This is a genomic window from Paraburkholderia sp. J67 (assembly GCF_905220265.1).
Classification (GTDB): Bacteria; Pseudomonadota; Gammaproteobacteria; order Burkholderiales; family Burkholderiaceae; genus Paraburkholderia.
The window spans coordinates 1-114,628 of sequence record NZ_CAJMZK010000030.1; the positions used below are offsets into that span (position 1 = coordinate 1).

97 protein-coding genes and 4 pseudogenes are annotated in these 114,628 nt (G+C 61.4%); 42 read left to right on the top strand and 59 right to left on the bottom strand.

Annotated features, from left to right (window positions below; all coding sequences use genetic code 11):
• Window positions 1-510 (top strand): 4-hydroxy-2-oxovalerate aldolase (gene dmpG / locus U5782_RS34205; RefSeq protein ID WP_322048275.1); only part of this gene is annotated, 510 nt, incomplete at its 5' end.
• Window positions 511-633: 123 nt separating this feature from the next.
• Here dmpG and U5782_RS34210 read toward each other — a convergent pair.
• Window positions 634-1,347: a TetR/AcrR family transcriptional regulator gene (locus U5782_RS34210; protein ID WP_322048276.1), complete on the bottom strand. Its 714-nt coding sequence runs from the start codon at window positions 1,345-1,347 to the stop codon at window positions 634-636.
• A 127-nt stretch (window positions 1,348-1,474) separates the two neighbouring features.
• Here U5782_RS34210 and U5782_RS34215 point away from each other — a divergent pair, with 127 nt between their 5' ends.
• Both U5782_RS34215 and U5782_RS34220 read left to right on the top strand, forming a co-directional pair.
• Window positions 1,475-2,356 (top strand): alpha/beta fold hydrolase, encoded by an 882-nt coding sequence (locus U5782_RS34215; RefSeq protein ID WP_322048277.1) that lies wholly within the window; start codon window positions 1,475-1,477, stop codon window positions 2,354-2,356.
• 376 nt (window positions 2,357-2,732) lie between these two features.
• A complete protein-coding gene (locus U5782_RS34220; RefSeq protein WP_322048278.1) occupies window positions 2,733-3,782 on the top strand; it encodes an amidohydrolase family protein in 1,050 nt (349 codons plus the stop codon).
• A 246-nt stretch (window positions 3,783-4,028) separates the two neighbouring features.
• Here the strand turns inward: U5782_RS34220 and U5782_RS34225 are convergent, their stop codons facing one another.
• From U5782_RS34225 to U5782_RS34255, 7 genes are read right to left on the bottom strand one after another with little or no spacing between them, the layout of a single operon-like run.
• Complete coding sequence (locus tag U5782_RS34225) at window positions 4,029-5,309, bottom strand: MFS transporter (protein WP_322048279.1); 1,281 nt, start codon at window positions 5,307-5,309, stop codon at window positions 4,029-4,031.
• 58 nt (window positions 5,310-5,367) lie between these two features.
• Window positions 5,368-6,126 (bottom strand): Asp/Glu racemase, encoded by a 759-nt coding sequence (locus U5782_RS34230; RefSeq protein WP_322048280.1) that lies wholly within the window; start codon window positions 6,124-6,126, stop codon window positions 5,368-5,370.
• Window positions 6,127-6,133: 7 nt separating this feature from the next.
• On the bottom strand, window positions 6,134-6,592 hold the full coding sequence (locus U5782_RS34235) for an acyl-CoA thioesterase (RefSeq protein ID WP_322048281.1): 459 nt from the start codon (window positions 6,590-6,592) through the stop codon (window positions 6,134-6,136).
• Complete coding sequence (locus U5782_RS34240) at window positions 6,589-7,746, bottom strand: FAD-dependent monooxygenase (protein ID WP_322048282.1); 1,158 nt, start codon at window positions 7,744-7,746, stop codon at window positions 6,589-6,591. Before U5782_RS34240 ends, U5782_RS34235 begins: the two co-directional genes overlap by 4 nt.
• Complete coding sequence (locus U5782_RS34245) at window positions 7,743-8,612, bottom strand: VOC family protein (protein ID WP_322048283.1); 870 nt, start codon at window positions 8,610-8,612, stop codon at window positions 7,743-7,745. The genes U5782_RS34240 and U5782_RS34245 overlap by 4 nt, the downstream gene beginning before the upstream one ends.
• Before the next feature lie 3 nt (window positions 8,613-8,615).
• Window positions 8,616-10,310, bottom strand: a complete 1,695-nt coding sequence (locus U5782_RS34250; protein WP_322048284.1) for an AMP-binding protein — start codon at window positions 10,308-10,310, stop codon at window positions 8,616-8,618.
• Between the two features lie 32 nt (window positions 10,311-10,342).
• Complete coding sequence (locus U5782_RS34255; RefSeq protein WP_415914455.1) at window positions 10,343-11,536, bottom strand: alpha/beta hydrolase; 1,194 nt, start codon at window positions 11,534-11,536, stop codon at window positions 10,343-10,345.
• 284 nt (window positions 11,537-11,820) lie between these two features.
• Here U5782_RS34255 and U5782_RS34260 point away from each other — a divergent pair, with 284 nt between their 5' ends.
• The gene (locus tag U5782_RS34260) at window positions 11,821-12,543 is read left to right on the top strand and encodes a TetR/AcrR family transcriptional regulator (protein WP_322048286.1); all 723 of its coding nucleotides are present in this window, start codon (window positions 11,821-11,823) and stop codon (window positions 12,541-12,543) included.
• Window positions 12,544-12,547: 4 nt separating this feature from the next.
• On the opposite strand, the gene U5782_RS34265 is transcribed toward U5782_RS34260, so the two are convergent.
• Complete coding sequence (locus U5782_RS34265) at window positions 12,548-13,777, bottom strand: porin (RefSeq protein ID WP_322048287.1); 1,230 nt, start codon at window positions 13,775-13,777, stop codon at window positions 12,548-12,550.
• 643 nt (window positions 13,778-14,420) lie between these two features.
• Here U5782_RS34265 and U5782_RS34270 point away from each other — a divergent pair.
• Window positions 14,421-15,452 carry a porin gene (locus U5782_RS34270; RefSeq protein WP_322048366.1) on the top strand — a complete coding sequence of 344 codons (1,032 nt, stop codon included), beginning with the start codon at window positions 14,421-14,423 and terminating at the stop codon, window positions 15,450-15,452.
• 208 nt (window positions 15,453-15,660) lie between these two features.
• Here the strand turns inward: U5782_RS34270 and U5782_RS34275 are convergent, their stop codons facing one another.
• The gene (locus tag U5782_RS34275) at window positions 15,661-16,593 is read right to left on the bottom strand and encodes an amidohydrolase family protein (protein ID WP_322048288.1); all 933 of its coding nucleotides are present in this window, start codon (window positions 16,591-16,593) and stop codon (window positions 15,661-15,663) included.
• Window positions 16,594-17,027: 434 nt separating this feature from the next.
• Between U5782_RS34275 and U5782_RS34280 the strand changes: the two genes are divergently transcribed.
• Window positions 17,028-17,918, top strand: coding sequence for a LysR family transcriptional regulator (locus U5782_RS34280; RefSeq protein WP_322048289.1), 891 nt, complete (start codon window positions 17,028-17,030; stop codon window positions 17,916-17,918).
• Between the two features lie 841 nt (window positions 17,919-18,759).
• Here the strand turns inward: U5782_RS34280 and U5782_RS34285 are convergent.
• The 11 genes from U5782_RS34285 to U5782_RS34335 all read right to left on the bottom strand — a co-directional run bounded on the left by U5782_RS34285 (window position 18,760) and on the right by U5782_RS34335 (window position 29,829).
• The gene (locus U5782_RS34285; RefSeq protein ID WP_322048290.1) at window positions 18,760-19,146 is read right to left on the bottom strand and encodes a nuclear transport factor 2 family protein; all 387 of its coding nucleotides are present in this window, start codon (window positions 19,144-19,146) and stop codon (window positions 18,760-18,762) included.
• Between the two features lie 64 nt (window positions 19,147-19,210).
• Window positions 19,211-20,272, bottom strand: a complete 1,062-nt coding sequence (locus U5782_RS34290) for a cyclase family protein (protein ID WP_322048291.1) — start codon at window positions 20,270-20,272, stop codon at window positions 19,211-19,213.
• Window positions 20,273-20,338: 66 nt separating this feature from the next.
• A complete protein-coding gene (locus U5782_RS34295; RefSeq protein WP_322048292.1) occupies window positions 20,339-21,640 on the bottom strand; it encodes an MFS transporter in 1,302 nt (433 codons plus the stop codon).
• An 89-nt stretch (window positions 21,641-21,729) separates the two neighbouring features.
• A complete protein-coding gene (locus U5782_RS34300; RefSeq protein ID WP_322048293.1) occupies window positions 21,730-23,022 on the bottom strand; it encodes an acyl-CoA dehydrogenase family protein in 1,293 nt (430 codons plus the stop codon).
• A 13-nt stretch (window positions 23,023-23,035) separates the two neighbouring features.
• Window positions 23,036-23,422 carry a DUF6285 domain-containing protein gene (locus tag U5782_RS34305; protein ID WP_322048294.1) on the bottom strand — a complete coding sequence of 129 codons (387 nt, stop codon included), beginning with the start codon at window positions 23,420-23,422 and terminating at the stop codon, window positions 23,036-23,038.
• Window positions 23,416-24,501, bottom strand: coding sequence for a phosphotransferase family protein (locus U5782_RS34310; RefSeq protein ID WP_322048295.1), 1,086 nt, complete (start codon window positions 24,499-24,501; stop codon window positions 23,416-23,418). The genes U5782_RS34305 and U5782_RS34310 overlap by 7 nt, the downstream gene beginning before the upstream one ends.
• A gap of 13 nt (window positions 24,502-24,514) precedes the next feature.
• The gene (locus U5782_RS34315; RefSeq protein WP_322048296.1) at window positions 24,515-25,801 is read right to left on the bottom strand and encodes an alpha/beta fold hydrolase; all 1,287 of its coding nucleotides are present in this window, start codon (window positions 25,799-25,801) and stop codon (window positions 24,515-24,517) included.
• 40 nt (window positions 25,802-25,841) lie between these two features.
• Window positions 25,842-27,008 (bottom strand): porin, encoded by a 1,167-nt coding sequence (locus tag U5782_RS34320; protein WP_322048297.1) that lies wholly within the window; start codon window positions 27,006-27,008, stop codon window positions 25,842-25,844.
• A gap of 84 nt (window positions 27,009-27,092) precedes the next feature.
• Window positions 27,093-27,650 (bottom strand): VOC family protein, encoded by a 558-nt coding sequence (locus tag U5782_RS34325; protein WP_322048298.1) that lies wholly within the window; start codon window positions 27,648-27,650, stop codon window positions 27,093-27,095.
• A gap of 47 nt (window positions 27,651-27,697) precedes the next feature.
• Window positions 27,698-28,621, bottom strand: coding sequence for a hydroxymethylglutaryl-CoA lyase (locus U5782_RS34330; protein ID WP_322048299.1), 924 nt, complete (start codon window positions 28,619-28,621; stop codon window positions 27,698-27,700).
• Between the two features lie 11 nt (window positions 28,622-28,632).
• A complete protein-coding gene (locus tag U5782_RS34335) occupies window positions 28,633-29,829 on the bottom strand; it encodes a CoA transferase (RefSeq protein ID WP_322048300.1) in 1,197 nt (398 codons plus the stop codon).
• 172 nt (window positions 29,830-30,001) lie between these two features.
• On the opposite strand from U5782_RS34335, the gene prpR reads away from it, so the two are divergent.
• Complete coding sequence (gene prpR, locus U5782_RS34340) at window positions 30,002-31,957, top strand: propionate catabolism operon regulatory protein PrpR (protein ID WP_322048301.1); 1,956 nt, start codon at window positions 30,002-30,004, stop codon at window positions 31,955-31,957.
• A gap of 6 nt (window positions 31,958-31,963) precedes the next feature.
• Here the strand turns inward: prpR and U5782_RS34345 are convergent, their stop codons facing one another.
• Window positions 31,964-34,105 carry a 3-hydroxyacyl-CoA dehydrogenase NAD-binding domain-containing protein gene (locus U5782_RS34345; RefSeq protein WP_322048302.1) on the bottom strand — a complete coding sequence of 714 codons (2,142 nt, stop codon included), beginning with the start codon at window positions 34,103-34,105 and terminating at the stop codon, window positions 31,964-31,966.
• 34 nt (window positions 34,106-34,139) lie between these two features.
• A complete protein-coding gene (locus tag U5782_RS34350; RefSeq protein ID WP_322048303.1) occupies window positions 34,140-35,345 on the bottom strand; it encodes an acetyl-CoA C-acetyltransferase in 1,206 nt (401 codons plus the stop codon).
• 234 nt (window positions 35,346-35,579) lie between these two features.
• Here U5782_RS34350 and U5782_RS34355 point away from each other — a divergent pair, with 234 nt between their 5' ends.
• Both U5782_RS34355 and U5782_RS34360 read left to right on the top strand, forming a co-directional pair.
• The gene (locus tag U5782_RS34355; RefSeq protein WP_322048304.1) at window positions 35,580-36,341 is read left to right on the top strand and encodes an SDR family NAD(P)-dependent oxidoreductase; all 762 of its coding nucleotides are present in this window, start codon (window positions 35,580-35,582) and stop codon (window positions 36,339-36,341) included.
• Between the two features lie 121 nt (window positions 36,342-36,462).
• Window positions 36,463-37,443 carry a phosphotransferase family protein gene (locus tag U5782_RS34360; protein ID WP_415914456.1) on the top strand — a complete coding sequence of 327 codons (981 nt, stop codon included), beginning with the start codon at window positions 36,463-36,465 and terminating at the stop codon, window positions 37,441-37,443.
• Between the two features lie 75 nt (window positions 37,444-37,518).
• Here the strand turns inward: U5782_RS34360 and U5782_RS34365 are convergent, their stop codons facing one another.
• Both U5782_RS34365 and U5782_RS34370 read right to left on the bottom strand, forming a co-directional pair.
• Window positions 37,519-38,679, bottom strand: a complete 1,161-nt coding sequence (locus tag U5782_RS34365) for an acyl-CoA dehydrogenase family protein (RefSeq protein ID WP_322048306.1) — start codon at window positions 38,677-38,679, stop codon at window positions 37,519-37,521.
• A gap of 39 nt (window positions 38,680-38,718) precedes the next feature.
• On the bottom strand, window positions 38,719-39,192 hold the full coding sequence (locus U5782_RS34370; RefSeq protein ID WP_322048307.1) for a nuclear transport factor 2 family protein: 474 nt from the start codon (window positions 39,190-39,192) through the stop codon (window positions 38,719-38,721).
• Between the two features lie 255 nt (window positions 39,193-39,447).
• On the opposite strand from U5782_RS34370, the gene U5782_RS34375 reads away from it, so the two are divergent.
• Window positions 39,448-40,608 (top strand): acyl-CoA dehydrogenase family protein, encoded by a 1,161-nt coding sequence (locus tag U5782_RS34375; protein WP_322048308.1) that lies wholly within the window; start codon window positions 39,448-39,450, stop codon window positions 40,606-40,608.
• Window positions 40,609-40,638: 30 nt separating this feature from the next.
• Here U5782_RS34375 and U5782_RS34380 read toward each other — a convergent pair whose 3' ends face one another.
• A complete protein-coding gene (locus tag U5782_RS34380; protein WP_415914457.1) occupies window positions 40,639-43,179 on the bottom strand; it encodes a LuxR C-terminal-related transcriptional regulator in 2,541 nt (846 codons plus the stop codon).
• Between the two features lie 357 nt (window positions 43,180-43,536).
• Between U5782_RS34380 and U5782_RS34385 the strand changes: the two genes are divergently transcribed.
• Window positions 43,537-44,082: a VOC family protein gene (locus U5782_RS34385; protein WP_322048310.1), complete on the top strand. Its 546-nt coding sequence runs from the start codon at window positions 43,537-43,539 to the stop codon at window positions 44,080-44,082.
• 36 nt (window positions 44,083-44,118) lie between these two features.
• Here the strand turns inward: U5782_RS34385 and U5782_RS34390 are convergent, their stop codons facing one another.
• Both U5782_RS34390 and U5782_RS34395 read right to left on the bottom strand, forming a co-directional pair.
• Window positions 44,119-44,916 carry an enoyl-CoA hydratase-related protein gene (locus tag U5782_RS34390; RefSeq protein WP_322048311.1) on the bottom strand — a complete coding sequence of 266 codons (798 nt, stop codon included), beginning with the start codon at window positions 44,914-44,916 and terminating at the stop codon, window positions 44,119-44,121.
• 15 nt (window positions 44,917-44,931) lie between these two features.
• Window positions 44,932-46,491, bottom strand: a complete 1,560-nt coding sequence (locus U5782_RS34395) for a long-chain-fatty-acid--CoA ligase (protein WP_322048312.1) — start codon at window positions 46,489-46,491, stop codon at window positions 44,932-44,934.
• Between the two features lie 332 nt (window positions 46,492-46,823).
• Between U5782_RS34395 and fadB the strand changes: the two genes are divergently transcribed.
• The 9 genes and pseudogenes from fadB (at window position 46,824) to U5782_RS34440 (ending at window position 57,444) form a co-directional block, all read left to right on the top strand.
• Window positions 46,824-48,989, top strand: coding sequence for a fatty acid oxidation complex subunit alpha FadB (gene fadB, locus U5782_RS34400; protein WP_322048313.1), 2,166 nt, complete (start codon window positions 46,824-46,826; stop codon window positions 48,987-48,989).
• An 18-nt stretch (window positions 48,990-49,007) separates the two neighbouring features.
• Window positions 49,008-50,186, top strand: coding sequence for an acetyl-CoA C-acetyltransferase (locus tag U5782_RS34405; RefSeq protein ID WP_322048314.1), 1,179 nt, complete (start codon window positions 49,008-49,010; stop codon window positions 50,184-50,186).
• Window positions 50,187-51,095: 909 nt separating this feature from the next.
• A pseudogene (locus tag U5782_RS34410) lies at window positions 51,096-51,566 on the top strand (transposase); the annotation flags it as partial.
• 1,143 nt (window positions 51,567-52,709) lie between these two features.
• Complete coding sequence (locus U5782_RS34415; RefSeq protein WP_322048316.1) at window positions 52,710-53,033, top strand: helix-turn-helix transcriptional regulator; 324 nt, start codon at window positions 52,710-52,712, stop codon at window positions 53,031-53,033.
• Between the two features lie 8 nt (window positions 53,034-53,041).
• Entirely contained in the window at window positions 53,042-54,352 is a 1,311-nt protein-coding gene (locus U5782_RS34420) for a type II toxin-antitoxin system HipA family toxin (protein ID WP_322048317.1), read from the top strand.
• 806 nt (window positions 54,353-55,158) lie between these two features.
• A pseudogene (locus U5782_RS34425) lies at window positions 55,159-55,854 on the top strand (divalent metal cation transporter); the annotation flags it as partial.
• Window positions 55,855-56,091: 237 nt separating this feature from the next.
• Window positions 56,092-56,592, top strand: a complete 501-nt coding sequence (locus tag U5782_RS34430; protein WP_415914454.1) for an antitoxin Xre/MbcA/ParS toxin-binding domain-containing protein — start codon at window positions 56,092-56,094, stop codon at window positions 56,590-56,592.
• The gene (locus U5782_RS34435) at window positions 56,589-57,059 is read left to right on the top strand and encodes an RES family NAD+ phosphorylase (RefSeq protein ID WP_322048318.1); all 471 of its coding nucleotides are present in this window, start codon (window positions 56,589-56,591) and stop codon (window positions 57,057-57,059) included. The genes U5782_RS34430 and U5782_RS34435 overlap by 4 nt, the downstream gene beginning before the upstream one ends.
• Before the next feature lie 37 nt (window positions 57,060-57,096).
• A complete protein-coding gene (locus U5782_RS34440; protein WP_322048319.1) occupies window positions 57,097-57,444 on the top strand; it encodes a hypothetical protein in 348 nt (115 codons plus the stop codon).
• Between the two features lie 1,014 nt (window positions 57,445-58,458).
• On the opposite strand, the gene U5782_RS34445 is transcribed toward U5782_RS34440, so the two are convergent.
• The 5 genes from U5782_RS34445 to U5782_RS34465 all read right to left on the bottom strand — a co-directional run bounded on the left by U5782_RS34445 (window position 58,459) and on the right by U5782_RS34465 (window position 64,242).
• On the bottom strand, window positions 58,459-59,529 hold the full coding sequence (locus U5782_RS34445) for a porin (protein ID WP_322048320.1): 1,071 nt from the start codon (window positions 59,527-59,529) through the stop codon (window positions 58,459-58,461).
• 84 nt (window positions 59,530-59,613) lie between these two features.
• Window positions 59,614-60,531 (bottom strand): ABC transporter permease, encoded by a 918-nt coding sequence (locus U5782_RS34450; protein WP_321845105.1) that lies wholly within the window; start codon window positions 60,529-60,531, stop codon window positions 59,614-59,616.
• Window positions 60,528-61,646 (bottom strand): ABC transporter permease, encoded by a 1,119-nt coding sequence (locus U5782_RS34455; RefSeq protein ID WP_322048321.1) that lies wholly within the window; start codon window positions 61,644-61,646, stop codon window positions 60,528-60,530. Before U5782_RS34455 ends, U5782_RS34450 begins: the two co-directional genes overlap by 4 nt.
• On the bottom strand, window positions 61,643-63,214 hold the full coding sequence (locus U5782_RS34460) for an ABC transporter ATP-binding protein (protein WP_322048322.1): 1,572 nt from the start codon (window positions 63,212-63,214) through the stop codon (window positions 61,643-61,645). The genes U5782_RS34455 and U5782_RS34460 overlap by 4 nt, the downstream gene beginning before the upstream one ends.
• A 2-nt stretch (window positions 63,215-63,216) precedes the next feature.
• Window positions 63,217-64,242 (bottom strand): BMP family protein, encoded by a 1,026-nt coding sequence (locus U5782_RS34465; protein WP_322048323.1) that lies wholly within the window; start codon window positions 64,240-64,242, stop codon window positions 63,217-63,219.
• A gap of 526 nt (window positions 64,243-64,768) precedes the next feature.
• Here U5782_RS34465 and U5782_RS34470 point away from each other — a divergent pair.
• Window positions 64,769-65,416: a TetR family transcriptional regulator gene (locus U5782_RS34470; RefSeq protein ID WP_042298362.1), complete on the top strand. Its 648-nt coding sequence runs from the start codon at window positions 64,769-64,771 to the stop codon at window positions 65,414-65,416.
• 7 nt (window positions 65,417-65,423) lie between these two features.
• Here the strand turns inward: U5782_RS34470 and U5782_RS34475 are convergent, their stop codons facing one another.
• Genes U5782_RS34475 through U5782_RS34485 form a run of 3 tightly spaced genes read right to left on the bottom strand, consistent with a single transcriptional unit; the run spans window position 65,424 to window position 69,063 of the window.
• Window positions 65,424-67,019, bottom strand: coding sequence for a gamma-glutamyltransferase family protein (locus U5782_RS34475; protein ID WP_322048324.1), 1,596 nt, complete (start codon window positions 67,017-67,019; stop codon window positions 65,424-65,426).
• A 47-nt stretch (window positions 67,020-67,066) separates the two neighbouring features.
• Window positions 67,067-68,242 (bottom strand): amidase, encoded by a 1,176-nt coding sequence (locus U5782_RS34480; protein WP_322048325.1) that lies wholly within the window; start codon window positions 68,240-68,242, stop codon window positions 67,067-67,069.
• The gene (locus tag U5782_RS34485) at window positions 68,239-69,063 is read right to left on the bottom strand and encodes a cysteine hydrolase (protein ID WP_322048326.1); all 825 of its coding nucleotides are present in this window, start codon (window positions 69,061-69,063) and stop codon (window positions 68,239-68,241) included. The genes U5782_RS34480 and U5782_RS34485 overlap by 4 nt, the downstream gene beginning before the upstream one ends.
• 417 nt (window positions 69,064-69,480) lie before the next feature.
• On the opposite strand from U5782_RS34485, the gene atzF reads away from it, so the two are divergent.
• The 10 genes from atzF to U5782_RS34535 all read left to right on the top strand — a co-directional run bounded on the left by atzF (window position 69,481) and on the right by U5782_RS34535 (window position 79,892).
• On the top strand, window positions 69,481-71,328 hold the full coding sequence (atzF, locus tag U5782_RS34490; protein ID WP_322048327.1) for an allophanate hydrolase: 1,848 nt from the start codon (window positions 69,481-69,483) through the stop codon (window positions 71,326-71,328).
• Window positions 71,329-71,383: 55 nt separating this feature from the next.
• Complete coding sequence (locus tag U5782_RS34495; RefSeq protein WP_322048328.1) at window positions 71,384-72,481, top strand: BMP family ABC transporter substrate-binding protein; 1,098 nt, start codon at window positions 71,384-71,386, stop codon at window positions 72,479-72,481.
• Between the two features lie 49 nt (window positions 72,482-72,530).
• Window positions 72,531-73,664: an ABC transporter permease gene (locus U5782_RS34500; protein ID WP_322048329.1), complete on the top strand. Its 1,134-nt coding sequence runs from the start codon at window positions 72,531-72,533 to the stop codon at window positions 73,662-73,664.
• Window positions 73,657-74,583 carry an ABC transporter permease gene (locus tag U5782_RS34505; RefSeq protein ID WP_322048330.1) on the top strand — a complete coding sequence of 309 codons (927 nt, stop codon included), beginning with the start codon at window positions 73,657-73,659 and terminating at the stop codon, window positions 74,581-74,583. Before U5782_RS34500 ends, U5782_RS34505 begins: the two co-directional genes overlap by 8 nt.
• 45 nt (window positions 74,584-74,628) lie before the next feature.
• Window positions 74,629-75,321, top strand: coding sequence for an isochorismatase family cysteine hydrolase (locus tag U5782_RS34510; protein ID WP_322048331.1), 693 nt, complete (start codon window positions 74,629-74,631; stop codon window positions 75,319-75,321).
• A gap of 2 nt (window positions 75,322-75,323) precedes the next feature.
• Window positions 75,324-76,967, top strand: coding sequence for an ABC transporter ATP-binding protein (locus tag U5782_RS34515; protein WP_322048332.1), 1,644 nt, complete (start codon window positions 75,324-75,326; stop codon window positions 76,965-76,967).
• A gap of 3 nt (window positions 76,968-76,970) precedes the next feature.
• Window positions 76,971-77,969, top strand: coding sequence for a formamidase (locus tag U5782_RS34520; protein WP_322048333.1), 999 nt, complete (start codon window positions 76,971-76,973; stop codon window positions 77,967-77,969).
• 6 nt (window positions 77,970-77,975) lie between these two features.
• The gene (locus U5782_RS34525) at window positions 77,976-78,644 is read left to right on the top strand and encodes an isochorismatase family cysteine hydrolase (protein WP_322048334.1); all 669 of its coding nucleotides are present in this window, start codon (window positions 77,976-77,978) and stop codon (window positions 78,642-78,644) included.
• Window positions 78,641-79,090, top strand: coding sequence for an oxalurate catabolism protein HpxZ (hpxZ, locus tag U5782_RS34530; RefSeq protein WP_322048335.1), 450 nt, complete (start codon window positions 78,641-78,643; stop codon window positions 79,088-79,090). Before U5782_RS34525 ends, hpxZ begins: the two co-directional genes overlap by 4 nt.
• A gap of 112 nt (window positions 79,091-79,202) precedes the next feature.
• Entirely contained in the window at window positions 79,203-79,892 is a 690-nt protein-coding gene (locus tag U5782_RS34535; protein WP_322048368.1) for a GntR family transcriptional regulator, read from the top strand.
• Between the two features lie 131 nt (window positions 79,893-80,023).
• Here the strand turns inward: U5782_RS34535 and scpA are convergent, their stop codons facing one another.
• Genes scpA through U5782_RS34580 form a run of 9 tightly spaced genes read right to left on the bottom strand, consistent with a single transcriptional unit; the run spans window position 80,024 to window position 88,743 of the window.
• Window positions 80,024-82,102: a methylmalonyl-CoA mutase gene (gene scpA / locus U5782_RS34540; RefSeq protein WP_322048336.1), complete on the bottom strand. Its 2,079-nt coding sequence runs from the start codon at window positions 82,100-82,102 to the stop codon at window positions 80,024-80,026.
• Window positions 82,095-82,958, bottom strand: coding sequence for a Pnap_2097 family protein (locus U5782_RS34545; RefSeq protein WP_322048337.1), 864 nt, complete (start codon window positions 82,956-82,958; stop codon window positions 82,095-82,097). The genes scpA and U5782_RS34545 overlap by 8 nt, the downstream gene beginning before the upstream one ends.
• Window positions 82,942-84,225, bottom strand: coding sequence for an MSMEG_0569 family flavin-dependent oxidoreductase (locus tag U5782_RS34550; protein ID WP_322048338.1), 1,284 nt, complete (start codon window positions 84,223-84,225; stop codon window positions 82,942-82,944). The genes U5782_RS34545 and U5782_RS34550 overlap by 17 nt, the downstream gene beginning before the upstream one ends.
• A 45-nt stretch (window positions 84,226-84,270) precedes the next feature.
• Window positions 84,271-84,552: an MSMEG_0570 family nitrogen starvation response protein gene (locus U5782_RS34555; RefSeq protein ID WP_322048339.1), complete on the bottom strand. Its 282-nt coding sequence runs from the start codon at window positions 84,550-84,552 to the stop codon at window positions 84,271-84,273.
• Between the two features lie 22 nt (window positions 84,553-84,574).
• Window positions 84,575-85,594: a sll0787 family AIR synthase-like protein gene (locus tag U5782_RS34560; protein ID WP_322048340.1), complete on the bottom strand. Its 1,020-nt coding sequence runs from the start codon at window positions 85,592-85,594 to the stop codon at window positions 84,575-84,577.
• Entirely contained in the window at window positions 85,591-86,142 is a 552-nt protein-coding gene (locus U5782_RS34565) for an MSMEG_0567/Sll0786 family nitrogen starvation N-acetyltransferase (protein ID WP_322048341.1), read from the bottom strand. Before U5782_RS34565 ends, U5782_RS34560 begins: the two co-directional genes overlap by 4 nt.
• Window positions 86,139-87,266 (bottom strand): MSMEG_0568 family radical SAM protein, encoded by a 1,128-nt coding sequence (locus U5782_RS34570; RefSeq protein WP_322048342.1) that lies wholly within the window; start codon window positions 87,264-87,266, stop codon window positions 86,139-86,141. Before U5782_RS34570 ends, U5782_RS34565 begins: the two co-directional genes overlap by 4 nt.
• Window positions 87,217-88,242, bottom strand: a complete 1,026-nt coding sequence (locus U5782_RS34575; protein WP_322048343.1) for a Nit6803 family nitrilase — start codon at window positions 88,240-88,242, stop codon at window positions 87,217-87,219. The genes U5782_RS34570 and U5782_RS34575 overlap by 50 nt, the downstream gene beginning before the upstream one ends.
• An 18-nt stretch (window positions 88,243-88,260) precedes the next feature.
• Window positions 88,261-88,743 carry an MSMEG_0572/Sll0783 family nitrogen starvation response protein gene (locus U5782_RS34580; RefSeq protein ID WP_321838916.1) on the bottom strand — a complete coding sequence of 161 codons (483 nt, stop codon included), beginning with the start codon at window positions 88,741-88,743 and terminating at the stop codon, window positions 88,261-88,263.
• A 367-nt stretch (window positions 88,744-89,110) separates the two neighbouring features.
• Between U5782_RS34580 and U5782_RS34585 the strand changes: the two genes are divergently transcribed.
• On the top strand, window positions 89,111-90,502 hold the full coding sequence (locus tag U5782_RS34585; RefSeq protein ID WP_321838915.1) for a PLP-dependent aminotransferase family protein: 1,392 nt from the start codon (window positions 89,111-89,113) through the stop codon (window positions 90,500-90,502).
• Between the two features lie 121 nt (window positions 90,503-90,623).
• On the opposite strand, the pseudogene U5782_RS34590 reads toward U5782_RS34585, so the two are convergent.
• Window positions 90,624-90,965 (bottom strand): annotated as a pseudogene (locus U5782_RS34590) (transposase); the annotation flags it as partial.
• A 134-nt stretch (window positions 90,966-91,099) separates the two neighbouring features.
• Between U5782_RS34590 and U5782_RS34595 the strand changes: the two are divergent.
• Window positions 91,100-91,843, top strand: a complete 744-nt coding sequence (locus U5782_RS34595; RefSeq protein ID WP_322048344.1) for a TetR/AcrR family transcriptional regulator — start codon at window positions 91,100-91,102, stop codon at window positions 91,841-91,843.
• A 14-nt stretch (window positions 91,844-91,857) separates the two neighbouring features.
• Here U5782_RS34595 and U5782_RS34600 read toward each other — a convergent pair whose 3' ends face one another.
• Window positions 91,858-92,793 carry a LysR family transcriptional regulator gene (locus U5782_RS34600; protein WP_322048345.1) on the bottom strand — a complete coding sequence of 312 codons (936 nt, stop codon included), beginning with the start codon at window positions 92,791-92,793 and terminating at the stop codon, window positions 91,858-91,860.
• A gap of 174 nt (window positions 92,794-92,967) precedes the next feature.
• On the opposite strand from U5782_RS34600, the gene U5782_RS34605 reads away from it, so the two are divergent.
• Together U5782_RS34605 and U5782_RS34610 are read left to right on the top strand one after the other, a co-directional pair.
• On the top strand, window positions 92,968-93,945 hold the full coding sequence (locus tag U5782_RS34605) for an LLM class oxidoreductase (protein WP_322048346.1): 978 nt from the start codon (window positions 92,968-92,970) through the stop codon (window positions 93,943-93,945).
• A 10-nt stretch (window positions 93,946-93,955) separates the two neighbouring features.
• Window positions 93,956-94,894 carry a nuclear transport factor 2 family protein gene (locus U5782_RS34610; RefSeq protein ID WP_322048347.1) on the top strand — a complete coding sequence of 313 codons (939 nt, stop codon included), beginning with the start codon at window positions 93,956-93,958 and terminating at the stop codon, window positions 94,892-94,894.
• A gap of 99 nt (window positions 94,895-94,993) precedes the next feature.
• Here U5782_RS34610 and U5782_RS34615 read toward each other — a convergent pair whose 3' ends face one another.
• Complete coding sequence (locus U5782_RS34615; RefSeq protein WP_322048348.1) at window positions 94,994-96,067, bottom strand: zinc-binding dehydrogenase; 1,074 nt, start codon at window positions 96,065-96,067, stop codon at window positions 94,994-94,996.
• Between the two features lie 315 nt (window positions 96,068-96,382).
• Here U5782_RS34615 and U5782_RS34620 point away from each other — a divergent pair, with 315 nt between their 5' ends.
• From U5782_RS34620 to actP, 4 genes are all read left to right on the top strand, one after another.
• Complete coding sequence (locus U5782_RS34620) at window positions 96,383-96,853, top strand: VOC family protein (RefSeq protein WP_322048349.1); 471 nt, start codon at window positions 96,383-96,385, stop codon at window positions 96,851-96,853.
• A gap of 17 nt (window positions 96,854-96,870) precedes the next feature.
• On the top strand, window positions 96,871-98,097 hold the full coding sequence (locus U5782_RS34625; protein ID WP_322048350.1) for an FAD binding domain-containing protein: 1,227 nt from the start codon (window positions 96,871-96,873) through the stop codon (window positions 98,095-98,097).
• Between the two features lie 81 nt (window positions 98,098-98,178).
• Window positions 98,179-98,544 (top strand): DUF485 domain-containing protein, encoded by a 366-nt coding sequence (locus tag U5782_RS34630; RefSeq protein ID WP_322048351.1) that lies wholly within the window; start codon window positions 98,179-98,181, stop codon window positions 98,542-98,544.
• Window positions 98,541-100,211 carry a cation/acetate symporter ActP gene (gene actP, locus U5782_RS34635; RefSeq protein ID WP_322048352.1) on the top strand — a complete coding sequence of 557 codons (1,671 nt, stop codon included), beginning with the start codon at window positions 98,541-98,543 and terminating at the stop codon, window positions 100,209-100,211. The genes U5782_RS34630 and actP overlap by 4 nt, the downstream gene beginning before the upstream one ends.
• Window positions 100,212-100,227: 16 nt before the next feature.
• Here actP and U5782_RS34640 read toward each other — a convergent pair whose 3' ends face one another.
• Entirely contained in the window at window positions 100,228-101,196 is a 969-nt protein-coding gene (locus U5782_RS34640) for a LysR family transcriptional regulator (RefSeq protein WP_322048353.1), read from the bottom strand.
• A gap of 153 nt (window positions 101,197-101,349) precedes the next feature.
• On the bottom strand, window positions 101,350-102,456 hold the full coding sequence (locus tag U5782_RS34645) for an alkene reductase (protein WP_322048354.1): 1,107 nt from the start codon (window positions 102,454-102,456) through the stop codon (window positions 101,350-101,352).
• 422 nt (window positions 102,457-102,878) lie between these two features.
• Between U5782_RS34645 and U5782_RS34650 the strand changes: the two genes are divergently transcribed.
• Window positions 102,879-103,274, top strand: coding sequence for a BON domain-containing protein (locus U5782_RS34650; protein WP_322048355.1), 396 nt, complete (start codon window positions 102,879-102,881; stop codon window positions 103,272-103,274).
• A 211-nt stretch (window positions 103,275-103,485) separates the two neighbouring features.
• Here the strand turns inward: U5782_RS34650 and U5782_RS34655 are convergent, their stop codons facing one another.
• From U5782_RS34655 to U5782_RS34680, 6 genes are all read right to left on the bottom strand, one after another.
• A complete protein-coding gene (locus U5782_RS34655) occupies window positions 103,486-104,556 on the bottom strand; it encodes an LLM class oxidoreductase (protein WP_322048356.1) in 1,071 nt (356 codons plus the stop codon).
• 193 nt (window positions 104,557-104,749) lie between these two features.
• Complete coding sequence (locus tag U5782_RS34660; protein WP_322048357.1) at window positions 104,750-105,139, bottom strand: cupin domain-containing protein; 390 nt, start codon at window positions 105,137-105,139, stop codon at window positions 104,750-104,752.
• Window positions 105,140-105,245: 106 nt separating this feature from the next.
• Window positions 105,246-106,361, bottom strand: coding sequence for an alkene reductase (locus U5782_RS34665; protein ID WP_322048358.1), 1,116 nt, complete (start codon window positions 106,359-106,361; stop codon window positions 105,246-105,248).
• 248 nt (window positions 106,362-106,609) lie between these two features.
• Window positions 106,610-107,272, bottom strand: a complete 663-nt coding sequence (locus U5782_RS34670; RefSeq protein ID WP_322048359.1) for a DsbA family protein — start codon at window positions 107,270-107,272, stop codon at window positions 106,610-106,612.
• Between the two features lie 34 nt (window positions 107,273-107,306).
• Window positions 107,307-108,455 carry an FAD binding domain-containing protein gene (locus tag U5782_RS34675; protein ID WP_322048360.1) on the bottom strand — a complete coding sequence of 383 codons (1,149 nt, stop codon included), beginning with the start codon at window positions 108,453-108,455 and terminating at the stop codon, window positions 107,307-107,309.
• Between the two features lie 7 nt (window positions 108,456-108,462).
• Window positions 108,463-109,113, bottom strand: coding sequence for a DsbA family oxidoreductase (locus tag U5782_RS34680; RefSeq protein WP_322048361.1), 651 nt, complete (start codon window positions 109,111-109,113; stop codon window positions 108,463-108,465).
• A gap of 105 nt (window positions 109,114-109,218) precedes the next feature.
• Here U5782_RS34680 and U5782_RS34685 point away from each other — a divergent pair, with 105 nt between their 5' ends.
• Window positions 109,219-110,124, top strand: a complete 906-nt coding sequence (locus U5782_RS34685) for a LysR family transcriptional regulator (RefSeq protein WP_322048362.1) — start codon at window positions 109,219-109,221, stop codon at window positions 110,122-110,124.
• 134 nt (window positions 110,125-110,258) lie between these two features.
• Window positions 110,259-111,515 carry an MFS transporter gene (locus U5782_RS34690; protein WP_322048363.1) on the top strand — a complete coding sequence of 419 codons (1,257 nt, stop codon included), beginning with the start codon at window positions 110,259-110,261 and terminating at the stop codon, window positions 111,513-111,515.
• 582 nt (window positions 111,516-112,097) lie between these two features.
• On the opposite strand, the gene U5782_RS34695 is transcribed toward U5782_RS34690, so the two are convergent.
• From U5782_RS34695 to U5782_RS34705, 3 genes and pseudogenes are all read right to left on the bottom strand, one after another.
• A complete protein-coding gene (locus U5782_RS34695; protein WP_322048364.1) occupies window positions 112,098-112,802 on the bottom strand; it encodes an SDR family NAD(P)-dependent oxidoreductase in 705 nt (234 codons plus the stop codon).
• 182 nt (window positions 112,803-112,984) lie between these two features.
• Window positions 112,985-114,415 (bottom strand): NAD(P)/FAD-dependent oxidoreductase, encoded by a 1,431-nt coding sequence (locus U5782_RS34700; RefSeq protein WP_322048365.1) that lies wholly within the window; start codon window positions 114,413-114,415, stop codon window positions 112,985-112,987.
• Window positions 114,412-114,628 (bottom strand): annotated as a pseudogene (locus U5782_RS34705) (NAD(P)-dependent oxidoreductase); the annotation flags it as partial. The gene U5782_RS34700 and the pseudogene U5782_RS34705, both read right to left, overlap by 4 nt.

Here is a 114,628-nt window from a genome sequence, read left to right on the forward strand (position 1 = left end):
CTGACGATGAACGATGTGCGCGATCGCTTCCGCGCCGTAAAACAAGTGCTCAAGCCCGAAACCCAAACCGGCATGCACGCGCACCACAATCTCTCGCTGGGCGTGGCGAATTCGCTCGTTGCGGTGGAAGAAGGTTGCGACCGCATCGATGCGTCGCTCGCGGGCATGGGCGCAGGCGCGGGCAACGCGCCGCTTGAAGTGTTCATTGCGGCCGCGGAGCGTATGGGCTGGAATCACGGCACCGATCTCCACACGCTGATGGACGCGGCAGACGACATCGTGCGCCCGTTGCAGGATCGTCCGGTGCGGGTGGACCGCGAAACGCTCGCGCTGGGCTACGCAGGCGTGTATTCGAGCTTCCTGCGCCACTCTGAAGTGGCCGCGAAGAAATACGGCCTCAAGACCGTGGACATTCTCGTCGAACTGGGCAAGCGCCGGATGGTCGGCGGCCAGGAAGACATGATCGTGGATGTGGCGCTCGATCTGAAGGAGGCAACTTCCGCACGGTGAAGGAGCCCCATGCTGCCTGCTCGATTGACCGGCCCGCGATAGAGGTTACACCTGACTCTTCGCCTTGATTCATTGCGAACGATACGCGGAGCGGTTCAAGTGAGTCTCGTCTGCGGATCTTCTCTAGCGGACACCGGTGCTCGCTGCACGTTCCTCTGCTCTCTGTCTGCCGCGTTCGAGCAACGATGTTAGCGGCGCAACGACGCGGGCAAGCGGCGCACGCGTAAGCGCATCGGCTTCGTCTGCGGGAACGCCCAAGCCACGAAGAATTGCCGCCACCGCACGCTCTGGCTGTGTAGCGTCGGATTGGCCAGACGCAATCCTCGCGGTCGTTGCCAACGCCGTGCCCGCAATCAGATCGAGTGCAACATCGACAGTGATGTTCTGAAATCGCTTCGTGGCTAAGCCCTGTTCGATATGGGGGGGCAGGTAGACGTAGATCAGACTGCTAGGTCCCGCCGAATGCAATCCTACGGCGCAAATGAACCGACCCAGTTGGGGGTACGCGCAGGCGGAATGCAGATACATCCGTACGCCGCTCGCAATACGCAACGCGGGATCGTCATAGTCACCCACTTCGGTCTCAATGAGTTGCAACAACTCATTGTTGAGTTCCTGCGTAACCGCTTCGAGTAGATCGGTATTCGTGCGGAAGTGGTTGTAGAACGAACCCTGCGAAACACCTGCCGCGGCGATTACATCCTGAATGACGCTCGCTCCCAGGCCCTTGTCGGCGAACACCAGCATCGCACATTCAATGAGCCGAGCCCGCATCCGGCCGCGCCGCTCGGCAGCGACGCGTGGTCGATGATCGACATCTGAGGAGAGTTTAGTCATGCCCGGATTATACGTTTGGACTTCAGCCCGTCGATCCCTCCTAGGTAGAAACCATCGTATCTTCATAGTGAGTTTGTTGTCATTATGAAGATTCTTATCGAACTACCGGACAATCGCCGGAGCTACCGTGAACGCCACTTATGGTCGGTGTGCAGTGAATGAGCGCTTGGTTTCAATTGGCAAGCGAGAGATCTTTATTTCAGAATTTGGCCGAGGGCCCACAGTTCTGATGCTCCACGGCGGTGGGCCGGGAGCATCCGGTGTCTCCAATTATTCACGCAACATCGAGGCCCTCGCCGCTCGTTACCGCGTTCTGGTCCCCGATATGCCCGGATACGGCAAATCAACGAAGGGTATCGACCAGAGCGATCCCTTTGGTGATCTCGCTCAGAGCATGTTGGGGTTGCTCGACGCGCTGAAGATCGGGCGGGCGCACGTCGTCGGAATTTCGCTTGGTGGCGCGTGTGCTTTGCGTATGGCGATCGAACGACCCGAAGCAGTTGGGCGGTTGGTGCTTATGGGGCCTGGCGGCGTCAACACAACGCGCGCGATTCCCACAGCTGGGCTGCGCCGGCTGCTTGGTTACTACAAGGGAGACGGGCCAACTCGCGATAAGTTGGCAACGTTCGTCCGGGGCGATCTCGTGTATGACGCCCGTGATGTTACCGACGCAATTATTGACGAGAGATTTCGCGCTAGCATCGATCCCGAAGTTGTAGCCAGCCCGCCACTGCGCGGCCCGCGCGGGATGCCTAAAGTCCGCCTTATTGATTTCACCCGCGACGATCGACTCAAAGCAGTGCAGACCCCGACGCTAGTGCTATGGGGCATTGAGGACAAGGTGAACCGTGCCAGCGGTGCTAAAACACTGGCGAAAATCATGTCGAACTGCGATGTCCATCTTTATAGCAAGACTGGCCATTGGGTTCAGTGGGAGCGCGCGGATGAATTTAACGCGATGGTGACGACGTTCCTTGCGCAGGACGCATCGGTAGGGGCGGTGAACTGAGATTTTCAGCCAGTGCATTAGCTCACTAAAGAGCCGACTGAGCATCGACGTTGCGCGCAATCGGCTGCCGAGGGTGGATGCTCTCGTAGAGGCGTCGCCTACAAGCGTGGCCCGACCTCCCGCCGGTTACGCGTCCTGTCGGTCAATTCCACATCTGCGCAGGAACTGCATCCCAACTTGCAGCTTTTCCGCGTACAACGAACGCCATGCCCATTGCACGGTGACCTCGGCGCTCCCGAACTGCGCTCTGATCTTTCAGTGTGCAATGCCGGTGCGGCGCCAACTCCTCACTTACGTATCACTGAAACGCTCGAGTGCGCGTGCCTCACTCGGGTAGCAGCCTTTTCAGAAATTTTTCGCCATCCAGGAACGCCCCATGAAGCAAGAGCCAAACCGCATTGATGTTCATCATCATTTGATCCCACCAGTCTTCGTTAAGACGATGCACGATAGGGGGCGAGACGAAGTTGCTGGCGCGAAGCTCCCGACGTGGACAGCGGAGCTATCCATCGAGAACATGGACATGCACGGCATTGCAACAGCGATCCTTTCCCTGTCGGCCCCGGGTGTGAATTTCGGTGGGCCATTGCAGGCACGAGATCTCGCACGCGCATGCAATGAATTCGCAGCTGAAACGGTTAACCGCTATCCCGGACGATTTGGCGCGTTCGCGGTTCTGCCAATGCCGTTTACGGATGATGCGTGTCGCGAGGCCGTATATGCATTGGACGAGCTGGGAGCCGACGGCGTAGTACTGCTCGGAAGCACAGATGGTTACTTCCTGGGTGACGAGCGGTTCGACGAACTCATGTCTGAATTGAATCGACGAGAAACGGTTGTGTTTGTCCACCCGAATCTGCATAGCACCAGCAGCGAACTCGGTTTGTCTACACCTGGCTTTCTGGTGGAGTTCCTCTGTGATACTACGCGTGCGGCAACTAATTTGATATTTTCCGGTACGCTTGAAAAATACCCAAAGATCCGATGGATTCTTGCGCACGCGGGTGGCTTTCTACCGTATATCGCCTGGCGTCTGTCGCTGGCCAACGGCATGCCGGAAATGGCGCGAAAAGCACCCCGAGGTGTGCTGCACTACGTGCGCAACTTTTACTACGACACGGCTCTGTCGCCCTCGCCATACGCATTGGCAGCTTTGAGTGAACTCGTGGAGCCGAAGCAGATCCTCTTTGGTAGCGATTATCCGTTCGCGCCGGCGGTTGTCTCTGGCATTCAGACAAAATCTCTTGCTGAATTGAAAGTCATTTCCGAAGACGTGAAATCAGGCATTGACCGCGCTCACGCGCTGGCGCTCTTTCCGCGCTTCGCAGTCTCAGATGCGGTGAACAAGACGCATGTCGGGGGACATGTGAAGCAGGCTTTGACACAGGGGGTAGAGGCGCTCGCCGATATCATACGGGAGCGCTGATCCGATAGAGTGGAATGCTGGCCAGTGCCCGTTCAGGGCCTGGTCGAGAAACCGGGACTAACAACCTCAAATCTTTGCCGAAGAGGCTTGCTACGCATCAGGGTGCACTGCGACATCGCTAACGGGCGCGACGGCGGGCACTCGAGCAACGTGAGGCTGAGGTGAGCGGTGCAGGTGCTGCATTGCCGGCCTTTTCTGACTGCGGGCGCCATCCGCATGAACACTGGCGCCCGGCTGTGGACATAGTCAGGTCTCTGCCCGCGCGATTCTGCCTTCCGGGCTCGTCGCATTCAATGACCGATATCGCCCGAGAGAAATGAGCAGGAGACTTGCCGCTATCAATAACGCAGGTGCGACCTGCAGCGGCAATTCGAAGTTGCCATAGGTATCCACGTAACGCCCCGCAGCCAGTGGACCAAAGACTGCACCAAGGGCATAGCCGGCGAACGCGATGCCATAGTTGCGTCCGAACTTCTTCATCCCGAGGTAGGCGCGTACGAGGTACGAAAGCAAATCGCCTTCCGCACCGATGGCCAAACCAGCAAGGGCCGATGCGAGCAGTGCCGATTGAAGGGATGTTGCGTTTAACAGGAGGAGCGTGCCGCAAGCGCCCGCAAGTAAGAACGTGGCGCCAACAAAGGGAGCGTGAAAGCGATCCATCAGGAATCCCGACAGCAGGCGACCGATCAGGAGCCCGATCCCAACGGCCGACGCGCATCTCGCGGCGGCAGCACCTGACAAACCGCGATCCAGCAGCAAGGCTGGCAAATGCGGATTCAGGGAAAGGGTTGCGCTTGAAGCAAGAAATGCCACGAGGAAGATTACGCCTAACTTTACTGGCGAAAATGGTAGATCGCCTGCAGGCATACTGCCGTGGCGTGGAGCGTGCTTGTCCGCAAGCGTCGAAGGGCGTCGTTCTTTAAGCAGTGACAGTGCAAGCATCGACCCGACGAAAGATACACCAGCCAGCACCTGGTAGGCGTGCCTCCAGTGCAGCATTGAGATCAGATAGTGAGCGGCGGCTGGTGCGGCCGCGGCGCCGGCACCGAGCCCGATCATGGCGAAGCCGGTCGCCAGGCCAAGCCGCTTGTCGAACCATTGAGGCAGGATAGCGAGATATCCGAGCACGGACGTCGCCGCGCCGAAAACACCGACGATGATCGAAAGCGCTAGCCATGTGCCTCTTTCACCGCTCTGAATTCCCATGCAGGCGAGTGCCAGGCTAAACACAATTGCCGAAATCAGAATGACGCGTCGGACGCCGAATCGGTCCATCAACACGCCGATGAGTGGGCTGGCGACTGCGAGGCCGCCCATCGAAGCCGCGTACGACACGGCTGCCTGTTCGTGCGTCCAGTGAAACTCTTGCAGAATCGAGGGTGCAAAAATGCCGGCAGTTGCGTTGAACATGGGTGCATAGCCAAATGCCATGCCGACAGCGGCGCCAGTGACAATCGCGGCAAGCCTCTTCTTTGATGGCTTCTCTGCCGCTTCTGGTGCGTATGGGTTGGGGGTGATCGTAGTCACGTTTGTCTCCTCTCACATATCCATCACAGCGTTGTGTTATTTGCCGACGTGTGCTGTGTCAGTTAAGTCCAGAATTGTCTCCGAGGTAGGCGCCAGCGCCCTTCAGCACCGGGTCGAGACCAAGTAGCTTGAGCATTTGTCGAACAGTACATGCGGCCGTAGATGTAACGGGAATGCCGAGTTCTCGCTGCGCGAGCTGCAAAGCTGGCAAGGAGGGCATCTGCACGCACGCCGAAAGCACGACCGTGTCGACGCCCTGGGTATTCAGACGTTTCACATCGTCAAGCAATAGAAGCGGATCGCGTGCGCCGACGTCCAGGTTGTCCTCGATCGAGAAGTTGATTGCATCTTGCACCTCAATGCCTTCAGCCTCGATATAGTCGATAACGCGCCGCGTGAGCGCGTCGCTATACGGTGCCATCAGCGAAATACGCTTCGCGCCGAAGCTCTTGAGTTCATCGACAAGCGCTCCAGCCGACGTCATGACCTCTGGCGACGTGGTCTGTGTATCGATCGCGTCACGCAGCGCATGTGCTGCGGTGCGATGATAGCCGTTGCCCATACACATGATGGCAACCAGGCACGCGGTACTGAGAACGTCAACACGTGCGTCGGCAAGTTCGACGGCGCAGCGGCCCATGTCGCGATTCATACGCTCAAGTTCTTCAGCGACCACCTTATGCATGCGCACCCGGCTTGAATGAAACGTGAATGCGTGTTCAGGGTGGTCGTTCATGTACGACGCAAACATCGCGGGAATTTCCTTCTCCATCGTGATGTTAGAGCTGGGCACTATTTGCCCGATGCGGTAATTCATGTCCCATTTACCTCATTTTAGCGGCGCGGCCGTGACGCGCCAGGATCGCGCGCAGCGGCGCGGGAATGTCTGTGCTTTCACGCACTTCGGCATGAACGCAGATCGGCGAGAAGCGAGCACTGAAAACTGGCTCGCCGCTAGGGCGTCTCCCCTCGCAGTGAAAATCGAAGCTGCGGGTGCGGATCTCGCCGACGTAGCATTCGAGATCGACAACGTCGTTGGGCCAGAGCGTCCCTGAGAAGTCAAACGTCATACCGCGGCAAGGAAAGCCCACACCGTAAGGCTGACCGAGCGACTGGCCAGTTCCTTCTGCAATGTGCTCCTTGAAGAGCGACAGGGCTCCGAGAAGGTAGTCGGGAAAGCGACCCGTGTAGACGACGCCCGCTGGATCGCAGTCCCCCCAGCGCACGGTGCGCCGCACGACGAACGGCGAGACGTTCAGCACGTACTCGTAGCTCAGCGTCATTGGAGCGCCTTGCCCGTTGGCACCGCGCCGGCACTCGTGAGTTCCTGCATGAGTGAGGGGTACTGCTCGCGCAGCCGCGCCGTATCAACACGACCCGTGCGCGTCATGAACTGATACACGAACTCGTGAGGCGTGTAGCTATCCATCCATTCCCGGATCTGCTCGTACCACTCATATGAGGCTTCGGACGCACCGATCAGGCGATCCTTGGCTTCGCGACGCGTGGCCACATAGGCTCGCAGTGCTGCCGGTGCGTCGTTAGCGTTTGCTGCGATCGACTGCGCGAGAGCGATCGAGTCCTCCATCGCTATACGCGTGCCTGAACCGATCGAGAAATGTGCGCTTGCCAGCGCGTCGCCGATCAACACACGATTGCCGCTGTACCAGTTCCCATTGCGAATCACCGGAAACTGGCGCCAGTTCGAGTTGTTCGAGACGAGGTCATGGCCATCGAGCTCGGGTGCAAATACGCGCTCGAATAACTCCCTGCGTGAATCCGCGCTCGCATTGTCGAGGTCGAACTGTTGCCACGTTCGATCATCGCATTCAGCCACGAACGTGCTCATATCGTCGGAATACGGGTAGTAGTGCGCGACGAAATAGCCGCCTTCATGCCGACGGAATACTAGCGACGGACATGCAAAAGCCTTTTGCACGCCGAACCAGGCGAAGTGGTTGCTGAGATCGCGACGGGAGGTGCCGAAGCCCGCTTCGTCGCTCGTCCTTACAAGCGAATTGATGCCGTCCGCGCCGACGACGATGTCGCCGGTGAGCGTCGCGACGTCGAGCACGCGCGAAGACCACGTCACTCGGATGCCAAGACGGGAGGCGTGCTCTTGCAGGATAGACAGCAGGCGTAGCCGGGCAATCGCTCCGCCGCCCTGGCCAGGCCGTTGCACCGTGATTGAGGTCTCTCCACTGACAATGTTCTGCTGGGTACTGAACTTCATCGCCTTGACCAGATCGGCACAAACGCTGGGCGCGGCTTCGCTGAGCCGGGCAAGGCCCGTATCTGCAAGCACGACGCCAAAGCCGAATGTTGCGTTGGGCGCATTTTGTTCGAATACTTCAATTTCGATGCCGGGCGCGCTATTCGCGAGCAGTATGGCAAGGAAGAGCCCGGATGGTCCGCCGCCAACGATGTCGACTTTCATGATTGCACCACCGGGCTAATGACGAGACGATCAGTGTCGAACTGCTCGATCTGTCCAGCAAGGCCGCCCGTCAGCGCGCCGTACCAGACAGCAGGCTTGAAGCCGAGCGCCTTGCGGTCGAATGTGATGCCCGGATTGCCGTCGATGCGGATATATCCGTTGCCAATGGCGGTTGTGGGGTAAGCGCCTGACTCATGTGCGGAGTCGATGAGCGGTCGGAACTCGGGCACGTCAAGTACGAACACAGAAGCAACATCCGTGTCGGCGGAGGCTTTCAGGCCGCTCGCCTTGCGCTGCCACACCGGATCGATGGAGGTAAATGATTCGCCACGGCTGCCGCGCTGTTCCATTTCGATGGCTGCCTCAATGGTGCGCGCGGCGTCTGCGGCGTCCATCGAGTCGAATGGACGTGTCTGGTAGGTGATTTCGATCGGGTAGCCGTTCGGATCGTTGAAGTAGATCGATTCGATGACCTCATGGCGCACCTGATAACGCAGGTCGATGCCGGCCTGTTCGACGCGCGTACGCCATTCAGCTAGTTCCGCTGCATCGGATACCTGCCAGGCCGTGTGCGTCGCGCGCACCTGATAGTGATCGCTTGGCGCGAGCCGTTCAGGACAAGTCGTGCCAATGTAGTAGAAGAACGCAATGGTGCTTCCGTTGCCACTGTCGAAGAAGAAGTGCAGAAAGTCAGCGTGATCGGCTGGTCCCCAGCCGCGTGCCGAGATTGCATGAACAAGGGGCAAGCCGAGCAGATCCCGATAGAAGTGGACGGTCTCTTCGAGTTTCCACGTCGGACGGGCCGTATGATGCACACCGCGCAATACGGGATGCGTGAGCAGGGTCGAATGGACGGGCTGATTCATGTCTTAACCTCGATTGGCGGTAGGGGCCGAGCCTTCGCTTTGCAGGCGCTCGATAAGCTGCTGGCGCAACAGCACCTTGCTGCGCTTTCCTGAGGCGGTGACTGGGAATTCGTCGATCAGTTCGAGCCGTTCGGGCCATTTGAACTTCGCGAGACCTTCGGCCTCCAGAAAACTCGTGAGCTGCGCGAGCGTGAATGGTGTCTCGTTCGGGCTAGGCACGACGAACGCGCAGACCCGTTCGCCATATACCGGATCGGGCATGCCGATGACCGCGGATGCATGTACGCTCGGGCATCGGTTGATGACGTTCTCGAGTTCTTCTGCGTTGATCTTTTCGCCCCCGCGGTCGACAACGTCCTTGGTACGGCCGCGGAAAAAGAAGTAGCGCTTGCCGTCGATGACCTGGGCCATCATGAGGTCACCAGAACGGTAAAAGCCGTCGGCCGTGAAGCGATGCACATCTTCCTTTTCCGACTTGTAGTAGCCGCGAATCGTGTAGGGACCACGGAAGATTGCTTCGCCGGTTTCCCCGTCGGGGACCTCCGTTTCCCCACCAATTTCGACAATCTTGACCTCGTCCCACGCCGAAACTGGCCGACCAACGGATTCATCGAGCGCATACTGCGGATCGCCTTCCTGCGCAAACATGATCACGCCTTCCGTCATACCGAAGATGTGGTAGCAGGGCGACCCGAGCATCTCGCGCAGCCGGGGGGCATTCTTTGGCCCGGTCAGCTTGCGGTTCGCCTTCGTGGCCGGTGTCGCACGCTTCATCTGCTCCGCGACGCGTGAAAGGATGGGGCCTGCCAGGCCGAACCACGTCGGCTCATAGCGCTCAATCGTGCTTGATAGCGTTTCCGTAGAAATATCGGGGCAAACTGTTACGCGCCCGCCTGCAAGCAGAATTGGCCCAAAGAAGCAGACCATGTTCATGTTGTGCATGAACGGCGTGGGCATGAAGAGTACGTCGTCGCTTGTGTAGCCATTCCACGCCGCGACGGCCTGCATGTTGTACAGGTATTCGTTATGAAAGCGCGGGATGATCTTCGGAACACCAGTCGTGCCGCCGGAGAGCTGAAAGACTACAGCCTGGAAGGGATCGTCTTCGATGTGGGCAAGCAACTCAAGGGCATCGTCTGCGGGCATACCGTCGATGAGAGACCACAAAGTGATGGCCTCGCCACGTTGCGAGCCGCGCGCCTGGATCGTGATCTTCAGCGACGGAACATGTCCTTGCATTTCCGCTGCAAAGGCGACGTCATCGAACTTCGGATCATCGCCCTGAACCAGATGTACCGCAGCTTCGCAGAGGTTCCCGAGATACGTGATCTCGTGCTTGCGGAAGGCCTGAAGCGCGCACAGCGGAATCAGTGACGCCTTCAGGCAGCCAATAAAGGCAATCAGTAATTCGTTACAGTTGCCGCATTGCAGGATGACGCGATCGAGAGGCTGTGCGCCTAGACGAAGCAGCGCCGCCCCAAAGCGGTCTGTGAGATCGTCGAGCTGTTCGTAGGTGAATTCGCCTTCGAGGCCGACAAGTGCGAGCTTCGACGCGTGTTTCGCGAACGCTTCCCGAAACGCCGACGTCAGCGATTGTGTGCCGAGCACGCCGGCATCAAGATACGTGCGCAGTCTCGCTTCATCGCGATATCGAACGCCCGGCAGTGCAACACGGGGCTGGTTTAGCTGTTGTTCCAACGTTGTCTCCATCATTGTCTGTAACCCGGCACTCAGTTGGCCGGGAATCGGGTATTCAGCCAGTCGACGATATGGCGGCTCGCGACCTCACGCCCGGACGGTTCATCGCGCTGAAGGGCCATACCATGGTGGTTGCCGCGAACGCGCACACGCGATTTGTCGAGTGCACCGAGACCGTTGAAAATCACTTCAAGGTCTTCTGGAAATGCACACTGATCGCCCGTGTATTCGAGCAGGAGTGTTGGTGCGACGATCGATTCAGCGCACTTCTCAAAGGAGGCGCGCGTCGATAGTCCTGACCAGGTAGAAAGCCAGGATTCCGGTGTGACGATTCGACCGAAGGCGACGCTGCCCCAGTTCGATACGAACGGGTCGTTGCCCCATAGCGACCCCGCTTTGCGGTCGGACGGATCCATGGAGATGTCCCATGCGCGCAGGTCGGCGTCGGTGCGCCAGATCTGGAAGATCGGTGCATGGGCTGCGACGCGGCGATCGGCGAACGAGGGCGCGTCGCCTTTCAGGCGGCGCCGTGCTTCCAGCTTTTGCTGGATCAGGCTGCGGGCCTTCTCGTCCAGTCGTTGCGCACGCAGCCGTTGCGCAGCGCGGTAACGTTCGGCGAATGCGCGCGTGTATTGTGCGGTGCGGGTAGCGGGGTCGTAGCCGTTGTTGGGAGAAAACGGATCGAGCGACGCATCGACGGACATCGGATCGTTTTCGTCAACAATACTCGGGTCAAGGCTACTCAGCAGAATCGCGCCTTGCCCCGGATGCGGCGAGACGAGGATGAAGCCGTCCGCGCCCGGCATGTCGGCTTCTGCCAGCCCGGTCGGCCTGCCGGCAGGCGTGTGCGTCAGTCGCTCTGCCGGCGCGAGCCTGGATTGCTGGTTATAGAACGCATACAGCGCACCACCACCGGAATTGCCGAGCAAAACGATATCGCGGTAACCGAGTCCACGCAGATGCTGCATGCCGGCCGCGACGTCGAGCAGCGCGAGTTCGTGTTCAAGGCGCAAGTCGTTGCCGATCGAGCGCGGTCCCTGCACCCAACACGCGCAGCCCGCGTCTAGCACGGCGGGGACGAGATAGTGCGTCACGGACATCTCGCGAGGATGCATGATCGACACGACTGTCTTTTCGTTTCCCGTCGCTGTGAAAAGAAAGCCGAGGGTCTTCTGACCGTCTGCGGTCTGCAACGAATAGGGCACGACCTTGTAAGGGCGGCGCATCAGTGCGGGATCCCAGTTTGCTCCGCGCAGTCCCGCTGTTACGGCCGCTTTTTCTACCTGTTCCACGTCTCCTCCAACGGTAATTGAATCCTGTGGAAAATAGGTTATAAATTAATTGGCGTATCGTCAATTAATTTTTGGCGGTAGACTGTCGGTACTTTCCCGACCAATGTCCCTGATCGATGACCGCACGTACCCAAAGGAAGCTCGAATCTCCCGTCGAAGCTACGCCACGCAGGCGAGGTCGGCCACCGAAAGCTGCAGCGGCAATTGGTGCGGAAGCCATGCTGTCGCGGAACGTGATCATTGAGCGAGCCAGTGAACTGGCGAAGACGGTGGCGCTCGATCAGGTGTCGATCGCACAGCTTGCAAAGGATTTCGGCGTGGCGCCTGGGCTAATTCATTACTACCTTGGCAACCGCGACGACTTGATCTCCGGGGTTCTCAATCGATACTACCGGCGACGTCTTGAAGTGCTACCCGCGCTAACCGGGGACTGGCGCTCGGATGTCGAGATCATCGCGCGCTCATCATTTGATCTCGCGCGTGAGATACCGGGGGTGAGTATGTACGTGGCGTCGCATAACCGCTTTCGCCTGTTTCAGTCAGTGTCGCCGGGCGAGATTGACTACGGCATGGCGCTGTTCAACCATATAACTTCAGCGTTTCTTCAGGGGGGCTTCTCTGCAGACCGCTCCGCTCTCGCTTATCACCTGCTTGCGCAATACCTGCTTTCGTCGAGCATCTCGGCTGCAGGACGGCAGTCACCGGCGGAGCATTCGAGTTTTCTGCGCGGGAAGTTTGACGCGATTCCCGACGATCGCTATCCGGCAGCAAAAATCGTAGGTGCGGCGTTTTCCGGTCTCAGTGCCGAGCATGCGTTCGACGCGGGGCTCAAGCTGTTGCTCGATGGCTTCGACACCTGGCAATCGGGAGAAGCGTCGGATGCCGCGAATCATCAAACGTCGCGCACACCCCGCAAGCCGCGAGGTGCGCGCGCGACCTGATGAATTAGAACTTGTGACGAATGCCAAGGCGCACGCCAATCTGCTTGTCGGTCGTGGAAGGGCTGAAGCCGGCGATCGAGGCAACGGCGGAATGTCCAAGAGAGTCAGTTCCCATCGCGCGCTGAAGAACCGTCAGCACGTACAGGTCAGTGCGCTTGGACAGAAAGTAGTCTGCAGCGAGATCGAGCTGTAGATACTTCGCGCCGTCATCGCCATTGACAGAGTTCCGGTGTGTGTAGTCGATACCGCTGCCCAGTTGAAGAAACGACGTAACGTTGTAGCGGACATTGAAATCGATACTGGTGAACACGGCGTTGCCGCTATAACCGAGCGGATTGGGGCCGGACGATGAGCCAAGATGATCAAAGCGCGTGTTGGTCGCAGCAAGAGAGAAAACGGCGCTGCTGAGTGTGTAAGAAGCACCCGCGCCGAGGATTTCAAGCGTCTTGGCGGAAGCATAGCCCGCATACACGGGATACGACTGTGGGCTCGTTGCGCTGCCAGCAGACCCGATATTGTTGGCCGTTGCGGTTCCCTTGTTAGGCGTGTTCCCGTAAAAGGAGACGTTCGGGTCCCGCGCGTTCAGGTAGCCTGCTCCGAACGCGAAGGATCCACCTGTGTAGCCGGCGCCGAGAGACCAGATCTGATTTTGCGTGACGCTGCCTGCGGTCCCTCCCAGGCTGTACAGTGCGCCAGCACTGAAGCCCCCGAACTTTGCCGTGGTGACCTTGACGGAGTTGTTGATCCGGTTGGTGTTGGTCAGGTTGTCCAGATCGTCGGGGTGTGCGCCCATATAGCCGGCCCAAGAGCCGGAGGCCGCGAACGACTGCACGAAGTCGATGAGTGGATCGTACTGTCTGCCAGCTGTAACCCGGCCCAGTGAATTGGCAAGACCAACGTATGCCTGTCGACCGAATTCAGCTCCCCCTTGCGCCAGCGCGCCGCTGTTGGCGAGGAAGCCGTTTTCCAGTACAAAGATCGCGCTCAGTCCGCCACCCAGATCTTCCGTTCCCCGCAAGCCCCAGCGGCTGCCGCTGAGACCTGTCGCATGAGCGTCGGTCAAGGCAAACTGTGATCCCCCGACAGCCGTTCTGTTCACCACTCGAGTCTGCGCATTGTTCGCGTAGCTCACGCCAATGTCGATAATTCCATAAAGCGTGACTGAGCTTTGCGCGTGCGCGGGCATAGCCAGCACGATGGAAAAAGCGCTGAGTGCTACGTGCCTCCGAAGCATGTTTTGTCTCCAAATATATAGTTTTACTGATCAGGTGCCGCGCCTGTTTCTCTGGATTGACTACGTCGCTACATTTATTGATTGATAGTCAATTAATTGAAGAGTCGATGATAATTGCCGATAAGTCAATAAATTTTGACCCTCGTTGGTCCAGGCGTTAACCCGTTGCGGGAGCAACTTCTTGTGTCTTACAAATGACGTGTCGATGGGGCAGAGCCTTGCCAGGCATGGCTTGCCGCGCTATCTCGCACAGGCGGCGTTCAACCCAATGCGGTCGCCAGGGGAAACGAGAGGATTGTCATTGTGAGAATTGTCTCACTACAATCGCTGCCAAGGATCATGCGGATGAGAGTTCGCGCGATTGCGGAAGTAGGCTGGGGGGCGCGAAGCAGGTCTGCCGCGAACCACAAAGGCTGCAACGGCGTCCACCTCGCAGGCGGACTGCTGGCCAACAGTCGCGTCAATAGTTGTGTTGACTGTTGGGGACAACATATCGCGCGGAAGATCTCAACCTACTGACGAACGTGCATCTGTTTCATAGGGGATAGCAAGACCGGTAAACGAACTGAAATAAAATAAGGAGAGCGAAGTGAGGAGAGATAAAAAGAAACTGACATGCGCTTGCCTGATCGCATGTTCGGCTATGGCGAGTGGTGCAGCGAGCGCCCAGAGCAGCGTTACGCTTTACGGAGTCGTTGACGGTTCAATCCTTTACACCAGCAAGACAATGAATTCAAAAACCGGGGCGGACGCTGGTCACCAGGTTTCCTTCACTGGAGGTGGGATGACAGCGACGCTCTTCGGCTTGCGAGGCGCAGAAGATCTGGGCGCGGGCACGCGTGCGATTTTTGATCTGGAAAGCGGTGTGAATCTTGCCACTGGCGCGTTTGGTCACTCCAACGGGAACATGTTCGGTCGACAGGCGTGGGTTGGGATCGAGGGCCCGTACGGGAAAATGGCCGCTGGATTGCAGTTTTCTCCGTTTTTTCTCTCGATATATGATCTCGATCCACGTGGCATGTCGAATTTTGGAAGCGGCCTGCTTCCATATGTTGACAATGTCCTGGTCACTGGACTGTTCAATAACAACGCAATTAGCTACACGTCGCCTGAAATTATGGGGCTTCAGGCGGCGGGCATGTTTTCGTTTGGCGGGACGGCTGGTGATTTTTCCGCTGGCAGACAATATTCGGCGAGTCTTCGATATCACCTCGGTGCTCTGACTATCTCCGGTGCTTTATATAGTGGTAATGCAGGCGGAACCGGTGTGTCCACGCCTATCCCAAGTACGGCTGAATTCGTAGGGCGCGATATTGGAGCGAGCTATCACTTCTCTAACGACTTTTCAATTTACGCCGCATACACGCTATACAAGGTTGCAGGTAGCTTTGATAACGCCGTCTATTCCGGTGGGTTCAGTTACTTCGTAACGCCGTATCTGAACGTCAATGCCGGTGTCTACTACACGCGTGATGGCAACGAAAGTTCCAATCACTCAATTTTGGCCGCGAGTGGCGTTCAGTTTTTCCTGTCTAAACGGACCACATTGTATGGACAGGTTGGGTACGTCAACAATCATGGACGGATGGATACGGGTCTTTCCATTAACAATGCGCTTTATGGCGTCAAAGGCGCGACGATGGGTGTCAGCATAGGTATTCGCCAGATGTTCTGACCATCAACGTCACGAACGTGGTTGCTGATCGATGGTGACCGTCGCGCTGCACAACTGACTAGCTCCAGTCGATCTCATTTGTACACAATATGGTGGTCCTTCGGTTGCGGATCGCCCTCGACACCAGGGACGTCGAGGGCGACGTTCTCTCATTTCGGCAGCCGGTTCGACACGTTCGAAAATCGCGATGCGAGCGTTGCTTCCCGCCTTAGGCTTTATTCTTCCTCAACCGCGGAAAGAGTGCCTCGGCATTCGTGCGATAGATACCTTCGCGTTGAGCGGCGCTCAGCTGATACTCTTCAAGCAGTCTCGTGAAATCGATAGAGCGTTCCTTATTTGCGTACGGCCAATCGCTGCCAAAGGTAATGTGTGTTGGATCAGCAAAAGCGAGCAGGGCGGGGAGTGCGTAGGGGCTGCTGGAGAGCGCGGTGTCGAAGTAGAACTGCTTCAAACGCGCCAAACCGCCTTCATTCTTTCCGTCGGGAGAAACGATCCGCGCAATTCGCTCTGCCGCGTACGGCACGAACCCCCCGGCGTGGGACAGGATGATCTTGACATTCGGAAACCGCTCAAGCCATCCGGCCTTCGCTATGTTGATGGCCGCGCGAGTGGTGTCGAGCAAAAAATCGGCTGCGAACGGCGGGATGCCTGGTACAGGATCGCAGGGGAGGTCGCCGGGATGGACAAACACGACCGCGTGACGATCGTTTAGCTCCGTGAAGAGCGGGGCCCAGGATTCATCGCCCAGATATGTTCCACGGACGCTGCTAATCAAGACAATGCCGTCGGCGTTAAGGACGTCAAGCGCATATTTTGCTTCTTCGATGGCACCGTCAACATCAGGTAGGGTCAGGGTTGCGAAAAAACCGAAACGATCCGGATGTTGGCGGACGATGCCTGCGGCGAACTCGTTTACCTCGCGAGCCTTTTCCCTCGCTTCACCGTCGTCGCCTAGATGGACTCCCGGTGTCGAGACGGAAAGTATTCCGGTCGCTGTACCTTCTGCGTCCATGAGGTCTAAAGCGCCGTCGACGCTCCACTTGGGAATAGCAAGCCCACCAGCAGTAATGCCACGCTGCTCAAGCCAGGCAGCATACGCAGGAGGAACAATATGATGGTGGGTATCGATCTTCGTGGTCATTCCTGAACTTCCTGAACTGGTGCTCAAAATACGGCTTGCTCGTACGTTCTACGGTGTCGTATTGAGCCAACTCGGTAATTACGATTGAGAACAGCTTCTGCTCGACCAACTCTCTCGAAATGCGGCATGGTTCGTCCCGCTAGCACGAGCGGGGCTGTCGGTTTCGCTGCGAGCCAGTGTGTTGACGGTGCGACATAGGTCGCACGACGCCGAGCTTGAACGTGGCGTTGGACGTCGCTAATTGCGCACGTGCGGTCGCCTCGCGAAAGCGGCTTCCTCGTGTTGCAAAAGACCGTCATTCACAGGTGCATTTTGCATCCGCTAAGTTAATAGGTAAAATGAATAATTAGAGTATTAAAAATACTATTTTGGAATATTTTGCTGTGACCCCGCTGGCGCGGCACGCTCGACGCACGCAGAACAGGAGTACTTGAGTGAATTTTTCCGCCGTTGAAGCTTTTCTCGCGATTGTTCGGAGCAATGGTGTAAGCAAAGCCGCGGAAGTGCTTTGCCTCGCTCAGCCCACTGTGAGCAAGCGCTTGAGTCTTCTCGAAGCTGAATTGGGTGCGGTGCTGATCGAACGTGGGAGGGGTATCAGGGACGTCAGGCTGACCGACGCGGGTGAGGCGTTTCTTGATGTCGCGGAGCGATGGATGACCCTTCATCGCGAAACATTGGCGATATCCAGCCATGCAGAGCGTTCGTCTCTGCGCATTGGCAGCGTGGCAGCTATAAATTTTGAGCTTCTTGACGATGTCTATGAAGGTCTTTCCCAGGTAGAGCCGCCGCTTCTCATTTCAATTCAGTCGGGAAGGTCCCGTGAACTGTTTGACAAGGTTGCCCGCGGTGAACTCGACGTGGCCTTCACTCGGCAAACGTTCGCGCATGATCAGGTGATAACCAGAAAGCTTTATAGCAATCCGGTTGTAGCGCTTTGTCTGCCGTCGTCCCCATTTGCGGGAAGGCGTGACGTGGACGCTAGCGAGCTGCGCGGCGAACATGAAATTTTCGCTAGTTCTGACGACGAGTTTCTGGCTTGGCACGGCACTCGTTGGACTTCGCGGGTGCAAGGAAGGCTTACGGTCGACACAATTCATTTGACTCTTTCTCTTCTTCGCCAACCTGACCAGTGGAGTCTTGTTCCAGCACGGGTCGCACACGTGGCATGCTCTAAGCACGGATTTAGTTTTTTTACGTTGCTTGGACCAACGCCAGAGCGATCATGTTTCATGATTACCCACTCTCGAAAGCGTCGTGGCGCAACAGCGGCGATGGCGACACTCAACGATCTTTTAGATAACGCGCTCAGTAGCGAAGAGATTTGAAGTCAGAAAGTCCGGTCGATACTTGATTAAGAATATGCTTGATATTTACGCCTGTGGCTGTCGATCGACGGCGTTGAATTCGTATCGCGAACATCTCCCGATGCATTGTGTTGCGATTGACGGATGTCTACATCTGCTGGTTCTCTCCACTCAATTCTTAGCCGTAGTTTCGTCCGGATATGCGGATAGTTACCGGAAGCGCTCGGCTGCCGGGTGTGTTAAGAGTTCAACCAGGTCGTCGCGCTAGCGTGCACGGGCACAGGCCGCGAACTGCCTGCGGAGACGGGTGATGACGTTGCGCTAGGACTGGCCGTCGGCGCGGGCCTAGTTGAGGTGGCGCATGACGGCTTCGCGCGCGGTGAGTCCCGCGTGCCAGGCGCGCGGTGCGGCGAGCGATTCGAGGTCAGGCAGTGCAGCGGCAGCGTGGTGGCCACGGCAGCGGGCGATCCGGCGGGTGGTCCGCTCCCAAGCCTGGCGGGCGGGCCGGGGCCGGTGTAGTTTTCGTGAAAATAGTTTAGGTCGCGCGGAGTGCATTGGCGATAAGGCCAGTTATCGCCAATGGCGATTTTTTATCGACTCTCGTATAAAAATTAACCTACGATGCAACTAACAGTCATCGTTATCGCGCCTCAGAAATCACTAACCTAGACGTGACCGACATGTGGGAGGTGGCCGCCAGCAACGTCCTCCAACGCCTAGCCGATCTAGCGTGCCGTTCGAACCTCGTTGCCGTACAGGTAAAGCGACATTGTCGCGATCAACGAGTGACGCAGGTTGTCGCGTAAGTTCATCAACTCAGTCCCACGCGTGAGTGCGTGGGAGGCACTATAGATTTATGGTTTCAGACCTGAACCAGGAAAGCAGGAATCTGTGCGGAATCGATGTATTCGTCGATGCGGGTGATCCTGTTATTACGCACTTCAGCGATGAGTGCTGCCGTGAGACTCACCCGAACCCCATCCTTGCGCACACCGCTCAATAGATGTTGCTGCACGAAGCCGCCTTCAAACGGCACCAAGCGGCGATTCGAGTAGCGTCGATCGCTGATTCGTTCAATCATGCCTGCGAGCGTGGGGACGACTTTTGTCCAGTGCTGTTCGAGATCGTCAAAGTTGTGCCATACAACGGCGTCGGGCGCGAAACAGGCCTCGACTCCCTGAACGTTGCCTGTTTCGATCGCATCAAAAAAACGCGTTGCCAGTTCACAGATTGCGCTGGTCTCAGACATTAGCGGCTCCTCATGGTTTGCATAGAAAGAAAAGGACAACGTTCGCGCCAACGCACGTTGCAACTCAGACGGTCGCGACCGGCGTGACGGGCGAACCCATCGCACCGGGCAAGCGCAGCGGCGGGGCGGTCAACATGAAACGCGTTCTACCGTTTTCCCGCAGCCAGTCGGCGAGTTCGCGCAAATACCAGAGCTCGCCCAGCGGCAGACCGAGCTTAAACAGGCAATGATGGTGCAGCGGGAGCAACGGATACTGCTTTTCGTCCTGCGGCGCGGGGCGGGCAGGGAAGCGCTCGACGGCGTTGTTATCCGCGATCAATGCGGCGATGCCGGAATCGCTGATCCAGTTCAGCAAGCGCTCGTCGCGTCCGTCCAGCGCGCAGCAACTATGGTGCAGACGATCAGGATCGGGGTTGCGTTGCATCGAGAGAACGACTTCGGCAAAACCGGTGCGCAACAGCAACATATCGCCAGGTTCGACCTGGACGCGCTGTGCATCGAGAGCGTGCATCAGTTTGTCATAGCCAACGTCGCTGGCGCCGAAACCATAGGCATGCGCCAGATCGACGAGTACGCCACGTCCCTGCATGCCTTTGACCGCGAGGTTTTCGATACCGAGCGCGCGAGCCTCGCTGGTGCCCGCGCCGCAGCAAGGGTGCGGCTTGAACGGCGGGGCGTCGTCATAGGTCACCGAACCGACGATGTGTTCATTAGCGCGATAGCCGTTGTAGTAGACGCGCTCGGCCAGCCCATCGCCGTCGGCGTCGAACAGCGCGCCCACGTGCGCGAGCGAATCCCACTGCGTCGAATATTGGAGCGACAGCACAACCTGATCGTCGCAGACCACATCCGTCGCATGCGGGTCCATGCGTGCCACGGGAAAATTGACGAACGGCTCGCCTTCACGGTAAAAGTTTGGGCGCAGTACGGGCGCGTGTCGCGGCGGGTTGAGCTTGTTGTCGCCTGGATAATCAAGCGGCAAGGACAGGCAGAAACTCATGCCGGCGAGGATTTCCCGAGCGCCTTTCACGACCTGTTCAGTGCCGATCAGATTGACCCGGCCGAGTTGATCGTCGGGGCCAAAATCGCCCCAATTGGAACCTTGCGGACGTTGCTGCCAGCGCATGGTGTTGTCTCCGTTTTGTGTTGTAGATCGACAGTAATGCGAATCACGTTTGCCTTGTCGCGCGACTCAACGCCCGGGCGTTTCGCGAATGCTCAACACAGCCAGTACCGTCACGACGCAACACACGAGCATGTACCAGGCGGGAGACATCGGGTCGCCGGTTCTAGCCAGCAACCAGGTGACGATAAACTGCGACGAGCCGCCGATCACTGCGATCCCCACGCTTGAGATCACCGAAATGCCGCTGGTGCGCACCTCGATCGGCAGCGTCTCCATGATGCCGAGAAAGAGCGGCGTCATGCCGAGATTGATACAAGCGGTGAGCAGCGTAGCGAGGCAGATCACAAGCGGGACGCTTGGGTACGTGGTGATGAGCCAGAACGCGGGATAGACCGCGAGCATGCTAAGCGTCAGTGATGTCAGGACGAGTGGCTTGCGGCGCGCGAGACGGTCTGTGAGACGGCCCGAGACGAGCGCCGCCACGGTCACGGTCGCGCCGGTCACGCACCCGGAGAGGAGGGAAAGCGCGGGCGGCAGATGCAGCACGCGAATCATGTACGTGGGCATGAAGAACACCACGAGATACATGGTCGCGGTGCCTGCCGCAGTCGCCATGATGCCCTTGAGCACAAGACCGCGATGATCGCGCCACAGCATCAGCAGCGGACTTGGACCTTGCTCGCGCTGTTGATGCGTTTCATCGAGGTGCGAGCGGATGTAGATGCCCACGGGCGCAATCAGCAAGCCGATCAGGAACGGCAAGCGCCAACCCCAACTTTCCAGCGAAGCCGTGGGAAGCAGCGCATAGAGCGCCGCCGCGCACAGCGCGCCCACCAGCGACGCGATGCCCTGGGTGGCGAGCGTCCAGCTCACGCGCCAGCCGCGCCCCTCTTGATGACCCGATTCCATGAGCAGCACGGCGGCAGCCGCAAATTCGCCGCCCACGGAAAAGCCCTGTAGCAGGCGACCGGCCAGCACCATGAGCGTGCCCAGTACACCGGCGCTCGCATACGACGGCGCGACGGCGATGCACAGTGTTCCGGCCACCATCAGCGATAGCGTGAGCGTGAGCGCGGCCTTACGGCCGCGGCGGTCCGCATAGTTGCCGATCACGAAACCGCCGAGCGGGCGCATGGCAAAGCCGATCCCGAAGGTCGCCACGGATAGAAGCAGCGAGATATAAGGCGTGCTCGACGGGAAAAACAGCTTGCCGATCAGCAGCGCAAAGAAGCTGTAGATCGTGAAGTCAAAAATCTCCAGCGCGTTGCCGAGCGAGCAGGCGGCAATCAGGCGAAACTGCCCGCGCGTCCGTGGGACAGCGCTGGCCTCGACGGAGTGGGATGGGGTATTAAAAGCGGTATCGTTCATCGGGATGTCTTCGCGAGATGAGGGATTCTGGTGCGCACATGCAATCGGCGCTCGTCCGGAGGCGTCACAGGGGCATTGGACGCGTGCGGTCAAGCCGTGGCGCGCGAGATCTTGTTCGGACCCATATAGCCGAACAGAAAGCCTGCAACTTTGCGCTTCTGGATTTCCTCTGCGCCTTCCGTGATGCGGTAGCGGCGATGATGGCGATAGATGTGCTCGAAAGGCTTGTGCCGCGAATAGCCGAGTCCGCCGTGTACCTGCATGGCTGTATCAGCGGCCTCGCAGCAAAGCCGGTTTGCCCAGAAGTTGCACATGGCGACTTTGTCGGAAAGCTGGCGCTCGACTTCGGACTTCGGCATCTGATCCATTTCCCAGGCGGTCTTGCGAATCAGCAGGCGCAGCATTTCGATTTGCGTGGCCAGTTCGACCAGAGGGAACTGGATGCCCTGGTTCTGCGCGAGCTCTTGACCGAACGGGCGACGTGCGCGCGCATATTTCACGCTTTCGCGAATGCAGTAGTCGGCGGCGCCCAGGCTCGACGCCGCCTGGCGGATGCGGTTCTCGTGCACGAAGTGCTGCGCGACCGAGAGCCCGCGGTCCAGCGGTCCGAGCAACGCGTCCTGCGCAACCCAGACATCGGTAAAGCTCACGCGCGGGTGGTCCGTGGGCATATTGAAGGTCCACAGGTACTCTTCGATCTTCACACCGTCGGCTTGTGCGGGCACGAGAAACGCGCTGATGCCCGCGGCGTCGCCGTCGCTGCCGCTCGTGCGGGCGAAGACCAGACAATGCGTAGCCACGTGCATGCCGGTGGTCCACATCTTTTCGCCGTCGATGCGCCAGCCGGAGACGCCGTCGCGGGTTTCGCGCACCGCGCGCGTTTCCATGTGGGTCGCATCCGATCCGTGCTCGGGCTCGGTGAGGCCGAAAGCCAGCTTCACGCGCTCGTCGAGCATGCCGGCGATCAGCTGATCGCATTGCTTCGGAGTGCCAAAGTCGCGGATCACCAGAACGAAGGGATTATTGGCGACGATGGAGTGCTCGTTTTGCAGATCGTTGTGCAGCCCCAGCCCCTTGGCCGCCAGATGCTCGCGGATCACCGCCATCCAGAGATTGCCGCCGTCCTTGCCGCCGAACTCGCGCGGCAGCGCAAAGCGAAGATGTCCGGCGCGGTCGGCCCGGCGGCGCACTTGTGCAAGCAGTGCCTCCCACTCGTGACGCGGCAGGCCGCCGTTATCGAAGTCGGTGCGCGCCCATTCGCGGCGATGGTCGAAGAAGCGTTCGTTGTCGTCCTGCGCCTGTAGCGGCGCGATCTCTTCTGCAATGAAGGCATCGAGTTCGGCCAGATAAGTCGTGAGGACATCGGGTAAATTGAAGTTCATCTCATGGGTCCTGTTATTCGTTGTCGTCGCTGGCGAGGGCGGCACGGTAGGTGTCATAGCCGGGCTGGTCCACGGCCAGCTTGGCCAGCGTGATCTGCCAAAGGAATGCGCCGACGCCCGGCGTGTCGAGATCGATAGCGTCGCTCGCGATGCGCGCACAGAGCGCGGGCGTCAATTCGTCCGTCGTGCCGTTGCGCTCGCCAAGGAGGTGACGCAGCGCCTGTTCTTCGCGGACCCGCGTGTGCGGGGCGAGCACCAGTTCGCGTCGCACGATGTCGAGCACGCTGGCCGCCACGCGCGCCTTGTAGGCGGGGGCGCCCTGTAGCGCGGGCAGCGCTTCGTCGCGCAGGAACGCGCTGACCGCTTCGAGCAGCTGTTCGGCGCTGGGGGGATTCACCATGATGCGGCTCCGGTGTGGGTGAGCATGGCGAGCAGGTCGATTTCCGCCTCCGAGGTGCGGCGGCCAATCGCTGCTTTTTCGACGTCGCGCTCCGCGCCGTTGAGCCATCCGTAGACCATGCCTTCGCAGACGATGCCCCACTTCAACGTGCCGAACACTTCCCAGAAACGAACCCGCTGCGGATCGACCTGTCCGCCGCTCGCTTCGTACGCGGCAAACAGTTGCTCGCGCGTGCCGAAGCCGCCGACCGGTTTGTCCGCGTTGCCGAAACGCCAGGAGTTCACGCAAAGCCAGCCAAGATCCTCCATCGGGTCGCCGATATGGGCGAGTTCCCAGTCGAGCACGGCGCGCAAACCGTCCTCGGTGACGATCAGGTTGCCGTTGCGAAAATCGCCATGCACGAGGGTGCAAGCGCGCGGCGTCGGCGGTAGATGACGGCGCAACCATTGGAACGCGCATTCGAATACCGGGTTGGCCATGCCATAGGCTCGATGCTGCCCGAGCCAATACGCCATTTCCACGTCGGCGGGGGCGACGCGCAAGTGTGGCAGCCTGTCTGGGGCGATCGCGTGGATAAGCGCGAGCGCTTCGCCGCACTGCGCGGCAAGACGCGCACGGGCGTGTGCGAGGCGTGCATCGCGCACGATGCGCTTGCCCAGCGTTTCTCCTTCGACGTGTTCCATCACAAAGCCATCGCCGAGTCCGTCCTGCGGTCGAAGCACGTCGATCACACCGGGAACGGGGACGCCTGCCGCGGCGGCGAGCGCGAACAACTGCGCCTCCGCTGCGAAGCCCACGTTGGCGCTGCCGCGGTGTCCCGCGTCAGGCTGGCCGCGCCTGAGAATGCGCGCCTGTTCTCCGTATTGTCCCGTGACGGTGAACGACCACGTTTGCTGGCTTGCGCCGCCGGATAGACGCCGCAGATTCGCCACGCGCTCGCCGCCGCTCGCGAGACGCCCGGCGATGGCCTGCAACCCCGCGAGCAGGCTCGTGCTTTCATTGGCAAGCGCGGCGTGTGCGCCTGCTGCATCCCCTGTCGATGCACTTTCCGTTCGGGCCACGGCTGCCTCCTTTTTCATGACGGCGTCGCCATCACAGCGGCGCGCGCTCTTTCAGCCACGGCACCACTTTCGCGGCCTGGGCGAGGGCGCCTGCGTTGTCGGCCTGGCCTTCGTCCGGCTCGAAGTAGTGGAGCTGGTCGGGAAACTCCACGAAGGTTTTGTCTTCGCTGCCGAATGCATTGAAGATGGGCCGCGAGTGGGTGTTCAGGTAGCAGTCGAGATCGCGTCCGGCATGAACGAAGATCATCGGTACCTTGATCGACGGCGCGTTCTTCAGCAGGTTGGCATTGCTCGACAGACCCGACCATGTCGAGAGCCACGCATCGGGTGTCAGCACGCGCGCAAAACCCAGCAGCTGAAAGTTCATGAGATCGGGGCGGTCGCTAAGCAGGCTGCCGTAGCCGCGATGGCTCGGATCGATCGAGTTGTCCGTGTAGTGCAGGTTCGCCATGGTGCGGTAGATCGTCATCACGGGCTGGAACGCCGCGCGCTGAAGGATCGTGCGTTGCTGGGCGTGCGCCAGTGAGGAGAAGCCCGGCGCAGCTGAGGTCAGTTCGGCCTCGCGCTGATCGGCGATCATCGCGCGTGCCTGCGCGTCGAGGCGCGCCACACGAGCGAGCTGCGCCGCGCGATAGCGCTGCTGAAACTCTTTGCTGTAACGCGACCACTCGGGCGCGGGCTTGAAACCGTTGGCGGGGTCGTACATGTCGAGGCTCGCGTCGGTGAGCAGCGGGGCGTGCTCATCGACCACGGAAGGATCGATCGTCTCATTCAGGATCAGCCCTTGCCCGCTATGGGCGGCGAGCACGATCATGGCGTCGAAAGTCGGCATGACGGCGCTGCGCAAGGTCGTGGGCCGGCCACCCGGCGTCAGTTCGAGGCGCTCCGCCGGCGGCAATTGGGCTTGCGACTGGTAAAAGCCGCCGAGCGATCCGCCGCCCGAATTGCCCAGCCAGATCACTTTCTCGACGCCGCACTGTTCCTTGAGCCACTGCACCTGGGCGGCGATGTCGAGGATGATCTGCTCGTGTATGCAGGTCATGTCGTTGCCCGTGGTGCGTACGTTCGCGCCAAGACATGCGTAGCCCGCGCGCAGGAGTTGCGGGAACAGATAGTGTCGGCTGAAGTCCACCCGCGGATGGCCGGCCACAACCGCCACGCGCGGGCGCGGATTGTTTTTGGGCGTCCAGTACAGGCCGCGGCTTTGGCCGCCGTCGTTCGCGTAGGCGGTGACCTGCTGGCAATCGGCAAAGTCTTCCACAGGCTCCCGGAACTTGATCCAGGTGCCATTCCAGTAGGTTTTCGCAATCAAGCGCATGTCGATGGTTCCTTTGTTGGTTGCCGATTCTGGCAATGCATTAAAAATTGACTTGCAGACCCACGGTCGCGCCCACCTGACTCTTTTGGCCTTCGGCAAGGCCATTGGCCGTGCTCGCGTTGCCGTAGCCGAGCGCCGTGCCGGTCTGGAGCAGCGTGTCGTCGTCGAGCGGGCCGTTGTGCGCATACGCGGCCGCTGCGTAAAGCGTGGTGGTCTTGGAGAGGCTGTATGTCGCCATCAGGCTCACCTGGCTGAAGTTCGCGAGGTTCATATTCGCGCTGGTCGAGGTGAGCGCGGCGCGTTTCGCCCGGTCGTAGTAGTAGCCGCCGATCAGGTTGACCGCGGGCGTCAGCGCGAACTTCACGCCCGCCCAGTAGAAGTCGTCGCGAATCTGCGTGACGCCGTTGCCGAACGTGGAGTTGCGCCACCGGTAGCCGCCCATGAAGCGCACGCGATTGAACTGATAACTCGCGGCGAGATAGGCCAGCCGCGCGACCCCCACGGGCGAGGTGGCGCTGGCGGTGGGGTTGGTCTGGTCGTAGCCGGTGCCGAGCCCGAACGAATTGCCCAGGTAGAACACGCCCGCGCCAACGCCCGACTGTGCGCGGAAATTGCCAGGCACGCCACCGTCGGGAATGCTCGACACCTGCGATCCCTGGTAGGCGAAGCCGGTGCCGAACGAGTAATGCGCCGCGACGTTGACACCGCCGAATTTTCCGGTGTACTGAACAGTGTTGTCTTCCGTATAGCTGCCGCCGCCCGCCACGATGCCCGGCTCGTAAGCGATGCCGGTCACGAAGGGCATGAAGCGGTACATCCCCCAGTAGAGGCTGGTGTACTGGCGGCCGAATGCAAGCTGGCCCCAGTCCGTCTGCCGCAATCCGACTGCTGACTGGCGCGAGAACTGCAAGCCGCCCGCGAGCGAGCCGTTGCCGAGCTGGAAGCCGCTTTCGAGCCAGAAAAACGCCTGCAAGCCACCGCCGAGGTCTTCCTGTCCCATCAAGCCCCAGCGCGACGCCGAAAGGCTGCCGTAGTTCTGCATGCCGAATTTGCTCCCCGCACTGGTCGCGCTGGAAACGCGGTTGACGAACTCGATGCCGGTATCGGCAATGCCGTACAGGGTCACGCTCGATAGCGCGTGGGCTGAGGTGCTCACCATGCCGAGCGCGCAAGCGGCTACGGCTGAAGCGATTAGAGCTTCTTTCATTGACGTTTTGTCTCCGGGATATTGTATTTATTCTGTGGTTTAGCGATCTGATGCCGCGATGAAACCAGAATTCCTCATGCCCGATCAGCTGGGCGCATGTGCGCTCGCGCTGGTCTCGTAGTTCACGTCCTGCGCGTTGAGTTCGCGTGTCCAGCACGCGAATTCGAGGCACACGCCGTCCGGATCGAAGAAGTACACGGAGCGCAGGAACACGTCCTTGTGCATCGTCGCGCTGATCTGCGCCGGCGAGTTGTCGTGATTCATGACGCGCGAGACTGGCACGCCTTTTTCGACAAGGCGCGCGACATAGGCGTCGAATTTATCGGCGGGAATGTTGAAGGCGATATGGTTGAGCGAACCGTGCGCGGAAGTGATCGAGCCTTGGCCGGGCAAATGGGCCGGCGCCGAAATGCCGGGCTGCGCTTGCGGCGCATTCGGAAACCAGAAGAAGGCGATGGCGTCGCCATTGCCGATGCCGAAAAAGAAGTGTTGCCCCATGCCAGCCGGGAGATCAATCGTCTTGATCAGCGGCATGCCAAGTACGTCCCGATAGAACGCCACCGTTTTCGCCATATCCTTGCAGACGATGGCCATATGGTTGACACCCATGATTTCAAATTCGGTGTTCGTCTTGCTGGTCATGCTGACGTCTCCTTGTCTGTGTGATTTTTGTCCAGTGCATCAGGAAATCAAAGGGCCTCGCGGCGTTTTGCGCGCTCGCGGCGCAGCCACGCGCTCGCCCGTCCGCCAAGCGGCTTTTGCAATTGCGCTTCGGCGAAATCGACGGCGTCGAGCAGGGCGTCGAGTGAGATATCGCTTGTCAGGCCGCAACGTTGCGCCATCAGCACGAGGTCTTCCGTGGCCAGGTTGCCCGCCGCGCCTGGTGCGAACGGACAGCCGCCAATTCCGCCCACGCTGCTGTCGAAGCGACGCACGCCGGCTTCCAGCGCGGCCCACGCGTTTGCCGCGCCCAGACCGCGTGTGTCGTGCAGATGAACGGCCAGACGATCGGACGGCACCACGTCCCGCAATGCGCTCAAGCGCTGCTTCACTTGCAGCGGTGCCGCGGAACCAATGGTGTCAGCAATGACGATTTCACCGGCGCGCGCCTCGACCATACGCGCGGCCAGATGCAGGACTGCCGCGAGGGGCGTTTCGCCTTCGAACGGGCAGTCGAACGCCACGGCCACATAGGCGCGCGTGCGCAGGCCTAGCGCGTGAGCCTGTGCAAGCGTCTGCTCGCACACGTCCAGCGCCGCGTCGAGTCCCATGTTGATGTTCTTGCGGTTCATGGTCTCGCTGGCGCAGAGCACCACGGCGATTTCCTGCGCGCCGGCCGCATGCGCGCGCTCCAGCCCCTTGAGATTGGGCACCAGCACCGAGCTGCGCAACTGCGGCCAGCGCGTCTGCACGCGGCCAATGAGATCGCCGGCATCGGCCATCTGCGGCACGGCTTTCGGCGAGACGAAGCTCGTCGCTTCCACGCTGTTCACGCCCGCCTGCACGAGATGCTCGATCAGGTCGAGTTTCGCTTCGGTCGACAGATGCACGGCCTGGTTCTGCAAGCCGTCGCGCGGCGCGACGTCGGTGATATAGATCGTGTCCGGTGTCATCGTCCGCGGCCTCAGGCAATCGTGCCAGCAGCACGCAATTCGGCGATGCGGGCGTCCGTGTAGCCCAGCCAGCCGCTGAGCACCGCGGTGGTTTGTTCGCCCACTTGCGGCGGCGTGCCGTAAGTACGCTGCGCCGCGCCTGAGAGCTTGATCGGATTGCCGGGCATACGCAGACGCTCGCCCTGCGGCAGCGTCACCTCGACCACCATTTCGCGCGCCAGCACCTGCGGGTCCTGCAACGCCTGAGCGAAGTTGTTGACCGGGCCGCAGGGAATGCGGGCGGCGTTGAGTCTGTCGAGCCAGTAGGCCGTCGAATGGCCGCGCAGGGTTTCGGCCACGATGGCGTCGATCTCGGCGCGCGCCGCGTAGCGCACCGGTTGTGCGAGGTATTCGGGCTTGCGCAGCGCGGGCAGGTCAATGCATTCGACGAAGCGCTCGAAAAACGGATCACCGATGCAGGCGATGATGATGTGGCCGTCCGAAGTGGGAAAGCTGTTGTAAGGCACGTGCACGAAGTGAGCATTGCCGATGCCTTGCGGCACGTCGCCCGACATGAAATACATGGTGGCCATGTAGTTGAGCAGCGATATCTGCACGTCGAGCATCGAGACGTCGACGTGCTGGCCGCGCCCCGTATGCTCCCGTTCGACGAGCGCGGCAAGCACGCCCATCGAGCCGAACACGCCGCCGCCCAGATCGCCGATGGGAATGCCGCTGCGCGTCGGCCCCGATGCAGGCGTGCCGGTGATTGACATGCCACCGCCCATCGCCTGCACGACCTGATCGAACGCCGGACGTTGCGTCTGCGGACCAGTCTGGCCAAAGCCCGTCACCGAACAGGTGATGATGCGCGGATTGATCTGCGAAAGCGTTTCGAAGTCGATGCCCAGCCGCTGTGTGACGCCTACGCTGAAGTTGTCGTAGATGACGTCCGCGCGACGCACGAGATCGAGAAAGACCTCGCGCCCGGCTTCGGTCTTGAGATCGACGCAGACGCTTTCCTTGTTGCGGTTCAGCGTGAGGAAGTAGGCGCCCATTCCATCGCGCGAGTAGTCAGGATCGTGTTCGAGCAGGCGTCGCGTGCCTTCGCCGCGGCCGGGCGGTTCGATCTTGATGGTGCGTGCACCCAGATCGGCGAGCAGCATGGTGCCGTAAGGACCGGACAGCATGTGGGTCAAATCGAGGACGGTAATGTGTTCGAGGGCCAAGGTCGATGTCTCCAGTGTCTTTTGCTTCTACGTTGACTAAGGCAAGACATATGCCAGTCATGAAACCCTGTCTAAGCGCTTGATTTGATTCGATGTCGATGCAGCGTCTCGAATACGCCTTGTTTCATGGCACAATCGTGAGACGTCGGCCACGTTTCAATGAGACAACGTTATGCATTCGACCGCTGCTTCGTACTTCCAGACTGGACGGCCTCGCCTGTGCTTTCTTGGCTACCGGCAGATACGCGAACTGGCTATGCCGGTTGTCGCCGAATACACGGGCCGCGCCGACATCGAGCTGGTGGACGGTTCGTTCGACGAGGCGCTGGCGATTGCGCGCGATCGCATCGAGCGCGGTGCGGTCGACGCCTTCGTCAGTGCGGGATCGAATGCGAGCATCCTGCGCGCAGGCCTGCAAACGCCGGTGGCGACGATACAGGTCACGGGTTTCGATCTTTTGCAGGCATTGATCAAGGCGCGTGAGGTAGCGGCGCGTGTCGGGGTCGTGATGTATGGCACGACGATTCCCGAACTGGACGCCGTGAAGGATCTTCTGAATATCGAAGTTCGTCAGCATGCCTATCGAACCCCGGACGATGCGCGTATCCATTTCGAAGCGCTGCGGCGCGCGGGTTACGAGGCCATCGTGGGTTCGAGTCTCGTGGTGGAACTGGCGCAGGAGGCGGGTTTGCACGGCCTGCTCGCGTATTCGCCGGCAAGCATCCGCAAGGGCTTCGACGATGCGCTCGAACTGGCGCGCGTCGCGCGGCTGGAAGCCGGACGCTACGAGCAGTTGCACAGCGTCCTGCACAACTTGCAGGAGGCCGTGATCGCGGTGGACCGGCAGGAGCGCATCATCGCGGTCAATCCGCCCATGCAGCAATTGCTGGGCGGGCGTGGCGAGCGCCTGGAGGGCAGGGTGCTGCAAAGCGTGGAGCCCGCACTTTCGCTGCGCGCCACGCTCGAAAGCGGCCAGCAGGAACGCGCCGTTGCGCAGCGATTTGCGCAGCGCAACTGGGTCGCGCATCGCACGCCGATACGCGAACACGGTGAAATCGTCGGTGCGGCGCTCACACTCTACGACGCGCGCAACATCGAAGCGGCCGATACGAGCCTGCGCGCCATGCAACGCCGTCAGCAGCACGCGGCCAGGCACAGCTTCGACAGCATCATCGGTACGAGCCCGGCATTGCGCGACGTGATCGCGAGTGCGCGCCGCTTTGCGCGTACCGACCTGAACGTGCTGGTTACCGGCGAAAGCGGCGTGGGCAAGGAGGTGTTCGCCCAGGCCATGCATAACGAGAGCGACCGTGCCGGGCGCCCGTTCGTTGCCGTCAATTGCGCGTCGTTTCCCGAATCGCTGCTGGAAAGCGAATTGTTCGGCTATGAGGAAGGGGCATTCACCGGATCGCGTCGCGGCGGCAAGCGCGGATTGTTCGAGGCAGCGCATACCGGCACGCTCTTTCTCGATGAGATCGGCGATATGCCCTTGCCGTTGCAGACGCGACTTTTGCGTGTGTTGCAGGAGCGCGAAATCATGCGGCTCGGCGGCACCTCGCCGATTCCGATCGATATACGCGTGATCGCCGCGACGCATCAACCGCTGACCGAGCTGATTGCAGAGCGCCGCTTCCGCCAGGATCTCTATTACCGGCTCAACACCTTGCGCCTCGCGCTCGCGCCGCTGCGCCAGCGCCGCGAGGATATCGCCGCGCTGGTCCTGCCCATCGTGACGCGCTGTCTTGCGCGCTTCGGCTCGACCCTCGACGCCCGTCTTGCGCTGGCGCCGCTCATGCCGCGCCTCACGGCCTATGACTGGCCTGGCAACGTGCGCGAACTGGAGAATCTTTCTGAGCGCATCGCGGTTTTTCTGCTGCAATTTGCGACGTTGGACGAGGTGCCGTACGACGCGTTGAGGCACGACTGCCCCGAACTTTTTCCGCAGGGCGAGACACCCCCTGAGGCAGGCGACGTGGATTATGCAAGTCGTGGAGAGCGCGTGCGCGATGCGGTCCGCCGGGCTGGCGGCAGTCCGACTGCGGCGGCGCGCGAACTCGGCATCAGCCGCTCCACGCTCTGGCGCTGGCTGAAGGAACTGGAGCAGCCAGAGCCTTCAGCCGATGCGTGAGGACGCTCAGGCTGGGAGCGGCGGATAGAAGGTGCTGCCACGCGCCCTTAGCGTTTGCGGTGGCGAAAAGCGAGCGCCGTGCGCCGCCGCCAGGGTTTCGCAGGCTTCGACGAAGCGATCCACGCCAACTGTCTCGATCAGCGACAGCGGGCCGCCCGTCCATGACGGAAATCCCAAGCCGAGAATCGCGCCGATATCGGCGTCGGCGGCGGACGTGATCACGCCTTCGTCGAGACATCGCACGCTTTCCAGCGCCTGGATATAAAGCAGGCGCTGCTTGACGACCTCCACATCAGGCTGCTCGGGCTTGAGCGGATATTCGCTCGCGAGTCCTGTCCACAAGTGTTTCCGGGCTCCCTCCGGGTAGGCGTAGAAACCCGCAGCGCACTTGCGGCCGGTGCGGCCAAGCGCATTCATCCGCGCGATCACCGGCCTTGCGTGAGCGCGCAGAAACCGTTCGTCCAATCCGTCTTTTATTGCCTGATCCACCACACGCAACTGGAGATCGAGCGACACTTCGTCGAGAACCGCAAGCGGACTCGCAGCCATGCCGGCCATGCGCGCGGCGTTTTCGATGAGTGCCGGAGCCACGCCTTCCGCGAGCATGGCCATCGCCTCATCGACATAGCTGCAAAAGATGCGACTCGTGAAGAAGCCGGGGCTGTCGTTCACCACGATCGGCGTCTTGCGCAGCACGCGGGCGAGATCCATCGCGCGGGCCAGTGTTTCCTGCGAGGTGTGCTCGCCCACGATGATCTCCAGCAACGGCATGCGCTCGACCGGCGAGAAGAAATGCATGCCGATAAAGCGCGCGCCCCGATCGGTAAGCGCGGCGAGACCGCTGATCGGCAATGTCGAGGTGTTAGAGGCGAGGATCGCATCGCCGTCGAGCACCTCACAGACACGCCCCAGTACCTCGGACTTCACCGCGCGCGTTTCGAAAACTGCCTCGATCACGAAATCACACGCTTGCAGGTCGTCGTAGCGGGCGGTCGCGGCAATGTGCGCCTCGCATTGCGCTGCGGCGGGAGCGCCACCTGCGCGACGCGCAATCTCCACAGCGCGCGTCTTGCCGGCGCAGGCTTGCTCGGGCGATGCGTCGAGCAACACCACGGCAAGCCCTGCCTGCGCGGCGGCGCACGCAATCCCGACGCCCATCATTCCCGCGCCCAGCACGCCGAGTTTCGTCACCTTAGAAGCAGGCACGCCAGCCGGTCGCATGGCGAGCCGCTCGCAACGCGCCCGATTGACGAAAAGCGTGCGGACGAGGTTGCGCGCAACCGGATCAGCAGCCAGTTGCGCGGCGTAGCGCGCTTCGACCGCAGTGCCGCGCTCAAGCGGCAACTGCGTGCCTTCGTAGACCGCCGCAAGCAGCGCAAGCGGCGCAGGATAGTTGTCGTGCGTACGCCCACGCACCTGCGCCATGCCGAGATAAAAGCTGCGCGACGCGTGTTCCGCGTGCGCGCCCGCGCCGCCCGGAATGCTCCAGCCTTTGCGGTCCCAGGGTTGGGCGGCGTCCGGATGGGCGAGGACCCAGGCGCATGCATGGGCGACCAGATCGCCACGCGGCACGATCGCATCGACGATACCGAGTTCGCGCGCACGCGCTGACGGTACGGCATGGCCGTCCAGCAAGATCGGCAATGCGGCTTCGATGCCGATCAGCCGCGTCAGACGCTGCGTGCCGCCGCTCGCGGGCAGAAGGCCGGCCTGGATGGCGGGCAGGGAGACGGCACCATCGGCGCTATCGTCACTGTCGGCAATGACCCGATAGTGGCAAGCGAGGCACAGTTCGAACGCGCCACCGCTTACCGCCCCATGCATCGCTGCGGCAACCGGCTTGCCGGTCGTTTCGAGTGTCCGCAACAACTGGCTTTGTGCGAGGAGTGGCGCGACAGGCGCGCGGCCGTCTGCAATGGCGGCTTCGATGAATTTGCAGAGGGCATCGATGTCGTCATTGGACGTACCGTACTCGTCGTCCCATGTCACGACGGCGCCCATGATGGCTGGGTCCTGGCGAATGCGCTCGACGACCCGCTGCATGTCTGCCATGAACGCGTCGCCTGAAACATAGGCGGGAAGGCTTGAGCGGCGCAGCGTGACGAGCGCCACGCCTGCCGTGTCCACCACAATGGAGAGTGTGTTCATAGTCGGAGAAGGTGAGGTTGGGTTCACGCGGCGATTAAACGCGCTCGATCAAGGTGGCAGTGGCCTGGCCCGCCGCCGCGCAGAGCGTGACGATGCCGCGCCGAAGACCACGGCGTTCGAGTTCGTCGATCATTGTGCCGACCAGCATCGCGCCAGTAGCGCCGAGCGGATGCCCGAGTGCGATCGCGCCGCCATTGACGTTGACCCGTTCGGGATCGATGTCGAAGGCGCGCTGATACGCCAGCGGCACTACGGCAAACGCCTCGTTGACCTCGAACAGATCGATGTCGGCGATGGCGAGCCCGGCGCGCGCCAGCAGCTTGCGCGTGACAGGAACGGGGCCGCCCAGACTCATGATCGGGTCGCTGGCCAGTGACGCGAAATGGCGCAGCCGCGCGCGCGGCTTGAGTCCATTGAGTGTGCCAAAGCGCTCGCTGCCGACCAGAACGGCAGCGGCGCCATCGACGATCGCACTGGAATTGCCGCTCGTGTGGACATGCGAGACGGTCTCGAACGCGGGATGCCCGCGCAACGCGATGACGTCGAAGCCTTGCTTGCCTGTGGCGGCAAACGCGGGCGCGAGTTTCGCGAGTTCGGCTGGGGTCGTGTCTGCTCGTATGGCTTCGTCCTGCGCGAGCACGATTTCGCCGAGCGTATCGCGCACCGGCACCAGCGAGCGTGAGAAAAAACCTTGCGCGCGTGCCCGAGCGGCCCGTTGCTGGCTCTGTGCGGCATAGGCGTCAATAGCCTCGCGCGTAAAGCCTTCCAGCGTGGCGATCAGATCGGCAGCGACGCCATTGGGCATGTACGGAAAGCGGCGAGTGATGGCCGGATCCGTATACATCGCACCGCCATCCGAGCCGATCGGCACGCGTGACATCGACTCCACGCCGCCGCCGATCGCGGCATCCGTGAGGCCCGCCATGACGCTGGCCGCCGCCTGATTGACGGTATCCAGGCCGGATACGCAATAGCGATTGAGCTGGTAGCCCGGCACTGTTTCGCCGAAACCGGCGACCAGTGCCGCCGTGCGCGCGAGATCCGCGCCCTGCTCACCGCAGGGCATCACGACGCCCAGGCCGACGTCCTCGATCGAGCGGGGATCGAAGCCATTGCGCTCGCGCAGCGCCCTCAGCATTTGCGCGGCCAGCGACACCGGCGTGATTTCATGCAGCGCGCCAGTCGGGCGTCCTTTGCCGCGCGGCGTGCGCACGGCGTCATACAGATAAGCGTCGTTCATGGTGATCGAAAGGGATGGGAGGCGTGCAGACAAGTATGGTCAGCGCCCGCGGCCCGCGCCTCATTCGATGGGATGAATTCGCACGCCTGCGCACGGCTAGATGAGGCCGATGGCCGCATGTCGGCCCACAACCCGCCGCAATTCATCCCAACGAATGAGGCGCGACAGTGGGCTTGCTGTCGATAATCGGCGAGCCGATCCGGCAATCACGACTACACAACGAGAGGGAAGGCAATGTTCGAAGACCTGCGTGGTAAGCGGGCCCTGGTTACGGGCGCGTTCGGCGGACTGGGCAGTCATTTCGGTACGGCGCTGGCGGCCGCCGGCGTTCGCGTCGCGCTCGCGGGACGGCGCGTCGAAGCGGGCAAAGCGCTCGCGGCGCGTATTGCGCACGCGGGCGGCACGGCCTGCGTGGTGTCGATGGACGTGACCGACACGGCTTCGGTAAGCACCGCCTTCGATGTGGCGCAGACGCAGCTCGGCGGCGAGGTAGACATACTCGTGAACAACGCGGGCATTGCGCTCACGCGCCCCGCCGTGGCGTGCACCGAAGACGACTGGCGCCAGGTCATCGACGTCAATCTGAATGGCGCGTGGCGGGTCGCGCAGGCGGCCGGGCAACGCATGGTGGAGCGCGGTGCGGGCACGATCATCAACATCGCGTCGATCCTGGGCGTGCGCGTGGCTCAGCAGGTTCCAGCCTACGCAGCCGCAAAGGCGGGGCTCATCCAGCTCACCCAGGCGCTCGCCCTCGAATGGGCCCGTCATGGGGTGCGCGTCAATGCGCTCGCGCCCGGCTATATCGAAACCGAACTCAACAAGGCGTTCTTCGCCACCGATGCGGGGCAAGCGCTGATTCGCCGCGTGCCGCAACGCCGGCTCGGGCAACCCCGGGATCTGGATGCGCCGCTGCTGTTGCTGGCCTCCGATGCCTCGGCATTCATGACGGGCTCGATACTCGCCGTAGACGGCGGGCATCTCGTGTCTTCTCTTTGACTGGCTGACTTTGCTGCGAGCGGCTGATATGTCCTCTTCGCCCTGCGTTTCCAACGCACTATCGAACTCCGGGAGCGCCAGCGGGCGCGGTTTGCCGGACCTCGAACGACTGGCCGCCTGGATGCGCCAGGCCGGCATAGACGCGCACGATCTGACCGTGCGTCCCCTGTCGGGCGGGCAGTCCAACCCGACCTTTCTGCTTGAGACCGCCAGCGCCGCGTTCGTCCTGCGCAAACAGCCGGCCGGCGAGTTGCTGCCGTCCGCGCATGCCATCGACCGCGAGTACCGGGTGATGCAGGCGCTGGCCGGTACGGGCGTGCCGGTGCCGCGCATGGTGGCGTACTGCGACGACGCGGCGTGGCTCGGCACGCCGTTCTTTCTGATGGAGTTCATGCGCGGGCGCAGCTTTATCGACCCGACCTTGCCGGGGCTCGGCGTGGCCGAGCGCAAGGCGATCTACGCCGACATCAATCGCGTGCTGGTGGCGCTGCATGAGGTGGATTACCGCGCGGTCGGGCTCGATACTTTCGGTCGGCCGGGCAACTATTTCGCACGCCAGACTGACCGTTGGAGCCGTCAGTACCGCGCCTCGCAAAGCGCGCCGATCGCCGCAATGGACGCGCTGATGGCGTGGCTGCCCGCGCACGTTCCCGAAGGCGACGAGACCGGCATCGTGCATGGCGATATGCGCATGGACAACCTGATCATCCACCCGACCGAAGCGCGGGTCGTTGCCGTACTCGACTGGGAGCTTTCCACGCTGGGACATCCGCTGGCGGATCTGTCGTACTTCTGCATGTCGTGGTGTGTCCCGCCCGAGCTGTGGCGCGGCGTGGCGGGCGTAGATCTGATGGCGCTGGGCATTCCGCAGGAACATGCCTTCGTCGAGGATTATTGCCGTGCGCGCGGCATCGACACCATTCGCCATTGGGACTTCTACCTTGCCTACAACCTCTTTCGCATAGCCGCGATCCTGCAAGGCGTGGCGGCGCGGGGCGCGGGCGGCAACGCATCCGCGGCAGACGCGGCGAGTATGGCCGACAAGGTGAAGCCACTGGCCGAACTGGGCTGGCGGTGTGCCCGCCGCCACAGGACGGGTTGAGTGCGCGGGTCGAGTGCGGTCCTAGGGGCCACAGAGCGGCCCCCTCCAATACGCTGGCGATATGGCCTGGGTGGCTTAGATGGCGGCCAGCAGTTTGCGGCCGAGACTGAAGCGATGCACTTCGCTCGGACCGTCATAGATGCGGAAGGCCCGCATATCGGCGAAGATGCGCGCGACGATCGTTTCGCCCGTCACGCCCTGGCCGCCGAGAATCTGCACGCTGCGGTCCACAACGCGCCACTCGGCCTCCGAACAGACCACCTTGGCCCGGCTCGACTCGAAATTGCAGCGCTCGCCCTGATCGAGCAGCCACGCCGTATGCCAGATATGCAGGCGAGCGGTGTGCAGGTCCATCGCGTTGTCGGCAAGCATGAAACTCACGCCCTCGTGTTGCCCGAGCACCTGACCGAAGGCATGTCGATTGCGCGCGTGTTCGAGGCAGATTTCGTGAGCGCGCCGCGCCTGGCCGAGCCAGCGCATGCAGTGCGTGAGCCGTGCTGGGGCGAGCCGCACCTGCGCATAGCGAAAGCCCTTGCCGGGTTCGCCCAGCACATCGGTGGCGGGCACGCGCAGATCATGAAAGCGCAGTACGCCGTGGCCGCCAGTGAAGCAGGCGTCGAGCGCGTCCATCGTGCGCACATGCTCTATCCCCGGTTGATCCATATCGGCCAGGAACATGGTTGCCGAGCCGTCTTCCATCTTCGCCATGATGATGGCGAATGCCGCACCCTGTGCGCCGGTGATGAACCACTTGGTGCCGTTGATCACATAGCTGTCGCCGTCGCGTACCGCCGTCGTGGCGAGCATGGCCGGGTCCGAGCCCGCGCCGGGTGGCGGCTCCGTCATGGCAAAGCACGAGCGGATGCGGCCCTGCACGAGCGGCAAGAGCCAGCGCGTTTTTTGCGCTTCGGTAGCCACGGCTTCCAGCAGGTGGATATTGCCTTCGTCGGGCGCGTGAATGTTCATCGCGGTGGGCCCAAGCGTCGAATAGCCAGCCTCCTCGAACACGATGGCCTTGTCGACATGAGAGAGACCGAGGCCGCCCAGTTCGCGTGACGCGTGTGGCGTCAGCAAACCGGCCACACGCGCTTTCTCTACGAGCGCTTCGCGCAGCGCCTCGCTCGGACCGTGCGGCGTGACCCGTGGATCTGTCTCCAGCGGAATGATCTGCTCCGCAATGAAGTCGCGGACTTTTTGTTGCAGCGCCTGTTGCGCGGAAGTCAGGGAGAAGTCCATAAGGGGTCGATATGAGCAGATGAAAGGCAGGACGACGGCCTACTTGCGTGCGCTAGCAGCCAGCAAGGGCGTGGTCACTTCCCGCGCGTAGCTGAACGTATGCGTGACGTCGAGTTGCTGAATGCGCCAGACGCGGTCGTCTTCGAGCTTGAGCTCGCAGGTGACGTCCACCATCAGGAAGGGCGTGGAACCCGGCACCGGCAGGCGCGGCTGGGAGCCGTCGTCATAGAGATGCAGAACCAGACAATACACCGCCGTTGCGCCCGTTGCTTCCTGTCTGAGCAACGCGAAGTTGTTGACGACGTGGCGCGCGACCTGAGTGGGCGACTTCTTGCGCACCGACGCTTCGATCTGCTCGCGGCCTTGCAGCAGTACGCCGCCGCGCTCCCATATGCAGTCTGGACCGACCTGTTCCATCGCGAGCGGATAGTTGTTTCTGTCGAGCGCGTAGTAGAAGCGCAGAACAGCTTGCTGGCAGGCAACAACGGTTGCGGAGGTTTCGGAAAGGAGCATGGCGGTGGTGTCGTAAGGGGGCGAAGTTCGCAAGGGTGCTGGTATCCGATGCGCGGTCAAAAAAATTATGTGGCTCGCCACCCTGCGCTGCCTCGTTCGAAGGGATGAAATCCCGCCGCACCGGATCTGAACCGGCATGTCCTCCCTTGTAATTTCATCACTTCGAATGAGGCTCATGTGCACGCGCGTGGCGATAATCCATTGCAAGCTGCCATGCGCAGCATCACTTCTACGACGTCACGAGCCGGAGCGTGTATGAGCACCCGACGCAGAATCTTCGAAGCCGAACACGAGCTGTTTCGCGAATCCGTGGTCCGGTTCATCCAGAAAGAAGTCACGCCCCAGGTCGAGGCCTGGCGCGCGGCGGGTTGCTGCGACCGCTCGGTGTTCGAGGTCGCGGGCGCACAGGGCCTGCTGCTGATGTGGGCTGACGAGGCTTACGGCGGGGCGGGCGTGGCCGATTTTCGCTTTGAGCAGATCGTCTACGAGGAAATGATCCGTCATGGCGATATTGGCGTGTATCTGACCTTGCATTCGCGGCTGGTTGCGCCGTATATCGCGCGGCTCGGCAACGACGAACAAAAGGCGCGGCTATTGCCAGAGGCCGCGCGCGGCCAGCGCATTCTCGCCATCGCCATGACCGAACCCGGCACGGGCTCCGACCTTGCGGGCATCCGTACGCATGCGCGCAAGGTCGAGGGCGGCTGGCGACTCAACGGCGCCAAGACCTACATCTCGAATGGCATCAACGCCGATACGGTGATCGTGGTCGCGCGCACCGACCCGCAGCAGCCCCGCGCGTTCGGGCTCTTCGTGGTGGAACGCGGCATGGCGGGATTCGAGCGTGGGCGTCGCTTGAAGAAACTTGGGCTTGACGCCCAGGATACCGCGGAGCTGTTCTTCGACCAGGTGTTCGTGCCTGACGCCAATCTGCTCGGGGAGCCGGACAAGGCGCTCGCCTATCTTGCCGAAGGGCTCGCGGAGGAGCGCCTGTTGAGTGCCTGCCAGTCGATCGCGCATGCGCAGGTGGCGCTGGACGTCACCCTCGACTACGTGAAGGAGCGCCGGGCCTTCGGGCGTCCGGTCGGTGCGTTTCAGAACACGCGCTTCGTGCTGGCGCGCAAGCATGCCGAACTCGATGCGATGCAATCATGGATCGACGTGCTCGTCATGGAGCACAACGACGGGCGGCTCGATGCCGCCACGGCGGCCTCGGCGAAGCTGCTCACGTCGGAACTCGAATGCCGACTCATCGACGAGTGTTTGCAGTTGCACGGCGGTGCGGGGTATATGGAGGAATACCGCATCAGCAGGATGTACCGCGATGCGCGGGTCTCGCGCATTTTTGCCGGTACGTCCGAAATCATGCTGGAGATCATCGCGCGTTCCCTGGGCCTGCGCGAACACATGGATTGACGCTCGCGCACCCGCCTCAGCACGCTGTCTTCAGGGCAGGAGCCCCGCTTTGCGCGCGAGCGAGACGGCATGCGTGCGTGACGTGGCATTCAGCTTCAGGTTGATGCCACGCAGATGGCTCTTGACGGTTGTCTCCGATACGTACAGCTTCTCGGCAAGAGCCTTATTACTGAGGCCTTCCGCGAGCAGGGCGAGCACCTTGCGCTCGGAGCGGGTAAGCGATTCGAGCGCGTGGACGTCGCTCGTCTGAGCCTGCGATGCTTCGGGTTCCGTCGCCACGTCGTTGTAACGTGCCTCGAGGCTGGCCAGCAGTTGATGCAGGAAAGCGCCTACCGTCGCGCTGGCCGTGACGGCATGTCCAGGAGACTGCGCCACGGTTTTCAGGAGACGCAGCATCGCCGTGCCTTCGTCGAGGAAGATGCTGACAAAGCCTTCCTGTGCGGCAAATTCCAGACTCTCCAGGCACTCGCGCCGCGCCCGCTCGATATCGCCATGCGCGTGCAGGGCGAGCGCGAGAATGAGGCGCAGCTTCAGGACGCGGCGCCAGCGCATCGCGCCTTGCGCTTCGGCGAGTGCTGCGGACAATTGTTGCACCGCATGGCCGGCGTTGCCGCAGGCGATATCAAGACGCCAGCGCGCGAGATCGAGCGTTTCGACGTCGTTGGCATGCGGCGAGAACGCGGGGCCAAACGACCAGGCATTGAGCGCCTGTGCGGCGTCGACCTCAGCGCGTGCGCAGGCGTGATCGCCACGCAGCAGGGCGATGCGCGATCGCTCGAGGCGTGCGCAGGCCACCATGCGCAATTGACCAGTGCGGTAGCCCATCTGCTCGCAGTCGTGAAGCCACAGCATCGCGTCTTCTTCGCGCGATTGCGCCACGGCGCATCGGCACAAAAGCATGAACGCGACGATGAGCGGGTCGTTGTGAGCCGCGGCGCGAATGAGCGGCAAATAGGACATGAGCAGATGCTGGGTTTCTGCGAGTTGGCCGCTTGCGTACAGCGCTTCCGCAAGATAGGCGCCGGCGATTTCCTGCCCATCGAAGCGCGCGTCCTGCAAGCCGGGGTCGGGCCGGTGGGCGCCGCGATAGCGCGCCAGCGCCTGGCGCAAGCGTCCTTGGGTGAGGTCGATCAGCCCTTCGAGGCAATGCGCGACGCGCATGTTTGCACCGGCGCTGTTCGCGCCGTGCACCTGGCGGCCACGGTCCAGCATCTTGCGCGCCTCATCGAAATGGCCGAGATAGATGTGACAGCAGGCATGCGAATTGAGCTGGATGCCGTAAGGGAATGCATGTGCCGGGGACAGCGTGGGCGCGCACGTTTGCCAGGCGGCAAAAGCCAGGTCGAGCTTGTCAGTGAGCGCAAGGATGAACGCATGCAGGGCGAGCATGTGAGCGGCGATTTCAGCGTCGCGCTCGCCTGCCTCCTGCATCCCTTCCAGCAGTTGGAGTGCTTTGTCGCTGCGATGCAGGAGCGTCAAGGCCCAGGCGTGAATCAGACGCAGGCGTGGACGGTTCGACAGGCTTTGCTCCGGCAACGCGTCGAACCAGCGCGCGAGCAGGCGCACACGGCCCTGCCAGAGGATGGTTTCGGCGTTCTGTTGCAGGTGGTCCAGCGCGCGTGGAATGTCGGCACGTAAGGCGTGCTCGATTGCGCGGACCGGCTCGCCGTTGTCGGCATACCAGTTGCCCGCCGTGCGGTGCATCTCCGCGATTTCATCGGCACTGTATTCGAGGGCGAGGCGCGCTTGCAGAAAGCCCGCGAAGAGGCTGTGATAGCGATACCACTCGCTTGAGGCGTCGACACGCACCAGAAACAGATTCTCGTCCGACAATTGCACGAGCATCCGGGTGCTGTCGCGGCGTGCGGTCATCGCATCGCACAGACGCGCGTTGAACGAGCGCAGCAGCGAAGTGCGCAGCAGGAAGTCGCGCACCTCGGGCGGCTGTTTGGCCAGCACGTCTTCGGCCAGGTATTCCGCCACGGCCGCGTGAGAACCTGAGAACGCCTCGATAAACTGTGCCGCGTCCTGGCTGCGGGACATGGCGAGCACACCCAGCCGTATGGCCGCCACCCAGCCTTCCGTGCGCGCGTGGAGCTTGCGCAGATCCTCCGCGCGCAGCGGTTGGCTGACGTATCGCGACAAGTACGCAGCGGTTTCTTCTAGCGTGAAGCGCAGGTCCTCAGCGCGGATCTCCAGCAGTTCTCCCTGTGCGCGCAAGCGGCCCAGACCCAGCGCCGGAACAATGCGCGAGCCGGCGATCAGCTTGCCGTGAGCGGGTATTTGCGTGAGCAACTCACGCAGGTATTCGGACGACTCTGGATTAAGCAGCGTTTCGAAATCGTCCAGAAAGATAGCGAACGGATGACGCAGACGGCCGAGCCGGCTCGCGAGCGTGTCCGCGACGTCTTGCGCCGCGATCGCAGGCGCTTCTTCGCCGCTCGTCTCCAGCAGATCGAGCGCACCATTCAGGGCTTTGAGGAATACGGGAAAGTCATTGTCCTCGGCGCCCAGCCGGATCCACACCGTGCGCATGCCTTCCTGAGTCCATGCGGCGTGAAGATCGAGCATTGCGCCGGTCTTGCCAAAACCCGCTGGCGCGTGCATCACAACGAGGCGGATGCCTTCGGCCTGACTGGCGAGTGTGATCAGACGTTCGCGCCTCAGATGCGAGGATTGCAACGGCGGCGGCTGGAATTTCGGTGGCGGCGAGTACACGGTAGGCAAACGCGCAGTGAAATAGGTAAGGGATAACCTTGATGCAGCGCACCGAAACGCCGTTGCGCTTGCCATCGCGAAGGAGCCTTCGCATTGTGGCATAGCGTGTGGGCATTCTGGGCGGCCAAAACGTTCGACGCGGCCTCTGGCATCTCGTAAAGTTCACGGTATTCACGCGCAAACCTCGCAAAACAAAACGAAGGAGACGAAATGGGACGAAAGCCGAATGCGGAGTTTGAGTTTCGGGGCGTTCACCACGTGGCTATGGTCTGCAAGGATATGGCCAGAACGGTGGCGTTCTATCGGGACCTGCTCGGCATGCCGTTGATCAAGACGATCGAACTTCCCGGTGGCATGGGGCAACACTTCTTTTTCGATATCGGCAATGGCGATTCCCTCGCGTTCTTCTGGTTTCGCGATGCGCCTGACGCAGCGCCTGGCGTCGCCGCGCCGGCTACGCTGCCTGGCGGTGGCGGGCTCGTTTCCGCTCACGGGTCGATGAATCACCTGGCCCTGAGCGTGCCGCCTGAAAGGTTCGATGCCTATGTCGCGCAGCTCGTCGAGAAAGGCATCAAGATTTCGCGCGTTTTGAATCACGACGACTCACCCTCTCAGGTCAGCGAAACGCTCAGCAACCAGGTGTATGTGCGATCCGTGTATTTCTTCGACCCCGATGGCGTTTGCCTGGAGTTCGCTTGCTGGACGCGCGAACTCGACGCGCGCGACGTGAACAGCGAATACGCTGCGCGCCAGTAGCTGATTGCGGCCCGCCGCGAATGTCGGGCCTCGTGTTCAGACGAAGACAGGCGCGCGCTTTTCGCGGAATGCATTGACGCCTTCGCGAAACGCGGCGGATTCAATCAGCGTGCATTGACGCTCGCGTTCATAGTCCAATTGTGCGTCGAGCGAGTTCGATTGCGAGTGCTTGAGCGCGCGTCTCAATTCGAGTGCAATGCCGGACGGCAGGCGCGCGAGCGTGCGGGCCATTCCCATCGCTGTATTCAGCAACTGTGCATCGTCGACGCATTGTGCGATCAGCCCCCACTGCTCGGCCTCCTGCGCATCGAGCCTGTCGCCGAGTAGCGAGAGGGCTGTCGCGCGCGCGAGGCCGATGCGGCGCGGCAGATACCAGGTCGTGCCGACATCGGGAATCAGGCCAAGCTTCGGGCAGAAGCTGAGTATGAAGGACGCGGAGCTTGCCGCCACGGTGATATCCGCCGCGAGCGCGAGGCCCACGCCTGCGCCGGCCGCCACGCCATTGACCGCCGCGATAACGGGAATTCGCATCTGGTCCAGATCCGTGATCCAAGGATTGAAGTCATCGCGCATGGTGACGTCCAATTGCTCGCTGGCCGACTGGCTCGCACTGCCATTCAGGAACTCGTCCTTGAGTTCCGCCCCCGCGCAGAAGGCCCGGCCCGCGCCTGTGATCAACAATGCTCTGGCGGAGGGCGTTTCATTCACCTGTGCAATGGCAGCACGCGCATCGCGCGCCAGCGACGGCGTCATGCTATTCAACACGTCGGGGCGATTGAGTTTGAGGACGGCAACCGCGCCGTCGAATTCGAGTTCGATGTTTGTTTCTGTCATGTTGATCGTCTCGTTTCAGGCTGGCGTGTGAGGTGCCTTCCCGCCGGCCTTCATCAAGGCTTCGCGGAGCTTGTACTTGAGCAGCTTGCCCGCGGCCGACAGAGGAAGCTCCGTGCGAAATTCAATGCTGCGCGGACACTTGTAGCCCGCAATGTGCTGGCGGCAATGGTCCCTGACTTCCTCGAGCGTCAGGTGATGGCTTGCGCGCAGGACAAGCACGGCGTGAACGGTTTCACCCCACTTCTCGTCCGGAATACCGATCACGGCGCACGCCTCGACCGCAGGGTGCGAGAGCAGGGCGTTTTCGACTTCTGTGGAGTAGACGTTTTCGCCACCGCTGATGATCATGTCCTTGATGCGGTCGGTGATGAAGAGATAGCCATCTTCATCCATATAGCCGCCATCGCCCGTGTGCATCCAGCCATCGCGCAATGCTTTCGCCGTTTCCTCCGGCTTGTTCCAGTAGCCCATCATCACGCTTGGGCCGCGCACCGCGACTTCGCCAACACGTCCCTTCGGCAGCGGTTCACCGGATACCGGATCCACGATACGGACCTCGCAGATGGGTGCTGGACGTCCGGCGGACTTTAGCTTGTGGCCGTCCGGCGTGTGACAGTGCGCAGGCAAGACCGCCGCAACAGGTGCGATCTCGGTCATGCCGTAGAGTTGCATGAACTGGCTTGAAGGGAGCTTGCCCAGCGCACGCTGCAATAGCGTAGAGTCGATCGGCGCTGCCCCGTAGAGCACGCTCGTCAGGCTGCTGAGCTTGTGCGTGTCGAAGCTCGGATGGTCGAGCATGGCCTTGATCATGGTAGGGACCACGAAGGTCTCGTTCACGCGCTCTTCGGCGATTGCCTTGATGACGCTTTCGGGATCGAAGCCGCCTAGCACCACGTGCTTTGCGCCGCGCAGCGCGGCCTGGAAGACGAGGGCCAGGGCGCCGATGTGAAAGAGCGGCGCCGTGTGGAGCACGGCCCGCACCACCGGGCGCGACGCCGCGGCCAGGGCGCACAGCGCATTGCTTGCCAGGTTGGCGTGCGAGAGCATGACGCCTTTCGGTACGCCGGTGGTGCCGCCGGTATACAGGATAGCGGCGAGATCGTTGCCTGCGCGTTGCGCATCGGCCACCGGGTTGGCGCGAACCAGCCAATCCTCGTAGGCGTGCATACCTGCATGGGGCTTGCCTTCGCCGCAATAGATCACGTGCCGCAGGGCCGGACATCGCTCACGAAGCGGCTGGGCAAGATGGGCGAACGTTTCGTCGATGAACAGGATCGCGGTGCCGCAGTCGTTCAGCGAATAGGCGATTTCGTTGACGCTCCAGCGCGTGTTGACCGGGTTGATGACGGCACCGGCCCAGAGCGTGCCGAAGACGTACTCGATATAGCGATCCGAATTGAGCGCCAGCATGCCAATCCGGTCTCCATGCGCCACGTCCAATGCGTGCAAGGCCCCGGCAACACGCGATACACGTTCGACGAACTGCGCGAACGTGGTCTTGCGCTGTAAAAACACGGTGGCGTAGGCGTCGGGATGTTCAAGGGCCGCCTTGTGGAAGCTCTGCGTCAGTTGCAAGTTCGTCTCCGGTTATGGCTCTAATAATCATGGCCTGCGCGGCGCCAGCGACCCGGCAGTGGGTCTTCCAGCGATCGTCCAGCATAAGGTACTGCGGTCCGCGGAGGACCGACTCATCCGAAGGGATGAAATCGCACGCTATCAACGCGGGTGGGCTCGCGGACCTCGTTGAGACGGCAACTGGACGTTCAATTTCATCACTTCGAATGAGGCGCGTGCGCGCTCCCGTTCCGATAATCGGCAACACGGGCGGCAGGGCCGCAAGCCGCCGCCCGCAGCCTTGCACCGGCGTTCGGTGCGCCACTGCGATCAAGAGATGAAGGAGAGGGGCATTGTTCCAGGGAGACACCATCGCCGTCACGGCACTCGCCGAAGGGTTCGTCGAATTGACGTTCGATCGTAGAGGGGACGCGATCAACAAGCTGGACCGGCGCACGATCGCCGAACTGGCCGAAGCCACCTCGTACATCGCGAATGACGCGTCGATACGCGGCGTTATTGTGACGAGCGCGAAAGACGGTTTCATCGTCGGGGCGGATATCAAGGAGTTCGGGGAGTTCTTCGCGCTGCCGCCGCACGATCTGATGGCGCGCACGGCCGCATCGAACCGTGTGTTTTGTGCGTTCGAAGACCTCGGTGTACCAAGCGTTATCGCGATCAACGGGGTTGCATTGGGCGGCGGTCTGGAGATGGCGCTATCCGGCGTGTTGCGCGTGATGGCGTCGACGGCAAAGATCGGGCTACCGGAAGTCAACCTCGGGTTGATTCCGGGGTTTGGCGGTACGGTACGCTTGCCCCGTGTCGCTGGCGTCGCAGTGGCGCTGGAATGGATCGTCAGCGGCAAGCCCGCGTCGGCATCTGCGGCGCGTGAAGCCGGCGCCGTCGACGAAGTCTGCGAGCCCGCCTTGCTGCGCGAGACGGCATTGAGCCTGCTGCGCCGCGCGACCAGCGGTGAGATCGACTGGCGCGCGGCCCAGGCGCGCAAGCGCTTGCCGCTTCTCGTCGACGCGCATTCGAGTGCGCAAGCAGAAGCCGCTGTCGCCGCCCGTGCGGAACAAGCGAGCAAGCGTCATCTTCCCGCAGCACTCACGGCGGTGGAACTGCTGCGAGAATCCATCCAGGCGGAACGTGACGCTGCGCTCAAACTGGAAACGCAGGCATTCGCGCGCGTTGCGAAGACGCAGGCCGCTGCTTCCCTGGTGCAGACCTTCCTGAACGATCAGTTGTTGAAGAAGCGGTACCGCGACATCGCACGGACGACCCGGACAGTGCAACGAGCAGCGGTACTCGGTGCCGGGGTGATGGGCGGAGGCATTGCGTGCACCAGCGCGCTCGCCGGGGTTCCGGTCGCGCTCAAGGACATTCATCAGGCGCCGCTCGACGCCGGTGTCCGGGAAGCTGCCACTGTGCTCGCGCGTCAGGTTAAGGCAGGGCGTATGAAAGAAGCGGACGCCACGTGTACGCTCGCTTCCATCTCAGCCCAACTGGACTTCGCCGGGTTCTGTGATGTCGATATCGTCGTGGAAGCCGTGGTCGAAGACCTCGCTGTCAAGCGGCGTGTGTTGAGCGAACTCGAGACCCAGGTACGCGACGATGCCGTAATCGCGTCGAACACGTCGAGTTTGCGCATTGACGATATCGCCCAGTCCCTGGAGCGCCCGCACAACTTCGTGGGCATGCACTTCTTCAACCCGGTGCCGGTCATGACGCTTGTGGAGATCGTTCGCGGCGAACAGACGAGCGATGACGCGGTTGCAGCCGTGGTCGGCTACGCACTGGCAATGCGCAAATCGCCAATCGTTGTCAAAGACGGTCCGGGCTTCCTCGTCAACCGCATTCTGACGCCCTATGTGCGCGCGTTTCTGCAACTGATCGAACAGGGCGCCGACTTCGAACAGATTGATCGCGTGATGGAAGCGTTTGGCTGGCCGATGGGGCCGGCCTGGTTGCAGGATGTGATCGGCATGGACGTGAGCAGCCACGTGGTGGATGTGATCTCGGCGGGTTACCCCGTGCGTATGCCCGCCATGCAACATGACGCGCTCAGAATGATGGCGAGTCACGGACGGCTGGGGCAGAAGAGTGGTCTCGGCTTCTATGCCTATACGCGCGATGACAATGGCAAGCCTCGCAAGCGCGCCGCGGACGATACACGCGCGCTGTTGTCGACCCTGCAACCGGAAGGGCCTCGCGAATTCTCCGATCAGGAGATCGTGGAGCGCATGATGTTGCCCGTTCTCGTCGAAGCGGCGGTCGCGCTGGAAGAGGGTGTCGTGGCATCGGCGGCGGAACTGGATACCGCACTGTTGCTCGGTATCGGGTTTCCGGCCTGGCTGGGCGGTGCGCTCAAATATGCCGACTGGCTGGGCGTGAAAGAAGTCGTCAGACTGTGCGACCGGTACGCTTGCCACGGCGCGGCGTATAAGCCTACTGCGAAGATGAGAGCGATGGCCGCGAGTGGTGCGAGCTACTATGCCGTCGCACATGAGATTCACTAAACAATAGAGGAGACGCACATGTCAGAAGCCTATATTGTCGCCGCCACGCGCACGGCGGGGGCCAGACGGAATGGACGCCTTTCGGGATGGCATCCCGCGGACCTCGCTGCCGAGGTCTTGAACGCACTGCTGGAGCGCACGGGTGCCGACCCGGCCATGATCGACGATGTAATCATGGGATGCGTCGGGCAAGCAGGCGAACAGGCCATGAACATTGCCCGGAACGCAGTGCTGTCGTCGCGCTTGCCCGAAACCGTACCTGGGACGACGGTCGATCGCCAGTGCGGTTCATCCCAACAGGCGCTGCATTTCGCAGCGCAAGCGGTCATGTCCGGCACGATGGACATTGTCATGGCCGCCGGCGTGGAGAGTATGTCGCGCGTGCCAATGGGATTGCCGAGCACGCTTGCGTTGAAAAACAATCTCGGCTTTTACGTGAGCCCAGGCATGCAGCAACGGTACGCGAATGCAGAGTTCAGCCAGTTCATAGGCGCAGAGATGATCGCCGCGAAATACGGCCTCTCCCGCGATAGGCTCGACGCGTTTGCCTTCGAGAGCCATCAGCGCGCAATCGCCGCGACCAGGGCCGGTCGATTCGAGCGAGAAATTTTGCCAGTTATAGTCCGCACAATAGAAGGTGAAGTGGCAGTGGCGCCTCATACGATTGACGAAGGTATCCGCTTTGATGTCACGCTGGAGGGGATCAGCGGCGTCAAGCCTATCCGCGAAGACGGTGTGGTCAGCGCCGCGTCGGCCAGCCAGATCTGCGATGGGGCGAGTGGCGTGATGATTGTCAACGATAGAGGACTCAAATTGCTGGGTGTGCAGCCGCTTGCGAGAATCCATCACATGTCCGTCATCGGGCACGATCCGGTGATCATGCTGGAAGCCCCGATTCCCGCCACGCAGCGCGCCTTGAAAAAGGCCGGCATGTCGATCGCCGACATCGATCTTTACGAGGTAAATGAAGCGTTCGCACCCATTCCGTTGGCATGGCTGAAAGTGCTCGAGGCTGATCCCGCGCGTTTGAACGTCAACGGTGGTGCCATAGCATTGGGACACCCGTTGGGCGCATCGGGCACGAAATTGGCGACTACGCTTATTCACGCCCTGCATCAGGATAAAAGGCGATTTGGCTTGCAGACGATGTGCGAAGGGGGCGGTCTTGCCAACGTAACGGTGTTCGAACGTATGTGATCTGCCGTTCGCAAGACTTTACCCGGCGGTAACAGGGTGGGTTAATGTTCGCAGCGGATCGCCGCCCGCGGATGTCGGTAGAATGGTTTATCACGAGTGTCCGATCGAACCTTTCGGAACCTTCGTATGCGTGTACTTGTCATTGCGTTGATCGCCAGTCTCGCGCTCACGTCTTGCTATACGCCCGACTATGCGCGGTTGAGCGCCTTAGTCAATGAGAAAGTGAAGGTCGGGATACCCGTTTCATCTGCCATAGATGCGCTGACCGTTGACGGGTTCGAATGCTCGGGGAATATGCCAGTTGATTGCTCTCGCATAATGCAGCGTTTACTTCCATCTAGCTGCATCGAGCGCGTTCGCCTTTATTCCAAAACAAACGCTCGTGCGGTTAGCCGGGTGTACGTTCCGCCGATCGTCTGTGCCGGCCTCTGACCGTTTCCCCAACTCCGAAGCCGGCATCCTTAACACCCTAGCCGTACTGAATCCGACGACGATTGTCTCGGGGCAGCCCGCGAGAGCCGTTCGCTCCCCCGAAGATTAAACATTCCGCGGACAATCTTGTCCTGGCCGAAGAACGTACTCATGCGCGTTAAATTCGATTTTCACGGCACCGGTCGTGTCGACCTTTTTAAGCTTGACGCTCGGTGCCGACGCAATGGTGCTGTTTATCGAAAACGGAAACATGCGGAACATTAACGGACTCCCAAGCAAGTTTCGGGGAAAAGCTATGATCCGCGAAGCTATCGCATTGGCCGGAATAGACCTCGTACCGAGAGATAAGGTCTGCTTGCCTGGCGTCCGCAGAAGTCGGAATCACCAGCAAAGCCTGACTTCAATACGGCGAAAGACTGCCTCCTCCTGCCCATGTGAGTAATTCAGCACGATAGCTAGACCTGGTACCCTGGCCGGATGGCAAAACGCAAGGCCTATCCGCAGGATGTGTCAAACGAGGAATGGAGCTTCGCGGCTCCCCATCTGACTTTGATGAACAAAGACGCACCGCAGCGCAGATACGAACCGCGCGAGATGTTCAATGCGCTGCGCTGGATCGTGCGCGCGGGTGCACCGTGGCGCATGTCGCCAAATGACTTCCCGCCGTGGGAGCTCGTTTATCAGCAGACGCAACGCTGGATTCAGGCGGGTTGTTTCGAGGCCATGGTCAACGACCAGCGTTCGACCATTCGCGTCGCACAGGGCCGAAAGGGGCAGCCCAGCGCAGTCATACTCGATGGAAGCACGTTGCAATCGACCTGCGAGAGAGGACCTCGCTCCAGTTATGACGGCTATAAGCGCAAGCGGGGCAGCAAGGATCATATGGCCGTGGATACGTTGGGGCAGTTGCTTGCCGTGGACATTACGTCCGCCAACGAGCAGGAGCGTACACATAGGTTGTCCCTCGCGCTGGACGAGCGCCGTCATGATGCGGCGTCTGCTGTCTTCATCCGAGTCAACAACGGCGGCTGGCACGTGCGATCGCGCCGCCTCGAGTTCGATCGCGTCGGGCACGTCAATCTGCCTGGGGCGGAGGACTTTGTCGCCCACATCCTCAAGCGCCCAGATACCTTGGAAGACACATGCCGGCTACGACGAGCACCGGGCCGCAGGTTGGCGACAAGATTGCGCAGATGACTGACCGGTGGGTCGCGCAAAGTTTACGCGTCGCCGTCGGCAGAGATATGGCGAGAGACGTCGTCGAGCGTGGGTACGCACGCCACATCATGTATGCGCCGTTTCACCTGCCCAGTGCCGTTCAGCACGAGGACGCGATCATTAGGGGCGGTGAGCACGTGCACGGCAACCATGAGATACCTCTGCATTACACTGAGGCCGAAGTGGCGAAGGCCGCGAAACTGTCGACTCGATATGCCATCTGTGAGGTTTGAAGGCTCATGGTTGGGTGTGTGCTTGTCTGGAAGCAGGTGCCGTAAGGTAGGGTGAATGATTATCCAGTGTCCCGGTTGAGCGGCTGCTTTTCTGGCTTGATGAGACATTTGATAGTCGGCGCTATAGGCGTGGTGAATAGCCGGTACTGGCCGACTGTTGATCACTGGTGAACGCATGGGGCCACAGTGGCTGTGCAGCGCCGCAGCTGATTGAGAACGGCCGGGAATTGTCCCGGGCATACCCGGGGCAGCTACGCCAAAAAGAGACCGCGTGGAATTGTTTGTCACGCAGTCTCAGTCATGGCGGTCTTTCGCATGATGTCTACAGGGGCGCGCGGTTGTGCAGGAAATGTGCTTGCGCGACTCAGTAGGCAAAAAGCGAAATGTATCGCGATGATCATGACGGACGGCGCACTGGATGGCATCAGACACACGAGCTGTCGCAGAAGGCCAGCAACCTGGCTGCCTGGTTGAGCGCAGGTCTCTAAACCACGGCAATCACTTAATGTAAACTATTTGTGTCATTGTAATCGCGCTGCCATATAATGTCATATATGCGTGACTTTTCGTTGCGGATATATAATGTCACGTATACAATTCGTAATGATAGAAATGACGTTTAATGTCGCATATAAAGTGAATGAATCTCGCTGAACTCGGTGAGGCCTTCCGGCAGGCCCGTATAGAAGCCAACTTGACGCAGCACGACGTTGCCGAGCGCAGCGGCGTGCCGCGCCAGCGCATCAGTGCGTTCGAGACCGGAACGCTGTCCGAGTTTGGGGCGGTCAAGATGCTCAGCCTGTTCGAGGCCGTGGGACTCGAGCTTTACGCGCGCAAGACGGGTCATGCGCGCACGCTGGACGACGTCCTGCGCGAGCCCGACGCGATCGAGTCGCGAGCGCCCCGGCAACGCGTACGCCTGAGCGCTGCCGAGCGACTCAAGCGCACCCGGGACCGGACATGAGAGGCATCATGCTCGACGTCTACGTCGATGCACGGCTAGTCGGCACCCTTGCCGAGGAAGCGGGCCGCTACGAGTTTACGTACCTGCCCGACGTGCCAGTCGACGCGCTCGTGTCGCTGTTGATGCCGGTGCGCGCGGCGTCGTATTCGTTTCCGCGGCTGCATCCGTTCTTTCAGATGAACCTGCCTGAAGGCTATAAGAAAGACGTAATCCGGCATAAGCTCGGACCCCATGCTGACGTGAGCGACTTCGGCCTGCTCGCGCTCACGGGCGCGAACACGATCGGTCGTGTGCGGGTGATCCTGCACGGAGAGCGGCTCGAAAGCGCACAACGCCACGCCGACATGGCAACGCTGCTCGCCTCGACTGACTCCCGCGAGCGACTGCTGCGCATGCTGGAGGAGGGGGTGACCGAAGGCGTGTCAGGCGTGATGCCCAAGGCGCTCACGCGAAACAGCCACAAGGCTACGGTCTGGACGGATGAATTTATCTTGAAGACCGGTTTCGAGGACTTGCCGTGGCTCGCCCTCAACGAATACCTGTGCCTGGAAGTTGCGCGGCACAGCGGGCTTGAAGTCCCGCAGGCGCGGATCTCCGACGACGGCCAGGTGCTCGCTGTGCGCCGATTCGATCGGGGCGAGGCTGGCCAGATGCTCGCCGTAGAAGACTTCTGCGCGCTCGAAGGCCTTGATCCGGTCAGCAAGTACAAGGGCTCGCTTGAGAGAGTCGCAAAGCTGGCGGGCACCTATATCCCGCGCGCGCTTTTCAAGGAAAACGCCCGGCGCCTCTTTACGCTGCTGCTCGTGAACTACGTTGTGCACAACGCCGACGCTCACCTCAAGAATTTCGCGCTCGTGTACACCGACATGGACAACGTGCGGCTCGCGCCGGTCTACGATGTACTGACGCCCCCGGTCTACCCATCGTTCGCGGATGCAGCGCCTGCGCTGGACTTGCAGGGTAGGCGAGTCTGGGCATCGGGCAAGCTCCTGGCAACCTATGGAGGCGCCCGGCTCGGATTAAGCAAGGCCGATACGAACGAATGTCTCGCGCAGGTCGTGCATGCCGTTCACACGGTCACGCCGCTTGTCGCGGAGTACGCGCAGCGGCACCAGGATTTTCGCGAGCACGCAAAGCGGTTGCTCGATATCTGGGCCATCGGACTCGAACACATCAAGCCCGATGCGAAGCCCGGGAAATCTGTGCCTGCGCCACTGCGCGAGCAGATGGGCCTTTCCGATCCCGATGACGTACAGCGAACGAAGCAAACCAATCCTTATTCCAACCCTGATGGCCCATTTGGATTCCGTTCCCGATAAACAGGGTGCTCGTGAATTCGAATCCGAACGGCAACCAGGGACTAGGACATTGACTTGGTCCAGACGTCCTAAAGACGGTAGAGGGCGTACGGTTCACACCGCGCTGCACGGATCGTGAGCTGCACAGCCGTGCTGTGAGCGTCTGCCGCTGACCGTCTACGCTCTGTGTGCCGTACGCCAGGCGCGCCCGGCCACCTGACGTTTCTGACAAAATGTCCCGCTCAGTCGCTGGAAGGTGGGACATTTTCCGCAATCCAAGGAAGTGTTCCAATCTCGCAGACGCTCTGGCTCACCTCGTCTAGCCCGGGGTGACTTTGCCGAAATGCTGGATACGACCGCCAAGCCACACTAGATAGAGTATTCGCCCCTTTTCGGTATCACTCACCAGACGCAACGCCTGGCGAAGCGAACTCATCCGGGCGCTTTCGGCCGATCCCTAGCTCACAGACGTACCCGTAATCTGATGGCCCGGAGTCGACGCATCATCGTGCAGTTCATCGTTTGTGGAACATTGAGATGGGGAGGATGGCTCGCGACCCTGACCATGTTCGCGGCGGCGATCGGAATGTTCGTGCCGGGTTGAAGTCCGCATGTCGCAGACGCCGGTGCGCGTGGCGAGCATCACTTCGACTGCTTTTTCGGGATTTACGCTCTTGATTTGCGGGCCTCGTTCAACGCGATCGCCACCGCCTGCTTTCGCAGGTTTGCCATGCTTCAATACTGTTTTGATGTTCTTTGAGATGGGCTCTCTATCAAAATTGCGACTAACGGTCTACCGCAGAATAAGCTCGTGAATGACCTCGGCGCAGATTTTTATTACCTATGAGCGCTATGCGCGGCTCCTAAAGTGGACCGCGCTCTCGCTCCTGGCGTATGTGGCGGTGGTACTCGTGATGCCGGTCAAATGGAATGAAGTCGCTCACGCCATCGTCGTGCCGAGGGTGACTTGGTCGAACAGTTTTTTTACGACAGTTGTCGCGGTATTCGGCACGACTATCAGCCCATATCTGTTCTTCTGGCAAGCCTCGCAGGAAGTCGAGGAAATACGTGCCTCCGGACGTCAGCGTCCCCTGTTACGTGCGCCAGTGCAGGCAGCCGACCAGTTGCGCAGGATCAGCTTCGATACCTGGATTGGCATGGGCGTCTCCAATGCCATTGGCTTTTTCATCATGCTCACGACCGCGGCAACGCTGTACCTGCACCACATCGAGGTCAAAACCTCAGCAGACGCGGCGAAAGCACTGGAGCCGATTGCGGGCCCGTTTGCCTACGCGCTGTTTGCGCAGGGGATCATTGGGACCGGCCTGCTAGCGTTGCCCGTGCTCGCCGGCTCGGCTGCTTACGCCGCAGTGGGAACGTTCCGGTGGCGAAGCAGCCTCGCGCTGCATCTGACGCTTGCAAGAGAATTCTACGCAGTGATCGTGCTCTCGATGCTCGGCGGCGTGCTGATCACGTTCACGCATCTGGATCCCATGCGTGCGCTCTATTGGAGTTCGGTGATCACCACCCGGCGGCGAGATGGCTGTGCCCGGCACCGAGGCAGACAGCACACACACCAGCGGCGAAACATCGGAAAGCTGGCGGCGCTTGTGCGAGACCGTCGAGCGCCTGAGCGCAGAGGCACAGTCTGTCCCGCCGACGCTACACGCCGATTGCCTCTCAATTGATAGTTATTGACGCCCAAATGATATGTGCTACCATATGGGAACTAATATTCTCCCACATGAGAGTCGCTCGAGATGGCAACGCACACTCACGCCGGAAGTCCAGCAGCCAAGCGCCCAGCCTCGCGCGCGGCGAGGCCCTACGTGGGCACCAACGGCCTCGGCACAAAGCCGCACGACTTCGAGACCTTCGAAAAAATGGACGCTCTGGCTCAACGCCAGACGATTCGCGACGGTATGGAATCGATCATCGTGGAGCGCGTGGCGAAGGAGCTGTTGCACGTCCCGTTGCAAACGCTGCTAACTGGATTGAGCCTTCCGACCTCGACCATCCTGCGCAAGATTGCGAACCAGGAGCGCCTGTCGGTTGCGGAATCGGATCGGGTTGCGCGCGTCCTCTATGTTCTTCAACAGGCAACGCAAGTGTTTGATGACGCCGATCTGGCGGCCGAATGGATGCAGCGGGCGAACGCAGAGCTTGCGGGGCTGAAGCCACTCGAAGTGCTCGACTCGCAGCCCGGTTATGACCGGGTTCGCGACATCCTGCTTCGCGCCACGTTTGGCATTCCCGCATGAAGGTTTACCGTCTCGCGAAAGAAAAGCCCGGACTCTATCTCGCCGACGATCTCAGTGGCAACGGCGCGGCGATTGCCGGCGGCCGATGGAATCCGAAGGGCAGACGTGTGCTGTACTCCTGCTGCAACGCTTCAACGGCGGTACTCGAAACGCTTGTGCATTTGTCGGGTCTGCTGCCTGCCGGGGGATTTTTCCTTGTCACCCTTGATGTGCCGGACGTCGAATTCGGGAACGCTTACCAGCCTGAATTGCCGCCAGACTGGTCCGAACTTGGCCGCGATCCAGGCACCACAGCAGAGATAGGCCGGCAATGGCTCGAACGTGGTGAACGGCTCGCGATGCGCGTGCCATCTGTAGTGTGTCAAGCCGACTTCAACCTGCTTCTCAATCCGCTGCACGCCGAGATGTCGAGCGTGCGCGTGATCAGCAAGGAGCCGTTCAAGATCGATCCGCGACTATTCAGCTAAACGCAGATCCATTCGCTGTATATCCCGCTCGAAAATTATGTCACCACAAGAAGCCTGGCCCATCATCCGAACGCTCGCTAACGGTATCGACCCACTCACGGGTGAAGTGCTCTCCGATCAGAGTCCATTCAACCAGCCAGATGTGATCCGCGCGCTGTTCGCTGCCGCGCAGGCACTGGGGCACCTGGCCGATGAATCGGCAGCGCAGGTGAGCCCTGCGAAAAAGGCGCAAAACGCTGGCGCGTCATGGCCCCCCGAAGAGGACGACCGCCTGGTCAATGCCTACGATGGGGGCACCGACGTGGTCGAACTGGCAGCACGGCACGGCCGCACAAAAGGCGCAATCAAGTCGCGTCTCGTGAAGCTTGGGCGCATCGAGCGATAGGGTTCTTCAAAGGAACTGACGATAGGGTCTGCTAAGACCTCGCGCCTTCGGCGTCCACTGTCTGGAGATTGCCCTCGGCGGTGTTTGCGCAATTGTGGTTTTTATATATTTATTAAATAGTTGCCATATTGCGTACTGGCACTTTTTGTATCTTTTCGCCATTCCAGCGAATGGACCCGAGGTTTTAGTTCTTGCCATAATTTCGGCGATCAGTTTGAGCAGGATTTCTACGATCGGCTTCGCTGCGTTATGGCGAATGAACGGACAGTTCCCGGTTACTCGGCCGCCCACGCCTGGCCGAAACCAACCCAGCCGGACCTGCGGCCTCTTAGTGCCGGCACAGCCGAACTGGCGAAGGTTCACTGGAACTCGATGCGTTCTATGAGTGAGCCAAAGATGAGTTGTCAGAATTCAATGAACAAGTCTCATAGCCAATGTTAACAAACGGATAAATAAATTAGATAAATACTAATACGTTAAATATACATGGTGCGAAATATTTATTTGAATCTGTCTAACTCTTCCGATGCACTGCCGTCTGCGACAGGAGTTCGATAACCCGCAGACGGTTACGGTGACAGCCATGGGAAGGACTGCTACCGTTGTTTTCCCCAGCAACCTAGGACACGCAGGCGTGTCAGGTTGCCGGTCGGCCACGCACGGCGAAGAGCTGGATCAGTTCGTCGCGCACGTGGTCGAGATAGTGCGTGTCGGCGCTCCAGCGCGGTGAGGCCCTCGAATCGTGGCAGTTAAGGAGCCGTTCTGTCCAAGCAGAGACAACGGAAAGATAGCAGAGAAGCAGCCCAATATCTCGAGCGGGAGCCGCCGCAGTCCGAAGTGAGCTGTTGATCCCGGTCCACGATATCGTCACCGAGGGCGGCGAAATTCCCGAACATATCCATCCGCCTGACGAAGGGCAAAGAACACTGCTCGGGAGGGTGACGCGATGCGTACTATTGGCGATCGAGATACTACCTTTAGTGCGTGGGCCAGTGGCAAGCGGTCAATAGTGCCTTAAAACTTCGTGCGAATGCCCGCTCCGAAGGTATCGCCGCTCGCCAGCTTGTCAAAGTGGTCGTACATATACGCCGCGTAGACATCGGTGCGTTTGGACAGCGCGTAGTCGTAGCCCAGTGCTGCGGTTTGCCGTGTCTGGTTGAGGCCGCCGCTGTCGCGCGAATAAGCATACGACGCCATCACGGTGCCGCCGCCCAGCGCAACCGATACGCCGCTCTGGTAAGTGTTCACATGCCAACTGCTCGCGAGCTCGTCGTTCTTTGTGTACATGTATTGGCCAAAGAATTTCACCGCTTTCAGATCGTAGGACAGCCCGACCTGCGCGACGCTCTGGCTACGCATGCCTTCGACGAGCGCGGTCAGATCGCCTGGCGTGCTGTTGTAATTCGCGTACTGATAGACTGCGGTAGCCGCGAACGGGCCGTGGAAGTACAGGAATTGCGCGCTCCACTTCTTCGAACCGTTCTCGCCTGCCTGATTGCCGAGGCCGTACATCAGCGAGCCAGACAGGCCGTTATAGTTCGGCGTGGAATATTGCACGGTATTGCTCCAACCTGAATCGCCGATCACGCCCATATCAGTCGTATAGCTCGGGCCGCTGCCGAGGCCGAGATACGTGTGCCAGATCATCGGCGAGAATTCGTACGAATCCACGAACGGGTTGAAGAGAATTGTCGAGATAAACAGGGGTGTGGTTTGGCGGCCGAGCGTTAGCGTGCCGTAGACAGATTCGAGGCCCACATACGCGTTGCGCGAGAAGAAGGTGTCGCCCGTAAAGCGGCCGGCCTGACCGTTCTGCGGCAGGAAGAAGTCTTCGAGTGCGAAGACGGCCTTGTAACCGTTGCCGAGGTCTTCCGAGCCTTTCAAGCCCCAGTAAGAGGTGGACATGCCACCACCCGAGACTTCCCAGGCGCGCTGGCCCCCCGGGACCTTCTGCGCGCCGATCCATGTATCAACCTGACCGTAGAGTTGCACGCTCGACTGCGCGAACACCGAAGAAGCGGAGAGCGCGAGCGTACCCGTTACGAAAAGACCCCATGCCGTGCGTGCGATAGCCGAATTTTTCATGTTAATTTAGTTATGCTAAGTCAAGAATGTAAAAAATAAGGAAACGGAGCAGCGGTGTGCAGACCGCTGCGTCAGGGGCAAACTTCAACGGCTGAATGGACGCGTGAGCGAAGGCGGCGCGGTTTGCCGTCCGATCAGACCGGCTACCGCGATCAGTGCGAGCAGATACGGGAGCATCACGAGCAAGGCGGTGGGCACATGAAGCCCGAACATCTGCAACTGGAATTGCATGGCGGTGGCCGCTCCGAACAGCAGGCACGCCAGCGCGGTTCGGCCAATCTTCCAGTTGCCGAAGATGATCGCCGCGATCACCAGGTAGCCCGTGCCGTTGGTCATGCCTTCCGTAAAGGTATGGATATCCCCGATCGAGATAAAGCAGCCCGCCGCCGCCGACATCACGCCGGAGAACAACACCGCGCCATAGCGCAGCTTCACGACGGACACGCCCGACTGATCGACGGCGCGCGGTGATACGCCCACCGCATGCAATGCGATGCCGAGCGCCGTATGACGCATCGTCCACGCTGTCGCCGCGAGTACCAGCAGGCCCGCGTACAGCAGCCATACCTGGTGGAATACGGCGTCGCCGATCAACGGTAATTGACCGAGGCCCGGCGGTGACCAGCGGGCCAGGCCTGGAATCGCCGCCTCCGAGCGCGAGCCGAATATCTCGCGATACGCGAGCGTCGTGCCGCCGAGCGCGAGGATGTTGATGCCGATGCCCGTCACGACCTGATTCGCGCGCAGCGTCACGCTCAGGAACGCCTGCAGCAGCGCGACCGGCAGTACGCCCAGCATGCCGCAGAGCAGGCCGATGGCCGGGTTGCCGGTCCACCACGAGGCCATCGCGCCGATGAATGCGCCGGTCAGCATCATGCCTTCCACGCTCATGTTGAGCACGCCCGCCCGCTCGCTCACGAGCTCGCCCGTGGAAGCCAGCAGCATGGGCGCAGCAAGGCGGATAGACGAGCCCGCAAATACGGCGAACAGTTCCGCGTTCATTGACGTTCTCCCTTTCGTTCGAGCCAGATTGCGCCGCCCGCGAGCGCAATCGTCACGATGCCCTGCACGATCAGCACCAGCGCCGACGGCACCGCGGCGACCATCTCCATGTTGATGCCGCCCGAGCGCAGAAAGCCGAACAGCAGTGCGCACGCGAACACGCCCGTGATCGAGCCGCGCGACAGCAGCCCGACCACGAGGCCGTCAAAGCCATAGCCCGACGAGAAGCCCGCCTTGAGCGAGCCCTGATCGCCTTGCAGCATCAGCGCGCCCGCGAGGCCGCCGAACGCACCCGCGATGGCTAGCGCGGCCACGATCGTCGACGTGATCGGCAAGCCCGCGCGCCGTGCCGCCACGGCGTTCAGCCCGGTCGCGCGCAAGGCGAAGCCGAAGCGCGTGTGGCGCAGCATCAGCGTGGCCGCCACGGCGAGCACGAGCGTGAAGGGCAGGCCGATATGCAGGCCGAGGCCGCTGTCGGCGAACAGGGCGGGCAGGTGCGTGGCGTCGGGAATCTCGAGCGATTCGGGCAGCGTCGCGCCGCTGGTCATCGGCTGGCGCAGGAGTGCTTCGCTTTGCACACACCAGTAAAGCAGCCACACGGCGACGAACGACAGCAGCAACGTGCTTATGACCTCGCTCGTGCCGGCCTTCGCCTTGAGCATGCCCGACACGCCGCCCCACAGCGCGCCAGCGGCGGCGGCGCAGAGCATCGGCACGATGAAGGCGAGCCCGAAGGGCAGGCCCGCACAATGGCCATACAGGCTCATCGCCGTCGAGACGATGCCGCCGATGGCGATCTGCCCTTCGGCGCCGACGTTGGTCAGTTGGGCGCGATGCGCGATCACGAAGCCGATGCCGACGAGCGCGAACACGAGCGCGCGATTGACCGACGCGCCCACCGCGTACGGCGAGCCCCATGCACCGTCGGCGAACGCGGCCAGCGCGTCGCGCACGTTCACGCCCATCAGCGCGATCAGGCCGAGCGCGACACAAAACGCGAACACGATCGCGCCACCGATCACGCCCGCGCCGCGCAACGGCGATATGCCGCCGCGCGAGCCGGGCGATGCCAGTGGCCACGCGCGCGCGGCCAGCGATCTACGAAGCGAATTCATTGCGATTCTCCTGCGCCGGCCATCCATGCGCCGATACGTGAGCGATTGGCGGCATCGGGCGTGCAACTGCCCATGATGCGGCCGCGATATAGCACGACGATGCGGTCGGCGACACGCATCAGCTCGTCGAGTTCGGACGAGATCAGCAGCACGCCCACGCCGCGCTCGCGCGCCGCGCGAATGTGGCGGTAGACGGCGGCCACCGCGCTGACGTCGAGCCCGCGTGTCGGTTGCGCGGCCAGCAGGAAATGCAGCGGATCGAGCGTGAGTTCACGCGCGAGCACGGCCTTTTGCTGATTGCCGCCTGAGAGGCCGCCGAAGATGGCGTCCGGACCGCTCGCGCGAATGTCGAAACGCTCCATCAGTTCGATCGCGCGTTCGCGCATCGCGCGGCGTTGCAGCCAGCCTGCGCGCGAGTAGCGATCGAGGTGATTGAGCATGAGGTTGTCGACGAGGTTCATGCCGGTCACGCAGCCGACCGCGTGCCGGTCCTCTGGCACGATGCCCACGCCCGCGCGCGTGAGTTCGCGCGGCGTCGCGCGCGTCATGTCCTGCCCCGCGACGAAAAAGCGTCCCGCGGCCGCAGGCGTCATGCCCGCGAGTACGGCGCCCAGTTCGCTCTGGCCGTTGCCCTCTACGCCCGCGATGCCGACGATCTCACCGCGATTCACGACGAGCGTGCAATCGGCTAGACGCAGCACCCCTTCGGCGTCGCGCGCGGCGAGCCCATCGATCTGTAACACCTCATCGCTCAGGGAGCGCGACCACGGCGAGCCTTCATGCGGCTGCGCGAGGGACAACTGCGCGTGCAGATCGGCGGCTTGCGCATGCGCGGCGCGCCGGATCATCGCGTCGACGAGCCGGTCGATGTCGTTCGCGGGCGCATCCGAGCGCGCGACCACGCGGCCCGATTGAAGCACCGTCGCATGCGTGGCAATGCGGCAGATCTCCTTGAGCTTGTGCGTGACGAGCACGACGGCGCAACCGTTCGCGGCCACGCGCGCGCAGGTGTCGAGCAGCGCGTCGATCTCGGCGGGCAGCAGCACGGCCGTCGGTTCGTCGAGCAGCAGCAGACGCGGTTCGCGCATCAGACACTTCACGATTTCCACGCGCTGACGCTCGCCCACCGAAAGATCGGCGATACGCGCATCCAGCGGCAGCGTCAGGCCCACGCGCGTGAGCGTCGCTTCGACGCGCTGGGCTTCGCGGGCGCGATCGATGCGCCCGCGCACCTGGCCGAGCAGCAGGTTGTCGAGCACGCAGGCATCGTCGACGAGGCTGAAGTGCTGATGCACCATCGCGATACCGTGCTCGATCGCCTCGCGCGGATTGCGCGGCCGGTACGCGACGCCGTTCATGCGCATCGCGCCCGCGTCGGGCTGATGCACGCCGAAGATCACATTGCAGAGCGTGGATTTGCCCGCGCCGTTTTCGCCGAGCAGGCAATGCACGTCCCCAGCCATGAGGTCGAGCGACACATCGTCGAGCGCCTGAAACGCACCGAAGCGCTTGCCGATCCCTTCGAGCGACAGCACCGGCGCGGGCGCGGGAGATACGACGGCGTTCATGGTCAGCCTTCCAGTACCTTGATCTTGCCGCTCTGGATGTCGTCTTCGATCTGCTTGAGTTTCGTATCGATGGCGGGCGTGGCATGACACACGGCCATGCCCGACGACTTCGGTCCCATGGCGAGACCGAAGGCCTTGTAGCCCGGCTGCCACGTGCCTTTCTCCAGTTGCTCGATGGCGTATTGCGCCTGATAGCCGACGCCCGTGATGCTGTACGCGACATAGAGCGGATCGCTGCCGCAACGGTCGGTGTAGCTGCCGATGATGTGCGTGTTCTTTTCCTTCGCCGCCTGTTCGATGCCGCGCAGGCCGAGATTGAGAATGTGATAGTGAATGTCGGCGCCTTGCGCGGCGGCGGCGGCGGTGGCTTCGCGTGCTTTCGCAACGTCGTCGAAATCGCCCGTGTAGCTCTCGAAGTACTTGATCTTCGGATTGATATAGCGCGCGCCGTCGCCGAATTCCTTGCCCGCGTTCACGATCGACGGAATTTCCATGCCGCCGACGTAGCTCACGGCGTTGGTCTTCGTGAGCATCGCGGCGGCCGCGCCCGCGACGAACGCAATTTCGGCCTGCTTCACGTCGTAGCCCGCGACGTTGGGCGGCATCGCTTGCCCCTTGCTGCCGCCGACGATCGAAAATTTCACTTTCGGAAAGCGCTTCGCGATCTTGATGACGGCTGCCTGCGTCTGGCCGCCGACGCCGATGACGAGTTCGTTCTTTGCGGCGAGGTTCGTGAGCGCCTGCTCCATGTCCGCGTAATTGATGTTCTCGATGATCTGCGTCTTGAGCTTCGGGCCGAATTCCTTTTGCGCGGCCATTACGCCGTCATACCCGGATTCCATCCAGCCCTTGTCGGTCTTCGAGCCGGGAATCAGGACGCCGACATGCATCGCGTCGTCGGCTGCGTAGACCGCGGGTGGCGTGACGGCGCCCAGTCCCAGCGCGATGCCGACCGTGGCGAGCACGCGCAGGCGCGCCGGTGCAGGGCGTTGCGGGAATCGATTCGAGAACAGCTTCGCGGAAGACATCGTGTAGCACTCCTTTGCCGTAGCGTTTGAGTTTCGTTTTGCAGTTTCAGTAAGTGAACTATTCATGAACGAAACGGATAAAAGCAAGTTGGATGCCATGTATGTCGAACGCATGCCGGCGTGATGGTCGAAGCCGCGCAGTGCCTGTTTTCATGCGGGTTCGTGCCGGGTGTGACGCTGCGCGCGTGAAGTGTGCGAGCGCAGGCGCGCGTGTCATGCATGCACCAAAGCCGGTTTCGATGCCTGTGCGCAGGGCGTGCGAGAAAGCGATTGCACGTGCACGCACCACGCCGGCGCGCGCTACGGATTCGCGCCATTCGATGCAGCGGCCGCGAGTTCGCGCAGTGCGCGCCGTGCTGCTATATTCGCGGCAAGCGGCGCATGCGCCGATGGACTTTTCTTCCGCACGAACGAACCTACTTTTGCCATGACGCGTGTCGCCGCTCGCTCCGCCAGTCCTTCGAGACCGAAAAAAGCCGCTGCCCAGAAGCCGGCGCAAGCCACCACGGCGACGGCGCAGGAATCCATGCAGGAACCCGTGCGCGAAACCATGCGGCAGCGTCTCGCGGCGGCGACACGCGGGCGCATCTTTCGCGTCGCGCTCGCGGAATTCGCGGAGAAGGGCTTGAGTGGCGCGCGCGTGGAAACCATCGCGAGCCGCGCGAAGGTCAACATCCGCATGATCTATCACTACTTCGGCGGCAAGGAAGCGCTCTATCTGGAAGTGCTCGAATTCGTGCTCGGTCGTTTGCGCGCCGAAGAACTCAAGCTCGAACTCGACGTCGATCGCGTCAAGCCCGTCGAAGGCATCGTGCTGCTTTACGAGTTCATCGAAGGGCATTTCGCGGCCCATCAGGAACTCGGCAAACTGCTCTCGTTCGAGAACCTGAATCGCGCGCGCGTGATGAAGCGCTCGAAAGCGATTCCCGAAATGGCCTCGCCGGTGCTGGTGCTGTTGCGCACGCTGATCGAGCGCGGCGAAAAGGACAAGACTCTGCGCGCCGGACTCGAACCGCTGCATCTCTATGTCGCGCTCGTGAGCTTGTGCTCGTTCCACAAGTCGAACGCGTACACGCTGTCCTGCATCTTCAACGCCGATCTGCTCGCGCCGAGCTGGCAGGACGAGCAGAAGCGGCAGGCGCAGGAGATGGTGCGCGCGTTCGTACGCGCCTGACGGGTTTTCAGCCGACCGCGAGCGGCGGCGTATGCGGGCTTGCATCGACGGCCATCGCCAGACCGTCGCTGCGCGGGTCGTGCGCGCCGAGCGCCCAGCCATCGGCGTCGATGCGGATCACGCCGGGATGCCCCGCGAGCGGACTTTGCGCGGCAATTGTCGAGACTTCGTGGCCGCGTGCCGAGAGTTCCGTGAGCACTTGCGCGCCCGCATCGGCCTCAAGCTTGAGCGCGTCGCGCATGTCGGAGAATGTCCGACCGAGCAGAAAGCGCGGCTGCGCGAGCGCTGCGAGCGGGTCCATGCCGTAATCGATCAAGCGCGTGAGAATCGCCGCTAGCGTTTGCGGCTGACCGTCCGCGCCCTGGGTGCCGAACAATAGATGCGGGCGCCCATCGCGCAGATACATGCCCGGCGTGAGCGTGTGGAACGGCCGCTTGCCGGGCGCGAGCGTGTTGGGATGCCGCGCGTCGGTTCCGAATGCCGCGCCGCGGTTATGCCAGAGAATGCCGGTGTCGCCTGCGACCACGCCGCTGCCCCAATCGAAATACACCGTTTGCAGCAGGCTCACCGAGCGTCCCTCACGATCGGTCGCGCCGATGAACACCGTGTCGCCATGACGAAAGCGATGCGGCCATGCACGCGCGCGGCGCATGTCGATGGACCGCGCATGTGCCGCCAGCGTCTCGGGTGCAAGCAGCATGTCGACGGGCACCTCGGCGAAATCGGGATCGCCCACGTAGCGGTCGCGATCGACGAACGCGCATTTCACCGCTTCCACGAGCAGATGATAGTAATCGGCGCTGCCTTCCTCGATAGCGGAAAAATCGAAGTGCGCGAGCGTGCCCATGATTTCCAGCATCGTCACGCCTTGCGTGGGCGGCTTCAAACCGACGAGCTCGCCGCCGCGATACGGCACGCGCAAGGGCGCTTCCTCGCGTGCGCGTGTGCTGGCGAGATCGTGCGCGTCGAGTGGCGAGCCCGCATCGCGCAGACCCCGCGCGATGCGCTCGGCGAGATCGCCCTCGTAGAATTCGCGCGCGCCAAATCGCGCGATGCGTTCGAGACTACGCGCGAGCGCCGGTTGCGCAAAGCGCGAACCGGGCGCGGGCGGGGCGCCCGATGCGTCGTTGGGCGCGAAGGTCGCGGCGAAACCGGGCTGCGCGTTCAGTTGGTCGGCACGCAGCGTTTGCCAGAAGTGCTGCGATTGCGTCACGGCAAAGCCGTCTTGTGCGTATTCGATTGCGCGCTCGAACAGCGTCGACCACGCGAGTGTGCCGCCCCACGCTTCGCGTGAATGTGCGAACGCGCGCGCCCACGTGTCGAGCGTGCCCGCGCTCGTGAGCGCAGCCGCGCCGCCACGCACAGGAATCGCTTCGCCGTGATGCGGCAGATGCATCGCGGCCTGGCCCGCGCCCGAAATCGTGCGCACGTCGCCGCTTCGATCCGCGACGACCCAGAAAGCGTCGCCGCCCAATCCCGTGAAATGTGGATACGTGACGCACAGCACCGCGCCGATCGCGATAGCGGCTTCGATGGCATTGCCGCCCGCGCGCAGCACCTCGCGCCCGGCGGCGCTCGCGAGCGCGTGCGGGCTCGTCACCATGCCGTCGCGCGAACGGGCGTTTGAAGCATTAGAAATTTTGGACTCCATTATATTGACGCGATCTCGCCGTAGCTGAGAGACAGCGTTTGCGCGAGTCGCAGCAGCGCGCGATCGGTGCCGCGCGCGCCGATCAGCGAGAGGGCGAGCGGACGGTCGCGTTCGTCGGCAAACGGCAGCGTGATTTGCGGCAGGCCGCCCAGCGAGGCGATGGCGTTGAGCGTGAGCGCGCCGTCATAGAAGCGCGCGAGCGTGTCTGCGTCCGCGTCCTTCGCGAGCAGCGCGCAGGGCGTGGTCGGCATGACGAGCACGCTGTCTTGCAGTTGTGCGTCGAGTTGCGTGGCGAGCGTCTCGCGCAGGGCGCGCCAATGTGGCGTGCGTTCGCGGTCGTACTCGTCGATGTGCGCAAAGCGCGGTGCGATAGACGGACCGAAGCGCGGCTTCGCGGCGCGTATCCATGCGCCGAGCGCCGCGTCGATATCGGCTGCCTGCACGGCTTGATAGCACGCGAGCCAGTCGATGGCCGGAATACGATCGAAGATGGGTACCGAATCGTGTGCGCCGAACGAACGCGCGAGCGCCTCGAGACGCGCGGCATCGTCGACTTCGTGCCGGGCGCGGCACGCGAAGGCTTCGTCCACGCGTCGCAACGTGAGCGATGACGACGCGCTATCGGCGGGTAACAGCACGTCGCCAACGGTTGCCAAAAGATCGGCGGAACGCGCAAACCAGCCGACCGTGTCGAGGCTCGGCGCGAACTGCACCACGCCATCGAGCGCGATCGCGCCGTGGGTCGGACGCATGCCGTAAAGACCGCAGAACGAAGCGGGCACGCGCACCGAGCCGCCCGTATCGGTGCCGAGCGCGAAGTCCACCGTGCCCGCTGCGACCGCCGAAGCCGATCCGCTTGACGAACCGCCTGGCAGCGCATGCGGCCAGCGCGGATTGAGCGGCGTGCCGTAGTGATGATTCGCGCCTTCGAGGCTATAGGCAAGTTCGTCTGTGATCGTTTTGCCTTCGAGCGCCGCGCCCGCGCGCAACAGCACCCAGACGCAGGACGCGTGCTCGCGCGCGGGCGTTTGCGCGGCGAGCCAGTCGGGATTGCCGCCGCCCGTGCGCACGCCTGCCACGTCGATCAGATCCTTCACCGCGAAGCGCAGGCGCTCGAGCGGGCCGCGCGTGAGCGGCGCGACGCGTGTAGCGTCGCCGGGCACGAACGCGCTCACGCGGGCTGCTCCTGGGCTTCGAGCGCCTTAACCGCTTGAACAAGGCGCGTCGAATCGGTGACGAAGCCGAAGCATTTCTTCACGTTCCAGATCGTCGCATCGGTGCAGAACGCGGGCGAGGAGGTCGCGCAGCAATCTTCGACGAGCACGCAGCCGTAGCCGAGAAAGTTGGCGTCGGTGAGCGAGTGCAGCACGCATTGATCGGTGTTCACGCCCGCGAACAGCAGCGTACGCACGCCGAGATTGCGCAGGATGCTGTCGAGCGGCGTGTCCCAGAAGCCGCTGATCCGATATTTATCCACGCAGATGTCTTGCGGCAGCGGCTTCAGTTCGTCCACCACGGCGGCGGCCCACGAGTCTTTTTCGAGCACATGCGCGCCGTTGCTCGTGAGCGGTTCGCCAAGACCGGTGCCCTGGCCCGTCGGTTTGTAGAGATGCAACTGGTTCGGCGGCATGTTGGCGAGATCCGGGCGATTGCCCCAGTTCACCCAGATCACCGGCACGCCTTGCGCGCGCAGCGCGGGCAGCAGCGTTTGCAGCGGCGCGATGGGCGCGCGGTCGGCGGTGTAGTCGCCGCCAATCTGCGAAACCCAGCCGCCTTTGGTGCAGAAGTCGTTCTGCATGTCGATCACGACGATGGCCGTGCGGCTCAGGTCGAGGCGCACGTGTTGCGGTTCGCAGGCGAGCGTTGCGAGACGCGGCTCGGGGCCGCGCGCCGACATGTCGACGAGCGCCGGGCTCGCGAGCCAGTGATAGGCGTCGGCGCGGCCGAGACGGTTGGCGGTGGCGGGCGCCTCGTTAAGAAGATGGGCTTCGGACATCGGCTGGGATTCTCCGCAGGTAGCGTTCATTCATGAATAAGATACTTACCGAAATATGCAAGATCGATGCCAGTCGGAAGTGCAGTGCAAACGCCCGAAGGTACGAGGTCAGTGCGAGGCGGGCGCGAGGAAGTTGCGCGGGCATGCCCCGAAGTGGGGCGCGCTGCACGAAGTTGCGGCGATGACATGCGTGCACAGGTAACGTGAATCGCTGCACGGGACGCGACGCCGAATGATCCAGTGTGATCCACGATGGCGCGCGATTGTCCCTGCGTTCTGCGTGCGCAGCGCGTGTTCGATCATCCGACAAGCACGCCAGGCAGGCTTTTGCAGCGAGCGCATGGTCGTCTGGCATGGATGATGCGTCATGTTGGCCATCTTGTATTCAAGATTGAACGCATGCCACGCTTCCAGCCAATGAAAGTTCGTGCACTGCTCGGCGCCTATCGCCGTGGCGAGACTTCGCCGCGCGAGACCATCGACACCGTGCTGCGCCGCCTCGCGAGCACGCATCGTCCCGAAGCGTGGATTCTCACTGTCGACGCAGCCGATCTCGTCACGCGGGCGGCGCAACTCGAACAACAGCTCGCCGACGAAGGCTCCGCGCTGTTCGAGCGCATGCCACTGTTCGGCGTGCCGTTCACGGTCAAGGACAACGTCGATGTCGCGGGCTTGCCGACGACGGCCGGTTGCGCGGCGTTCGCGTATAGGCCCGACGAAACAGCGTTTGCGGTCGCGCGTTTGCTCGACGCGGGCGCGATTCTGATCGGCAAGACGAATCTCGATCAGTTCGCGACCGGCCTCGTCGGCACGCGTTCGCCGTACGGCGCGGTGCGTCAGGTCGATCACGACGACTACATTTCAGGTGGCTCCAGTTCCGGCTCGGCGGTCGCCGTGGCGGCGGGCATCGTCGCGTTTTCGCTGGGCACCGATACGGCGGGCTCGGGGCGCGTGCCCGCGGGCTGCAACGGCATCGTGGGCCTCAAGCCCTCGCTCGGGCTCGTGAGCAAGCGCGGTGTCGTGCCCGCGTGCCGCACGCTCGATACGCTATCGGTGTTCGCGCACGACGTTGGCGACGCATGGGCGGTGCTCGCTCGCCTCGCGGCATTCGATGCGCGCGACAGCTATTCGAAGCCGCTGGTCTCCCGCGGCCTGACGCATACACCGACGCGCATCGGCGTGCCCGACACGCTCACGTTCTTCGGCGACGCGAGCGCGGAACACGCGTTTTCCGCGACGCTCGACGGCATCGCCACCCTTCTGGCGCTCACGCCTGCGAGTTTCGCGTTCGCGCCGTTGCAGGAGGTCGCGGCGTTGCTCTACGACGGGCCGTGGGTGGCGGAGCGGCGCGCCGCGCTCGGTGACTTCTTCGACACTCATCGTGCGGAGATCGACCCGACCGTGGCGAAGGTGATCGGCCAGGCGCAGCGCTTCGACGCCGCCACGGCCTTCAACGGCCAATATGCGCTCGCGAGTTTGAAGCGCGAAGCCGATGCGCTATTCGACCGATTCGATATTCTGATCGTTCCGACCACGCCGACACATCCCACCATCGCCGAGGTGCAGGCTAATCCGGTCGAGGTGAACAGCCGTCTGGGCGTCTATACGAATTTCGTCAATCTGCTCGACTGGTGTGCGCTCGCCGTGCCGGGTGTGCCGCGTGCAGACGGCTTGCCGGCTGGCGTCACACTGATCGGACCATCGGGCGCGGACCAGCAAATCGCGGTGCTCGGCGCGCGCATTCAGGCGCTGTTTTGCGAAGCGGCTGCAACCACCGCAGCGCGCGATGCCGATGTGATCGCTGCGCGTCCGCTGCCGATTCAGGAGCCGACCGTCACGCTCGCCGTAGTCGGCGCGCATCTGCGCGGCGAACCGCTGAACTGGCAATTGCTGGAGGCGGGCGCGCGATTTATCGAAGCGACCACGACGGCGCCGCATTACCGCCTCTACGCGCTTGCAGGCACCACGCCGCCGAAGCCGGGCCTCGTGCGTCAGGGCGACTTCGCGCAAGGCGAGGCGATCGCCATCGAACTGTGGGACGTGCCGTTGCGCAGCTTCGGCGCGTTCGTCGCGGCCGTGCCTGCGCCGCTCGCGATCGGCTCGCTCGATATCGCCGATGGCCGCACCGTCAAGGGTTTCGTTTGCGAACCCTCCGCACTGGCTGCCGGAGCGGGCGCATCCGACATTACCGCTTACGGCGGCTGGCGCTCGTATCTGGCGCACCGCGCGCCGCAACCGCACGCTTCGTCCGCTCCCGCCGCTTGATTTAGCCAAAACGACCACAGAACGCAGTGACCGACAACCTTCAGGAATCCAGATCATGACGCAACGCCGCGACTTCATCAAACAGGCTGGCGCACTTGCGCTCGGCAGCCTGCTGCCTTTCGAAAGCGTATTCGCCGCCGAGAAATTGACGGTCGGCGTGATCTACGTCGGCTCGAAGGGCGATTACGGCTACAACCAGGCACAGGCGCAAGCGGCGGCGGTCATCAAGAAACTGCCGAACGTGAAGGTGGTCGAGGAAGAGAACGTGCCGGAGACGGTCGCGGTGCAGAAGTCGATGGAAGCCATGATCGAGCAGGACGGCGCGACGCTGATCTTCGCGACCTCATTCGGTTACTTCGATCCGCACGTGCTGAAAATGGCGGCCAAATATCCGAAGGTCCGCTTCGCGCATTGCGGCGGCCTGTGGAAGCAGGGCAATCCGCCCAATATCGCGAGCTACTTCGGCTACATCGACGAATGCCAATACCTGAACGGCGTCGTCGCGGGCCACATGAGTAAGACGAAGAAGCTCGGCTTTGTCGCCGCCAAGCCGATTCCGCAGGTGCTGCGCAACATCAACGCGTTCACGCTCGGCGCGCAGTCGGTCGATCCGTCGATCACGACGCATGTGATTTTTACGGGTGACTGGTCGATGCCCGTGAAGGAAGCCGAGGCGACCAACAGCCTCGTCGATCAGGGCTGTGACGTGCTGACGTGCCACGTCGACGGTCCCAAGGTCGTGATCGAAACCGCGGAGAAGCGCGGCGCGATGAGCTGCGGCTATCACGCGAGCCAGGCCGCGCTGGCGCCCAAGGGCTATCTCACGGGCGCTGAGTGGGATTGGGCGACGCCATACCAGACGCTCGTCGCCAATGCGCAGGCGGGCAAGCCGCAGCCCAACATCCTGCGCGGTGGTCTCAAGGAAGGCTTCGTGAAGATGTCGCCGTATGGCACGAAGGTCGCGCCCGATGCGAAGAAGAACGCCGACGCGGTCAAGGCGCAGATGTTGGCAGGCCAATTTGCGATCTTCAAGGGACCGCTGAAGGACAACAAGGGCGGCACGGCCATCGCGGGAGGCACGAACTACGCGCAGACCGACATTACGCTCGAGAGCATGAATTACCTCGTCGCGGGCGTGGTCGGTCAGATCTGAACGATTCCGCCGTGAAGTCCAAAGCCCCTCAACCTCGCAAGGAGAGATCATGCGCGCTCCCGCTTCCCCGGTGACGCCGCCCGGCGTCGCCCGCGTGCTGATCGGCGTGCTGCCCGCGCTGCCGACGCTCGCGGCCATCGTCAGCACGTTGCTGCTGTTCTCGGTCTTCCTGCTGATCGAGGGGCAACCGGCGGGCGACGCGATCGCGCTGATCGCGCAAGGTGCGTTCGGCTCGTCGTTCGCGTGGCAGAGCACCTTGCTGCGCGCCGCGCCGCTCATGCTCACGGCGCTGTGCGTGGCGCTGCCCGCGCAGGTGGGCCTGATCGTGATCGGCGGGGAGGGCGCGCTCGCGCTCGGCGGACTCGCAGCGGCGGTCGTGCCGCCCCTGTTGCCGACCGGCACGCCGTGGTTCGTCGCCACGCCGGTCATGGCGCTGGCCGGCATGATCGTCGGCGGCGCGTGGATTGGCGCGGTCGGAGCCTTGCGGCAGTGGCGCGGTGTCAACGAGACGATCAGTTCGCTGCTGATGTCGTATATCGCGATTGCCGTGTTCAAGTTTCTCGTCGAAGGTCCGCTGCGCGATCCGTCGAGCCTGAACAAACCGTCGACGCCCGCATTGCCCGATGCGTTTTCCATTGGCTCGCTGCCCGGGCTCGAAGTGCATTGGGGCCTGTTCTGGGGCGCGCTCGCGTGCGTGGCCGCGTGGGTGTTCGTGCGCCACAGCACGAAGGGCTTCGCGATGCGCGTGACCGGCGGCAACGCGCGCGCCGCGCGTCTCGTCGGCCTGCCGGTGAATTCGCTCGCGCTGACGGCGTGCGTGCTCGGCGGCGCGGCGGCGGGACTTGCGGGGATGTTCGAAGTCGCGGCGGTGCAGGGCAGCGCGAACGCGTCGCTGCTCGCGGGCTACGGTTACGCGGGCATTCTCGTGGCGTTCGCCGCGCGCCAGAATCCGCTCGCGATCGTCGCGTGTGCGCTGATGATCGGCGGCATCGAGGCAAGCGGCAGTCTGCTCCAGCGCCGTCTCGATCTGCCCGACGCCACCACGCTCGTGCTTCAGGGCCTGCTGTTCGCCAACCTGCTTGCGTGGGAGGCGCTCGGCGGGCGGCTCGCCGCGTGGCGCGCGAAGTGGCAGGCCGCCGCGCCATCCGACGTCGCCTCTTCGCTGGAGCAAAGTCATGTCTGATCTGCATTCGCCCGTTGCCGTGCTGATGTTCTCGCTGATCGCGGGCGCCGTGCGCGTGAGCACGCCGTATCTGTTCGTGAGTCTCGGCGAATGCCTGACCGAGAAGGGCGGACGCGTGAACCTCGGGCTCGAGGGCATCCTGGTGTCGGGCGCGATGAGCGGCTATGCGGGCGCGTATCTGAGCGGCTCGCCGTGGGCGGGCGTGCTGATCGCCGGTTGCGCCGGGCTGCTGCTCGGCGGCCTGCATGGCCTCGTGTGTTCGCTGCCGCGCGTCTCTGACATCGCGTTCGGCATCGCGCTGATGCTGTTTGGCACCGGCCTCGCGTTCTATCTCGGCAAGCCCTTTATCGAGCCGCAGGCGCCGATGCTGCGTTCGTTCGATTTCGGTGCGTGGAGTGCGTCGCCTCAAGTGCACAACGCGCTGCACGTGAACCCGCTGTTTCTGATCGGCCTTGCACTGGCGTTCGCCCTGCAATGGGGTTTGCGCTCGACACGCTGGGGCATGACGCTGCGGCTCGTCGGCGAAAACGCCGAGAGCGCGCGGGCGATGGGCTATCCGGTCACGCGCGTTCGCATCGTGGCCACGGCGGTCGGCGGCTTCTTCGCGGGCGTGGGCGGCGCGTATCTGTCGCTCGTCTATCCGGGCAGCTGGAACGAAGGACTCTCCAGCGGCCAGGGGCTGATGGCGGTTGCGCTCGTGATCTTCGCGCGCTGGCAGCCGCTGCGCTGTCTATGGGCGGCGCTGCTGTTCGGCGCGGCGGGCGCGCTCGGTCCCGCGTTGCAGGCCATCGGCGTGACGAGCGGCTATTACCTGTTCAACGCCGCGCCCTACGTGCTGACGCTCGCGATCATGATCGTCAATTGCCGCCCGGATCGCACGCTCGCTGGCGCACCGGGCGAGCTGAGCCTTACGCGTTGACGCCTTGTTTTGCTATCGATTGATCCCGTCTCACCGGAGACCGACATGACCCGTTTCATCGAAGCCCGTCCGTATCCGTGGCCCTATGACGGCGCATTGCGCGCCGACAATACTGCGCTGGTCATCATCGACATGCAGACCGACTTCTGCGGCATCGGCGGCTACGTCGACAAGATGGGCTACGACCTCTCGCTCACGCGCGCGCCGATCGAACCGATCAAGCGCGTGCTCGCGGCGATGCGCGCGCAGGGCTTCACCATCTTTCACACGCGCGAAGGCCATCGGCCCGATCTCTCGGATCTGCCAGCGAACAAGCGCTGGCGCAGCCGCCAGGTGGGAACGAACGGCATCGGTATCGGCGACGATGGACCGTGCGGCAAGATTCTCGTGCGCGGCGAGCCGGGCTGGGAAATCATCGACGAACTCGCGCCGCTGCCGGGCGAGATCGTGATCGACAAGCCGGGCAAGGGCTCGTTCTGCGCGACCGATCTCGAACTCGTGCTGCGCACGCGTGGCATCGCGAATCTTGTGCTGACCGGCATCACCACCGACGTCTGCGTGCACACGACGATGCGCGAGGCGAACGATCGCGGCTTCGAATGCACGATCCTCGCGGACTGCTGCGGCGCGACCGATAAGGCCAATCACGACGCGGCCCTGAACATGGTGCTGATGCAGGGCGGCGTGTTCGGCACCGTGTCCGATTCGCACGCGCTGCTCGCCACGCTAGGACGCTGATCATGTCGACGCTCGCCAGCATGAAACCCCTGCCGCCCAGAAACGGCGCGCTCGGCATCGAGGTGCTGGGCGCGAGTAAGCACTTCGGCACATTCCGTGCGCTCGACGGCGTCACGCTCAAGGTGCGCGCGGGCACGGTGCACGCCTTGCTCGGCGAAAACGGCGCGGGCAAGAGCACGCTCGTGAAAGGGCTCGTCGGCTATGGCCTGCTCGACAGTGGCCAGATTGTCGCCGATGGGCGCGAGGCGCGTATTGCGTCGCCGCGCGACGCGCAGGCTCTTGGCATCGGCATGGTCTATCAGCATTTCACGCTCGCGGCAGGTTTGTCGGTCGAAGAGAATCTGGTGCTCGCGCGCGGCCGCATGTTGTGGAAAATCGATTGGCATAGCGAAAGAAAATTGCTCGACGCGTTTATGCGCGAGATGCCGTTCCGGCTCGCGCTCGACGCGCCGGTGTCGGGTCTCGCGGCGGGAGAGAAGCAGAAGCTCGAAATTCTCAAACAGCTGTATCTGCGTCAGCGCCTGTTGATTCTCGACGAACCGACTTCCGTGCTTACGCCTCAGGAAGCCGACGAAGTGCTCGGCCTGATGCGCGATCTCGCGACGCGCAACGAACTTACCGTGCTGATGATCACGCACAAGTTCCGCGAAGTGATGGCGTACGCGGACGACGTCACGGTGCTGCGCAAAGGGCGTCTGGTCGGCAGTTGCGCGGTGCGCGATACCGACCGCGACCGTCTCGCATCGTGGATGATGGGCGGCGCCGAAGCCACGTCCGACGCCGACGCGCGCGCCACCGCGGGCATTGACATTGTGCGGCTCGCGCGCAAGCCGCTCGCCGCCAACGCGGCGGTGGCGCTCGAACTGTCGAACCTGACGGTGCTCGACGACCGTGGCCACGCGGCGGTGCGCGATGCGTCGCTGGCCGTGCGCGGCGGGGAAATTCTCGGGCTCGCGGGCGTCTCGGGCAACGGCCAGAAAGAGCTGGTCGAAGCGCTGGTTGGCCAGCGCCGCGCGCAGTCGGGTGCGATGCGCGTGAAGGGCGAGCCGTATCGCGCGACGCGCGAAGCGATGACACGTCTTTCGGTGTACGCGTTGCCGGAAGAGCCGCTGCGCAACGCCTGCGTAGCGAACCTGAGTGTTGCCGAAAACCTGGCGCTGCGCGATTTCGACCGAGCGCCGCTGCGTTCGGGCGGCTGGCGTTTGAACCGGCGCGCCATGCGCGAGCGCGCGAAGCAGCGTATCGCCGAATTCAACGTGCGCCCGCCGGTGCTGGAACGCGCCATCGGCACGTTGTCCGGCGGCAATGTGCAGCGCGCGGTGCTCGCGCGCGAACTGGGCCAGCCGGTCGACGTGCTGATCGTCGCGAATCCGGTGTTTGGGCTCGATTTCGCGTCGGTGGCCGATATTCACGCGCGCATTCTGGCCGCACGCGACGCGGGCGCGGCCGTGCTGCTGGTGAGCGAGGATCTCGACGAACTGCTGGAGCTGGCCGACCGCATCGCGGTCATCTCGCAAGGTCGGCTGGTGTTCGAAACCGCCGTGGAGAACGCAGACCGCGTGGTGCTCGGCCGCCACATGGCGGGCCACGGCGACGATCGTCAAACCGAAACGGCGGTTCCGGCCGCCGCCTTTCATGGAGCCTGACCAATGAGTTTGAGTGGACTCGGCGGATTGAACCGATCGCCCGCGGGTGTGGTGATCGGCCTCGTCCAACTGCGCAATCCCGACGTCGAAACGCCCGCGCAACTCGCGGCGCAAACGCAGCGCATCGTTGAGCTGGTCGGCAAGGCGCGGCGCAACAACGCCTCGATGGATCTCGTGGTGTTTCCCGAATACGCGCTGCACGGCCTGTCGATGCGCACCGACGACGCGATCATGTGCATGCTCGACGGTCCCGAAGTGGCGGCCTTCCAGGCGGCGTGCGTGGCGCATCGCATCTGGGGCTGCTTCTCGATCATGGAGCGCAATCCGCACGGGAACCCCTATAACAGCGGGCTGATCATCGACGATCGCGGCGAGATCCAGCTTTATTACCGCAAGCTCCATCCGTGGGTGCCGGTCGAACCGTGGGAGCCGGGCAATCTCGGCGTGCCCGTGTGCGTGGGACCGCGCGGCGTGAAGCTCGGCCTCATCATCTGTCACGACGGCATGTTCCCGGAGATGGCGCGCGAAGCCGCGTACAAGGGCGCGGAAGTGATCGTGCGCACCGCCGGCTACACGGCGCCGATCCGTCACGCGTGGCGCATCACGAATCAGTCGAATGCGTTTCAGAATCTCGCGCAGACCGCGAGCGTTTGCCTGTGCGGCAGCGACGGCACGTTCGATTCGATGGGCGAGGGCATGTTCTGCGATTTCGACGGCACCGTGATGGTGGACGGCAGCCATCGTCCCGACGAAATCATCACCTGCGAAATGCGACCCGATCTGGTGCGCGAGGCGCGCGCGCATTGGGGCGTCGAGAACAATATCTATCAGCTCGGCCATCGCGGCTATGTGGCCGTCAAAGACGGCGCGCAGGATTGCCCGTACACCTTCATGCAGGACATGGTGCGTGGCGAATATCGTCTGCCGTGGGAAAGCGCGGTGCGCGTGACCGACGGAACGTCTTGCGGCTTCGCGCCACCCGAACGCACTTACAAGGGCTGATCGACCATGCCGATACTTGCTTGCGCATTGCCTTCACCGTTTGCCTTCGAGGCGCGGACAACCGCGCTCGTGGTGATCGACATGCAGCGCGACTTCATCGAGCCGGGCGGCTTTGGCGCGGCGCTCGGTAACGATGTCTCTCTGCTGAACGCTATCGTGCCGGACGTCGTGCGACTGTTGCGTCACGCGCGCGAGCACGGCTGGTTCGTCGTGCATACGCGCGAATCGCATGCGGCGGATCTCTCGGACTGTCCGCCCGCCAAGCGGCTGCGCGGGCGGCCGAGCGCGCGTATCGGCGATGAAGGCCCGATGGGGCGCATCCTCGTGCGCGGCGAACCGGGCAATGCGATTATCGACGCGCTCGCGCCCGTTGGCGGCGAACTCGTCATCGACAAGCCGGGCAAGGGCGCGTTCTACGCGACTCGGCTTGGCGAAGCACTCGCGCAGCGCGGCATCACGCACCTGGTGTTCGCGGGCGTGACGACGGAGGTGTGCGTGCAGACGTCGATGCGCGAAGCGAATGACCGCGGCTACGACTGCCTGTTGATCGAAGACGCCACCGCTAGCTACTTTCCCGCGTTCAAGGAGGCCACGCTGGCGATGATCCGCTCCCAGGGCGGCATCGTCGGGTGGACCGCGAGCCTCTCGCAATTGCTAGAGAGCGAAACATCATGACGCCAACGAATGAGAACATCGTGATCAACGATCCGTCCATCGTCGCCGAAGTGACGGCCGCGTTCGAAGCCTATGAGCGCGCGCTGATCGACAACGACATCGCCGCCATGAACGTGCTGTTCTGGGACGCGCCTGAGACGGTGCGCTACGGCATCGCCGAAATCCAGCACGGCGGCGAGGCCATTCGCGCGTGGCGCGAAGCGTGCGCGCCGGTGCCCAAGTCGCGCACGCGACATCGCACGGTGGTGACCGCCTTCGGCCACGATTACGCGACGGTGAGCACCGAATTCACCAGCGACGCCACGCCGCTCATTGGGCGGCAGATGCAGACCTGGGCGCGGCTCGGTGCGGCCGATGCGGCGTTCGGCCGGTGGATCATCGTCGCTGCGCACGTGAGTCTGATCGACGCGCCGGATACACTGGCGGCTTACGAACAACGCGCGTGATCGACAAGGAACAGGCAAGAGCGTGGTCATCGAATCAAAACGACAAACCGGAGCGAAGCAGCAAGAACCCGCGGACGCGGCCGAAGACGACTTAAGCTCAGGCGCCGCGAAAGTGGTCTATGGCACGAATCAACTGGCGGAACAGGTCTATCTGCGGCTCAAGCACGACATTTTCGATTTCCGACTGTTTCCGGGCGACCGGTTTTCGGAAACGGATATCGCGCAGCATTACGGCGTGTCGCGCACGCCGATGCGCGATGCGCTGTTCCGGCTGCTGCGCGAAGGCTATCTGGAAGTGGGATTCCGGCGCGGCTGGAAAGTGTGCGATATCGACTTCGACCGGCTGGATCAACTTTACGATCTGCGCATCGTGCTGGAACTCGCCGCGATTGAACGCGTGGCCAGCGCACGGCCGCCACATCCCGCCATCGACGCGCTCAAGTCGGTTTGGTGTGTCGCGCCCGAAGCGCGCGAGAGCGATCCGGCGCGCATGTTTCGGCTCGACGAGAGCTTTCATCGTGGCTTGATCGAAGCGACCGGCAATGCGGAGATGCTGCGCGTCCATAACGAAGTGACCGAGCGCATCCGGATCGTTCGGAGGCTCGATTTTCTGAAGCCACATCGCACCGACGCGACCTACGACGAACACGCGACGATGCTGATGCTGATCGAGCGCGGCAAGGTCGCCGAGGCCGGGATTTTGCTGCGTGCGCATGTTACGCAGAGCAAGTTGGAGGTTCGCAAGATCACCGTGTCGATGCTCGCACAGGCGCGGCATAGCAAGTTGCCTTTTGTGACATGAGTGAATTAAACCGTGTCTAGAGCAAGTATGCTTTTGCGCATTTTTCATGGTGTCGGACCCCTTAAAAAATACGATAATTTATATTATGTTAAATATAGTGAAGTTCTAAATGCACCCGCTACAGCACTGCATCATGAAGCTACCCGATTCTCCAAAACCGCAGATGCGTCAGTCAGCACGCCCAGCAGTTCGTGAATCATTCCGTCGAGCGGCGTATCCGGGCCGAACAGCTTACTCACACCGCAGGCAAACAACGTTTGTCGATGAGCGTGCGGCACGATACCGCCCACAACGACTGGCGCATCGCTTGCGCGCTGCCGCAAGGCGTTGATCAGGGCCGGCACAAGCATTCTGTGCGCGCCAGCAAGCGTCGATACGCCGACGATATCGGCATCGTGCATGCACGCCCATTCTGCCGCTTCGCACGGCGTCGCAAAGAGCGGCCCCAGCCTGACATCGAAACCCGCATCGCCCAACGCCGCGGACACCGCTCGCACGCCCCGATCATGACCATCCTGTCCCAGCTTCACGAGCGCCATGCGCGGCTTGCGTCCCTGCACCGCGCACCATCGCGAGACCGCATCGCGCGCGCTCTGCCACGCCGTGTCCTGCTCGCGTGCCTGAGCGTAGACATCCGCCTCGATGCCGGACGCGACGTGAAAGCGCGGCCACACATGCTCCAATGCCGCCGTGCATTCGCCGATCGTGGCCCGCGCACGCATTGCCTCGATGGTCGCCGCCAGCAGGTTACCCCTGCCCGTGCTGGCGCATTGCGTCAGCGCATCGAGCGTGACCTGCACCTGCGAGCCATCGCGCGACGCCTTCAATTGACGCAGACCTTCGGCCTGTTTCGCGCGCAGGCGGCTTGCGTCGGTGGTCGTCGGCGTGTGCTGCACGGCATGATCGGCGCGATAACGATTCACGCCGACGATCACGCGTTCGCCCGTATCGATCTGCGCCAACGTACGGATCGCGCCACCATTCAGCCGCGCCTGAACCGAGCCCGTTTCGATGGCGGCGAGCACGCCGCCCTGCGCCTCGATGTCTTCGAGCATCGCCTCCACCGCATCCACGGTATGCGCAGTCAGCGATTCGACCAGATACGAGCCGCCCCAAGGGTCGATCACCTCGCACAGCCCCATTTCATGCTGAAGTATCCGCTGCGTGTCGCGTGCGAGCGTGGCGGCCGCCTCGCCGGGCAGTGAAAGCGCCTCGTCCCAGGCGTTTGTATGCAGCGACTGCGTGCCGCCAAACACCGCCGCCATCGCCTCCACCGTGGTGCGTACCACGTTGTTGTGCGCACCCTGCGCATGCAGGCTCGATCCCGCCGTCTGGCAATGCATGCGCAGGTGCATCGCTCGTGGCGTGCGTGCGCCAAGCGCTCGCGCAATCCGCGCCCACAACACGCGCGCCGCGCGCAGTTTAGCGATTTCGCCGAAAAAGTCCGGGCCCACGGCGAAGAAGAAGCTCAACTGCCCGCATACGCATTCGATATCGGCGCCCTCGTTCACCAGCCGCTCTACGTAGGTGCGCGCATTGGCGAGAGTCAGTGCAAGTTCGAGCACGCTATCCGCGCCTGCTTCGTGGAGGTGATAGCCGGATACCGACATCGCGTTAAAGCGCGGCATGGTCGCGAGCAGGTGATGCACGACATCGGCGGCGATCCGCATCGAAGGCTCGGGCGCGAAAATGTAGGCATTGCGCGCCATGAACTCCTTGAGGATGTCGTTCTGGATCGTGCCGCGCAAAAGCGCCGCGTCGTAACCGCCCTCCTGCGCGGCGACGATGAACGCGGCGAGCACGGGCAATACCGCGCCGCTCATCGTCATCGATACGGAGACTTCATCCAGCGGCACGCCGTCGAAAAGCCGCTTCATGTCCTCCACCGAATCGATCGCCACGCCCGCCATGCCGACATCGGCCGCTGCGTGCGGGTGGTTCGAATCGTAGCCGCGATGCGTCGGCAGATCGAACGCCACCGAGAGTCCCTTCGCGCCGGCTTCGAGCGCGCGCCGATACGCCAGATTCGAGGCAGCGGCGTCGCCATAACCCGCGTACTGGCGGATCGTCCACGGGCGCTGCGTGTACATGGTTGCGTGGATGCCGCGCGGGAACGGGTAGTCGCCGGGACGCGCGTCGAGCCACGGCACATCGGCGATATCGGCTTGCGTGTAGAGCGGCTTTCGCGGCTCGCGCAGGGTTTCATTCATGCGACCACCGTTTGTGGGTGACGATATCGGCAATGCGCGCGCCGTCGGCCGCCCGGAAAACCGTGCACCAGTGCGAGAGGCCGTCATGTCCCGCGTGGCGCGCGCCAAATGACAGCGTGAGCCGGTCGCCGACATTCGCATTGCCATAGAACGCCATGTCGCGCTCGACCAGCGCGGGCGGCGCGGAATGCGGCGCCGAGCGCCAGTGCCACTCGGCGCGCTCCACCATCGACTGGAAGCTCGCGAAATACAACAGGTGCACGCCGTTGAAATCGAGCGACGGACACGGCAGATAATCGACCACGTGCTCAGTGGCGTGCGCTGTGCGATCCAGACGCCCATGACGTGTCCAGTCGCCCGCGCGCAATTGTTTCGTCAACGCAATCAAGGCTTGCGCGGTGGCGGGCGCTGGCGTTGCGAGTGCGCCCGCGAACATGGCTTTGCTCACTGACCGGTTGTCGCCCGCCTGTTCGCGCCGCACGAAGGTCGACAGCATGTCCACCTTCGCCACCGCGCTTTCCGTTGTGAAGACGCGGAACTGGCCGAAATGACGCGCTCCGGCGATCCGCTTCACGTCGGCTTCGATGGCGAAGCGCTGGTGTTCGCTCACCTCTTCGAGCCGCGCCTCGCTCAGGCGGATCGCCGTGAACGCCGCGTATGATTTGCGGCCCTCCTCGTCGTAGAAGTCCGGCGAGCCAAGCTGCGCCTGCGCGGCCAGTGCGTTCCAGTGCAGTTGCCCGCAGGTGCGCAGCAACCATTGTTCGGAAAGGCCCGCGAACGCCAGCTCCGGCATGCCCGCCACGTAGTGCGTGCGCGTTTGCGCGGGCGCACGCTCGCCCTCATGCCGCGCGCGCATCGAACCTCGCAGGCGCGCAGATGCAGTCGGCCAGGTAGGCGGCGTCGCGCGCGACGCCGGAAAAGCGTCCCGAGCCCCACGTGTGCAGCCACGGCAAGCCCAGAAAATATAGTCCTGGTTGCGTCGTCACCCCGCGCGTGTGGCCGGGATATCCGCGCCCATTGAAGATCGGCAGATCGATCCAGCTAAAGTCGGGCCGAAAACCGATACACCAGACAATGCTGCCGATGCCGCTCGTTGCGAGGTCGAGCGCGCTACGCTCCTGCTGCGGCGTCCACACCGCGCGATACGGCTCGCCTGGCGGCGCGTCGATGCCGTTCTGCGCGATGAAGCGGTCGATCGAGGCGTTGATGCGGTTATATGTGTCGTCGGCGCTATCCAGATTGGCGCCCAGACTGGACTTGAAACGCAGCGCGCCATCGACGTAGTCTTCCAGCGCCCCATATAGCTCCATGCCTTCGCTGGCGAACTTGCGCAGGTCGATATCGCGTCCGCCGTCGCGGCCCGTGACATAGTGATTCGTGTTGTCGCGCACGCCCTCGCGCAGCGGATGTTCTTCCACTGGCATGTCGTAGTACTTCATGTCCGCGAGCCAGTCCACCACATCGCGGCCTCGATAAAAGCGTGCGCAGCGCGGCGCTTCCCCCACCGCGAGCACAACTTTGCGGCCCGAGAGATGCACGTCTTCGGCGATCTGCGCGCCCGATTGTCCCGAGCCGACCACCAGCACCGCGCCTGCGGGCAAGGCGTTAGCATTGCGATATTCGGACGACTGCATCTGCACGATCGAAGCCGGCAGACGCTCGGCCATGCGCGGCACGATCGGCGTGTGATAGCCGCCCGAGGCCACGACCACCTGATCGGCGCTCAACGTGCCTGCGCCGGTCTGCACGACAAAGCCGCCGGCTGGCCGCCGCGCAACACGCGTGACACTCACGCCTTCGCGCACTGGCGCATCGACATGCCGCACGAAGCCATCGAGCCACGCGATGATTTCGTCTTTTTTCATGAAGCCGTGCGGGTCATCGCCACGATACGGATAGCCCGGCAGCGCGCATTGCCAGTTTGGCGTGACGAGCGAAAACGCGTCCCAGCGTTGTTCGCGCCACGCATGCGTGACGCTGCGCTTTTCGAGCACGACGTGATTGACGCCGCGCTCCTTGAGGTAATAGCTCATCGACAGCCCGGCCTGGCCGCCGCCGACGATCGCGACGCTGAAATGCTCCTCGGGAACCGGTGAGGTGGCCGTGGGCGTCTGGATAGACATGTGCTTCTCCTGGTGTTGTCGGGATGATTTGGAGTCTGGGTGGATTCAGTCGACGCTCACGATGGTCACTTCGGCCAACGCCTGCGAACGGAACGGCTCGGCGGCGCGTTCGATTGACGCCCACTGGTCGAGCGCCGATGAGCACGCATAGCCGAACTTCGCGCGCACGCGCTCGGACGCGGCATCGAGCGCCGCGTGCGCGTTGGCGAGAAACTGGTCGAGCGGATAGGCGCCAGGGCGCAGATAATCGCGCACGACCGTCGACGGGGAATAGCATCGTTCTTCCTGGCCGTCGGGCCAACGCACGACGAAATGGGTCACGGGCATGGTGGTGCTCCTTGCCTGGCGTTCAGTTTGTCGGCTGGGCCAGCGGTGTTGGTTCGAAGGCGCGCGTCGCGCGCCGGTCGGCGGGCACGATGAACGGTTGTGCGTCGAGTCGCCAGACGTTGCGCGTTTCGCCGTTCCATTGCAGATCGACAGTGGGTTGCGCGTGAATCTCGCCGATGGCGGCGCAGGCGATGTCGCGCGCGGCGAAACGCGCGATCACGGCATCGACATGTTCGTCGCGCACGCTCAGCAGATAGCCAAAGCTTGGAAAGATTTCGAGCCAGCGCGCGAGCGGCACGTCGGCAGGTTTGGGCAATTGATCGAGGTCGATGCGCACGCCCACGCGCGAGCACTCGGCCAGCATCATCGCGGTACCGGCGATACCGGCCATGCTGATGTCTTTCGCGGCGGCGCACAGACCGCTTTCGGCCAGCCCGGCGAGCACGGCCAGATCGTCACGCAGACGTTGCGCGGGTGCTTCGGTCGCGGCATTCCAGTAGGGATAAGGCTCGACGAACGCGCCGCGCAAGTCCACGGCCATGAGCAATTTTTCACCGGGTTGCGCGGTGAAGCTCGACAGCAGACGCTGCGCCCGGCCCACAATCGCCACCGCGAGTTGCGTGCGCTCGCTGCGCGCGTTGCTATGGCCACCGACGATCGGCACGCCCAGCTGGCGCGATGCGGCGGCCATGCCTTCGAGCACCGGCGCGGCAGGCGCAATACCATCGCTCCATATCACGTCGACCACGGCAATTGGCCGGCCGCCCATCGCGCACACGTCGCTGACATTCACCAGCACTGAACAGTAGCCCGCAAACCATGGCATGGCCTCGATCAGGTCGCTCACCATGCCTTCGGCGGCAAACAGCAGATAGCCGTCGCCATCGGGAATGGCGGCGCAGTCGTCGCCCGCGGCCATGATGGCGGAATTCGCGCGGCCTGCGTTGTTCGCATCCAGGGCCGCGAGCATCGGCGCGATATCGGACTTGTGCGCGACGCCGCGGCTCGCCCGCAGTTTCGCGACGATCTCGTCGAGCGTCATGCGGCCCTCCGCTGATCGATGACGAAGCCGTCGAAAGGCGTCGCGCAGGGCGGATAGTGCGCGAGATCGGCCTGCATGATGTGATGCGCGCGACCGAAGAAAATCGCCTCCTCGATCGTGCGCCAGTGCAGCCGATGAAAGAGCGGCGCATTCTGCGCCTGGACGTGCGCCAGAAACGTATCGCAGCCAAACGCATGCGCGCTGCTCACGGCCAGCCGGATCAAGGTCGCGCCGATGCGGCCATGACGGCGGTACGGCGCGCTCACGGCAAGGCGCGAGCCATACCACGTCGCCTCGGTCGCATGATCGCGATGAATGCGCACTGTGCCGATCACTTCGCGTGCGTCGCCGTGCGCATCGAGTACGGCCACGAGCAGTTGCGCGTGGGCGTCAATGGCGTCGCGATCGTCCTGTTCGAAGACGCCCTGCTCTTCGCAGAACACCGCGCGCCGTATCGCCAACGCCGCTTCGCGCTCCCAGTCGTGCCGCGCCCAGCGCACGACGATGGTATCGGCCACGGAATTGGCCACCGAAGCGATCGTACTCATGCCGCCACCTTCTCGAACGAGGACAACGCGGAGCACGCGCCACACTTTCCGCAACCGGCCTTGATATCGGCCGCGCGCAGGCCGGCTTCGCTCACCATCGCGCCCAGCGGCGCGAGAATCGAGCGCATGAATTCCGGCGTGGGCGGCGCGTGATCTTCCAGCGGCGTGCCGGAGATCGGCACGAAGGGCACCACGAACGGATAAACGCCAAGGGCGAGCAGTTGATGCGCGACATCGAGCACGCGCTGCGGCGGATCGCCCAGTCCCGCGAGAATATACGTGCTCACCTGGCCGCGCCCGAACACTTTCACCGCAGCCTCGAACGCGCTCATATAACGGCTCACCGGCACAGTCGCCTTGCCCGGCATGATGCGCGCGCGCTCAGCCTCGCCCAGCACCTCCAGATGCATGCCGAGCGTGTCGATCCCGGCTTCGCGCATGCGGGCAAACCACGCGTCGTCGTCGGGCGGCTCGCATTGCGCCTGGATCGGCAGATTGACGGCGCGTTTGATGGCCCGCGCGCTGTCGCACAGAATCGCCGCGCCGCGATCGGGTGTGGGTGGCGTGCCCGTCGTGAGCACCATATGCTTGACGCCGTCGAGCAGCACCGCCGCACGCGCGACTTCGGCCAGTTGTTCCGGCGTCTTGTGCGCGACTGTTCGGCCCGCTGCGAGCGACTGGCCGATTGCGCAGAATTTGCAGGCTTTTTTGCGGCTCTCGTAGCGGATGCAGGTTTGCAGCACCGTGGTCGCGAGCACATCGGTGCCGTGCAGCGTGGCGATGTGCGAATACGGCACGCCATCGAGCGTTTGCAGCTTGTAAAAACGCGGCTTCTTCGCAAAGGCAATCTGCGCGACCGGGATGCTGCCGCGCGTGAGCACGCTCACGCCGCTCGCGTCGGGTTCGTTGGCGACGAAGGCAGATTGATGCGCGCCGTGCGTATGCACCGGCACCATCAGCGTGACGCCGTCGATCACGATGGCCTTGTGATCGGATGGGCCCGCACCGCCACGTCGCGACAGACCTTCGGACTCGCTCTCGGGCGAGGCAAGACGCAGACCGCTCGACTGCAGCTCAGTCAAGAGTTGCAGGCTCGATTCCGGCAGTTTGACGCTGGCGTTCATCGTGAAGGCTCCATGAAACAGTGGCAGGCGTGTCGTCAAAAGAGATAACCGGCGTGGCAGGCCGCTCGTTGATCGCAAGACTCAGCAATTCGGGCCGCGCATAGTGACCGACCGAATCCATCATGCGTTTGCGCTTGGTGATGAGCGTCATGTCGAGATCGGCAATCACCATGCCCTCGCCTTCGCGCAACGGCGGCGCGAGATGCTGTCCTTCGGGCGAAACGATCGCGGCGTTGCTGCCGCCGCGCAGCGCCTTTTGCAGCTTCGGATCGCTGGTGACGGATTCGATCTGCGCGTCACTGAGCCATCCCGTTGCGTTCACAACGAAACAGCCGGATTCAAGCGCGTGATGACGGATCGTCACTTCGATCTGTTCGGCGAAAATCGGCCCAACCAGCGAGCCGGGAAACTGGCTGCAATGAATCTCTTCGTGCTGCGTCATGAGCGCGTAGCGCGCCAGCGGGTTGTAATGCTCCCAGCAGGCGAGCGCGCCCACGCGGCCCACGGCAGTCTGCGCAACCTTCAGCCCGGCGGCGTCGCCCTGCCCCCAGATCATGCGTTCATGAAACGTGGGCGTGAGCTTGCGGCGCTTGACCTTGATCTGGCCATCGGCATCGAAAATCAGCTGGGTGTTGTACAGGCTGCCGTGATCGCGTTCATTGACGCCCAGCACGATCACCATGCCGTGCTCGCGTGCCAGCGCGCCGATGGTTTCCGTCACCGGGCCCGGTATCGTCACCGCCTCCTCGTACAGACGCAGATGTTCGGCGCCCGACTGCACCGGCGGCAGTACGAACGAAAAGTACGGGTAGTACGGCAGGAACGTTTCGGGAAACACGGCCAGTTGCACGCCTTCGCGCGCGGCGCTGACGATCGCGTCACCAACGCGTGCCAGCGTGCCCGCACACGATTGAAGATCGGGCGCAATCTGTACAGCCGCCGCACGCACAATGCGCTTCGTGGATGGAGTCGACATGGCGATACCTGTGTGAACTCAAACTGTCCAGGTGTCGATCACGAGCGCGTTCGACTTGCGATGCAGCAGCTTCAGGTCGAGCACATCGAGCGGATTGATCGGGCGCACGCCTTCGATCAGCGCAGCCTCGGTCTGACCGTAAAGCGCCTGAAGCGCAAAGCGGCACGCGTAGACCTTGCCGCCTTCGGCCATGAACTTCATCAGTTGATTGTTGAAATTCAGATGCCCCGGGAAGGCTTCGGCGCCAAGTGTCGGAAAGCCGCGCTGAACGCCCAGCATCACGCCGGGGCCATACAGCAGGATCGATGTTTCGAAGCCCTTGCGCTGCAAACGCGTCGCCTGCAGCATATTGACGAAGCCGATCGAACCTTCGAAAGCCACCGTATGGAAGGTAACGAGTGCTTTCTCGCCGGGCTCGGCCTTGACGTCCTCGAACACCTTCTCTTCGTAATCGACCAGATGGTCGCCGGTCTTGTGCGCGGTCAGGGTGATGGCGGGCATTGCGTGACTCCGTTCAATGATTGAGGACTGTGACCGACCGGTGGCCGGCGTCTCTCATTTCGCAACGGCTATGCCATCAAGAACCCAGCGTCATGCGATCAATCCGCAATCAATGGCGCGTGTCGCGAATGATCCCGAAGATTATTTTTCGCGAGCCACGGGCACGGCCTGCCGGTGAACGGTTCTGCGTATCGGGCGCGCAACGGCGTGCGCCCCGGGGCTGGGCAACGGGCATTCAATTCAGGTGCATGCGTGCATCATTTCGGATCATTAAATGCAATCGTGTGCGATCAATTGATTTATTTTTCGGCACACATTCTCACTAGAATGAATGAGTCCATTTCGAAGGCGCCCGCGCGCACGTCCCATGTCGAATGTCGCCGCCCATTGGCTCAAACGGCTCGCCGAAAGCGATAAACCCGTTTATCAGACGATTCCCGATCTCATCGAAGAAGATGTGGCAAGCGGCCGTCTGCGCCCGCGTGACCGGCTGCCAGCGCTGCGCGATCTCTCCGACGCCCTCAAGGTCAACTACACGACGCTCGCGCGCGGTTATGCCGAAGCGCGCAAGCGCGGCTTGATCGATTCGCGTGCGGGCAGTGGATCGTATGTGCGCGGCCGTCCGCCCACGATGCCGCTACGTGCGGGCACGGCGCTGGAAATGACCATGAACATGCCGCCCGAGCCGCCGGAAATGACCGCGCTGCTGGCGGAGTCGGCGGCGCAGATCATCGGCGCCGCCGATCCCTGGTCTATGCTGCGCTACCAGGATTTTGGCGGCTCGCAGTTCGAGCGCAGCATGGCGAGCCAGTGGCTACGTCGCACTCTGCCCTCGCATCGCGCCGACGCACTGCTGGTTTGCCCCGGCATCCACAACGCGCTCGTGGCGCTGCTGCTTCGACTCGTGAAAGCCGGCGAAGCGATCTGCACCGATTGCCTGGCGTATCCGGGGCTCAAGGTCATCGCGAATCAACTGGGCATGCCGCTCGCCCCCTTGCCGCGTGACGACGAAGGCCTGAGCGCCACCGCGTTCGAGGCGCTCTGCAAGACGCGCAAGCCCGGTGTGCTCTATTGCAATCCCACGTTGCAGAATCCGACTACGCGCACGCTCTCGCAGAATCGCCGCGAACACATCGCCGATATCGCGCTGCGCTACAACGTGCCGATCATCGAGGACGACGCCTACGGCATGCTGTGCGACACGCCGCCCGTCGCGCTCGCCACGCTCGCGCCCGAACTCACCTACTACGTGACGGGGATGTCGAAGTGCTTTGGCGCGGGGCTGCGCGTGGCCTTCGTGGTCGCGCCCGGCGCACGCCACGCCGAAAGGCTTTCCGGCGCGCTTCGCGCGACCACCGTGATGGCGAGCCCGTATATGTCGCATCTCGCGGCGCGCTGGATCGAAAGCGGCGTTGCGCAGCAGATGCTCGATGCGATTCGCAACGAGTGCGCGGTGCGCCAGCATATCGCCGCGCAGGTGTTTGCTTCGCGCGAGATCGAGACGTCGAAGGAATGTTTTCACCTGTGGCTGACGGTGCCGCCGGAAACGGGCTGGAGCGCATCGGAACTGGCTTCGCATTTGCGCACGAAGCAGATCGGCGTGGTTTCGGGCGCCGCGTTCAGCACCGACGGTAATCCGCCTAACGCCGTGCGCATCTGCTTGGGCGGCCCCGGCGACGCGATCGAAATGGAAGAATCCCTGCATATGGTGGCCGATATGCTCGACCATCCGGATCATCTGCATTCGCCGATGCTGTAACTATCGGACGATAGCCAGTTCTTTTGGTTGCCGGGGTGTTCCACAGGCCGGAGTGCCGTTCACGTCATCAGGTTTCAGTCGTCGCAAACGCAGGAAAAAATCATAGAGAGCCAGCGCACTTTCAAGCGGGTTGCGTCGCAAGCTCTGGGTCAAAGGTCGAATGCCGGGCGACGATCGACCAGGCGGTGCGAGCCAGCTTGTTCGCCAGCGCGCACGCCACCACGTTCGAATGGCGCCGAGTCAGAAGCGCACGGGTCCAGTCCGCGAGCCGACCGGTTCGTTTTTCCAGGCATCGCATGTAGGCCCGAGCGCATTGGACGAGGAGACTTCGGATGTTCTTGTCGCCACGTCGACTGATCCCGAGAAGGTTGGATCTGCCGCCCGTACTGTATTGGCGGGGAACAAGACCAAGCGAGGCAGCGAAATCGCGACTGCATCCGAACTGCTTGCCGTCGCCCATTTCTGGCTCTCCGCTTCGGCCTGGTAGTTAGCCAGAGCGGGATGTCACATCGTCAGCCGGCGATACCATATGTGCGACCTGCTCTCCACCCTGCTATATTTGTCTTATTGATCGACCATTCAATAATGAGACAGACCATGCCACGCCAGAAATCCATCGCCCCAACTGACGCAGCCAGCTCGAAACTTCGTGCAGACCCGTCCTTGACTGTGGTGACCGGACGACGACTGGCTCCCGAAGAACGCGAACAGCAGATTGTCGACAAGGCCATCGAACATTTCGCGACGCATGGTTTTTCTGGAAGCACGCGCGAACTTGCCAAGCAGATTGGGGTTACCCAACCGCTTCTGTATCGCTACTTCCCCAACAAGGAAGCGTTGATCGAACGTGTCTACCAGGAGGTCTATCAGTGGGATCCGCAGTGGGAAGCACTGATCGCCGATCGCAGCATCCCTCTGGAAAAGCGTCTGTGCGCTCTGTACACAGGGTACTCACACGTCATCCTGCGAAGGGAGTGGATTCGTACCTTCATCTTTGCCGGCCTTACGCGCGAAGGCATCAACACGCGTTATCTCGACAAGCTTCGCCAGCGAATCTTCCTTCCGGTGATGAAGGAAATCCGTGAAGCCTACAATCTTCCGGCACCCACGTCACAGGCCGACCAGGAGGCTGAACTGGAGTTGATCTGGAGTTTGCATGCCAGCATTTTCTATATCGGCATGCGCAAATGGGTGTACGGGCTCCCAATACCCAAAGATCTGGATGCCCACGTCGAGAGACAGGTGAGCGCCTTCCTCAACGGTACTCCATCGGTCCTGGCCACGCTCACTGAAAAGGCACCCGCTCCGGCCAAAGCTCCAGCCCGCCGTCGCCGTGCCTGATATCGCGACGTCAGTCAATCATTGCCTCGCACCGCGGCCGGAGCTTCCCATGGAACACCACCCTCCCAGCGCTCAACGAGCAAATCGATAAATGCTCGAATCCTGGGTGACAGGTGGCGTTTGCTGGGGTAGAGAATCCGAATGGGATCGGGTTCCGGCCTGAAGTCCTCCAGCAATTCGACAAGCGCGCCACTCTGGAGATCATTGCCGAGGATGTAGCTCGGCAGGTGCACGATCCCGAAGCCCCCAAGCGCCGCTTCTCTCATTGCTTCCGAACTGTCGATGTTAAGGCGCCCCGGTGCGTCAAAAATTTGCAGGCCATCTGATGAGTTGAATCGCCATGCGTTCGGCCGTTCTCCGCTCAGAAAAGCGATCGTGTCGTGACTGACGAGGTCTTGTGGGCTTTTGGGGATACCACGGCGAGCGAGATAGTCCGCTGAAGCGCATGTGACGAATTGCTGCGTCCCAACAGTTCGCGTCAGCAGTTGCGAGTCGTCTTTCAGTTTGCCGATCCGCACCGCGATATCAAAGCCCTCTTCCACGAGATCAATGAAGCGGTCGGTAAACCAGATATCTGCACGCAGGTCCGGCCACTGTTTGAGGAGCGACTCCAGGACCGGCAGAATATGGCGCTGGCCGAACGACAACGGCGCCGTAAGCTTGAGCGTCCCCGTTGGCTTGCGGCGTCGCATGGCCATTGTTGCATCGACCTCGTCCAGATCTTCGAGAATCTGTCGCCAGCGCTCGTAGACGATCCTGCCTTCGTCGGTCAGGCTGAGTTTGCGTGTGGTCCGGTGCAAGAGCCGTACGCCCATCCGCGCCTCAAGACGAACAATGCTTTTTCCGACGGCCGAGCGGGTCAACCCTAGTGCGGCCGCCGCTGCCGTAAAACTGCCGCTCCTGACTGCGCCTACAAATGCGGTGATGTCGCCAAATCGATTGGGTTCCATAACGCTGCATTATCTCCTCTGCCAAAGGGCATAGAGGTTGCATAACAGGGGAATCCGATTCCCCAATCGACAGATTACTCTATCGCAATAGTCTCCGCGGCATGCATATCGCCGGCTACTCGATAGCGGCGCGCACGCGGAGACAACCGCGAACGCACTGGAGTAAGACGACTCATGAACGCCCCCGCAATTGGCCCGCTACCGACCGAGCTGCTGTCCCATCCGGCGTACCGCCGTGTATTCAAACCGGGAAGACTCACTTTCGGGTTCATCATGCCGCTTGAAGGTTACCCGACCTCTCCGTTCCCAACCCTTGAAGGACATGCGCGACTGGCGAAGATCGCCGACGAGGCCGGATTCTCTGCGCTATGGATGCGCGATGTGCCTTTCTACGATCCCGGTTTCGGCGACACCGGCCAGATGCTGGATCCCTTTGTCTATCTTGGCTTTCTTGCCGGGCAGACCAGCAAAATCGCACTTGGCACAGCCGGCATCGTCGCGACACTCCGGGACCCGCTTGTTGTCGCCAAGCAGGCGGTCTCGGTAGATCATCTGACTGATGGGCGTCTCCTCCTTGGACTCTCGACCGGGGACCGTCCTGTCGAGTACCCTGCATTTAATCTGGACTACGAAAATCGTGGCGATCGCTATCGCGAAGCGTTCGAACTGATCCGCACGGTGACGGAGACGTCGTTTCCGACGGCTCAAACCGAGTTCTATGGCACCTTGCGCGGCGATATCGATCTGGTCCCGAAGCCGGTGCATGGACGCATGCCGATGCTGGTCGTCGGGCGTGCCCGCCAGGAAATGAACTGGATCGCAGGGCACAGTGACGCCTGGCTCTGGCACTTAAGCGATTTCCGTCAGCTTCCTGACCTCCTCGCGACCTGGCGTGCAAGCCATGTCGATACATGGTTGCGCCCGTACGGGTATGGGGCTTTCTTCGACCTTGCCGAGAATCCTAACGAGCCCCTTCGATACACCGGTAATGGATTGCGAGCTGGTCGCAATGCGCTGATCGCCTTGCTTGCGCATCAGCAGTCACAGGGAGTGAGCCACGTCGCGTTCAATCTCAAACCTTTGAGACGTCCCGCTGCTGACGCGCTTGCTGAGCTTGCCGAGTACGTGCTCCCACAGTTTCCAGCCGAGTAAGCGACTATCCATGAAAGTAAGCCTTCGTCCAGAAGACGCCCAGGTCGAGCTCTTCCAGTTTCTTGAAGTATGGGCGAACCGTTCGCCTGCTGTGGACCAGAAGTTGTTCAGTCCGACCGTCACGCTGAGTAGTGGCCATCGGGGCAACGCGCTCGGACGCGCGGACGTGATCAACCACCTGCATTCAGAGTTCACCGGCCTCTCCGGGGTAGATATCCAGGCTACCAATATCAGAGTCACCGCGACCGAAAGAGAAGCCCTAGTATCTGCCTATTTTCACGGCAAGGCAGAAGGCGCGTCGTCTGCTGATGAAGTCGCAACCGTACTCTTCGGTGGCGTTCTTATCGTCGAAATCGGCGATGACAGCGGTGCCCGTCGCATCCAGACGATCCGTGTGCAGACCCAATGGGCGGAAGGATCAGTCGAACTTCTCGGAGGCTGGTCACTCCCCCAGATGAAGCGGCAATGGCGTCCTGGAGATCCCGCATCGGTCATTGTGAGCGAACTCGACGCGCCGTGGCATCGCACTGGGCATGCTAGTGTTTTGCCTACAGACGAAGATGCGATCGCTGATGCCTGGTTCCGATATGCGTGGGCGCTTGACCAGGCAGATTTCGCGCTTTTGACTGATGTATTCACGGAAGGCGCCGAAGCAGAACTACCTCCGATGGGCCATCTCCGCGGACAACGTACGTTAATTGCGACGCTCAAGGCCTTCCGCCAACCGTGGCCCTGGATGAAACACTACGGCACGCCAATCGCCATCGACCTCTCGTCCGACCGCAGCACCGCCGATCTTGTCATCGCGCGCATCATGCCGGGGCAAACTGAAACGGAAGAAGGCAAGCCGCTCTTCGGTGCGCACTACAGGATTAAGGCTGAGCGTGGGCCAGATGCGCGGTGGCGTATCAGCAGGATGCAATACATCCCGGGCTGGATTACAGCCTGAGGTCGCATCACCCAGAGTTGTATCCATTCAACCCACTACGGAAACGGTGCACGTCGATCGAGAATGCGATCACGTGCACCGACCTACGAAAGCGCCAAATTACGGTTTCAGCGCCAGTTTGACGACGCCATCGCGTTGATGGCCGAACAGGTCATATGCTTCAACCACGTCATCGAGCTTGTAGGTGTGCGTCACCAGGTGGTCAAGCTTGATACGTTGACTCGAAGTGACGTTGAGCAGCCGGCGCATGCGCTCCTTGCCACCCGGGCACGTCGAGGTAACGATTCGCTTGTTTGCCAGGCCGGCCCCGAAGCCATCGAGCGGGATCGGGATACTTTTCGAATAGATCCCCACACTCGAAACAGTACCACCGGGCCTCGTGACATTCACGCAGGTTCCGATCGTTTCATCGCGACCAAGACACTCGAGTGCGACGTCAGCCCCGATGCCCTGTGTCAGCTTGAGAACTTCCTCGACGACATCGCATTCGTTGGGATTGAGCAGAACGTCAGCACCCATGGCTTTTGCCTTTTCGAGGCGGGCTTTAACAGGATCAACCGCGATCACGAGGCCCGCCCCCATCAGACGCGCGCCAGCGGTCGCGCACAGGCCGATCGGCCCTTGTGCAACAACTACGACGACGTCGCCAATCTTGATTCCTGCCGATTCCGCTGCGGAAAAGCCCGTACTGACGATGTCGGGAATGAGCAGCACATCCTCGTCCGTCAAGTTATCCGGAATGAGCGCCAGGTTTGCCTGTGCATCAGGAACAACGAAGTATTCTGCCTGGCAACCATCGAGATAGTTGCCGATTTTCCAGCCACCTGCGACCTTCCAGCCCGTGGGAGAACTGCTTCCGCACTGCGAATGAAATCCGGTCAGGCACGAAGAGCAAGTGCCACACGGTGTCACCGCCGCGCACAGTACACGTTGGCCTTCCTTGTAGCCTTTAACCTGTGAACCCAGCTTCTCAATGATGCCGATCGGCTCATGGCCCAACGTCAAGCCTTTCTCGACCGGGTATTCGCCCTTGAGGATGTGGATGTCCGTTCCGCAGATCGTGGTCGTCGTAATGCGGATCAACGCATCAGTCGGTCCAATGTCGGGAATGTCCTTTTCTTCAAGCGCGATGCGACCCGGCTCGACAAATACCGTCGCTTTCATCTTTGCCATCTGACTCCTCCAGTTAGAAATGTAGTGCGGATGCACATCGAGCGGGAAGCTCGAACTCCACCACGCTATGCCCAGGCGCCGGATACCGGATCAACCTCTTATTTATCACTTGAACATTAACGTTTGACTGGATTGTAGTGGAGGTCGGCCGACTCTGGATGATCCTTCGCGTTAGCGTTTACCCGTTGACCAGCCCTTCGCACGCAGCCTTTTTGAGCGGGTAAACACTGACGGACAAAGGGGGTAACTTGTCCGCTCGCCGAACTATAATTTATCGAACGATCATTAATCGACCGATAAATTATGGAGACAACCATGCCAGTGACGAAGCTTGCACATTACTCGATCCGGACCACCGATCTGGAACGCTCACGACGGTTCTACACAGACATCCTCGGTTTCCGGGAGGGATTCCGGCCACCGTTCAAATTTCCTGGAATCTGGCTCTACAACGGTGCGGACGAATCCGATTTCGGCGTCGTGCACATCATCGGAATCGATCCGAATGATCCGAGCGGCCTGCATGACTACCTGGGGGACAAAGCGCTTCCGGCCTCGGGCACAGGCACCGTTGACCACATCGCCTTTCTCGCGACGGGCCTCGAAGACTTCTGGGCAGCGCTCCGTGCGGGTGGCTATGAGTGGAAAGACAGAACCGTGCCGAGCCTAGGTCTGCACCAGGTCTTTGTCGAAGACCCGTCAGGCGTGACGATCGAGATGAACTTCCCGGCGCAGGAAGCACAGGCGGCAGCCACTTCACCAAACACATCAGCCATCACCCAGTAAGCCAGTCGGAGCACAGCATGCAAAGCAACCAACGCGCCCAACGCCGGGCAATCATCGTCGGAGGCTCCCTTGGGGGTCTGTTCGCAGCCAATCTTCTCCATCGTGGCGGATGGGATGTAACTGTACTCGAACGTGTCCCCGAGGAACTCTCGGGTCGCGGTGCCGGAATCGTTACGCACCCCGAGCTCTTCGAGGCGCTGCAATCAGCTGGCGTGACGGTAGATGACGATATCGGCGTGACCGTCCTGGACCGCATCACGCTCGACGCGCACGGAAGCGTCGTTGGATCGAGGCCTCACAAACAGACGCTGACCGCGTGGAGCAAGATGTTCCACGTCCTGCGCAGTGCACTCCCGGATCATTGCTATCGCTCAGGCGCGATCGCGGAAAACGTCGAGAATTTCACGGACCACGCTGAGGTTCTCCTCGCGGATGGTTCCAGGCTTCACGCCGATCTGGTGGTTGCTGCCGATGGCTTCCGCTCCAGCATACGTCAGAAGCTGCTCCCTTCTGTCGACCTGAAATACGCGGGCTACATCGCTTGGCGCGGCCTGGTTGACGAACGCGACATCTCAGCCGACACGTGGAACGCGCTGTTCAACAAATTTGGCTTCTGTCTGCCGGCCGGGGAGCAAATGCTCGGCTACCCTGTCGCTGGCCCAGGCAATACAACCGAGCCAGGCAAGCGGCGATACAACTTTGTCTGGTATCGCCCCACCGACGAAGCCACAGCACTTCAGGACCTGTTGACCGATGCTGCCGGCAAATGCTTTGTGAACGGCATTCCACCGGCGCTGATCCGGCCTGAAGTAATCGCCGACATGCGTGATGCTGCCCGCGCACTTCTCGCCCCCCAGTTCGCGGAAATCGTCGAGAAGACCGCCGCTCCGCTGTTTCAGCCGATTTACGACCTGGAAGCGACGCAGCTCGTCTTCGGACGCACAGTGCTGCTCGGAGATGCGGCGTTTGTCGCTCGCCCTCATTGCGGTATGGGTGTGACCAAAGCAGCAGGTGACGCAACACAACTTGCGCGCTCCCTTGCGGGCAACGCTGACATTGGCCTGGCGCTCGCCGAATACGAACGTGAACGCCTCCAGTACGGCGCGGCAATCGTCGAGCACGCACGGCATCTCGGCGCCTACATGCAGGCCCAGTTGAAGACACCCTTCGAGCGCAATATGGCGGAAAAATACCGCACCCCTGATGCAGTCATGCGCGAGACCGCAGTAGCGCCGCAACTCTGACCCAGGCTCGGCAACAGCGGGAAAGGCATCCCACAGAGATCGCCTCCCGCTGTCTGCCCGTTCAATCAACAGGAGACGTGTATGAGACAGATCGTAGCCAGTCCAGTCGAAATGGATGGAAAGGGAGACGCCCAGCACTATTCGGGTTCGGCGCCTTTCATCCTTCGTGATATTCGCTTCAGGCAACTCGTCAGCCGGCGACGCAGGTTCGCCTGGTCAATTGCGGGAGCAATGCTGGTCGCCTATTTCGCATTCATTCTTCTTGTCGCGTATGCACCGATGAAACTGGGCTCGCGCATCAAGACTGATCATGTGACGACGTGGGGCATTCCAGTCGGTCTTGGCATGCTTCTATACACGTTCCTGCTGGTCGCCTTCTACGTCTGGCGCGTCAACACCGTATATGACGTGCTGTTCAAAACCCTCTGCAACGAAGGTCAAAAATGAACCCGCGCACACTCAGGCGTCTTCAGGGCGCGGTATTTCTTAGCGGCATTTTTGCAGTCCCCGCTATCGCGGCCCCTTCATCGGTCGCCCCACTGCATCAGACGCGCAATCCGGTTGCCATTGGAATGTTTCTCCTATTCGCTCTTGCGACGCTCGCGATTACCCGTTGGGCTGCGGGAAAGAATCGAAGCGTCGGAGATCACTATGCGGCGGGTGGGAAAATCACCGGTGCGCAGAATGGCTGGGCGATCGCGGGTGACTATATGTCGGCTGCCTCACTCCTCGGCATCTCATCTCTGGTGTTCTCAAACGGCTATGACGGCCTCATCTACTCCATTGGATTTCTCGCGAGCTGGCCGATCATCCTCGCGTTGATTGCCGAACCCCTGCGCAATCTCGGCCGCTTTACCTTTGCTGACGTCGTGTCCTACCGGCTAGGCCAGCGGGAAATACGGGTATTCTCCGCGGTCAGTTCTCTCGTCATCGTCTTGCTCTATCTCGTCTCACAGATGATCGGCGCCGGCAAGCTTGTGCAGTTACTGTTCGGCGTTTCGTACTTGCCGGCGGTCATCGCTGTCGGCCTGCTAATGGTGGTCTACGTATTTTTTGGCGGCATGCTCGCGACCACCTGGATTCAGATCATCAAGGCAGTCCTGCTGCTCGCCGGCTGCGCATTCATGGCATTCATGGTTCTGCGGGCCTTCTCGTTCAACCCTGATGCCTTGTTTGAACGTGCGGTTGCGGTCAGCGCGCATCATGATGCGCTTATGCGACCAGGCGGTCTCATTCACGATCCCGTATCGGCAATCTCGCTCGGACTTGCCCTGATATTTGGCACAGCAGGGTTGCCGCACATCCTGATGCGCTTTTTTACTGTCCCGGATGTCAAGCAGGCCCGCCGCAGTATCCTCCACGCAACGGGAATTGTAGGCATTGGCTATGCGCTGATTGTCGTCATTGGCTTCGGCACGGTCGCACTGATCACAAACGATCCGGCGTATCACGCACCTGACGGCGCACTGGTTGGTGGCGTGAATATGGTCGCCATCCATCTTGCCCATGCGGTAGGTGGCAACCTCTTCCTGGGGTTCATCTGCGCCGTCACATTTTCAACGATCCTCGCCGTTGTCTCCGGTCTGACGCTGGCAGGCGCGTCTGCCGTATCGCATGACCTGTATGCGAATGCCTTGCGAGGCGGTCAAGCCACGGAACGCGAAGAACTACGCGTCTCCCGCGCAACCACGGTCGTACTTGGTGTTCTCGCGACATTGCTTGCGATTGCGTTCCAGAACCAGTACATCGCGTTTGTCGTCAGCCTGGTCTTTTCGATCGCCGCAAGTTCGACCTTCCCGGTACTGTTGCTGTCGATTTACTGGCGCGGCCTGACTACACGTGGTGCGGTGCTCGGCGGGCTTCTCGGGCTATTTACAGCGATCGCACTAACCGTATTGAGCCCGACCGTCTGGGTTCAGGTGCTGGGTCACAGTCATGCAGTCTACCCCTACGAGTATCCGGCGTTGTTCTCGATGGCCGCGGCTTTTGGGGGTATCTGGTTTTTCTCCTTGACCGACCGCTCACCACGGGCTGCGCGCGAACGCACACTGTACGATCGGCAGCTCGTGCTCTGCGAAACGGGCCTGCAAGGCCTCGCGCAGCAAGAACGTTGAGAAATGGCAGCAAAACTCAACCCGGACGCAATGCGCTTATGCGCTCTGCGTTCGCCGGGTTGATTGCGGGCCTCGCACGTGTCACTCCAAGCGCCGAGTGTTCAATAAGCGTCGCTACCCAGTCAATGAAGACGCGAAGCTTCGGCGCGAGCTTTTCCCGATGTGCGTAGACGATCGATATCGGCTTCTTGGGTACGGGGAACGACGGAAGGATTTCGACGAGTTCGCCTGACTCCAGAGCCGATGCGACTGAGAATTGTGCTGCCTGAATCATGCCCATGCCCGCCTTGGCAAGCGCGATGTAGGTCTCCGTGTCATTGACCTGAACGCTGCGCTTCATGCGGACATTGACGATTCCCTTGGGCGTAGCGAATTCAAACATGGGCGGCCGCGCGCCCTTCCCATCTGTGTAGTGAATAACGTGGTGATCTGAAAGGTCCTCCAGGTTGCCGGGTTGCCCTGCGCGCGCCAGATAGGTGGGCGACGCTACTGTGATGCGTCGGAATACGCCAACCTGTCGCGCAACGAGTGTCGAATCGCTCAAATCACCCACGCGAATCGCACAGTCGACGCCCTCCTCAATCAGATCCACGATCCGGTCAGCTGCACCGAAATTCAGCTCGATGTCAGGATACAGTGCATGAAACTCATGCAGTCGCGGCCCGATGAGACAACGCGCGATTGACGTCTGCACGTCAATTTTGAGCGTTCCTTTGGGATTGGATACTGCCTCGCGATACTGCATCTCGCTTTCCTCGACAGCCCCAAGAATGAACTTCGCCGAATCGTAATACTGGCGACCTTCCTCGGTGAGATGAAGTCGCCGCGTAGTGCGATTCATCAAGCGGATGCGCAGATGCTCCTCAAGCTCCTGAACAGCGCGCGTTACCGCGGATCGCGCCAGCTGTAGAGTGTCGCTGGCCTTCGTAAAACTACCGACGTCAGCAACGCGCACGAATATCTGCATCGCCTGAAGCTTGTCCATACGGGTCACCGTCACATTATGGGAGGATGTCTCGAGCCGGGAGATCGATACATCAATCGGAGCTGCCTTCCGGCACCATAGGTCTTCACCGGAGATCTCCGTTGGGGATCCCCGGTACTGCCCAACGATTCTGCGCTACAAGTCTTTAGATCCTCAGACTTGCGCTTCAGCGTAAGTCGGGAAGTCAACATAGCCCTGTTCACCACCGCCGTACCATTGTGCCGGCGAAGGCATTTCAACTGGGAGGCCATTCTGAAGGCGATGAACCAGGTCGGGATTGGCAATAAACGCTCGACCGAAAGCAACGAGATCAGCATAGCCTTCTTCAACCAGCCTGCTCGCCTTCTCGCCGTCAATACCGCCATTCACGATCAGCTTGCCAGCGTAGGCTGGTCGCACGATATCGAGCAGTTCGGGAAGATCCGGACGATCGAACCAGCCGTTGGTATCCGCCAGATGCAGATAACCTACGCCAAGCTCCTGAAGCAATGAAGCCACATATTTGTAGGTTTCAACCGGATTCGGATCGCGAACGTTGTTGTAGTCAGCAAAGGGCGAAATACGTACGCCAATGCGATCCATCGGCATCACTTGCGACACCTCGAGAAGAATCTCACGCAGGAATCGGGTACGGTTCTCAAGCGAGCCGCCGTATTCATCTGTGCGCTGGTTCGTTGTCGGGGAAAGGAACTGATGAATCAGATACCCATTGGCCGCATGCACCTCGAGGCCATCGAATCCGGCTGCGAGCGCATTCTCGGCTCCCTTCCGGTATTCCTGTACGGCGTCACGCACTTCCTGAGTCGACATTGCGCGCGACGGCGTTGCATGGATCTTGGTGTAGGCCCCGTTCTGAAGTTGGGCCCAGACGTGCAACGTGTGCAGGTCGTCGTTCAAACCCGACGGCGAAACCGGTGCCTCGCCGTTGAGAATCGCAAACGAACTGGCGCGACCGGTATGCCAGAGCTGCGCGACGATATGCCCGCCCGCCTCGTGGACGTTGGAAACCACCTTACGCCAGCCTTCGGTTTGCTCGTCGGTATAGAGCCCCGGCGAGCGCTCGAACGACTGGGAGCGGCGGGTAATGTTGATCGCCTCGGAAATGATGAGGCCAGCGCTGGCGCGTTGGGCATAGTATTTCGACATCATTTCCGAAGGCACATCGCCCTCATCCGCGCGAGCTCGCGTCAGAGGCGCCATAGCGACGCGATTCTGCAACTTCACATTACCGAGAAAAACGGGATCAAACAGCGTAGTCATTTGATGCTTCTCCAGATTTGAGACAAGTCTGCAACGCGATCATCCAGGTAGTTGATCGCCCATTATTTATCGACAGATAAATCTCATTCGAAGCATACCCAATTGGGTGCACGACCAACGCGAGGTATCTGTCGATTTCACAAGTCCCAGCCAGTTTGCCCTCGGATGCGCCAATGAAAAAGCCAGGCATCCGCCCATCACTGGGTCCTGACAGGCTCCAATCCGCAAGTCCACTCGCTACAAAATTTCACGAAGCTGATGATGTTGCATGCACTGATCATGCTGCGATATTCGAGCGATTGATCCGATCCCAACCCACGGGAAACCGATTCCCGAATAGTGCGCGTAGGATCTCCAGTCTCCCCTGAGCACATTTTTTGTTGTGCATATGAATTGGGTTAACTGGACCTAGCATTTCAAATATGAAATCGAACTCTTTTAAAGCGCGTGCCACACTCGTCGAACGGGTATTTCGTAACTCAGCATTGGCGATAACGCTAATCGCAATAGCGCCTGGATATATCCTTGCCGCTGACTTGACATCGTCGGCTGTGTCGCGGCAACCGGATCTTCAATCGCGTGACACACTGCTGACCAACGAGGCGAGAGAGCGCCTCGCACTTAACGGGTTCCGGGAGCCACGTATTTTCGCTCGTGTTCGGCACGGCACTGTTACGCTAAGTGGTAACGTCTATGACGCCGACGAAATGCAGGAGATAACAAGGATCGCGCTGTCGATACAAGGAATCAATGCGGTGAATAACCATCTCCTGTACTTTCAGGCCGGAAATGGCTTCCACTTTGGAACACGGCAATAAGCTGCGCTCCAATCGGGTTTGCTGACCGGACATACTGAAAAGCGGTAGCTCGGAAGGCGCTTGCTGCATCCGCCTTCCAAGGCGGCTGCAGTGGTCGGGCAGGAAGATGCAGAATGCCGCAGAACTCAGGTCTAGTCGATCCGATGACGACTCGGCGCTTGGGGAAGCGTCAGTTACTGAGTTCGAGAGCGACGCTGTATTGAATAACTGTCTATGCCCGCTCGCTCGCCGACGCCTGCGTCGGAAAGTGGGGCAGCACATATTCGGCAAGCTCGTCCAGAATTTCGGAGTAAGGCTGCCGGCTGACCTTGGGATTCAGCGCGATGTGTGAGACGCCAGCCGCCCTCGCCCGTTCAAGATAATTGATCAGCGTACTACGGCCCGCCCGAAATCCACCCGGGATGCGTTGAAAAGGCATGTGCGGATCAGAACTCAGATCGAGAAATCCCCCTATGCCAATAGGCTTGTAGCGTTGAGGTCCGTAGAGATCGCGCACCTGGCTATCCCATTCATCTGCCATCGCATCCAAGCCTTCAGGTTTCGGTGCGCTGCCGAGATACCCGTCGAGGTTGCTGGCGAGCCATTCGACGGTCTGCTGGGCGCGTCCAACAGCGATCGCAGGTACGCGTCCGAATGTGGCCTTGGGAACGAGGTCCAACGTACCGTCCGCGCACCCAAACATTTCCGACTGGAAGCGTGGGAATTTATCTTCGACGAGAGCGCGGAACACTGACCATGCGTCGCGATATCGCTGACCGCGCGTCGCGTAGTCGATGCCAAACATCGGATAGTCGCTTTGGCGGTCACCCGACGAGAGACCCAGCACCAGCCTTCCACCGCTTAGACGATCTACCGTTGTGGCCTGCTTGGCGAGATACATTGGTTCACGCGTGGGGAGTACGATTCCCGTGGTGCCCAGCGTAATGCGCTGTGTTGCGGCCGCGAGAAAGGCCATGTATACCATCGGTTCGAAGATCTGCGCGACATCGCCATAAGCTGGGTCGTAAAACGGCACGTCGCGCATCCACAGCGCACCAAACCCAAGATCCTCTGCACGGCGTGCCGCCTCGAGATGGTGATCCATGGTAGGTGCGGGACGGCCGGGATGCGTTTCCAAAGGCATGATCAAGCCGATGGTCAGGTCGCCGGGCCGGAATATCCGCTGAAATCCCGGGTGGCGTTCCGGCGATGACGTTGGTAAATGAACCGATGATCCACGTGTGTCTACTCCGCCCAACTCGGTCGAGAGCGACGGATCTTTGTTTTCAGTGGAAGCGATCATCGCCTGATACTCCAGGAGTTGCGATGATCCAAGTTTCATTGATTCGACGTCGATGATAAACCGCTTGTTCCGACCAGCACCCGGTCCTCATAGTCCCCATTCGGGTGCGATGCGCCGCTGACGAATGCGCAATTGCGTACCGTATTCGGCAGGCGTTGCGCATCTGAATGCAATACTATTGCCCGAGGCCGAATCAGTCCTGCATCACAGGATATGCGCCGTCGACATGCGTGTAGTGAATATCGAAAGGCTTGTTCGTGATGAACAGGAACGTAACGTCATTGTCGGCTTGAGCACCGTGCGTCATCGTCGTCCCTTCTGGAAACCAGACGAAGTTACCGGGCCCGAACGAGCCTTCGCTGGTAACCAGGATCCCGTCGAGTACATACATTCCGTGCGCACAGTTGTGCCAGTGCGAAACGTTGGTGAAACCCGCCTTGTAGCAGACCTTCGCAACAGACATCCCCGTATCGCCATCAACCACACACAACTTCTGCAAAATCGTGGCCTCCAATTCGGGGACAGGGAGCGAGTCCCAGGGAATTGTGTTCGTGTCAACGACCGTAGCTGCACTCTTGCTCATCTGAATTCCCTATCGTGAGTTCGTATGGACATACTGACCAATGCATCCGCGCACACCACCAGACTACCCAGATGAGTTCCGATGGTGGCGCCGCACATACCAGGAATCAGACTTCTGCGTACGTTGGGTAATCGATGTAACCCTGTTCGCTTCCGCCAAAATAACTGGCAGGGAAACCTTCGTTCAGCGAATAGCCGTGTTTCAAACGAACAGGCAGATCAGGATTCGCGATGAATGGCCGTCCGAACGCGATGATGTCGCCACGGCCGTCGGCCAGTGCCTGCTCCGCGGTCACTCGATCATAGCCACCTGCCAGCATCAAGACGCCCGAAAATTCACCGCGTAGTTGTGCAATGATCGCGTCCCAGCGCGGATCGAACTGCTCATCCTTGACCACGCCCACCATCGCGGGTTCGACAAGGTGCAGATATGCCAGGCCGAAGCGGTTCAATTCGCGTACGACGTGACCGAACGTCGCTTCGGGGGTTTCGTCGTTCATTCCCATGAATCGCCCCATCGGCGTCAGGCGCACCCCAACATTTTCGGCACCGACTTCTTCGGTCACAGCTGCCACGACCTCGATAAGGATGCGGGCTCGATTCTCGATGCTGCCACCGTATTCGTCGCGACGATGATTGCTGCTGCTGTTGATAAACTGATCGAGAAGATAGCCATTGCCAGCATGAATCTCTACTCCGTCCATGCCAGCGCTGATCGCATTGCGGGCTGCCTGTCGGTAGTCGGCGATGATCTTCCGGATACCTTCGATGCTGAGTTCCTGAGGAACGGGGACATCCCCCCAGACACCATTACCTTCATCATCAATGATGAAGGTTTTGCCGTTCACCGGAAGTGCACTCGGAGCAACCGGCAGCGCTCCGTCCGGCTGAAAGATGGGGTGCGAAACACGGCCCACGTGCCAGAGTTGAAGGAAGATATGGCCGCCTTCACGGTGGACTGCGTCGCTCACAGCACGCCAACCTTGGACCTGTTCATCGGTGTAGATCCCGGGGGTCCAGGCATAACCTTGACCTTGCTGGGAAATCTGCGTCGCCTCAGTGATGATGAGAGCCGCACTGGCACGTTGGCGGTAATACTCGACATTCATCGCGGAGGGGACGTTCCCCGGTTGAGCTGACCGGGAACGGGTAAGCGGCGCCATCGCAACGCGATGCTCAAGATGAAGTTTGCCGACCTTGATGCTCTTGAAAAGGTTTGTCATTTCCGACTCCTGTAGACGATTCGTAGGACGATTCACCGGCACTTCGCGATTCCAGCTGCTGCGTGGCGCTCATGCGCGACAGGAGTAAGTTAACTGAGGGGCTCCAGTGGGAGAATACGGCGGCTGCGCCATCCTCCTTTGCAATTTTCGCAATGGCGGATTCTCCGCAGTTCGGAGGGAAATCCAAAGCGAAAAGGCGAGACGCCTCGCGGCGACTCGCCCTTCAGGTAATACCGAGCGACGGACTACTATGCTGCGTCGCCCTTTGCGGCCGAAATCATCGCTCGGATATCTCCTGCAAAGTGCTCCGGGCGACCGAAGTAGCGCCCAACCGGAAGTGCCTCGATTCGATCAGCGATTTGCAGCGCAAAGGCCGGGAAACCACGTGCACCGAGTTTGGCCAGGAGCGCAGTGCTGGCCTCGATATGCTCGTCCAGTGGCGCACCAAGAATGCCATCGAACGTCGCCATGAATTCCGGCCCTGCAAAACCAGACTCCGTGGCGATCTCCAGGATGACGTCGCGCTCGGCCACCGGCCGTCCTTCCACGTAGTAGGCGGTCTGGAGTCGCTTGAGCAATTCAAGACCACGCCCAGACAGCTTTTCCGCTGCCAGCATCGCCGCAATGGGGATGCCAGAGTCGAGCACGACTGATGAATCCTGCTGTATTCCGTCCGTGTAGGGGGCGCCGAACTCAACGTGGCTCAGCGCGGTGATCCGCTTCTCGTGCGGCCGGACGAACTCCCGCCATTCCTGCGACATCAATTTCCGCCGCGCTCCAGCGAGCATGCCAACACCATGAGGCTCGACATGAAGCCCTTCAATCTCCTGCGCCGCGGAGAGTAACGGCGATGCTCCGAAACACCAACCGCAATATGGGTCATACAAGTAGTGCAAAACTGCGTTAGACATTCTCATCTCCAGAAAGGGGGATTCGCTCGCGCAATCACGTGGTGATCCCCATCAGCCTGTTGCCCATACGTACCCCCCAATCGCTCATTAACCGACCAGAGATCAACTGGTCGCGCTCCCAGCGCGATAGCGCGGCGTCGATGTCATCTGGACGAGCAGTCAATGCTGCCCCGAGCGCGAGCGCGTTCTCTGCTGCCTTGGCCGTGCTCCCTGCTGTATGGGGGCGCGGAATGAATGCGGCATCGCCAAGGAGAATCACCCTGCCGAAGACCATCTGCGGCACCGCCAGATCGACGATAGATTGCACAAATATTTCTCGGGTCTTCTGGACCAATTCCCTGAAAGCCGGATTGACACGATGCTCTGCAAAGCAGCGGAAGCGTTGCTCCTGTTCTTCGGCGAGCATTCCGGGCGGGATCGAGCGTCTACGGGCGTTCCCATCCCTGTCGGTCAGGATCGCATCCAGCTCCGTTCCTTTTTCCGCTCGCAGATACCAAAGCCAATTGAAGCGTCGCTGCCCCGGCCTGGCACTCCCATCCTCACCCGGCACAAGGTACTGGAGCATCAGCGACGCCGGATCATGCTGGAACACAAACTTGCCGCTCAAAGCCCGCGCTGTTTCCGGAGAAACATCGGCTTCGGGAACCAGTCCGCGCCACACGACGTAACCCGAATAAGTCGGTGCCATTTCGGGCATCAGCAATCCACGCACAGTTGAATCGCCACCGTCCGCTCCTACCAGCAGATCGCCTTTCTCCGTCGTTCCATCGGCGAATTTCGCAACGACTGTCGCCCCGGTCTGCGTGTACGAGACGAGGCGCTTTCCCTTGTGATACCTTGCGTCGGGAATTCCACGCACGAGCCGGCGGTAGAGCGTATTCCAGGACGTTTGCGTCTGTGGCTGAACCGCACTTTGCAAAACCGCTCCATCGCGATCGAGATACACACGCTCGCGCGAGAGCACGCCAAGCGGATCAGTGGAATCAAGGCCTGCATGGTTGATTGCTGCCACGACCTGCGGCTGCAGTACGATGCCGCCACCACGACTATCGAGCGTACTCGGCGAACGCTCGAAAATATCGACCGCCCACCCCGCTTGCATCAGGCTGTTTGCAGCGAACAATCCACCAAGTGATCCGCCGATGACCAGTGCACGAGGCTTCTGCACTTGCTCCTTCATCATCACATCCTTATTCGGTGAGAACGTTGACGTCGGCCGCGCGGGCCAGCAGATCGCGGAACACAACCATCGGTTGTGCGCCACTAATTACGCCTGCGCCGATGCGTGTCGACGGTACCGACGTCACGCCCGAACGCACGGCGTGCTCGGCGAGGTCACGCACCTCCTCTGTGCCTTCGTCACTCGCGAGGAATGCCGCGACGACTTCGGCGCTCATCCCATTACGGGCCGCAATTTCAGTCAAGGTCGTCGGGTCGCCAATGTCCTTGCCTTCGCTGAAGTAAGCAGAAAACAGGGCATCGGCGAGAATCAAGCCCTTACCCTCGCCCTGCGCGAGCCAGATGAGGCGATGTCCAGCCAGAGTATTGGGCGTGCGTACAACTCGGTCATAGTTGAATTCAAGGCCGTCGTCACGTCCAACCTGAGCGACGTGGGCATCAAGCTCCTGGGATCGGGCCCAGCTCCCGAACTTCGCCGTGCGATAGGCCTTACGATCGAGACCGTCAACGGGCATCTTCGGGTTCAGCTCGTAAGGCACGAGCTTCACTGAGACCTGATCCTCAAGGCGCAACTCTGCGATAGCGGATTTCAACCGCCGATCGGCCACCCAGCACCACGGGCAGATCAAGTCGTAAGTCAGGGAGATTTCGAGTTCTTTCATTGACGCCTCCGATTGGGTTCATGGCGACAAGATAAGGATGAACACTTACCGGTAGAATCCAGGCGGCAGGCAACGCATCATTGCGCGAAAGGCAAAGGTACTCACATGGACAAATTCGCAGCGCTCCGTGCGTTTGTTGAAGTCGCTGAATCAGGCGGCTTCTCCAGCGCGGCACGGCGCATGGAACTCGCAACGTCATCGGTCGTCCGTACCGTCGATGCGCTGGAGGAATCGCTAGGCGCCGTCCTGCTGAACCGGACCACACGCCGGGTCACACTTTCAGACGCAGGCATCGCATACTACGAAAAGGCCAAGAAGCTGCTCGAAGATCTGGCCGACGCCGATTCGCTCGTGTCGGATCGAGGGGAAGAGCCATCGGGGCCGCTCCGGGTCTCGGTGCCGGTTGCATACGGCACACGCTGCATCGCGCCGCACATCGGTGCATTTCTCTCCCAGTATCCCAAGCTGGATCTGGATATGCGGCTGACGGACGATCTCGTCGATCTAGTCAGGGAGCGCATTGATGTCGCAATCAGGCTTGGGGAAGCATCACCCACTGCAGACGTTGTGGCACGAAATATGGGGGAGTTTCGTCGATACGTGGTCGCCAGTCACGAATACCTCGCTCGGTGCGGCACCCCACTGTCGCCCGATGAACTGTCGAATCACCGTTGCGTACGATTTTCGTATGGCGGTGACCAGCAATTCTGGTCCTTCTCCGGCTCGGGCGAGACGACCCAGGTAGTCGTAACCGGTCAGATGAAGTCCAACAACTCCGAGGTGCTGCGTGCGGCGGTTCTGGATGGCGCAGGCATCGCTTTACTACCCGACTGGCTCATCGAAGCTGACATCCAGTCCGGCAACCTGCGCCGGCTGTTTGAGGACTATGAGGTTGCGCCCAACAATGCGCGCTCGGTAATCAGCGCTCTCTATCTTCCGAATCAACGCGGGTCGAAACGGGTAGGCGCATTTGTCGAGCTGGTCTCGTCGCTGGTCTCTCGCCCAATGTAGAGCGCCACTGGTTCCCGCTTACAGCAAGCAGCGGCTTTGCCCTGCATGCAACGTACCGTTGCGCCCCGCCTGGCTTAACGCGCGAATGCCCGCGCCCTAAGCTACCGACACTATCGGATCAGGAAGGCAGGGCAATGGACGTTCGACAAGGTCTCAATCCACGGCAGCGTGCCGAGCCAGCGCATGCACGTGGAAATGCACAGAGCGGCAAAGCGAGCGGCGCGAAGTTCGCCATCATGGCGTACACGCTCTGCGTCATCATGGCCGGCGCAACGTTGGCGAGTCCCTTGTACCCGCTCTACGAATCGGCCTTCCATATGGGACCGGGCGGCGTGAGCGTCGCGTACACCACCTACATGGCTGGCACGTTGCTCGCGCTGCTGTTTCTCGGGCATCTGAGCGACCACTTTGGCCATATTCGCACGCTAATCTGGGCAACCTCTCTGGCGATCGCGGGTCTGGCGCTATGCGGCGTCGCGCCGGGACTGGCTGCGCTGGCGGTCGGCCGGCTTGCAATCGGGGTGGCCGCAGGCATTGCTTCCACCGCGGCCACTGCGGGGCTGGTTGCCGTCTCTACCCCTCAACGCATCACCCATGCGTCATCCATCGGCGCGCTGATGACGATCGTTGGACTCGGCCTCGGTCCTCTGGTGGCAGGCGTTGTAGCGCAGTTCCTGCCCGCACCGCTTCACGTGCCTTATCTTGTATTCGGCGCGGCGTTAGCGTTGGCATTGATCGTTCTACTCTGGCATCGGCACGATATGGCGCCGGGCGCAAACACGACTTTCATTCCACGCATGCGCTTCCTGTTACCGGACGCGCAACATTTAAGATCCTTTCTCGTCGTTGCTGTCCTCACCTTTGTCGGTTACACGCTGTTCAGCATCTTTGCATCGCTGGCGCCGTCGTTCGTGAACACTTATCTTCCCTGGCACGGTCCCGCAGCCGGGGGGATCGGAGTTGCCATGCTATTTGCCGGCTCAGCCGCAGCGCAATTGACTCTGCGCGGCAGCAGCCCACGAAAAGGCATCTTTTATGGTGCGTTGATGGTAATCCTGGCGCTGGCCATGCTCGCCTTGTCGATCGTCTTCGCTTCGGGCTTCCTCTTTATCGCGAGCGATTTGCTGGGCGGATTCGGGCAAGGATTGGCCTTCATGTCCGCGCTCTTTTTCGTCAACACCGTGACGACCTCCGAGCGCAGGTCCGGCATGATCGCCTCTTTTTTTACGATCGCCTACACAGGGGGAATCGTCCCTGTTCTGGCGCTCGGTCTCGCGTCCAGTCAGTTCGGGCTCGACCGATCGCTTATCGCGCTCTGCGCCGCCTTGATTGTCCTGACCGGCAGCCTCGCCCTTGTCTCGCGACGGCAATTGCAGGAAGTCACGCGATGAGGTGCAGTTGGAGCGGCTCCTCAACGGCGCCAGCATCGTCATGGGAACGCGAGAACCTGCATAGTGCTGCGTAGAAAATGCAATAACGAGTGCCTCGATGGCGCGAGCAAGTTCGTGTCGTGATTTGCTGATTGACGGCGAAGCATCACTTGCGAGCAGCGGATCTGGCTGAGTGAGTATAGCTATCACCCAGCCTCACCACTGCGTCGTGAAATCCTGCTTTATCTATGTCGATAGAGGGAAGATAAATCTGTCTTCGAGACCGATGACTCTCTACCATCCGACTTGCCCGCACGGCTCGTTGATAGATCGCGTCCATCCGTGCTTTCGATGCCGCTTGCGGACGTACTATCCGGCGCAGCGTTTGCAGCGCTTTCGGACATTGGCACGTGGTCGTTGGGCTGCGTTGCTTGCGCCCAGGAACTAACGGACGCCGACATACTGACGGCAATGACCAGAACTTTGAGAGAAAATTTCATGTTTGCTTTATACCCATAACAATGAAAGCAGCTGCCGACAGTCACGAATATCCATACACATAGCATCCGCTTCCATGATCAGATCACGTACCGTATTGAACGATCACCACGGAATATTCTGATTCTGGTAGTCAACAAAGAAGAAGCCGGATCGCCCAGCGTGTTTTTCGATGGTGTCTGCCAGACCTCGCGCACTGTCTTCTACTTCGACGGGCGCATCTGGGCCGCCCATATCCGTCTTGACCCAACCCGGCATCAGCGCCAAAAAAGTTCTCTCACCACCTGCGCGCGCCACGTAGCTGCGCATCAACATATTGAGCGCCGCCTTGCTCGCGCGATACGTTTCGTAGCCACCGTTCGTATTTTCAGAAATACTAGCCAAAGCAGACGACATGGCGACAACGCTGCCATTCGCGGACACAAACGGTGAGAGCTTCTCAATAACCCGTAACGGACTCAGCGCATTTGTCGTCATGACCCAATTGAATTCTTCAGAGCTGATTTCGCCGATTGTCTGCGAGGGATCGTCGCTCACGCCTGCGTTGACAAAGAGCACATCCAGTTGGGTTCCGCGAAGCTTTTCAGCGAGCGCATCAATCTGTGCCGGCTCATTGATGTCCAGTATTTCGACGCTCAAGGCCGCATTTTTCTGCGAAGCAATCTCACCCAGCTTAGAATTGACGGCGTGCGTACGCTCCGTTGCGATCACCCGGAAGCCACGCGCCAGGTATTCGCGCACGAGACCAAGGCCGATGCCGCGCGAAGCGCCTGCAATGAGAACGACGGGAGCGGACTCTGCAAAAGACATATCGTTATTTCCTTGTTGAAAGACCAAACATCAATTTTTGATCTGAGAGAGCGTTTTTCGGCACGTTCAACTACAGGCACACTGCCCCGAAACCTGCTTCAGGTTTTTGTCGAATATGAACGCCAATCTATTAGTACTGCGATTAATATGAAGCGCAACCTATATTCGTCGACGGCCCACGCTCAGTGAAGTTTGAGGCGAGGCGCTGTTTTGCGTCCAATGCGTTGGCTGAGCATGAGCAATCCGGTCCGAAAAAAACCGACCAGCGCAATCTGGTGCATCCGGTAAAGCGAAATATAAAATATCCTGGCCAGCCAGCCCTCGACCCTCACTCTCCCCAGAAGATTACCCATCAGATAGCCGACCGCGCCAAAGCGAGACAGCGATACCAACGAACCATAATCCTGGTATCGATATTCCGGCAGTGTCTTGTTCTCGATGCGCAGCCTGATGCTACGGGCAAGGAGTGATGCCTGCTGATGGGCCGCCTGTGCGCGCGGCGGAACGTTCTTGTGGCTTCCGTCGCCTAGCGGGCATGCGGCGCAATCCCCCAGCGCGAACACGTTGTCATCTCGCGTGGTCTGAAGCGTCGGCTTGACCACAAGCTGATTCATACGGTTCGACTCGAGTCCATCCAGATCCTTTAGAAACAGAGGCGCGCGGATGCCCGCAGCCCAAACTTTCAGCGTCGCGGGGATGAACCTTCCGTCTACGGTTTCCAGGCCTTCTGCCGTCACGCTGGAGACAGCCGTGCCAGTCATCACTTGCACGCCAATATGCTCCAGCGTCTGGTGTACGTCGCGACCGATGCGCTCTGGCAATCCGGGCAAAACCCGCGGACCTGCATCGAGCACGCAGATTTTCATGTTCTCTGGCCGGATCGTGTCGAGACCATAGGCGGCCAACTCTCGCGCCGCGTAATTCAACTCTGCGGCAAGCTCGACGCCCGTCGCGCCAGCGCCGATGATGGCTACGCCCAGTTCGGCGTTCTCCGAGGAACCTGCATGCGCTCTCAGATACTGGCTCAGTAGCTGTCGATGAAGGCGAGCCGCCTGCTCGGGAGCATCGAGAAAGACACAGTGCTCATTGGCACCCGGCGTATTGAAGTCGTTCGTCACGCTGCCCACTGCGATAACCAGCGTGTCGTACGGCAGGCTACGTGCGGGTACGAGTTCCATCCCCTGCTCATCGAGCGTGGCGGAGAGCTGAATGGACCGGTTCGCGCGATCGAGTCCGCTCAGACGCCCGATCTGGAACTGGAAATGATTCCAGTTGGCTTGAGCGACGAAGTTAATTTCGTTTTCGGCGGCATTGAGCGACCCAGCTGCCACTTCGTGCAGGAGCGGCTTCCAGATATGGGTGAGTTGGGCATCAACAAGGGTAATTTCCGCCTTGCCGTGCTTGCCAAGTGTGCGGCCGAGACGGGTGGCAAGCTCAAGACCACCGGCCCCGCCACCCACAATAACTATTCGGTGAGACATGCAAAAGTACTCTTCGGTTGTTGTGCCAAGCGGGCTCAGCCACGCCAGAATCCTTTGTGCGGGCATGGCACGAACGATTTCGCGAGGCAGCGAGGCTAGGCGAGTTTGAACCGTCTCCTGATGCTCCTTCAACTCTCACTGCCGCTGCGCATCCATCGCGGCATTGTGTCGGGATCATTTGAGTCGACATACTGCGAGACGCTCTTGAGCAAACCCAGGTTGACGTCCGCCTGCTCAGCGAGCTTCAGGGCAAGATGCAGGTCCTTGCTGACGATGTTGTGCGTCGAGTGGTAATCCTTCTCGCTACCCGCCCATGCCTGATACTGCGCGCGGCCGGTTTCCGCG

What these genes read in the sequence shown, in the direction of transcription:
- U5782_RS34210 (WP_322048276.1), bottom strand. Translation starts at nt 1,347, where the DNA reads ATGACTAAACTCTCCTCAGATGTCGATCATCGACCACGCGTCGCTGCC.
- U5782_RS34220 (WP_322048278.1), top strand. Translation starts at nt 2,733, where the DNA reads ATGAAGCAAGAGCCAAACCGCATTGATGTTCATCATCATTTGATCCCA.
- U5782_RS34230 (WP_322048280.1), bottom strand. Translation starts at nt 6,126, where the DNA reads ATGAATTACCGCATCGGGCAAATAGTGCCCAGCTCTAACATCACGATG.
- U5782_RS34235 (WP_322048281.1), bottom strand. Translation starts at nt 6,592, where the DNA reads ATGACGCTGAGCTACGAGTACGTGCTGAACGTCTCGCCGTTCGTCGTG.
- U5782_RS34240 (WP_322048282.1), bottom strand. Translation starts at nt 7,746, where the DNA reads ATGAAAGTCGACATCGTTGGCGGCGGACCATCCGGGCTCTTCCTTGCC.
- U5782_RS34245 (WP_322048283.1), bottom strand. Translation starts at nt 8,612, where the DNA reads ATGAATCAGCCCGTCCATTCGACCCTGCTCACGCATCCCGTATTGCGC.
- U5782_RS34255 (WP_415914455.1), bottom strand. Translation starts at nt 11,536, where the DNA reads ATGCGCCGCCCTTACAAGGTCGTGCCCTATTCGTTGCAGACCGCAGAC.
- U5782_RS34260 (WP_322048286.1), top strand. Translation starts at nt 11,821, where the DNA reads ATGCTGTCGCGGAACGTGATCATTGAGCGAGCCAGTGAACTGGCGAAG.
- U5782_RS34265 (WP_322048287.1), bottom strand. Translation starts at nt 13,777, where the DNA reads ATGCTTCGGAGGCACGTAGCACTCAGCGCTTTTTCCATCGTGCTGGCT.
- U5782_RS34270 (WP_322048366.1), top strand. Translation starts at nt 14,421, where the DNA reads ATGGCGAGTGGTGCAGCGAGCGCCCAGAGCAGCGTTACGCTTTACGGA.
- U5782_RS34275 (WP_322048288.1), bottom strand. Translation starts at nt 16,593, where the DNA reads ATGACCACGAAGATCGATACCCACCATCATATTGTTCCTCCTGCGTAT.
- U5782_RS34285 (WP_322048290.1), bottom strand. Translation starts at nt 19,146, where the DNA reads ATGTCTGAGACCAGCGCAATCTGTGAACTGGCAACGCGTTTTTTTGAT.
- U5782_RS34290 (WP_322048291.1), bottom strand. Translation starts at nt 20,272, where the DNA reads ATGCGCTGGCAGCAACGTCCGCAAGGTTCCAATTGGGGCGATTTTGGC.
- U5782_RS34295 (WP_322048292.1), bottom strand. Translation starts at nt 21,640, where the DNA reads ATGAACGATACCGCTTTTAATACCCCATCCCACTCCGTCGAGGCCAGC.
- U5782_RS34300 (WP_322048293.1), bottom strand. Translation starts at nt 23,022, where the DNA reads ATGAACTTCAATTTACCCGATGTCCTCACGACTTATCTGGCCGAACTC.
- U5782_RS34305 (WP_322048294.1), bottom strand. Translation starts at nt 23,422, where the DNA reads ATGGTGAATCCCCCCAGCGCCGAACAGCTGCTCGAAGCGGTCAGCGCG.
- U5782_RS34310 (WP_322048295.1), bottom strand. Translation starts at nt 24,501, where the DNA reads ATGAAAAAGGAGGCAGCCGTGGCCCGAACGGAAAGTGCATCGACAGGG.
- U5782_RS34315 (WP_322048296.1), bottom strand. Translation starts at nt 25,801, where the DNA reads ATGCGCTTGATTGCGAAAACCTACTGGAATGGCACCTGGATCAAGTTC.
- U5782_RS34320 (WP_322048297.1), bottom strand. Translation starts at nt 27,008, where the DNA reads ATGAAAGAAGCTCTAATCGCTTCAGCCGTAGCCGCTTGCGCGCTCGGC.
- U5782_RS34325 (WP_322048298.1), bottom strand. Translation starts at nt 27,650, where the DNA reads ATGACCAGCAAGACGAACACCGAATTTGAAATCATGGGTGTCAACCAT.
- U5782_RS34330 (WP_322048299.1), bottom strand. Translation starts at nt 28,621, where the DNA reads ATGACACCGGACACGATCTATATCACCGACGTCGCGCCGCGCGACGGC.
- prpR (WP_322048301.1), top strand. Translation starts at nt 30,002, where the DNA reads ATGCATTCGACCGCTGCTTCGTACTTCCAGACTGGACGGCCTCGCCTG.
- U5782_RS34345 (WP_322048302.1), bottom strand. Translation starts at nt 34,105, where the DNA reads ATGAACACACTCTCCATTGTGGTGGACACGGCAGGCGTGGCGCTCGTC.
- U5782_RS34350 (WP_322048303.1), bottom strand. Translation starts at nt 35,345, where the DNA reads ATGAACGACGCTTATCTGTATGACGCCGTGCGCACGCCGCGCGGCAAA.
- U5782_RS34355 (WP_322048304.1), top strand. Translation starts at nt 35,580, where the DNA reads ATGTTCGAAGACCTGCGTGGTAAGCGGGCCCTGGTTACGGGCGCGTTC.
- U5782_RS34360 (WP_415914456.1), top strand. Translation starts at nt 36,463, where the DNA reads ATGCGCCAGGCCGGCATAGACGCGCACGATCTGACCGTGCGTCCCCTG.
- U5782_RS34365 (WP_322048306.1), bottom strand. Translation starts at nt 38,679, where the DNA reads ATGGACTTCTCCCTGACTTCCGCGCAACAGGCGCTGCAACAAAAAGTC.
- U5782_RS34370 (WP_322048307.1), bottom strand. Translation starts at nt 39,192, where the DNA reads ATGCTCCTTTCCGAAACCTCCGCAACCGTTGTTGCCTGCCAGCAAGCT.
- U5782_RS34375 (WP_322048308.1), top strand. Translation starts at nt 39,448, where the DNA reads ATGAGCACCCGACGCAGAATCTTCGAAGCCGAACACGAGCTGTTTCGC.
- U5782_RS34380 (WP_415914457.1), bottom strand. Translation starts at nt 43,179, where the DNA reads ATGCTCGATCTTCACGCCGCATGGACTCAGGAAGGCATGCGCACGGTG.
- U5782_RS34385 (WP_322048310.1), top strand. Translation starts at nt 43,537, where the DNA reads ATGGGACGAAAGCCGAATGCGGAGTTTGAGTTTCGGGGCGTTCACCAC.
- U5782_RS34390 (WP_322048311.1), bottom strand. Translation starts at nt 44,916, where the DNA reads ATGACAGAAACAAACATCGAACTCGAATTCGACGGCGCGGTTGCCGTC.
- U5782_RS34405 (WP_322048314.1), top strand. Translation starts at nt 49,008, where the DNA reads ATGTCAGAAGCCTATATTGTCGCCGCCACGCGCACGGCGGGGGCCAGA.
- U5782_RS34415 (WP_322048316.1), top strand. Translation starts at nt 52,710, where the DNA reads ATGAATCTCGCTGAACTCGGTGAGGCCTTCCGGCAGGCCCGTATAGAA.
- U5782_RS34420 (WP_322048317.1), top strand. Translation starts at nt 53,042, where the DNA reads ATGCTCGACGTCTACGTCGATGCACGGCTAGTCGGCACCCTTGCCGAG.
- U5782_RS34430 (WP_415914454.1), top strand. Translation starts at nt 56,092, where the DNA reads ATGGCAACGCACACTCACGCCGGAAGTCCAGCAGCCAAGCGCCCAGCC.
- U5782_RS34435 (WP_322048318.1), top strand. Translation starts at nt 56,589, where the DNA reads ATGAAGGTTTACCGTCTCGCGAAAGAAAAGCCCGGACTCTATCTCGCC.
- U5782_RS34440 (WP_322048319.1), top strand. Translation starts at nt 57,097, where the DNA reads ATGTCACCACAAGAAGCCTGGCCCATCATCCGAACGCTCGCTAACGGT.
- U5782_RS34445 (WP_322048320.1), bottom strand. Translation starts at nt 59,529, where the DNA reads ATGAAAAATTCGGCTATCGCACGCACGGCATGGGGTCTTTTCGTAACG.
- U5782_RS34450 (WP_321845105.1), bottom strand. Translation starts at nt 60,531, where the DNA reads ATGAACGCGGAACTGTTCGCCGTATTTGCGGGCTCGTCTATCCGCCTT.
- U5782_RS34455 (WP_322048321.1), bottom strand. Translation starts at nt 61,646, where the DNA reads ATGAATTCGCTTCGTAGATCGCTGGCCGCGCGCGCGTGGCCACTGGCA.
- U5782_RS34460 (WP_322048322.1), bottom strand. Translation starts at nt 63,214, where the DNA reads ATGAACGCCGTCGTATCTCCCGCGCCCGCGCCGGTGCTGTCGCTCGAA.
- U5782_RS34465 (WP_322048323.1), bottom strand. Translation starts at nt 64,242, where the DNA reads ATGTCTTCCGCGAAGCTGTTCTCGAATCGATTCCCGCAACGCCCTGCA.
- U5782_RS34470 (WP_042298362.1), top strand. Translation starts at nt 64,769, where the DNA reads ATGCAGGAACCCGTGCGCGAAACCATGCGGCAGCGTCTCGCGGCGGCG.
- U5782_RS34475 (WP_322048324.1), bottom strand. Translation starts at nt 67,019, where the DNA reads ATGGTGACGAGCCCGCACGCGCTCGCGAGCGCCGCCGGGCGCGAGGTG.
- U5782_RS34485 (WP_322048326.1), bottom strand. Translation starts at nt 69,063, where the DNA reads ATGTCCGAAGCCCATCTTCTTAACGAGGCGCCCGCCACCGCCAACCGT.
- atzF (WP_322048327.1), top strand. Translation starts at nt 69,481, where the DNA reads ATGAAAGTTCGTGCACTGCTCGGCGCCTATCGCCGTGGCGAGACTTCG.
- U5782_RS34495 (WP_322048328.1), top strand. Translation starts at nt 71,384, where the DNA reads ATGACGCAACGCCGCGACTTCATCAAACAGGCTGGCGCACTTGCGCTC.
- U5782_RS34500 (WP_322048329.1), top strand. Translation starts at nt 72,531, where the DNA reads ATGCGCGCTCCCGCTTCCCCGGTGACGCCGCCCGGCGTCGCCCGCGTG.
- U5782_RS34505 (WP_322048330.1), top strand. Translation starts at nt 73,657, where the DNA reads ATGTCTGATCTGCATTCGCCCGTTGCCGTGCTGATGTTCTCGCTGATC.
- U5782_RS34510 (WP_322048331.1), top strand. Translation starts at nt 74,629, where the DNA reads ATGACCCGTTTCATCGAAGCCCGTCCGTATCCGTGGCCCTATGACGGC.
- U5782_RS34515 (WP_322048332.1), top strand. Translation starts at nt 75,324, where the DNA reads ATGTCGACGCTCGCCAGCATGAAACCCCTGCCGCCCAGAAACGGCGCG.
- U5782_RS34520 (WP_322048333.1), top strand. Translation starts at nt 76,971, where the DNA reads ATGAGTTTGAGTGGACTCGGCGGATTGAACCGATCGCCCGCGGGTGTG.
- U5782_RS34525 (WP_322048334.1), top strand. Translation starts at nt 77,976, where the DNA reads ATGCCGATACTTGCTTGCGCATTGCCTTCACCGTTTGCCTTCGAGGCG.
- hpxZ (WP_322048335.1), top strand. Translation starts at nt 78,641, where the DNA reads ATGACGCCAACGAATGAGAACATCGTGATCAACGATCCGTCCATCGTC.
- scpA (WP_322048336.1), bottom strand. Translation starts at nt 82,102, where the DNA reads ATGAATGAAACCCTGCGCGAGCCGCGAAAGCCGCTCTACACGCAAGCC.
- U5782_RS34545 (WP_322048337.1), bottom strand. Translation starts at nt 82,958, where the DNA reads ATGCGCGCGCGGCATGAGGGCGAGCGTGCGCCCGCGCAAACGCGCACG.
- U5782_RS34550 (WP_322048338.1), bottom strand. Translation starts at nt 84,225, where the DNA reads ATGTCTATCCAGACGCCCACGGCCACCTCACCGGTTCCCGAGGAGCAT.
- U5782_RS34555 (WP_322048339.1), bottom strand. Translation starts at nt 84,552, where the DNA reads ATGCCCGTGACCCATTTCGTCGTGCGTTGGCCCGACGGCCAGGAAGAA.
- U5782_RS34560 (WP_322048340.1), bottom strand. Translation starts at nt 85,594, where the DNA reads ATGACGCTCGACGAGATCGTCGCGAAACTGCGGGCGAGCCGCGGCGTC.
- U5782_RS34565 (WP_322048341.1), bottom strand. Translation starts at nt 86,142, where the DNA reads ATGAGTACGATCGCTTCGGTGGCCAATTCCGTGGCCGATACCATCGTC.
- U5782_RS34570 (WP_322048342.1), bottom strand. Translation starts at nt 87,266, where the DNA reads ATGAACGCCAGCGTCAAACTGCCGGAATCGAGCCTGCAACTCTTGACT.
- U5782_RS34575 (WP_322048343.1), bottom strand. Translation starts at nt 88,242, where the DNA reads ATGTCGACTCCATCCACGAAGCGCATTGTGCGTGCGGCGGCTGTACAG.
- U5782_RS34580 (WP_321838916.1), bottom strand. Translation starts at nt 88,743, where the DNA reads ATGCCCGCCATCACCCTGACCGCGCACAAGACCGGCGACCATCTGGTC.
- U5782_RS34585 (WP_321838915.1), top strand. Translation starts at nt 89,111, where the DNA reads ATGTCGAATGTCGCCGCCCATTGGCTCAAACGGCTCGCCGAAAGCGAT.
- U5782_RS34595 (WP_322048344.1), top strand. Translation starts at nt 91,100, where the DNA reads ATGCCACGCCAGAAATCCATCGCCCCAACTGACGCAGCCAGCTCGAAA.
- U5782_RS34600 (WP_322048345.1), bottom strand. Translation starts at nt 92,793, where the DNA reads ATGGAACCCAATCGATTTGGCGACATCACCGCATTTGTAGGCGCAGTC.
- U5782_RS34605 (WP_322048346.1), top strand. Translation starts at nt 92,968, where the DNA reads ATGAACGCCCCCGCAATTGGCCCGCTACCGACCGAGCTGCTGTCCCAT.
- U5782_RS34610 (WP_322048347.1), top strand. Translation starts at nt 93,956, where the DNA reads ATGAAAGTAAGCCTTCGTCCAGAAGACGCCCAGGTCGAGCTCTTCCAG.
- U5782_RS34615 (WP_322048348.1), bottom strand. Translation starts at nt 96,067, where the DNA reads ATGGCAAAGATGAAAGCGACGGTATTTGTCGAGCCGGGTCGCATCGCG.
- U5782_RS34620 (WP_322048349.1), top strand. Translation starts at nt 96,383, where the DNA reads ATGCCAGTGACGAAGCTTGCACATTACTCGATCCGGACCACCGATCTG.
- U5782_RS34625 (WP_322048350.1), top strand. Translation starts at nt 96,871, where the DNA reads ATGCAAAGCAACCAACGCGCCCAACGCCGGGCAATCATCGTCGGAGGC.
- U5782_RS34630 (WP_322048351.1), top strand. Translation starts at nt 98,179, where the DNA reads ATGAGACAGATCGTAGCCAGTCCAGTCGAAATGGATGGAAAGGGAGAC.
- actP (WP_322048352.1), top strand. Translation starts at nt 98,541, where the DNA reads ATGAACCCGCGCACACTCAGGCGTCTTCAGGGCGCGGTATTTCTTAGC.
- U5782_RS34640 (WP_322048353.1), bottom strand. Translation starts at nt 101,196, where the DNA reads ATGGACAAGCTTCAGGCGATGCAGATATTCGTGCGCGTTGCTGACGTC.
- U5782_RS34645 (WP_322048354.1), bottom strand. Translation starts at nt 102,456, where the DNA reads ATGACTACGCTGTTTGATCCCGTTTTTCTCGGTAATGTGAAGTTGCAG.
- U5782_RS34650 (WP_322048355.1), top strand. Translation starts at nt 102,879, where the DNA reads ATGAAATCGAACTCTTTTAAAGCGCGTGCCACACTCGTCGAACGGGTA.
- U5782_RS34655 (WP_322048356.1), bottom strand. Translation starts at nt 104,556, where the DNA reads ATGATCGCTTCCACTGAAAACAAAGATCCGTCGCTCTCGACCGAGTTG.
- U5782_RS34660 (WP_322048357.1), bottom strand. Translation starts at nt 105,139, where the DNA reads ATGAGCAAGAGTGCAGCTACGGTCGTTGACACGAACACAATTCCCTGG.
- U5782_RS34665 (WP_322048358.1), bottom strand. Translation starts at nt 106,361, where the DNA reads ATGACAAACCTTTTCAAGAGCATCAAGGTCGGCAAACTTCATCTTGAG.
- U5782_RS34670 (WP_322048359.1), bottom strand. Translation starts at nt 107,272, where the DNA reads ATGTCTAACGCAGTTTTGCACTACTTGTATGACCCATATTGCGGTTGG.
- U5782_RS34675 (WP_322048360.1), bottom strand. Translation starts at nt 108,455, where the DNA reads ATGATGAAGGAGCAAGTGCAGAAGCCTCGTGCACTGGTCATCGGCGGA.
- U5782_RS34680 (WP_322048361.1), bottom strand. Translation starts at nt 109,113, where the DNA reads ATGAAAGAACTCGAAATCTCCCTGACTTACGACTTGATCTGCCCGTGG.
- U5782_RS34685 (WP_322048362.1), top strand. Translation starts at nt 109,219, where the DNA reads ATGGACAAATTCGCAGCGCTCCGTGCGTTTGTTGAAGTCGCTGAATCA.
- U5782_RS34690 (WP_322048363.1), top strand. Translation starts at nt 110,259, where the DNA reads ATGGACGTTCGACAAGGTCTCAATCCACGGCAGCGTGCCGAGCCAGCG.
- U5782_RS34695 (WP_322048364.1), bottom strand. Translation starts at nt 112,802, where the DNA reads ATGTCTTTTGCAGAGTCCGCTCCCGTCGTTCTCATTGCAGGCGCTTCG.